We start from the raw sequence: 101,020 nt of genomic DNA on the forward strand, positions 1-101,020 counted from the left end.
GAGCCCGATACAATATCGAGCTCATTATTATCAAAATTAATTATAAATTTGTCCAAACTTTTGGGTTCAGTCTAAAATCGTTTCACAGGCTTTTTTCTTATGCAATAAGATTGCTTTTATTCGGCGTCATTATCACTTTCAATACCAAAAAGATCTCCTTTTTTAAATAACTTCGTATCCTTTTTTAATGCTTTTCGGTTGCGTTTTGTAAGTACTTCAGCATCTAGCTTGCTTAGATCTGGTTTTCCTGCATTTACCCATGCCGTATACCAGAAACTTGCTGTTGCAGTAACCGCTTTTTTCATTTGGCTTTCTACCATCCCATTTAAAGCACTGTGAAATTTAGCAGCGTATTCATTTGAATATTTCACGCCGTTGTATTTGTTTTTCACCACATTTCCTTCTGCGTCAGTTACAAATATTTGATTTACAGCTAATGTTGTTCTCAATCCTTTATCTGCTGCTAATAATGGCTCCACTAAACTGTGGGTGTCCATAATCATATCCCAAGTTGCTTTGTTTACGTCCTCATAATAGTGCGCTGGTGCTACAGTAAATTTATAATTTTTAACAAACAGCTCAGGCAATCTGCTTTCCCATAAGGAATGGATTCCTTTTTGGTCTGTCAGTTGACCATCATGATTGTCTGAGGTATGCAAAGGCATATGTGCATCAGCGATATAATGTCCTAAATCAGCAGCAATAAATAAGATTTCTGATTTGCGTTTGTCCTTAAACGCCTGCGTTAATTTTGCCATCATATCTTGGATATGCCAAGGCAGTGTTCCGTTTTTAGACAAAAATTTATCATCATACTTCTTTTTAGCTTCTGCCATAGACTGTGGAAAACCATCTATATCTCCAAAATTCTCCATGTCAAAATAGTGTCTTGGGCCTTCCGCCTTGTCCTGTAAAACATACTTTCTCATATCGGGAACAGTCGATTCTTGCGTTATAAAATCAATATGGTTGTAAAAGAAAACCTGTAACGGTTTTGGCAAAGCCATTACAGCTGCTTTATTAATTCTTTCGTGCCCCACGATTCCCCATGACAATGTTAGAAATCCAATGAATATTGCAGTTAGCACCAACATTGTAGGCTTAAATTTGATATTTATCATTACTTTTATTTTTTTGAACTACAAATGTATTTGTTTTTCAGACAATTTAAAAATATCTAGTTTAACATTATATAAATTAGAAAGTAACTTATCCTTTATCATGTTTCGCCACCAAGGAAAAAATAGAACTTTTATTCATAATTTACGTTTAGCGACTTTGCTTTCATTCGTTGCAGGAACCGTAAATATTACAGGTGTATTAGCAGTAAAGACTCTAACAACTAATGTAACGGGGCATTTCGCCTTCTTTGCTGAGGAAGTTATTAAACAAAATTATTCGGCGGCAATTACATTTTTTGTTTTTACACTTTTCTTTTTATTTGGGGCCTTTACGTCGAATTTTTTAGCCGAATCTGTGGCAATAAAACATCCGGATCTATCACATGTAATACCAATTTCATTAGAAATAGCGATTTTGCTTTTGGTTGGTGTCTTTGGTGTACAAGGAGATCTCTCAAGTTTATCGGGAAAATGGATCGCCTTTGCGATGCTTTTTGCCATGGGAATACAAAATTCTTTGGTAACCCAAATATCAAATTCTGTTGTAAGGACAACCCATTTAACAGGACTCTTTACCGACTTAGGAATTGAATTATCACAGCTGTTTTTTTACAAAAAACCAAATGAAAAAAAAAGACTAAATACAAGTATTTACTTAAGGTTATCAATTATTGTCTTCTTTTTCATCGGTTGTACCTCAGGAGGTTTTCTCTATACTTTTCTAGAGATGAAGACTCTTTTTGTCGCTGCTTTTTTTCTTTTAATAGCACTGATGTATGATTATGTCCGACTACAGTTCTATGTAATAAAAAGGAAAAGATTCAGTCGTGTTACTAGATAAAATACAGAATGGAAAGTAAGGCTGATATGGCAATACATGCCCAAAGTAGAACTCCTTGCACCAATGGTTTAACCCCCACAGACTGCAATACAGTATGACTTAAGCCTGCGCCAATTAAAAACAAGGTAATCGTAAGTCCTGTTTTTGCTAAAGCAACCATATACGGTGCTACCAGAGCTGTTTGTGGAACGTATGTATTAAGTACCATCGCCAAAATAAACACTCCAATAAAATAAGGAATTTTTATTTTGCTCGATTTGTTCTTAAAAACCAGTGCAGTAATCAAAGTAACCGGAATAATCCATAAAGCACGAGCCAATTTTACAGTTGTTGCAATCTGCAATGCCTCAGGACCATATTTATTAGCTGCACCTACTACTGAACTCGTATCATGAATCGCAATAGCACACCATAAACCAAATTCCTGTTGGCTTAAGTGCAACCAATGTCCAATAGCAGGAAATAAAAAGAGAGCAATTGAATTAAGGATAAAAATCACGCCTAGGGCTACAGAAGTCTGTTTTTCGTCAGATTTAATGACTGGGGCTATCGCGGCAATAGCACTACCTCCACAAATAGCAGTACCACATGAGATTAAATGAGACGTTTTTTTGTCAATTTTTAACCATTTACCTATTAACAAACCTAAGAGTAAAGTACTAAAGATAGATGCGACAGTAAACAAAAAACCCGTTTTCCCAGCAGAAATCGCAGAGTTTACATTCATTCCAAAACCCAAACCGATAACAGAGAGCTGAAGTAATATATTAATTGCTTTTGCATTAAAGCGCAAAAATGGATTACCAGAAATATTGGCAGCAACTAAACCAAGAACTAAAGCGATAGGTGGCGAAATTAATCCGGAAATACAAATTACCAGCAATAGGACAAAAATAACTTGCTGTGTTATAGTATTCGTATTAAAAAAAGGAGAACTGTTCTTTGAGATGATTTTAGACTGATTTTCCACGGTGAATATATTGAATTAGTACCCAACAAAGATGCGGGGATAAATCGGTATTCACCAATCATAATAAACAATCTATTATAACTTTAAATTATAGTGTTTCGTAATATTTTTGATAAACAAATCTGAAAGAGCGTTTGTTTTTCCTTGTAAACCAATGATATAAAAATAACGTTCTATAATAAGGTTATCTACATCAAGAATGACTAACTCATTGTTTTTCAATTCTTTTTCAATAGCATGTATCGAAATAAAAGCCACGCAATTTGAATTCATAAGATACGACTTGATACTTTCAGTACTCCCTAATTGCATCTCCACAATCAACTCAGCCATCTTAATTTTTAAGGGTTTCAAAGCGTGTTCGATTACTTCTAATGTTCCTGACCCTTGTTCCCGCATTAAAAATCGCAATTGCACGAGGTCTTCCTTTGTAATTTCTCCTTTGTCTACCAATGGATTAGCTCTATTACAAACCAGTACTAATTCGTCTTTTAAAAACGGAGTATATTTAATAGCTTTGTTTTTAGACTGTCCTTCAACAATGCCGATTTCGATTTCTTTATTCAGTAAGGCGTTTTCTATTTGTTCTGTGTTACCATTACGCAAAATAACTTTGACACCCTGCATTTCCTGATGAAAGCGAGCTAATAGTGGCGGAATTATATATTGAGAAATAGTTGTGCTGGCTCCTAGGCGAAGCATACCTTGCTGCTCTTTTATAAGTGAGCTCATTTCAAAATCAATTTCACGGTAGATTTCAAAAATGTTCTTGGCATGTTTGACTAACTGTTCTCCCGCATGCGTCAGCGAAATCTTTGAGCCATTTCGGTCAAAAAGCTTCACTTTATATTCTTCTTCCAGTTCTTGTATGTGCTTAGATACTGCTGGCTGTGTAATGAATAATTCAGTTGCTGCTTTAGTAAAACTTAATCGGGTAGCCACGGTGAAAAACACTTTTAATCTAAAATCCATAATTGCATTGTATTGGTTAAACCAAATGGAATTTACAACAATCCATTGTACTTCCTTACAAACCATTCGGTGGAAAGCAATGAAACAATTAAAATTAGCAGTAAAGTCCAATCAATCAAAGGAGAGCGGGTTACCGTATTTTTTTCTATTGCTTTATAATTGTCATCTTCTAAAAGTGATTTGATTAGTGTGTTCACCTGATTTGGAAAATAAACTGCTCCTTGCGTTTGCGTGGCCAATTGTTTTAATTTTTCTACGTCGGGATTGACAAATTGTTTTTCTTTGTCGAAATCTAAAATTTCAAAATGACTTGAATAACTTGTATTTGAATTCAGTTCTTTTACAGAAAAATTATAACTTCCTGCTGCAAGTCCGTCTAAATTTACTTTGTAAAATGCGTTTCCTTTCAATAAATCGTAGTTCTTAGTTTGTTTAGTTACTGTATTTCTTACAATAATTGTCAAACGCGCTTTATCGTCAAATTCATAGTTTTTATTGAAATATTGAGCCGTTATTTCGATAGCGTCACCTGAGTTATAAAAACTTTCATGATTAACCACTAATGCTTTTTTAGAACTACTAGAGGCTAGATACTGAATTGTTTTATCTATAAAAACATCAAATTTAGCAAAGGACTGAGTATCAACATGACTTTGCAATCTCCATTTCCAGATATTTTCACCCAATAGAAATGCGCTACGATTTCCTTGATTTTCGGCATATACTAATAATGGGGAATTTGTATCTATAGTTCTAATTTTAGAAGAAAGTAAAACAGAAGCGTTGCCCTTAACGGTAATAGCTCCAAAGGCATTTTCTAATGGAGGAAAATTTTCGAAACCAATATTATCTGTGGCAAATAAATTAAATTGGGGATTAAAACTCGCTAAATAATTCTCTTTTTGATTACTCATTTTAAATGCCAAACTACTTTGCTCCTTATTTAAAAAGGAGAAATCAGTACTTGTTCCGGTAATAATAAAAGTAGATATTCCTGCCTTTTTATTATCTTCAAAGATAGACTTAAAGGCTGCTGTCGGTTGATATAAAACCAGAACATTGTAATCTTTTAATGAATTGACAGCGTTAGGTTTAATAACGGTTACTTTGCGTTGTGCATTAGATTCAATACTGCGTTTTAAAGCACCTACATCCGGATGATTTATTGCCGTTATAAGTGCAATATTTGTTTTCTGATCAATTACTTCTACCGCAAAGTTTTTTGAATTATTATAAGTGTTTTTCTCTTTTTCAAGACTGGATAATGTTGCTTTAAAAGTTTGCGAACCTATTTTATTTGCCGGTAAAAGAACATTTAAAATGGCAGTTCTTTTAGAGGATGAAAAGGAAACACTTTGTTTTGTAACAACTGAATTCCCTTGTGAAATCATAAAATCTGCAGACACATTTTTGTCTCCAGAATAGTTCAGGAAAACTTCTACAGGAAATTTATTTTTGTAGAATGCATATTTATTGACATTGATTTGGCTAATCTTTAAGTCGATTACCTTGGTTGTATCTCCCAAAATTATTGGAAAAACTTTATTGGCAGCATCAAAACTATAAACATAATCATTACCTGAAGTCTGATTTCCGTCTGTTAAGAGAATTGTTGGGAATATACTATTTCTATTAGTACTTCTTAACTCTTTTGAAATTCCGCCTAGATTAGTTTGTGTCCCTTTAAAGTCAAATTTTTCTGAGGGTTCAAATGCCGTGTCAAATCGATACGACTGCAAATTAAACTTTTCATTTAAGGCTGAGTTTGCTGTTATTAAAGCATATATTTCTAAAGCTTTTTTGTTAGCGTTTAAGGCCGTTATCGAACTTGAATTATCTACAACAACTGCCAAAGGCGGTTTAATAATCTCCAGCGTATTTCTGGTGATTATGGGATTAATCAACAATAATAGAATCCCGAACAAGGATAGAAAACGCAATAAAGCCAAAAACAAATTTAGTTTTGATTTGCTTTTGGCTTTATAAAAATATTGGTAAAATGATAAACCACCGGCAATTACTATTGATAGTAGAATTAGTAGGACCGTGTTTGTTGTCATTCTATTTATTTTAAATGATGAATTTTAAATGGAAAGAATTCAGTATTTTAAAATTCATCATTTAAAATTTATAATTTCTTATGTTAGCATTCCTCCATCAACATTCAAGACTTGACCAGTGATATAAGCACTCATGTCAGACGCTAAGAAAAGGCAAGCATTAGCAACATCCTCAGTAGTTCCTCCGCGTTTCAACGGAATCCCGTCTCTCCATCCTTGAACGACATCATCATTTAATTTTGCTGTCATTTCAGTTTCAATAAATCCTGGAGCAATAGCATTACAACGAATATTACGCGAACCTAATTCAAGTGCAACCGATTTTGTAAATCCAATAACACCTGCTTTTGAAGCGGCATAATTCGTTTGGCCCGCATTACCCTTCACTCCTACTACACTACTCATATTGATAATTGATCCGGCGCGTTTTTTCAAGAAAGTTCTTTGAATTGCTTTGGTCATATTGAAAACTGATTTCAAGTTCACATCAATAACTTTGTCAAAATCCTCTTCAGACATACGCATTAGCAAGTTGTCTTTAGTAATTCCAGCATTATTAATCAAAATATCAACAGTTCCAAATTCAGCAATTACAGCATCAACCATAGCTTGTGCTTCATTAAAATCAGCTGCATTTGATTGGTATCCTTTTGCTTTAATTCCCAAAGCGTTCAATTCATTTTCTAATGCTAAAGCCGATTCCACAGATGAACTGTATGTAAAAGCAACATTTGCTCCATGTTTTGCAAAAACTTCTGCAATTCCTTTTCCAATTCCGCGACTCGCGCCTGTTATAATGGCCACTTTTCCTTCTAGTAATTTCATATTCAAAAATTAGTTTAATTTTTATTTGTAGCTATTCCTGCTATCCGCTTCAATCTTTTATGACCGCTAGCGCTTTCATAAAAGGATTTCCACTACTATCAGGGCTATCTTACAGTTGTCAAATATAGAATAATTCCTTTTTTAAAAAAATTTAAAAATCAATAACATTCGAAATCGAACCGATTTTAAAGATCCAGAAATCGTTTTACCAATTTGTCCCAAAAAGAGCTATAAATCGCAACCAAAGTAAAAATAAACAAAAATAAATGATACCAAGCATTTGTTAGTAAATCCATAAAATCAAGTTTGCCATTTGCAAAACTTAAAATCAGCAATACTTGTGCCCCATAAGGCAAGATCCCTTGCACTACACAAGAAAATATATCAAGAATTGCTGCTGTTTTCTTGGGACTCAAATCGTATTCATCACTAATTTCCTTAGCAATTCCACCTGTTATAACAATGGAAACTGTATTATTGGCAATAGCCACATTCGTAAAACCTACCAAAGCACCAATTCCAGCCTGCGCCGATTTTTTACTTTTAATGCGCTTTTTGATTTGGTACAATAAATAATCAATTCCTCCAGCTTTATCAACCATTGCTGCTAAACCACCAGTAAGCATAGACAATAAAAATATTTCAGTCATACTAGTGAAGCCCTCATATATCTTTTGGGCAAATTCCATCAACGTAAAATGATTTCCAAAATACCCAATCAATCCAGCTAATAAAGTTCCAATAATCAGTGTTGAAAAAACGTTTATGCCAACTAATGCTAATACAATTACTAGAACGTAAGGAAGAATAGTTATCCATTCAAAATTGGTCTTAGGAATCGCCACTGCAGTAATATCAGAGTTCAGTCCCAAATAAAAGAAAACTAGAACGGTTATAATGGCTGCGGGAAAAGCAATGAATAAATTTATTTTGAATTTATCTTTCAGTTTACATCCTAATGATTGCGTAGCAGCAATTGTAGTATCTGAAATCATCGATAGATTATCTCCAAGCATCGAACCACCTAACAAAGCGCCTGCAATCAATGGCAATGAAGCTCCACTTGAATTAGCCAGATTTACTGCGATAGGCCCAATAGCTACAATGGCTCCCACAGAAGTTCCAGTAGCTGTTGATAAAAAGGCCGCTATTAAAAAGATCCCTAACGGAAAATAAGCGACATCAATTGTATTAATTCCAAGGCTTACAACTGCATCCACACCTCCCGTTGCTTTACTAACAACAGCAAATGCTCCCGCGAGAAGATAAATGAGACACATGGTCATAATTTTACTCTCTCCACAACCAGCAATCAAAGTGGCTACTTTCTCATCTGACGAACTCTTAAAAAGTAAGAAAGCAGAAATAATTCCTATCACAACAGCAATTGGCGCAGGTAAAGCATAGAAATCATCAAGCCATATACCGGCTCCTAAAAAAATAAAAATAAAAATCAATAAGGGAATTAAAGCAAATGCATTTCCTTTTTTTTTCAATAAATGAGTCATAAATCAGTTTTATAATGATATAAATATGACGAAAAACAATAGCTAAAAAAATGGGAATGTAAAACAACGTTTTTTCCAAAGGATTTGGCTTATCGTTTTAGCACCTTGCTCGTTGTTGCAGGTTGCTATCTCTTTTTGAGATTCGTGATAACGGCTGCAAAAGTAATTATTATTTTTTGAAATCGTCACCTTCGATCAAAAAAAATATTTTACAAAAAAAAGCCTTACCGAAGTAAAGCTTTTTTATAACTAATTTAGTTTTTTATAAATTTCATATTCGAACTTCCTTTATCTGTATTCATTTTCAAGAAATACTTTCCGGAAGCCAGTTTAGAAACATCAACCTTTGTTACTGAAGTCGCATTCGGAACAGCAATGACCATTTGTCCAAGAATATCATAAATTGCTATTGATTGTACTTCTATAGAATTTTTATAATTAATATTTAGAATCTCATTTACTGGATTTGGAAACACACTAAAGTAATTTGAAAATTCAAAATCTGAAGTTGCTAAGGTTTTAAAGGTAGATGTCGCTTTGTTTGTCAGAATTGGAAAGTTATAATCAAAATAAATATTAGCTTCATTTTGGAATGTATCGCCAACTACTAATGTTGGTAATGTTTTAATCTTATAGCCATCTCGATGTAAATAAGAGGTCATTAAACGGTATCCGCAGTCTATAAACTCATGACTTAAGATTTCTTTAACCGATTTAATAACAACTTCTTGAATTACCATTCCTTTGGATTTATTATAAGTAAAGACACTAGGCTTATTACCTTTTTTACCATGGCTTGGTCTTCGGTAGTAACTACTTTGAATCATACCTACCATCACAATGACTTTGCTTTTACTGATTTTATACTTGCTACAAATACTATCAACTAAATCTTTCTTGGATCGGACGTCCCAAACTTTTTTTTTAAAAGTTCACGTCCAACTTCTAGTTCAATTTCTTTATTAGCTAATAATTTACGTAGGATACGGTTTTCTTCCTCAGCTTGCTTTAACTCTTTGCTACGATCGTCATAAGTGACTTTTAAACCTGCTTCTCCTTGTTTCTCATGCTTCTTCTTCCAACTGTACAAAGTTCCTTTACTAACACTGTATTTACGGCAGGTTTCTACAACTCCTGATTCTTCGCAAGAAGATAAAATTTCTAACTTCTCTTCTAAACTCCATTTCTTGTATTTCATATCTCAAATGTACTATTTGAAATTTAAAATATCACTCCGAACTTATAAGGGGCTAAAATAAACATTGGTTGCAATATAACTGTCTACACTTGCTTCTAGTAATTTTTTCTTAAAATTGACATCTGGTATATCAATAACCTGAGCATTAACACTTCCAAAAAAACAAAATCCAATAAGTAAAAAGTAAAGTTTTTTCATTTCATAAATTAAAGTAATCAAATATATAGAAATCAATTAGTAATAAATTATTTTCCTAAAAAAAAAAGCCTTACCGAAGTAAAGCTTTTTTTATAAAATATATGATTTATGAAATTGACTAGAAAGCTACATTCCATCTTGGTAATCTACCATTTTCATCTAAGAAAATTTGTAAAACTTGTCCTTCTACAGCAGTAGGAATACCTTTAGTATCATCATTGAATGTTTCATACCAAACAACTTCTAACAAGCTGATATCTTCTTTTTTCATTTGCGCTGGCCAAGAATATTTCCTTCCTGTTTTTGCAAACTGGTGCCCTTCAACAATCTTTTCTTTTAGACCACCATTTTTAATTTTCAAAGTTCCGTCATTTTGTACTGTTCCTGTAGAACCTACCATGATCAACTCTTTTTCTTCTGCTACTGCATACACTAAAAACACGCCACTTCCTTCTGAAGCATTACAAACTTGTTCTAAACTGTCATCTGCAGCAAATGAAAATTTGTCGCTAACTTTAAATTTTTTTAATTCCTTATACATATTGTTTTATTTTTATTTGAATTGGCTTCCTCAAAAAAATACCCCACAAAATCGTGAGGATTATCTAAACCATTCGTTTCTATTTATTATTATTAAAGTTAAAGCGGTAAAATAGCTGTTTTTAATAAAGTGCAAAGGTATTTCTTTAATTCTATTTTATAATAAAAAAGCCCCACAAATGTGAGGCTTTTTATATTTTAGTTTTAAAATAGATGACTATCCTAAAACTTCTTTTACTTTTTTACCAATTTCAGCTGGAGAATCCACTACGTGTATTCCACATTCTCTCATGATTTGTTTTTTAGCTTCTGCTGTATCATCAGTTCCACCTACAATAGCACCTGCATGACCCATTGTACGACCTGCTGGAGCGGTAACTCCTGCAATGAATCCTACAACTGGTTTACGGTTACCATCGGCTTTAATCCAGTGAGCAGCATCTGCTTCTAGTTGTCCACCTATTTCACCTATCATTACAATACATTCTGTTTCTGGATCATTCATTAACAACTCAACTGCTTCTTTCGTAGTAGTTCCAATGATAGGATCTCCTCCAATACCAATTGCAGTAGTAATACCTAAACCTTGTTTTACTACTTGGTCAGCTGCTTCATACGTTAATGTTCCTGATTTAGAAACAATACCTACAGTTCCTTTTTTGAAAACAAAACCTGGCATGATACCAACTTTAGCTTCACCTGGAGTAATAACTCCTGGACAGTTAGGTCCTATTAGCCTAGCGTTTCTTTCTTTAACATAAGCGTTTGCTTTGATCATATCAGCCACAGGAATTCCTTCCGTAATAGCGATAATAACTTTTATTCCTGCATCAGCAGCTTCCATTATTGCATCAGCAGCAAAAGCGGGTGGTACAAAAATAATAGTAGTATCAGCACCTGCTTGTTCTACTGCATCTTGTACAGTATTAAAAACAGGACGATCTAAATGAGTTGTTCCCCCTTTTCCTGGAGTTACACCACCTACAACGTTTGTTCCGTACTCGATCATTTGAGAAGCATGGAAAGTTCCTTCACTTCCTGTAAATCCTTGAACAATTATTTTGGAATCTTTATTAACTAAAACACTCATGATATATATTTTATGTGATTTTTATAAGTTGTGTTGCAAAAGTAAGGTTTTGAAATTATTTTGTGGCCTTTTCTTATCAAAATATATTATGATAATTGACTCATTTGATAACCTCTATATAATTTATTGTCTTTTATTTCCCAAATTGCTATAAAATGCGCCAATAACATCTCCTCTCTCGGATTTTCAATTGTTTTTACAAAATGAGAATAGCGTACACTAATCATATCATTTTCGGCAATAATATGACTAATCCTGATCTTTGAGCGAACATAAGCTCTACCCAACTCTTCGGAAAGATCTACTAAAGAGTCATAATCCAATTGGACAAAACCCTTACTACTATTCCAATCCAACGTAACATCAGAGTGCAAATATTCTTTCATAGTGGTACTGTTAATTAGAGCATCTGATTTGTAAAAATCTTGAACGAGTTCCTTTGCTGTCATATTATTTCAATTTATTTAAAATATCTGGTATTTTTTTAATATTGGCCAGTTGTTTTAATTTTTCTCTAGACTCTTCTATGGGGGTGCCAAAATAGGATTTTCCGCCTTCAACAGATTTAGTAACACCTGTTTGACCCATAATCACCGCTTTTTTACCTATCGTAATTCCGCTAGTAGTTCCTACCTGTCCCCAGATCGTGACTTCATCTTCAATAATAACGCAACCTGCTATTCCAGTTTGTGATGCAATTAAACATTTTTCGCCAATTACAGTGTCATGTCCTACATGAACCTGATTGTCAATTTTTGTTCCTTCGCCAATGATGGTATCACCTGTAACCCCTTTGTCTATTGTACAAAGTGCTCCAATGCCCACATTATCTTTTATTACCACCCTACCACCTGAAAGCAATTGGTCGAATCCGTCTTCTCGTTTTTTGTAATAGAATGCATCAGCACCAAGAACAGTTCCTGCGTGGATGATTACATTATTTCCTATTACGGTGTTATCGTAAATCGCAACATTAGCATGAATCAAACAATTTTCTCCTATTACAACATCATTACCAATAAACGCATTAGGCTGAATTACAGTTCCCTGCCCTATTTTAGCTGTAGTAGAAATAGAAACACTTGAAGGCTCAAAAGGCTTAAAGTATTTAGTTAATTTGTTGAAATCATTAAATGGATCCTCTGAAATCAATAATGCTTTTCCTTCTGGGCAATCTACTTTTTTGTTAATCAAAATAATAGTTGCCGCTGAATTTAAAGCTTTATCATAATATTTAGGATGATCTACAAAAACAATATCACCCTTTTCTACCACATGAATTTCATTCATTCCGGATACTAAAAAATTAGCATCCCCAATATATTCACAGTTTATAATAGTGGCAATTTCTTGTAGAGCGTAAACTTTTGGAAATTTCATAATTTAAATTAGAAAATTATTTACTCTTTTACGCGTTCCATGTAAGAACCTGATGTTGTATCAATTTTAATTTTATCTCCTTCATTTATAAATAAAGGTACATTTACAGTAGCCCCTGTTTCAACTGTAGCTGATTTAGTAGCATTAGTAGCTGTATTTCCTTTTATTCCTGGCTCAGCATAAGTAACTTCAAGAATTACAGATGATGGCATATCTACAGAAAGAGGTAAATCAGTTTCTGTATTGATACTTACCATAACATTTTCTCCTTCTTTTAGTAAATCTGGTGAATCTAATATGTTCTTGTTCAAAGATATTTGTTCAAAAGTCTCCGTATTCATGAAATGAAAATCATCTCCTTCTGGATATAAATATTGAAATTTATGGTTTTCTACTCGTACTTCTTCAATTTTATGTCCCGCAGAAAATGTATTGTCCAATACTTTTCCATTTGTTAAACTTCTTAATTTAGTTCTAACAAAAGCAGGTCCTTTTCCAGGTTTAACGTGAAGAAATTCTATAATTTTGTATATGTCATTATTGTACTTAATACATAATCCGTTCTTGATGTCTGATGTAGATGCCATTTTATTTTCTTTTGGCTATTAGCTTTTGGCTATTAGCAATTTATATTAATTATTTTTTTTGAGTCTAAGATCTAAATACCTAAGTACTGACTTTATTTAGTAATTTCCTGTATAACCTTTCATTACACCACGTGACGAATTTCTAATAAAATCGATGATTTCATCTCGTTCTGGAGTTGCTTCCATCTCTGCTTCGATAATTCCTAAAGCTTGAGTAACGTTGTAATTTTTTTGATATAAAATTCTATAAATCTCTTGTATCTCTTTGATTTTTTCAGATGTAAAACCTCTTCTTCTCAATCCAACTGAATTGATTCCTACATACGATAAAGGTTCTTTAGCAGCTTTAGTAAATGGAGGTACATCTTTTCTTACTAATGAACCACCTGAAACCATGGCATGATCACCAACACTAATAAATTGATGAATAGCAGCTAATCCTCCAATAACAGCATGATTTCCAATAGTTACATGTCCTCCTAAAAGAACACCATTAACAATAATAGCATTATTACCAACACGGCAATCGTGTGCAATATGGGCAGCAGCCATTATTAAACAATTGTTACCAATGACTGTTTGTCCCGATGCTACAGTTCCTCTGTTGATTGTCACACATTCTCTGATTGTACAGTTATCACCAATAATTGCTAGTGATTCTTCTCCACCAAATTTTAAATCCTGTGGAACAGCTGATATAACTGCACCAGGAAATATATTACAATTTTTTCCAATTCTTGCACCTTCCATAATGGTAACATTAGATCCTATCCAAGTCCCATCTCCAATAATTACATCATTATGGATTGTTGTAAAAGGCTCAATAACAACATTTTTGGCGATTTTCGCGCCAGGATGAACATATGCTAAGGGTTGATTCATCTACTTTTTTTTATAATTTATATATATAAATAAAAACCTTGAAATAGTTCATCTCAGGTTTTTTACCTACTTTCATTTTACTGCTTTTTGGCAATTTGAGCCATTAACTCAGCTTCTGCAACTAACTTACCATTAGCATAAGCGTTTGCTTGCATATGACAAATTCCTCTTCGTATAGGTGTAATTAAATCACACTTAAAAATTAGGGTATCTCCCGGTAATACTTTTTGTTTGAACTTAACGTTATCAATTTTCATGAAATAAGTCAAGTAGTTTTCAGGATCTGGAACTGTACTCAGTACAAGTATCCCTCCGGTTTGTGCCATTGCTTCTACAATCAATACCCCTGGCATTACTGGTGCTTCCGGAAAATGTCCAACAAAGAAATTTTCATTCATTGTAACGTTTTTCATTCCTACCACATGACTTTCAGACATTTCAATTATTCTGTCAATCAATAAAAATGGAGGTCTATGAGGAAGAACAGCCATGATTTTGTGTATATCCATCAACGGCTCTAAGTTTAAATCATAAACAGGAACATAATTTCTTTGTTCGATTTTTATGATTTTAGCCATTTTTTTAGCAAATTGTGTATTTACAAAATGCCCTGGTTTATTGGCTATAACTTTACCTTGTATTTTTGTACCAATTAAAGCCAAATCACCTATTACGTCAAGTAGTTTATGTCTTGCTGCTTCATTAGGATAATGCAATGTAAGATTGTCTAATATCCCGTTTGATTTTACGTTAATTGATTCTTTACCAAAAGCAACTTTCAAATTCTCCATTGTAGCCTTAGATATTTCTTTATCTACATATACAATAGCATTATTTAAATCGCCCCCTTTAATCAAACCATTTTCTAATAATGATTCCAATTCGTGCAGAAAACTAAATGTTCTAGACTCAGAGATTTCTTTTTTAAATTCAGAAATACCTTTCATCGTGGCATTTTGAGTACCTAAAATTTTAGTTCCAAAATCGACCATGGTAGTAACGCAATAATGATCACTTGGCATAATTAAAATTTCGCTTCCGCTTTCCTCGTCCGTAAATGAAATAACTTCTTTCACTACATAAACATTACGTTTTGTATTTTGCTCTTCAATTCCTGCCTTTTCAATGGCTTCAACAAAATATTTAGATGAACCATCCATTATAGGCAGCTCTGAAGCATTCAATTCTACAATGACATTATCTAAATCACAACCTACTAAGGCTGCTAACACATGTTCTGGTGTTTGTATTTTTACTCCAAGTTTTTCTAAGTTGGTTCCTCGTTGTGTATTTACAACGTAATTTGCATCTGCTTCAACAACAGGATGTCCTTCTAAATCTACTCTGACAAAAGTAAAACCATTATTTACTGGAGCAGGCTTGAAAGTCATTGTAACTACTTTACCTGTGTGTAATCCGACTCCTGTAAGCGAGATTTCTGTCTTTATAGTCTTCTGTTTAACCATTATTCCCGTTTTTTTGGTTTATTATATGTTTTTTTAATTCTTCTAATTCTGCAACGATTTTCGGTAAATTTTTAAAGTGCACATAGGATTTACTGTAATCGTTATACCCAAATGTTGGACTTCCTTGCAAGATTTCATCATCCTTTATGTTTCTTGCAACACCTGATTGCGCTTGTATTCTAACATTATTCCCAATGGATAAATGTCCTGAAATACCAACCTGACCACCAATCATTCCGTTTCTACCAATTTTAGTCGAACCTGCAACGCCAGTTTGAGCAGCGATTACCGTGTTCTCACCTATTTCAACATTATGTCCAATCTGAATTTGATTGTCCAGTTTCACTCCTTTTCTTATTATAGTTGATCCCATTGTAGCTCTGTCTATAGTGGTGCAAGCACCAATATCTACATCGTCTTCTATAATAACATTCCCTATTTGAGGAATTTTTTTGTAAGTGCCGTCAGGATTTGGCGCAAAGCCAAAACCATCTGCCCCTATAACTGAGCCAGAATGTATGGCGCAATTATTTCCTATTCTTGTTTTTTCATAAATTTTAGTACCGGCAAAAATAGTGACATTATTTCCAATGACAACATTGTCACCTATAAAACAATTAGGATAAATTTTGACATTATCACCTAAAATCACGTTTGCGCCTATATAGCTAAAACTACCTAAATATAAATTACTGCCATATTTAGCATTTTCTGCTATAACAGACGGTTGTTCTATTCCGCTTTTACTAGCTTTAGCTTGATCATAAAACTCTAATAATTTAGAAAATGCCATATAAGCATCATCTACTTTTATCATTGTAGTCTTTAAGTCTGACTCTGGAGTAAAGCTTTTATTTACAATCGTAATTGTAGCTTCAGTACTATATATGTAGTTATTGTATTTTGGGTTTGATAAAAAAGTAAGTGAACCGTCCTTTCCTTCTTCAATCTTAGATAGCTCATACACTTCAGCATTGGGATTCCCAACAACTTCACCATCTAATATCCCCGCTATTTGTTCTGCTGTAAATTTCATTGCCACAAAAATATAAAAAAATAGATTTTAAATGTTCATTTCCACAAGTTGTTTTGGGAAACAGATATAATATTTGGTTACTGATTTAGATAATGATTTTAAATTCAACTGATCAGAAGATTCAATAACATCCTCCACCGTCTTGTCTTTTTTCAATATTCGTATCGGTTCCGCTTCCTTACTATAAGCCTGATTTTTTATTTTTCCTTTAAAAATAAAATAATTAGTTTCCTGTATAGTAATATTATTTTCTAATGCAAAGCGTTCTTTTAAAGGCTGTAAATCTTGCAACTCTACTTTTTCACTGGTTAATTTTATCTTTAGTAAATCCCTATTGATTATCATTTTACTCAATGAAGACAAAATAAAATCACCATTACGCTGCCATCCTTTTAACGCACTGATAATATCAAAATCATCAAGTTGAGAAAATAGATCTAAAGTTTGCGCATCAAATGTATCCATGGTAACTTTATGCTCTAGAAAATATCGCAAAGGTTCGCTACAAGGTAAAATCATTCCTTTTAATGTTAATTCTTTTGCACGTTTCAGGATTCTGGTCAAAATTAATTCAGCCACTAAACTGGTTTTATGCAAATATGCTTGCCAATACATTAGTCTTCTGGACATTAGAAATTTTTCAACAGAGTAAATTCCTTTTTCTTCGATAACTAAAACATCATCCACGACATTCATCATTTGAATCAGTCGCTCTGAATTCACATTTCCTTCTGCTACACCTGAATAAAAACTATCACGTTTCAGATAATCCATTCGATCCATATCCAGTTGACTGGAAATTAGCTGTAACATAAACAAACGATGATATTCTCCTTTAAAGACCTTTATAGCCAGATCGAGTTGCCCATTAAACTCAGCGTTTAACTGATGCATAAACAATAAGGAGATTTCCTCGTGATGAACATCTTCAACAATACTTCTTTCCATTGCATGAGAAAAAGGTCCGTGCCCAATATCGTGTAATAAAATAGCGATATATAGTGCATTTTCTTCTTCCTTAGAAATTTCAATGTCTTTAAAACGCAATACATCAACTGCCTTTTGCATTAGATGCATACAACCTAAAGCATGATGAAATCGAGTATGATTAGCACCTGGATAAACCAGATACGATAATCCCATCTGCGAAATACGTCTTAAGCGTTGAAAATAAGGATGCTGTATTAAATCGTAAATTAAAGCATTAGGGATGGTGATAAACCCATAAATAGGATCATTGAATATTTTAAGCTTATTGATTTGACTCACTATAAGATTGTTTTTAGGTCAACAAATATAGGTAAAATAGATTTTAGTTATGAAAGTGTTTTTCTTATGGTTGATTGTCGCTGAAAATATTTTTTTTTGAATTGATTTCCACGAATTAATGAATTTCGATAAAATTAACTTAACATTAAGTTCGATTGGTTCGGTATTTTACGAACCAATTGTACCTTTGCAAAAAAAATATGGACAGCATACAAAAAGAGAGAGAGGAAATCATTGAGCTATCCGGTATTCATTTTGAGTCTTTATTTAATATATCGCCTTTAGCGGCGAGAATTTTAGGCTTACTGATTATTGATGGATGTAAATCGGGATTGACCTTTGAGTCTATAGTCGAAAAATTATCTGCCAGCAAAAGCTCGATATCTACCAATTTAAATTTACTACTAAAAATGGAGAAAATATACTATTTCACCGTAGCGGGTGATCGAAAGAAATATTTTAGAGCAGCTCCTTTGAGTGAACGACTATTGAATTACAAAAAAATGCTCGAGTCGGAAAAATTTGTAATTGATAAAATGCTTCAATATCGTGAAAAAACAATTTCCTGTCCTGAAGAAAAATGCAATTTAGAGAATGTAAAAGCGTATAAAATTCACATTAGCGAAGTGGAAGAGTTGCTTATGAAAACCATAGCCAAATTTAAAATAATAGAATCCATTAATAGTAATTAATAATAAATCAAATTAAACAAAAATGAAAAAAATTTCATTATCTATAATAGCTTTTTCGCTGCTACTTTCCTCATGTGGCAAGAAAGAAGAACAACCTGCAGTGCAAGGACCCGCAAATTTTCCCGTACAAGAGGTAGTAATGCAAGATGCCACCGTATACCAGGACTTTACGGCTAATCTTGAAGGACAACAAAATGTTGAAATCAGACCTAAAGTAAGCGGATTTATACAAAAGATATATATTGACGAAGGTGAAGTGGTTAGAAAAGGGCAGCTTTTATTCAAATTAGAAACGCAAATGCTAAATCAAGATGCTTCGGCTGCAAAAGCAATGGTTGCAGCGGCGCAAGTTGAAGTGGATCGTTTAAAACCACTTGTAGACAGAAATATCATCAGTAACGTACAATTGGCGACAGCCAAAGCTAAATTAGCCCAAGCGAAAAGTGCCTACGGAAGTATTGCTGCAAATATTGGTTACGGAACCATCTATTCTCCCGTAAATGGAGTCATCGGAAGTTTACCCTTTAAAGAAGGTAGTTTAGTAAACCCTACTAGCGAAATGCCTATGACAACAGTATCAGACACGAAAATTGTTCGTGCCTACTTTTCTATGAATGAAAAACAAGTATTGTACTTTAATAAGACATTTAAAGGATCCACTACTGCCGAAAAATTAAAGTCAGCACCTGCTGTCAGCCTAATATTAGTGGACGATTCAGAATACAACCAAATGGGAAAAATAGCTACCATGAACGGATTAGTAAATCCAACTACGGGTACTACAGAGTTTAGAGCTGAATTTAAAAACCCTGAAGGGATTTTAAGAAGTGGAAGCAGCGGAATCATTCGTTTACCAATTGTACAAAGCAATGTTATTCTGATACCCCAAAAAGCTGTTTTTGAAGTACAAGGAAAACAAATTGTATATGCTGTTGAAAAAGGAAACAAAGTGAAATCAAGAATTATAGAAACCAATGGAACTTCTGACTTAAATTACATTGTAACTGCCGGACTTGCAGAAGGAGATGTTGTAGTTATTGAAGGTGCTTCAAAACTAAAAGATGATATGGAAATTGTACCAGAGCCTATTAAGAATGCGGTAGAAGCAAATGATGCTACACAAACTACCACTAAAAAATAATTGCAAAGATGTTAAAAACTTTTATAGAAAGACCTGTACTCTCTACAGTAATATCGATTCTAATCACCATATTAGGTGTATTGGGATTGATGTCCTTACCCGTAGAACAATATCCCGAAATAGCACCGCCAACAGTGCAAGTTACCGCTAATTATACGGGAGCAAATGCTGTAACGGTGCTGAACAGTGTAGTTATTCCACTGGAAGAAGAAATAAATGGTGTAGAAGGAATGACGTATATGACGTCTTCGGCAGCAAATGATGGTTCGGCTAAAATTTCTGTTTATTTTGCATTAGGAACTGACCCGGATATTGCTGCGGTAAACGTGCAAAACAGAGTGGCACGTGCCACTAGTAAGTTACCTACTGCAGTAGTACAAACTGGCGTTACCACAATAAAGAGTCAAAATAGTGCCTTGATGTTTTTTGCCTTATATTCCAGCAACAAAGACTATGACGAAGTTTATATTCAGAATTATGCTAAAATTAACCTGGTACCTAAACTACAACGTGTTAGCGGTGTAGGTCAGGTAAATGTATTTGGGGCCAAAGATTACTCCATGCGAATTTGGATTGATCCTGAAAAAATGGCTAATTATGGAATGGCTCCAAAGGATATTCAGGCCGCTTTACAAGAACAAAACGTTGAAGCAGCTCCAGGAAAATTTGGAGAGAATGCAGATGGTGTTTTTGAATACGTTATTAAATACAAAGGAAGACTTTCGGAAATAAAAGATTATGAGAATATTATTATCAAATCTACCGGAAACGGAAACTTCTTAAGAATTAAAGATGTAGCCACTGTTGAGTTAGGAGGTTTCAATTATGGAACTAAGAATATTGCTATGGGTGAAGAGGGAGTTGTAATGGGCGTTTTTCAAACTTCCGGATCCAATGCCCAAGACATTACCACAGAGATTATGTCTATCCTAGAGGAGTCAAAGGTCGATTTCCCTCCTGGAGTTGATTATATTATTCCTTTTAATACTAAAACATTCTTAGATGCTTCTATAGACAAGGTGATTTCTACTTTAATTGAAGCTTTTTTACTGGTTTTCCTCGTTGTTTATATATTCTTACAAGACTTTAGGTCAACATTAATTCCTGCTATTGCGGTACCGGTTGCTATTGTAGGTACCTTTTTCTTTCTGCAAATATTTGGGTTCTCCATCAATATGTTAACGCTATTTGCAATGATTCTGGCCATTGGTATTGTCGTCGATGATGCTATCGTAGTCGTCGAGGCGGTACACGCCAAACTGGATGAGGGCGCTACGTCGGCTAAAGAAGCAACACTTTCTGCGATGAACGAAATTACTGGAGCCATTGTTTCTATTACGATAGTGATGGCAGCAGTATTTATTCCGGTATCGTTCTTAGGTGGTCCATCGGGAGTATTTTACCAACAATTTGCTGTTACTTTGGCAATTGCTATTTTAATTTCGGCGGTAAATGCTTTGACTTTAAGTCCTGCATTATGCGCATTACTATTAAAACCACATCCAGACTCTAAGCATCATGATGCTAATTTTAAAGACCGTTTTTTCATTGCTTTCAATACTAATTTTGATCGAATGAATGCCAAATATGTGAAATCACTGCGTTTCCTAGCTGCAAAAAAATGGATTACTGTTGTTGCCTTATTAGTATTTTCCGGAATTACGGTGCTATTATTCCAAATTACTCCTTCTGGATTTATTCCAAATGAGGATAGAGGTATCATCATGGCCGATTTAACACTTCCTCCTGGTACTACTTTGGAAAAAACAACAAAGACAGTAAGAGAATTGGACTCCATCATTGCTTCTATGGATATTGTTGAAGCTCGAATGAATATTGTAGGTTACAGTTTGCTAAACGGAGTAAACGGAGGTTCGTATGCATTTTCGGTGATTAAATTGAAACCCTGGAGTGAACGTACTGAAGACAATCAGTCTGTAGATGCGGTCGTTGGCCAATTGTTTGCTAAAACTGCTGGATTAAAAGAAGGCCGTGCCTTATTCTTTACACCTCCAAGTGTACAAGGTTTTGGTAGTGCCGATGGTTTTGAATTGAAGGTACAAGACAAAGGAGACGATGACTGGCAAACGGTTAGTAAAGTGACTAACGAATTCTTAGGGGAATTGATGAAACGTCCTGAAGTTCAGTATGCCATCACTAATTTCAATCCTAATTTTCCACAATATCAAATGGATGTTAATATTGAAAGAGCCAAAGATGCGGGAATAGCTATCCCTGATATATTTAATACCATGCAAGGCTATTATGGTGGATTATATACGACTGATTTCAATAAGTTTGGAAAACAATACCGTGTAATGATTCAGGCAAAGCCTGAAGATCGTGCAAACCTTGAGTCTATAAACAATATTTATGTTAAGAATGCTGCGGGTCAACAAGTAGCGATCAGTCAGTTTGTAGATTTTAAAAGAATATATGGTCCTGAGGCGGTTGCTCGTTTTAACATGCTTAAAGCAGTTAATATAAACGGTAAAGCTAATCCTGGGTACAGTTCTGGAGATGCCATTAAAGCCGTTCAAGAAGTAGCCGCGCAACATTTACCAAAATCATATACCTATGAATTCTCAGGAATGACTCGGGAAGAGATTCTTGCCGGTAATCAAGCCATTGGAGTATTCTTGTTGAGTTTAATCTTTGTTTACTTCCTATTAAGTGCGCAGTACGAGAGTTATTTAGTACCGCTATCTGTATTGCTTTCACTTCCTGTAGGTATTGCAGGAGCGATTGGTTTTGTAAACCTCGCCGGATTAGAAAATAATATCTATTTCCAAGTGGCCTTAATTATGTTGATAGGATTACTCGCCAAAAATGCAATTTTGATTGTGGAGTTTGCCATACAAAGGCGACGAAACGGAATGGATCTGACAAAATCTGCTATTGAAGGTGCAAAAGCACGTTTGCGTCCGATATTGATGACCTCGTTAGCTTTCATTTTCGGATTGATGCCATTGGCACTAGCCTCTGGAGTTGGTGCTGTAGGAAACCGTTCTATCGGAATGGGTGCCGTTGGAGGAATGCTTGTAGGAACTATTTTTGGAGTATTTGTTATTCCAATTTTATTTATCATCTTTCAAGGATTACAAGAACGTATCTCTGGAAAACCAGTAAATACTAAAGAAAATGATGTTGCACTTTTAGAAGAAGAAAATGAAAAATAAAATATACAGAGTCGCACTTTTAGGACTAACAGCAACCGTAATGCAATCGTGTTTTGTTGCGAAAGACTATAAAAGACCCGAGTTAAAAACAGCAGATTTGTATCGAAATGAAGTAGTGTCAACAGACACTACTTCATTATCAAATGTTTCATGGGATAAAATTTTTACCGACCCTCTTTTGCAAGGCTATATTTCAAAAGGCTTACAAAACAATTTAGATGTCCGCATTGCTATGCAAAATATTGTGGCTGCACAGGCTACCATGAAACAGGGAAAAGCGGGCTACTTCCCTAGCCTATCTGTGGGAACAGACTGGACGCACAATATAATATCTAAAAACAGTCAGTTTGGAGCTTTCCTGCAAGATCGCAGTACAGATCAATACCAACTGTCAGGAAACCTTTCTTGGGAAGCTGATATATGGGGAAAAATACGAAGCAATAAACGCGCTACTAATGCTGCGTATCTACAAACGACTGCGGTCACTCAAGCGATAAAAACACAATTAATTGCTGATATTGCAAGTACGTACTATCAATTACTTTCAGTTGATGCACAAATTAAAGTAGCCGAAGAAACTTTGATCAATAGAGACGAAAGTATCGAAACGATACTAGCTTTAAAAAAAGCAGGTAATGTTACTGAAGTCGGGGTTAAACAAACTGAAGCACAAAAGTACGCTACCGAATTAATCATTGCTGATTTAAAAAACAATGTGATTATTCTTGAAAATACGCTGAGCACACTTTTAAATGAGCCTTCGGCAAAAATTGAGCGTTCTACTTTTGAATCTCAAAACATGCAACCCATTATTACTTTAGGTGTTCCCGCTAATTTATTGCGAAACAGACCTGATGTGATTGCAGCTGAATACAACTTGATTACCAATTTTGAAATGACAAACGTTGCAAAAAGTGGTTTTTACCCCAGTTTAAAAATCACCGCTACTGGAGGTCTTCAAAGTATCGACTTAAAAGAATGGTTTAGTGCCAACTCACTTTTCGCTAATATTATTACAGGGTTGACACAACCCATTTTCAATCAAAGGCAAGTAAAAACCAAATTTGAAATAGCCAAAGCCAATCAGGAAAAGGCCTATTTACAATTTGAGCAATCCTTACTTATTGCAGGTAAAGAGGTTTCGGATGCATTAGCACAATACAATAACGAAACGTACAAAATTACAGTTCGCACAAAACAAGCAGATGCACTTAAAAAAGCGGCTAAGTATTCAGATGAATTGTTAACCTATGGTTTAGCAAATTATTTAGAAGTATTAACATCTAAAAATGATGCCTTAAATGCTGAACTAAGTTTAGTAGACAATAAATTCCAACAATATAAAGCCGTAATTCAATTGTACAAAGCCCTTGGTGGTGGATGGCAATAAAGTACTGCGAATAAAGATATAATAGTTGTTAATTCAAAGAAAGCCACTGAGCATTGTACTTAGTGGCTTTTTTGTGTTTTGATATTGCCTTTTTCTATTACCGATCCGCCAGGAAAACAGCAATACCTTTTACTATAGTAACATCAATAAATAACCAAAAAACGCTCCTCCAAGAACGATAAAGGCACTGTTTATTTTTTTATAATTAAAAACAATTACCATACTCACTATTGCTATTAAAATGGTGCGCCAATCTATGATGGTTTCTTTTCCCAATTCGTAGCAAATGGATATAATTATTGAGATGGAAGCCACATTTACGGCATCCAGAAATACAGCAAAAGGTTTAGAATTTCTCATTTTTTTAACCAAAGGATTCAATAGGGCTACAAATAAAAACGAGGGCAAAAATATAGCCAGCGTTGCTATCAATGCGCCTGATACTCCATTGATTTGATAACCCACAAAAGTAACTGAGGAGAAAACGGGACCCGGCGTGAATTGTCCTACCGCTATGGCATCAATTAGTTGGGTTCGTGTCAGCAAGCCTTTGGCGACCAATTCGGCATCCAGAAAAGCAAATAGAACATAGCCGCTTCCATATAGGATTGCCCCTACTTTTAAGAAAATAAGAAATAAATTAAAATTCGTTGGTGCCAGCAGAGCCGTTTTAGAAACAGGAAACAGCGTTAGCGAAATCCAGCTGTTGGCTTTTATATTGGAGTCATAGTTAGTGATTGAATTCCAAAATAAGGCCAAAAATCCAGCGCCAAAAAGAAGTGCAATTTCGTTAAACTGCAATAGCGAAAGCACCAAAACAATAACGCCGATAATTCCTAATCGAACCGTTTTCAATGATTTTTTAGCCAAAGGAAAAATAGCACCTAGAATAATGGCAATTATAGCGGGTTTTATACCGTATAAAAAGGGTTGGATTTCCGGTAATTGCCCGTAATCTTTATAAAGCCAGGCAAAGATTCCTGTTATAATAACGGCTGGGATGATAAAACATAATCCCGCAACAATAAGCCCCTTCCATCCTGCTCTTTCGTGACCGATATGGATTGCCATTTCTGTACTGTTGGGGCCTGGAATCAAATTAGTGGCGCCTATTAAATCTAAAAAATGTTGTTCTTCAAGCCACTTTTTTTTTACCACTACCTCTTCTCGCATCATAGAAATGTGTGCGGCGGGACCTCCAAAACCTATAATTCCTAACTTTAAAAAAAGTGCGGCCACTTCTTTTAACTTTTGCTTTTCATTCATTACGATCGCTCGTTTATTAGTAAATTTCAGTCGGCAAAGTTACCGTTTTTTCAGTTTCACGGGAATCCAAATTTCTTCTTCAGAATTAGGATGGTCATTTTTGTATTTATCACCCAATATTTCAAAATGAGGTCTGTGATCTAAAACATATTCTGATCCTGGCAACCAAGTAGCAAAAATATATTCAAACGCAGCAGGTGAACCACTAGGACCTCCTTTGTAATTAAAAACAGCATAAAGACCGCTACTGATTGTAAAAGAATCCATTCCTTCAGGAATTATTTTAAAATCACTGGCTGCTACAGCTGTCCAATAGTCAAACGGTACGGTGGGATCAAAATTATCATAATAAGTAGGGCTGAACAATTGCATCGAGTAATAATCCGTATCTATAGTATTTAAAATTTCTTTTCTTCTCGGCATAAAACGCTTCCATACTTCCTTCGCTTTATAGTCACTATAGGACATCGTCATTCGCATTCCTATCACTTTTGTTTCGGGAAATATTACTATTCTTGGAACCATTATCGGGTAATTTTAATTAGTATTTAAGAATTCAAAACTGATACTTTTTGTTCTAAAACGCTAATTTATAAAGCAACACCTCTTCGGTATCTTCTGTCAATTTAATGTTTTTTTCGAATTGGAGACCTAGTTTTATCAATAATTTCTGAGAGCCGATATTTTTTTCTGAAGTAATTCCTTTAATTTCCATTAAATTAAATTCACTGAAAGCGACTTCTTTTAGCTTATTGCTACTTTCAAATCCATAGCCTTTTTTTTCATATTCGGGAAGAAAAGCAAATCCAATGTCAATACCGTCCAAACCTTCTCGATCGTAAAGTCCGCAGGAGCCAATTTTTGCACGATCAAATTTTCGAGTGACTGTATAGTTTCCAAAACCATGTTTTTTAATTTGGGGTGTTATTTTATTCGCGATATATTCTTCGGCATCTTGAACGTTTTTTAAATTTCGATCTCCTATAAATTCAATCCATTTTGGTGTGCTGAAAAGTGCTAAAATGAATTCGGCATCGGCTTTATTGGTGGGTGTTAGAAAGAGTCGCTCTGTTTCAAATGTTTTCAATTCGTTTATTATTAAATTCACATTGTGTGTTTTTATCTAAAAATTCCAAACCTATTTCCTCGAAATTTTAAAAGGTAAAAGTAATCAACTTACCCTTTAAAAAGATGCGTACTTTTACCCGGTTTTTCAAGATATTATAGTCTAAATTATAGCTGAGCTATTCCCATTCTTAATGATAAAACTAAAAAAGATTACTTCTTAGTCAATACATTTTTCATTCCACCCTGAATTATAGTCATTTGATTTGATGTTGGATTAAATTCCAACGTTATTCCTGCTGCTTTAAATTCAAATGTATCTTTCTTAATAGCTTCTAGTGGAAAAGCACCTTGTCCTGTTGCTTGAGCCACTAATTTAGTCTTATCCTTTGTTACAGCAATGGCAAGAGGAAATGTAGGACTTCCATATTCTCCTAAATATTGGTCTAAATCTTCTGTTTTTAGAGCTAAAGTAGTAAACGTAGGGACTTCAAATTTTCTATTGTAATAGCTAGATAATATAGCAACCACAATATCATTATTTCCATAATTTATACCATTTGAAGTGATCGCAATACTTAGTTTGCTCTCTGGCCAATAAGACAAAGCCGAACCAAATCCATCGATTCCGCCAGTATGTCCATATCCTGTTTTATCATAAAACGGAATCTGAAAAATCCCCATTCCGTATTTTTCCTGAATTGTTTTCATTTGTTCTAATGACGTTACCGAGATTAGTTTACCGTCAAATAATGCCTGAATAAACTGGGTCAAATCAGTTGGTGTTGATACCATTCCTCCTGCTCCCATTGGGATTGAGATATCTGTTTCAGTTTCCTTATTCCACTTATCTGTATAGCTATAGGAATAGCCTTCGTTTTTAGCCAAATCAATTTTACCTCCAAAGTAGGTGTTTTTTAAGTCTAATGGCTTCACAACTTTTGTTTGTACTAAGGCAGCATACGGTTGCTTGTAAACTTCTTCGAGAATGTAACTCAGTAGCACATAATTAGAATTGCTGTATTCACCTTTGCTGTTAGGTTCAAAAACACTTTTGCCATTAGCAATAATAGCAACCATTTCTTTTGCAGTTTTAGGTTGCGCGCTATAGCTATTGTACTCTGGAGCGCTGGTAAAATTATAAATTCCACTGCGATGGTTCAATAAATTGCTAATCGTAATTTTTGATGCGTTTTCAACCGAAGGGAAATAGCTTTCAATAGTTTGAGTCAAACTTAATTTCTTTTCTTCGATGGCTTTAAAAACTAAAACCGAAGTAAACATTTTAGAGATGGAACCAATTCTATATTTGGTAGAAACAGTTGCTATTTTATTAGTTGCAATATCTTCCTTCCCTATCGCATTGCTGTAAATTATTTTTCCATTCTCAGATACGGCTACGCTTCCCATGTATTTATCTTTAGCTTGTAGAACCTGAAACAGACTATCAATTTTGGCTTTATTGAAGTTTTGAGCAAAGCTAGGTACCGAGAATAGTACTATTAAAAAGACAAGAATATTTTTCATTTTGAATTAATTTGTAATGGTTTGAGTAGTGATTAACTAAAAATTATTTTAATCGAAATAGGGTTCTGCATAAAATTCAATTTTGCAACAGCGTTTTGACTATTATGTTATTGATATAAATAAAAGTATTGATACTTCTGCTTGTCCTTTCGAACAAAGGAAAATCTACGCTTATAATTTCTATATACTGTTTCACTGTGTGGGCAAAGATTGTAAATCTGAACTAGTTCTCAGTTTGTAGAACAAGTACGTTATAGATTTTATTGCCTTGTTCTCTTTTCAGCATTTTTCATATCTAAATACGATTTCATAAATAGCACAGCTATTGCTAATCTAAAGGATCGGTACACCCATATATTAACCTCCCAAAAAAATAGTTTGTGTGTTGCTGCGGTATCAAACAAGGAGTAGATGAAAGAAATTAAAAATAGTATTGCTAATACTAAATATATCGTTTTAGATATTTTCATAAAAATTGGTTAGGTATTATTGGTTTCTAGTGTTTGTTGTAATAAACTCTTTATTATACTATTTCTATTATTTAAATTATCCTTTTGTAAATTAAATATTAGCGCGGATATAACCAATTATCTTGGGCTATTAGTCTTTGATTCTAATGACACAGCTTAAAAATTAGCACTAATTTTGTACTAATATAAAAAAATAAATGGATTGTATACATATTCATAACAACCTAAATTGAATTGGTAGTACAAAGCATAAAATTAGAATAAAATCATTGGGAACCAATATTTTAAAAAATTTAATTTAATTATGAAACAAACTAAAACAGCAGTAAAATAGTACTCAATTATTTAAACCAAAAAAGCCTAGATCAAAACGTCGTCTTGATCTAGGCTTTTTCTATTTAACATGGTATAAATTTTAAAAGAAAATCCACACTATAGTATTATTAATTATTTGTATTCAATTACAAATTCTTCCTTCGGTGTTCTTACTTTTTTCATAGTAGCGATCCAATCCTTTGGCGTATCAGCATAACCTACATACATTAAAGAGACACTTTTTAATCCGCGTTTATCTAATTCTAAGATTTCATCCACCACACTATTATCAAAACCTTCAACTGGAGTACTATCTATTCTTAATTCAGCGGCTTGCGCCAATGAAAGTCCAAGTGCAATATATGTTTGTCTCGCAATGTGTGCAAAGTTCTCCTCTGCTGGTTGGTCAAGATATATTTTTTTCAACATATCCGTATAACTATCAAAACGTCCTCTTGGTAATCCACGCTCATCTGTAGTATAATTGTACATTTTATCAATTCGTTCTACAGTGTAACGATCCCATCCAGCAAATATAATAACATGAGAACAATCTCTCATACATTCTGGATTTAAAGCCCCTTTTACTAATTTTTCTTTTAATTCTTGGCTTTCAACTACAATTACGTTGAACGGTTGTAATCCAGATGAAGCTGGTGCTAAACGAGCTGCTTCTATAATTTTATCAATATTTTCTTGGCTTACTTTCTTCGTAGAATCATATGCTTTTACAGCATGTCTCCAGTTTAAATTTTCTATTAAAGTCATTTTATTTTTATTTATGTCTAAGGTATATAATTCTATTTAATTGTTTGAAACTGTCAATTTTACTGGCATATTCCCTCTTGTAGCATTAGAGTAAGGACAAACTTGATGTGCTTTCTCAATTAAAGTTTGTGCTTCCTCGATGGTTACCCCGGGAATATTAGCATGCAACTCAGCTTCTAGTCCGAAACCTCCACTTTCATTTTGACCAATACTTACTTTAGCCGAAACTGTTGTTTCTCCGGTTTCGATATTTTCTTTTTTAATAACCAAGTTAAGCGCGCTATCAAAGCAAGCTGAATATCCTGCTGCAAAAAGCATTTCTGGGTTGGCAAAATCATCATTTCCTCCACCCAAAGCCTTTGGATGTCTTACTTCTACATCCAGAATTCCATTTTCACTTTTTACTTGTCCGTTTCTACCTCCGGTTGCGGTAGCTTTTGTGGTATACAATGTTTTCATTTCTATTTTTTTGATATTTTGGTAATTATGTTTTTTAAAACTAACAAATCTTCGGCTGAGATGTTCATCGATTCCATTAACTGAGCTGGAATACAAGATGCTTTTTCTTTTAATGCTTTCCCTTTCTCCGTTAACGAAATATTGACTAACCGCTCATCAACTGTACTTCGTATTCTATAAACAAACTCTTTTTGCTCCATTCTTTTAAGTAAAGGAGTTAGTGTCCCGCTGTCTAGTCTTAATTTTTCTCCCAGTTGATTTACGGTTTGTTCTTTATATTCCCACAACACAAGCATGACCAAATATTGCGGATAAGTTAGCTGTAACTCTTCAAGCAAAGGACGATAGTGATTAATAATTTCCTTCGCCAAAACGTAAACTGGAAAACAAACTTGTTCACTTATATGTAATTGGTCTTTCATGTTTCTTATTTGATTCTACAAATATAGTGCACAATTAAATTGTACACAATTTACTTACCAAAGATTAATATTGTTTTAACAGTTGTCTCATTATATCAAAAAGATTGCACGGTACTTTTTCAACTCCTTTTAAGCGTCTATATTCATATTATCAATTATTTGTGTGTTCCTACTTCATTTTCCATTTCAACAAAAAACCTAGAACAAAAACAGCGTTTTAGTATAGGATTAAATTGAATGAATTTTCTATAAAAAAAGATTTCCCTTCCTATTTAATATTTCATTTACAGTTAAAATAGATCGTTTTATGTTATGCATGATTCCCCAATTTGATGTTAGAATTTAGTTAGAAATTACTTTGCTCTAATAAAATGAAAAATCTTCTATATTTCGCTTAATCTGATTATTATGAGTTTAACGTTGGAATAGCTATGGTTGCGAGACTGGTACTAGTAATTATATGTTGGTGCTATATCCTCACAAGAATAGGTCTGTCTAAACCTTTTTTTATATTACTGCTTTATTCAATCCTGTTGCTCCATTAAAAACCACACACAAATCAATCTTTTATCAATAAATTTTATCATAATATTAGGAAATAAGCGCTTCAAAAAGCTGTAAATTGGCACAATAAATTAGAAATTTAGAATACTATTTATAATATATATGGATAAGATAAAAATACTTTGGGTAGATGATGAAATCGATTATTTGAAACCTCACATATTGTTCCTGGAAAAGAAAAACTACAGTGTAACGACCTGCAACAACGGTCGCGATGCAATTGATATATTTGAAAACGAGAATTTTGATATTGTTTTCCTAGATGAAAACATGCCTGGAATGAGCGGACTCGAAACGCTCTCTGAAATGAAAGAGAAAAAATCGGCTGTTCCCATGATCATGATCACCAAAAGCGAAGAAGAATATATCATGGAGGAAGCGATAGGCTCAAAAATTGCAGATTACCTAATTAAACCGGTGAATCCAAATCAGATTTTATTGAGTTTAAAAAAGAACCTAGATCACTCTCGCCTTATTTCACAGAAAACTACTTTGGACTACCAAAAAGAATTCCGAAAAATTTCTATGGAAATGGCGATGGTAAATTCCTATGAAGACTGGGTGGAGCTATACAAGAAATTAATTTTTTGGGAGCTTAATTTGGAGAATATCAACGATCATGGAATGATCGAAATTTTGGAATCCCAAAAAGCCGAGGCTAATTCGCAGTTTGGAAAATTCATCGAACGCAATTATGAGGATTGGTTCTTACCAAAAGCAGATAAACCCGTGCAATCACATACTTTGTTTAAAGAATTAGTCGTTCCTGAAATTGTAAAAAAAGACAAACCTATTCTTTTTGTCGTTATCGATAATTTGCGGTACGATCAATGGAAGACCTTTGAAAGCGAAGTGTCTAACTATTATAAACTGGAAAAAGAAGTGCCGTACTTCGCTATTCTGCCTACGGCAACTCAATATGCACGAAACGCTATTTTCTCCGGTTTGACGCCGTTAGAAATGGAAAAACAGTTTCCGCAATATTGGAAAAATGATCCCGAAGAAGGTGGTAAAAACCTTTATGAAGCTGAGTTTTTATCGGCACAGTTGAAACGATTAGGGCTAAACATCAAAGAGGACTATTTTAAAATCACAAATTTGGCAGCCGGTAAAAAACTCGTTGAGAATTTTAAAGGTTTAAAAGACAACGACCTGGTTACTGTAGTTTATAATTTTGTAGATATGTTATCGCACGCAAAAACGGAGATGGACGTGGTTAAAGAACTTGCTTCTGACGATAAAGCATACCGCTCATTGACCTTGAGTTGGTTCAAGAACTCTCCCCTGCTCGAAATCATTCAGCAAGCACAAAAACTAGGATTCAAATTGATATTAACCACAGATCACGGAACGATAAATGTGAAAAATCCGTCGAAAGTAGTAGGTGATAAAAATACTAGTCTAAATTTGCGTTACAAAACAGGACGCAGCCTTACGTATGAGTACAAAGATGTTTATGCGGTAAAAGAACCAAAAAAAATAGGCTTACCTGCCATTAATATGAGTAGTTCTTATATTTTTGCAAAAAATGATTTATTTCTAGCCTATGTAAATAATTTTAATCATTATGTCAGTTATTACAGAAATACCTATCAGCACGGTGGAATTTCATTGGAGGAGATGATTATTCCGTTTTTGATTTTTAATCCGAAATAGTCTAGTCAATAAAACTTAAGACCTTAAACTTTAAACAAATTTTTAAAATGGAAATCACTTTTTCATTAGATGAAATCGAAAATACAGCACGTAGAATTGTCGCTGATCAACCAAAAAAAGTAATCCTTTTTCATGGAGATATGGGTGCTGGAAAAACCACTTTTATCAAACAGCTTGCTAAAGAACTAGGTGTTATGGAAGCAACAAGTAGTCCAACCTTTTCTTTAGTTAATGAATATCATACTATTGACAATCAAATTGTTTACCATTTTGATTTCTATAGATTGCAAAACGAAACTGAAGCATTAGACATGGGAGTAGATGAATATTTATATTCTGGAAACTGGTGCTTTATTGAATGGGCAGAAAATATCCCAAACCTAATTCCAGATTCCCATTCTGTTATTACGATTAAGGAACTAAACGGCGGAAAACGTTTATTAGAGTTAAGCTAAATAATTACCTACCATGAACGCAGAGAATACAGTTACAATAATCCCTTTTTCTTCCGATTTAAAGGAGCCAATAAAAACATTGAACATTGAATGGCTTATCAAATATTTTAAGATAGAACCCAAAGATGAACTTGTGCTTTCTAATCCACAGGAGGAAATCATAGATAAAGGGGGGATGATATTTTATGCAAAGTACAATGAAACTATCGTAGGTACAGTGTCTTTGATAAAAATGAATGATACAGAATTTGAACTGAGTAAAATGGCTGTTAAGGATGGTATTCAAGGGTTGGGAATTGGAAAGAAACTAATGGAACACTGTATAAAAACCGCTGAAGAAAATGATATTGAAAAAATTATTATTTACTCTAACAGAAAACTAATTCCTGCAATTGGCCTCTATGAAAAATATGGTTTTAAAGAAATTCCTTTAGAACATGGCATTTATGAAAGAGCCGATATTAAAATGGAAAAATTAATTTTAGGGTTATAAATCAATCTTTTTCGAATATTTATCTCTGTTGAAAGCCTTATTTTTTAATCTTTTTACGTATTTTTACCTTTACTAATTAACTTTATCAATGTCAATAGCAATAACTCCTTTCACTAAACAACAGTTATTACCACAGGAAGAAAAACTCGAGGTAAGCCGAAGAAAAAGCGATCTTTTTATTGGTATCCCTAAAGAAACCAGTTATCAAGAGCGCCGTATCTGCCTTACTCCAGACGCTGTTAACTCTTTGTCTTTCAATGGACACCGCGTAATGATAGAGTCAGGAGCAGGAGAAAGCTCAAGTTACTCCGACAAAGAATATAGTGATGCAGGTGCCGAAGTGACAAAAGATACTGCCAAGGTATTTGGCTGTCCGATGATTTTGAAGGTAGGACCTCCTACTCTTGCGGAGATCGCGATGATGAACAACCAGACTATTCTAATCTCGTCGATTCAATTAAAAACGATGCAAAAAAGTTACTTTGAAGCATTAAGCAAAAAAAAGATAACCGCTTTAGCATTTGAATACATAAAAGATGAGGATGGTAGCTACCCTGCTGTACGATCTTCGAGTGAAATTGCAGGAACCGCCTCGATATTAATTGCGGCTGAACTCATGATTACTAATGAATTTGGAAAAGGACTATTATTTGGAAACATAACTGGAGTTCCTCCTACAGATGTAGTTATTTTAGGCGCTGGAACAGTTGGAGAATTTGCTGCTAAAACCGCAATAGGATTAGGAGCCAGCGTAAAAGTTTTTGATAATTCGATCACTAAACTACGTAGACTACAAAACAACCTGAACCAACGGATTTTTACTTCCACCATACAATCTAAATCTTTATTGAAAGCATTAAGGCGTTGTGATGTTGCCATTGGAGCAATGACTGGATTACAACGTTGTCCGGTAGTAGTTACTGAAACCATGGTAGAACATATGAAAAGAGGTGCAGTAATTGTCGATGTAAGCATTGATACCGGAGGATGTTTTGAAACATCAGAAGTTACCTCGCATGAAAAGCCAACCTTTATTAAAAGCAATGTAGTGCACTATTGCGTTCCTAATATTGCTTCGCGTTATTCAAAAACAGCTTCACTGGGTATCAGTAATATAATTTCTCCCTTTTTAATGCAGATTGCTGAGGATGGCGGACTTGAAAGTGCTATTCGGTGTGATGTAGGGTTAAAACACGGAGTGTACTTTTATCATGGTATTCTGACGAATAAAGTTATTGGCGATTGGTTCGATTTACCTAATAACGACATCAATTTAATTGTGTTTTAAATAAACTTTCCGCTACCTTTGCAAAAAAAATAATTCATGAAGTTTTTCCATCGTTTTGCCTACTATTTAGTGGGATTAGTTATAGGTATATTTTTTGTTTCTCTTATATTTAGTGGAAAAGATACCCGCTGTAATTATTTTCCAAATGCCAGAGTTTTAAATGATTTAAGAAACAAACCTTTCGAATATTCTGAAAAAGCATCCCAAGTATTAGCTGAAAAATGGATTGATACTATCGACATCAAAAACACATTAGAGTTTGGAGATGTTGATTTTGACAATAGTAATACTGAGTTTCACAAAGCAAAAGTATATGTTATTGAAGGCAAAACTACTAAAAATCAGAAAATTATATTAAAAGTAAGCAATCACGAGAATAAGGCTATACTGGAAGAAATCATAAAGAAATAAAACAAAAGGCACTTTCATTATTTGGGCGTGCCACCATAGAAAAAAAGGGCTTATTACTTTGCGGTAATAAGCCCTTTTTTTATCTGCTGTCGGGCTTTACGCGCTACTTTGGTAGCTAGCTTCAATCCCTCACGCGGAATCCTAGTTTTATAGGAGAGTTGTCAATGAATTTCCGTTTTTTTGTCATATCAATGTAGGAAAGATCATAAAGCCTAACACCTATTAATATTCTTTTTAACAGCGGATTTTTCTTTTTTTAGAAAAAAAAAAATCTATGCTTGTATATGTTAAAAAATAACTCACGCTATTAAAAAAGGCTACCGTTATTAAAAATCCAATCGATCTCCTTTTCGCCATTTGCCTTCAAATAGGAATTTGTTTTACTAAAATGTTTGTTTCCAAACCATTTTCCCTGGTTTGCACTCATAGGCGATGGATGTCCCGATTCTAAAACTAGATGTTTGCTTCGGTCAATTTTAAGCCCTTTTTTATGCGCAAAATTACCCCAAAGTAAAAAAACAACTTTTTCCTTACCATCAGAGATCTTTTGAATTACGGCATCCGTAAAAAGGTTCCACTTTAAATGTTTGTGGCTGTTTGGCGTATCTTCACGTACCGTTAAAGAAGCGTTCAAAAGTAAAACACTTTGCTTTGCCCACGAATTTAAATTACCTGATGCGGGTAAAAAAATAGTTCCTAAATCATCACTAATTTCCCTAAAAATATTTCGAAGTGAAGGCGGAATCCGCACACCGTCGTTTACCGAAAAAGCCAAGCCATTAGCCTCCCCTTTCCCGTGATAGGGATCCTGACCTATAATCACCACTTTTACCTCTTCGAAACTGCAATAATTAAAAGCAGCAAAAATCAAATCCTTCGGTGGATAACAAGTATTAAGCTTGTATTCTTCGTCTACACTTTCTATTAATTCATTAAAATAAGGTTTCTGAATTTCGTCTGCTAAAATAGCCTGCCACCCCGGCTCAAGATTGATTTTCATAATATAAAGATGTAGCGCAAATATACAGTAAGATTACTAACTCATCTACCTTATTATCATAAACAAGACTCTAATCGTTTCTGAATCTTTGCGATTTTTTATCTCCAATTGCAGCAAAATAGAATTCATCTATACATATATCGTAAAGTACAGTATTAGATAGTCTATTTTAACATGGAATCTTTGTAACTTTGCTTCATTGCAATTTAGAAAAAACAATGATATCCATTACCGAAAAGACATTACAAGACTTACAATTTCCAACTGTACTCGAAACTATTTCAACCATATGTAATACAGACATTGGGAAACAAAAAGCGTTAGAAATCACCCCGTTTAGAGACAAAGAAACTTTGATGCAAGCTTTGCTACAAACTTCTGAGTACGTCTCTTCGTTTCAAAATAACAATGCAATTCCTAATCATGGTTTTGATGCCATAAGCCACGAAATTAAATTTCTGGCAATCGAGGATAGTTTTCTGGAAGTAGGTAGTTTTAGAAAAATAGCAACCCTATCTTCAACGGTTAATTTTTTATTGAATTACTTCAAAAAATTTGATGACTATTACCCTCATTTAAACACTAGAGCAAACGAAGTTGAGTTAACCAAAGAAATTATCACAGCCGTTGACCAAATTGTTGATAAGTATGGTGAAATTAAGGATAATGCGTCGCCAGTACTATTGAATATTCGCAGAGACATCAATTCTGTTCGCGGTAAAGTTAACCAAAGTTTTGGTGTGGCATTGACGCAATACAATAGCTTAGGCTATTTGGATGACATCAAAGAAAGTTTTGTACAAAACCGCAGAGTTTTGGCTGTTTTAGCGATGTACCGCCGTAAAGTCAAAGGATCTATATTAGGAAGTTCAAAAACAGGAAGCATCGCTTATATAGAACCAGAGACTACATTAAAATATTCTCGTGAATTAAGTAATTTAGAATATGAGGAGAGTGAAGAAATTACTCGTATTTTAAAACAATTGTCGAATGATATCCGTCCTTTTTTACCGCTGCTAATTCAATACCAGGATTTCCTGAGCGATATTGATGTTATTGCTGCAAAAGCAAAATATGCCAACCGAATTAACGGTATCATGCCTCAAATTACGGACAATCGCCGACTTTATTTTAGAGATGCCTATCATCCAATTCTGTATTTGAACAACAAACAGAAAAAGGAAATTACACATCCGCAAACTATTGAACTGAAGCAGGAGAATAGAATTATTGTGATTTCCGGGCCTAATGCAGGTGGTAAAACAATCTCTTTAAAAACGGTTGGATTGCTACAATTGATGTTGCAGTCGGGAATGTTGATTCCGGTTCACGAACGATCAGAAACTTTTTTATTCGATAGAATCCTTACCGATATCGGAGACAATCAATCTATTGAAAATCATCTAAGTACATACAGTTACCGACTAAAGAACATGAACTACTTCTTAAAGAAGTGCAATAAGAAAACGATGTTCCTGATTGATGAATTTGGTACTGGCTCCGACCCTGAATTGGGTGGTGCTTTAGCTGAAATTTTTCTCGAAGAATTCTACCATCGCGAAGCTTTTGGGATTATAACTACCCATTATTCGAATTTAAAAATTCTAGCTAATGAGTTGCCTTTTGCAACTAATGCTAATATGATGTTTGATGAAAAATCATTGGAACCCATGTATAAATTAGCACTGGGCCAAGCGGGTAGTTCCTTTACTTTTGAAGTTGCGCTGAAAAACGGAATTCCGTTCAGTTTAATCAATCGTGCCAAAAAGAAAATTGAAGTTGGTAAAGTACGTTTTGACAAAACTATTGCTACACTACAGAAGGAACGCTCGAAAATGGAAAAAACTTCGCAAACGCTTAAGGAAGAAGAAACCAAAGCGCGCGAGGAAGGAAAGAAAATGGAAACAATCAATGTCAAAATCAAGCAAAAGTTGGAAAGCTATCAGGAATTATATGACAGTAACCAAAAGACCATTTACATAGGACAAAAAATTGAAGATATTGCCGAGAAATATTTCAATAATAAAAGTAAAAAAGACCTTATCGGTGATTTTTTGAAAATTATCGAAATTGAAAATTCAAAACGCAAGAAAGCGACTCCGAAAGAAGCTAAAGCTATCGTAGCCAAGAAGAAAGAAGTCATTGCGGAAGTTACGGTACATGTGGAAGAAATCAGAAAAGAAAAGAAGGAAAAGAAACTGAAACCGATAATCGAAAAAGTGAAGGCTATTTTAAGAGTAGGCGATCGTGTACGCATGCTTGATGGGAAAGCAGTGGGCAGCATTGATACTATAGAAAAGAATAAAGCAACGGTAAATTACGGTATGTTTACGTCAAAAGTCAGTTTAGATGAACTGGAATTGGTGGAAGCGATGAAAAAGAAATAATCAGTTCGAGTGTTCAATAATCAGCGGTTAGTTGATTTTAAACGCTATTATAGCCTCACAACTACAAAAAAATGGAAAGCCTATCTAAAGACAAAAAGATTATCCTGTTCGACGGCATTTGCAATTTGTGCAATTCGGCGGTACAATTTATCATAAAACACGATAAAAAAGACGTTTTCCGATTTGTAGCATTGCAATCTAATTTGGGGCGCGAAATCTGTAAACATATTGGTGTAGACCAAAAAAGTATCGATAGCATCATACTCTACGAGCCTGGAATTGCTTATTACTACAAATCGGAAGCCGCTTTAGCAATTGCCTCCCAACTTGGTTCTTTTTATAGTTTGTTAACCATTTTTAAAATTTTACCATTAAAATTCAGTAATTTTTTATACGATTGGATTGCCAAGAACAGATACAAATGGTTTGGTAAAAAAGAGAGCTGCATGATTCCTACAACAGAATTGAAATCAAAATTTTTACCCTAAAATAGCATTTAATGATTTTTATCATATTGTTTTGCTGACAAAATTTATATTTTTGATTTTTAAAATTAAAAAAACATGAAAAATATGGCACTTATTACTTGGGATAGCGGTTCGATAATTATTGTTTTCGTCTTTGGATTTGTGGTACTTGCTTTAGTAGCTACTGTATTACTGTTAATGAACAACGATAAGAAAAAAAAATAAAATCAGATGCGTCTTTGACTTATTTAAGAATATATAAGCAGTCGCTATTCAAGCGTCTATACTTGTATTCACTCTTGTTGTGTTCTTTTGTTTTTAATTAGCCTCAGCAATTCTCTTCTTTTTTCAAAATAGAATGGCTAACGAAAGTTAGCTCTCTTAAAACAAAAATGCTTTAACTATAAATAAAAAAGGATGTCGTAATCGGATATCCTTTTTGCTGTTCTGAAAAAACTAAAATTAACTTCTGATTAGGTTTTTCTATTTTAATCGTTTTTACATATTAGCATCCACCTAATCGTTTTTTTGTTTTCTTCATATTCAAAGAAACGCGCTCCAAATAATGAATTTCACACAATAAAAAGAACATATTTTCTTACTTTAAATTGGAATAAATTTCTAAATTTACTTGATATAGTTCTATTCCACAAGGTGTGAACACAAAATCATTCACTTTGCTGTTGTAATTTAAGTTCTAAAAAAAAAGTATTAGAATAAAATAATAACTACAGGATTTCTAAACAAGTTCGTATTTATATTAACCTAAAAAAATGTAATGAAAAATTATTTTCAATTAAAGATCGCTTTATGTCTAATAATTATAAGTTGTTCGACAAAACTACAAGCTCAGGATCGTGTTATAGAAGTAACTGCTATAAGGAATGAAAATAAAAGTGTTGATTTCTTTTATAAAAAAAATATGCCTGGAAGCTACACTATTAAAATAGAGTTTAATGGATTAACAAACACTAGCGCAGCAGATCATTACGAACAAGTCATTGAAGGAAATTTTGGGAAATTATTGACTCTTAGGCCCACAAATAAAGATTTAGGAATTAGCTACGGCTATAAAACCTCATATGCTTTTGGGAACTCAAGACCAAAAGTGGATAGCTTATTTCAATATTTACTTCCATTTAAAAAAGGTGCAAAAATCACTATTTAAGAAAGTGGGAATGTAAATGAAAAGTATTTTGGTGCAGAAAAACCAGAAAGCTGGAAATCATATTCTACAAATAGCAAAACGGCTGATTCTGTTTTTTCCATGCGAAAAGGTATAGTTGTTAATCTCAAAAATGAATTTCAAAACGATACTTTAACTAAAATGGTATACACTAGTAAGACCAACAATATTGTGATAGAGCATGAAGATGGGACTTATGCTATTTACAAGGGATTCAAAAAAGATAGCTTTAAGGTAAAATTAGGAGATATAGTCTATCCGAATACCATGTCAGGCACGTTGAATAAATTCAATAATGAAAATTACATTTTACACTTTAGCATATATTATTTTGATAACAAAGCAATGTTTGACAGTAGTAAATTAATAAAAAAGTCAAATAGTCCTTATATTTATTTAACTCCTTATTTTTATACTGCAGAGGGCGTAATAAAAATAGTCGCTAAAAGTAGCTATATCACTGATTTTAACGAGTCCATCCTAACAAAGGAAATGACAAAAAAAGGGATCAAACAGCGATTGAATAGCAAGATACTTTAAAATAAATAGGTATAACAAAAAGGATGCCATAATTGACATCCTTTTTGTTTTTGTATCAAAAACTAAAATTAACTTCTGATTAGTTTTCTGTATTTCAAACGTTTTGGAGTTAAATCCCCACCTAATCGTTTTTTCTTATTTTCTTCATATTCAGAGAAACCACCTTCAAAATAATACACATCAGAATTTCCTTCAAAGGCTAGAATGTGCGTACAAATTCTGTCTAAGAACCATCTGTCGTGAGAAATTACCACTGCACAACCGGCAAAATTATCAAGTCCTTCTTCTAAAGCACGTAGTGTATTAATATCCAAATCATTGGTAGGCTCATCCAGTAACAAAACGTTACCTTCTTCTTTCAAAGTCATGGCAAGGTGTAAACGGTTACGCTCTCCACCAGAAAGTGTTGAAACTTTTTTGTTTTGATCACTTCCTCCAAAGTTGAAACGGCTTAAATAAGCACGAGAATTCACTTGGCGACCGCCCATCATAATTAATTCTTGACCATCACAGAAGTTTTCCCAAATAGATTTATCAGGATTTATATTCGAGTGTGCTTGATCGACGTACGCGATCTTAACCGTATCACCAATTTCAAATTCCCCTGCATCTGGTTTTTCTTCTCCCATTATCATTCTGAAAATAGTAGATTTACCAGCACCGTTAGGTCCGATAATTCCAACGATTCCAGCTTGTGGTAAGGTGAAATTTAAATTATCATATAATAATTTATCACCATATGCTTTAGAAACGCCTTTGGCTTCAATTACATTAGTACCTAGACGTGGTCCATTAGGGATATAAATCTCTAATTTTTCATCTAATTCTTTCTGATCTTCATTAAGCATTTTATCGTAGTTCTGTAAACGTGCTTTTTGTTTCGTTTGACGTCCTTTAGCACCTTGACGAACCCAGTCCAACTCACGTTCTAAGTTTTTTCTACGTTTTGAAGCCACTTTTTCTTCAAGTGCCATTCTACTTGATTTTTGGTCTAACCAAGAAGAGTAATTCCCTTTCCATGGAATACCTTCTCCTCTATCTAACTCTAAAATCCAACCTGCCACATTATCCAAGAAGTATCTATCGTGCGTTACAGCGATTACCGTTCCTGAATATTGTGCTAAATGTTGCTCTAACCATAATACACTTTCTGCGTCTAAGTGATTGGTAGGCTCATCAAGAAGTAATACATCTGGCTGTTGCAATAACAAACGACATAAAGCCACACGACGACGTTCCCCTCCAGAAAGGTTCTTTATAGGTGTATCTGCATCTGGAGTACGTAAAGCATCCATTGCAATTTCTAATTTTGTATCAATTTCCCAAGCACCTAATGCATCTATTTTGTCCTGCAACAAAGCTTGACGATCCATTAGTTTCTCCATTTTATCTGCATCTTCATACACTTCTGGAAGACCAAAACTATCATTAATTTGGTTAAATTCCTCTAATACTGCCATTGTTTCAGCAACACCTTCACGAACAATTTCGATAACAGTTTTACTGTCATCAAGGATTGGCTCTTGCTCTAAGTACCCGACGGTATAACCTGGTGCAAAAACAACATCTCCCTGATAGTTTTTATCCGTACCAGCAATAATTTTTAATAAAGAAGATTTTCCAGATCCATTAAGACCTAAAATACCAATTTTTGCTCCATAAAAGAAACTCAAATAGATATTTTTAAGAACGGGTTTATCTGCTCCTTGATAGGTTTTACTCAATTTTGACATTGAGAATATTACTTTCTTATCGTCTGCCATTTTTTATTATTTTTAATTTAAAATTCAACATTTAAAACATTTTTCTAAAGTCTCCCTTTGAGTGAGCTAAAAACCCATGCATTCGCTAAGAACCCAACGCCAACAGCTGCAAATCCCCATCCGGAAACGTCACTGTATCTAAAAGCGCCAAGACCTATTAAGAGAAAACCCATTACTATCATTATAAAAGTAGCCCATCCTAAGACGGTATTTTTATTCATTCCCATAACTAAAGCCTGTTTTTTAAAGTGCAAATATCGTGAATTTAAGTGCTAATTGAATATATTATACAGCATTTCTCTTAACAAGTCGGAATTTGACATCGAACTTGCCCCTACTCCTTTGCTTTTTACATCGATATCTCGCAAGGAAGCTACAATTTGACTTACCTTTTTCATGGGATAATTTTTAAGCGCCACATCATATTCTTTTAGAAAAAAAGGATTGACTCCAATAACTGCTGCGACATTTTTTGGGTTTCTGTCTTTGAGTCCGTGGTATTTCAATAATTGGATAAAAAAACCAAAAACCAGACTTGTCGTAACCACCATTGGGTTCTCTTTTGGATTATTCGCAAAATTTGCTGCGATTGTGTAGGCTTTAAGCTGGTTTCTTTCTCCTATTGCTTTGCGAAGTTCAAATACATTAAAGTCTTTACTGAATCCGATATTTTCTTCTATATCTTTAGGAGCAATTACACTTCCTTTGGGTAATATTATTTGTAACTTCTCAAGTTCATTGTTTATTTTTCCTAAGTTTGTTCCCAAAAATTCCACAAGCATCGCGCTGGCTTTGGGTTCAATGGTATATTTTTTACTGGCTAGGATGCGCTTTATCCAATCTCCAACTTGGTTCTCATATAGTTTTTTACTTTCGTAAACCAAACCGTTTTTCCCTAGTACCTTAGTTACTTTTTTACGTTTATCGAGTGTTTTGTATTTGTAGCAAATCACTAAAACGGTCGAAGGCATCGGATTATCAGCATAGCTTTCTAGCTTGTCAATAGTCCGACTCAAATCTTGCGCTTCTTTTACAATCACCACCTGGCGTTCCGCCATCATTGGGTAACGCTTAGCTGTCGAAACAATATCTTCAACAGAAACGTCTCTACCATACAAAACAGTTTGATTGAATCCTTTCTCTTCCTCAGACAAGACATTTTTTTCAATATAGTCTGATACGATATCAATGTAGTACGGTTCTTCACCCATTAAAAAATAAATAGGTTTGATGTTCCCGCTTTTAATATCATTCAGAATTTTTATAACCTCGTCCATTTTTTCAGTCTTCAGTGTTCAGTTAACGTATTCAGTCACAATGTTACAAATAACAAGAACTTTAAACGGTAAACTTTAAACATTTTAATTATTTTTGCCTGATGCAGCAATTGAATTTTTCTTCTTATACTTGGCGCTTCAAAAATAGCGAAAATAAAGTGTCTATTTTTGACGACATCAGGAAAAAATTTATCGTTCTCACTCCAGAGGAATGGGTTCGTCAGCACGTTGTTCGGTTTTTATTGGAAGAAAAAAAATATCCTAAATCCCTGATTAATGTAGAAAAAGTACTTAAAGTCAACGGATTACGAAAAAGATATGACGTAGTAGTATTTAACTCTGATGGCTCAATATGCATCTTAATCGAATGCAAAGCTCCTGAAATAAAAATTGCCCAAACTACGTTTGACCAAATTGCCCGTTACAATATGACTATGAACGCGGAATATTTGATGTTAACCAACGGAATGAATCATTACTTTTGCCAAATGGATTTCGAAAATGAGAAATACCAATTTTTACCTGAACTTCCAGAATATACTATCTAAATAATCAAAATGAATATAGCAGTCGTTATCCTTAATTGGAATGGTGTACAATTATTAGAGCAATTTTTACCTTCGATAATAGCATTTTCCCCTGAAGCCACGATTTATGTGGCAGATAATGCTTCTACGGATGAGTCCATCTCTTTTGTGGAACAGCACTACCCTAGTGTAAAAATTGTAAAAAATGTTGATAATTATGGTTTTGCTCAAGGATATAATGAAGCACTGAAACATATTGATGCCGAAATATATGCATTGGTAAACTCTGACATAGAAGTTACACAAAACTGGTTATCACCCATAATCGATACTTTTAAAAACGAACCACAAACCGTTATTGTACAACCTAAGATATTAGATTTTAAGAATAAAAAGTACTTTGAATATGCTGGAGCTGCAGGTGGTTTCATTGATAAATATGGATATCCATATTGCCGCGGGCGCCTTTTTGAAACTATTGAAGAAGACAAAGGACAATACGATGATGAAAGAGAGATATTTTGGGCTTCAGGAGCATGTTTTTTCATCAGAAGTTATGTTTACAAAGAACTTCACGGGTTTGACAATGATTTTTTTGCCCATCAAGAGGAAATCGATCTGTGCTGGCGCGCTATCAATAAGGGATACAACATAAAGTATAATTACAAATCGTTAGTGTATCATGTAGGCGGAGCCACCTTACAACAGGGCAACCCTAAGAAAACCTATTTGAACTTCAGAAATTCATTACTAATGTTAACCAAAAACGTACCTAAGGAAAACTTATATGGTGTTTTATTTAGTCGAATGATTTTAGATGGAATCGCAGGAATTCAATTTATTTTCAAAGGAAAATTTTCACATTTTTTAGCTATTTTAAAAGCTCATTATTCTTTTTACACTTTATTTTCAATAACTTACAAAAAAAGAGGTGATTTTCACACAAAAAAATACTATAACATCAAAAGTATCGTTTTCCAATACTACGCAAATAGTGGCAAGGTCTTTGTTAATTGACTTTAACATTAAATTGTATATTTTATTAACTTTATTAAAACTAAATTTGTAATTCACTAAACATTAAATTTATGAAAAAAATTGTAATTGCCTTATCCGTTTTAGCCCTTTTAACCTCTTGTGTTTCTAAGAAGAAATATACTGATCTAGAGGCGAGAAACAAGGAAACTCAAGATTTATTAAACACTTGTACCGTAAAATTAAATTCTTGCTTAGAAGACAAAGCGGGTCTTACAGCTACAGTTGCAGGTTTAAAAGAGCATAACCAGACGTTAATCAGTACTTCAAAAGATATGACTGTATTGACTACTAAAGGTGCTGAAAACATTGAAAAAGCATTAGAGTCTATTAAAGAAAAAGATTTAAAAATAACTAGAATGCAAGATGCGTTAACTAAAAAAGACAGTGTTACACTTGCTTTAGTTACAAGTCTAAAAAGATCAGTTGGATTTAATGATCCAGATATTGAAATTAATGTTGAAAAAGGAGTTGTATTTATCTCTATTGCTGATAAATTGTTATTTAAAAGCGGTAGCTATACTGTAACTGATAAAGCAAAAGGAGTTTTAGCTAAAGTTGCTAAAGTAGTAAATGACAAACCAGATTTCGAATGTATGGTTGAAGGTCATACTGATAGCGTACCTTACATTGGTAACAACATATTACTTGACAACTGGGATTTAAGTGTGAAACGTTCTACTTCAATTATTCGTGTACTAACGAATGAGTTAGGAGTTAACCCAGCACAATTAATCGCTGCAGGTAGAAGTTCTTACATTCCGTTAGTAGCAAATGATTCTGCTGAAAACAGAGCTCGTAACAGAAGAACTCGTATCGTTGTATTGCCAAAAATTGATCAATTCTACGAAATGATTGAAAAAGAAATGAAAAGCCAAAAACAATAGTTTTAAATTTCATAATGTAGTTTGAGTATTCAAATTACAGAAACAGAAAAACGTTCCGAAATTCGGAACGTTTTTTTTTTTTGCTATATATTTAAAAAGAAAAAGCAGGCCAATTGGCCTGCTTTTATGTATCCCTAATACTTTTTTAATAACCAATTAAATATTAATTAAGAATAACATCTCTTTATTTTTTAGTTGCAATTTTAAGCAAAGATAAAAATTAATATAATATGTTCAAATATTATCTAAATAATCGCTATCTTATAGAATATTCAGACTTCCTTTTCCTTCGCGAATTACCTCTGGTTCATCACCTGATAAATCAATTATCGTAGAACCCACATTATCACCATAACCACCGTCAATTACCATATCAACTAGATTTTGCCATTTTTCAAAAATGAGCTCAGGATCTGTAGTATATTCAATTACATCATCGTCATCTCGAATGGATGTAGAAACAATAGGATTCCCTAATTGGCGAACAATTTCCAAAGCTATAGAATTATCAGGCACACGAATTCCAACTGTTGTTTTCTTCTTGAACTCTTTAGGTAAGTTATTATTTCCCGGTAAAATAAAAGTATACGGTCCAGGCAACGCTCTTTTTAAGAGTTTAAAAGTTGCCGTATCTATTTGCCTAACATAATCAGAAATATTGCTTAGATCATGACAAATGAATGAAAAATTAGCTTTTTCTAACTTGATTCCTTTTATCTTAGCGATGCGTTCTAAAGCTTTCGTATTGGTAATGTCACATCCCAACCCATACACCGTATCAGTTGGATAAATAACTAAACCACCATCTTTTAAAACCTTAACTACTTTGGCAATAGCCGCTTCGTTCGGTTTATCTGGGTATATTTTTATAAATTGTGCCATTTTTTTTGTTTAAAGTTTTAAAATGTAAAGTCTAAAGTTCGTTATATCAACAACTATAAACTTTTAAAAAAAAATTATCCGATTATATCCAATTTTGCAAAACGCAATAATAATTTTTTTATACCGCCAACATCAAATTTGATCTCCGCTTTTTTATCAGCTCCCACTCCATCTAAGTTTAATACTTCCCCTTTTCCAAAACGTTCGTGCATTACAATATTTCCAGCAACTAATTTATTGTCAAACAAATTAGCGCCTCCTGATGCAGATTTTCCGGCAACAGGCTTTAATTTACGAATATTTATTTCAGATTTAGGATCACTGTCCTTAACTTGTACTGGAGGTGTTCCATTAGCTGGCTTAGCCAAACGCAATTTGGATTTATCCACATCCCCAAAAATATCGCTGTCAATCATGGGTTTATAACGGTAATTATTTTCGGCCGGGGTAAGATACTCTAAATATTGTCCGTCTATTTCTTCAATAAAACGGGAAGGCTCACTATCTGTCAATTTACCCCAACGGTAGCGTGATTGTGCATAGGTTAAGTAAGCCTGATGCTCTGCACGCGTTAGCGCCACGTAGAATAAACGACGTTCTTCCTCTAGTTCACTTCTAGTACTCATACTCATCGCACTTGGAAACAGATCTTCTTCCATTCCCACAACAAAAACATGTGGGAATTCCAGTCCTTTTGCCAAATGTATTGTCATCAATGCCACACGGTCTTCATCGCTGGTGTCTTTATCTAAATCAGTCGCCAGAGCCACATCTTCCATGAATTCAGATAAGGCACCACGGGCACCATCAATTTCTTTTTGTCCTTCGGTAAAGTCTTTGATTCCGTTTAATAACTCTTCTATATTTTGTATTTTTGCCATTCCTTCCGGCGTGGCATCTTTCTTTAATTCTTGAACCAATCCTGTTTTTTTAGAAACATGATCCGTTAAATAGAAAGCATCTTGGTTTTCATTTATCACCTGAAAACTTTGAATCATCGTAACAAAATCAAGTAGTTTTTGTTTAGTTCCCGAGTTCAGTTTCAAGTCAATTTTGTCAATGTTTTGCATCACTTCAAAAATGGATCTTTTGTAGTGATTAGCTGCTACCAATAATTTTTCAATCGTGGTATTTCCTATGCCTCGTGCCGGATAATTAATCACGCGCATTAATGCTTCTTCGTCCTTCGGATTGATTACCAATCGCAAATAACACAGCACATCTTTTATTTCTTTTCTTTGGTAAAAAGACAAACCTCCATAAATTCTATACGGAATATCTCTTTTTCTAAGTGCATCCTCCATCGCACGCGATTGTGCATTGGTACGGTATAAAATAGCAAAATCACCATTGTTCATTTGGTTTTGCATCTTTTGTTCGAAAATCGTTCCAGCAACAAAACGACCTTCTTCCGCATCTGTCATGCTGCGGTGTACTTTTATTTTAGGGCCAAAATCATTGGCTGTCCAAACGATTTTATCCAGTTTAGTTTTATTCTTATCGATGATTGTATTTGCCGCCTCCACAATATTTTTTGTCGAACGGTAATTTTGTTCCAGACGAAAGGTTTTAACGCCTTCGTAATCCTTCTGAAAATTCAAGATATTATTGATGTTAGCACCACGAAACGCATAAATACTTTGCGCATCATCACCTACCACACATATATTTTGGAATTTATCTGATAATGCTCTAACAATTAAATATTGAGAGTGATTTGTATCTTGGTACTCATCTACAAGAATATAACGGAAACGGTTTTGGTATTTCGCTAGAACTTCTGGAAAACGTGTTAATAGTTCATTGGTTTTTAATAATAAATCATCAAAATCCATCGCTCCCGACTTGAAACATTTATCTACATAGTTTTGGTACAATTCACCCATACGAGGTTTTTTAGACATCGCATCCGCTTCTTGCAAGTCACGGTCATTGAAATAGGCTTTTACAGTGATCAAACTATTTTTAAAGTTGGAAATCCTACTTAGAACTTGTTTGGGTTTGTAAACGTCCCTGTCTAGTTGCATTTCTTTTATAATTCCAGAAATAGCTCGTAGCGAATCTTGGGAATCATATATCGTAAAATTTGACGGGTATCCTAATAAGTGCGCTTCCGAACGCAAAATTCTAGCAAACACAGAGTGAAACGTTCCCATCCAAAGATTCTTAGCTTCGCTAGAACCTACAATATCAGAAATACGTTTTTTCATTTCACGTGCTGCCTTGTTTGTAAAAGTCAACGATAAAATATTGAATGCATCCACTCCCTGATGCATTAAATAAGCAATACGTATCGTCAAAACACGCGTTTTACCTGAACCTGCACCGGCGATAATAATCATGGGGCCGTCTTTTTGCAATACTGGTTCGCGTTGTGCTTCGTTAAGTTGGGAAATGTATTTTTGCATGAAAATTTTCTATTTATGCAAAAATAAGAATTTAAGAATTAAAAAGGAGTTTTAAATCAAACTCAGGAGTACTTATTCTATTAAAATTCCAAATAAAAAAGCATTAAGTCTAAAAGTAGAGTTATGGATGAATTCCGTTACCTAAAATTTTAAACTAAAAAGTCATAAATTCATATCGATTAATTTCTGTTAATTTTGGATTCCTTGCCAAATTCAATTCTCCTAAATCAATATCTTTTAGTTAGTTTTCTAATTTTAAAGAATTTAATCTTTCTTGTGTCTTTTTTTCTATTTTAAAATTCTTTCCAATAACCATTAAAATAAAAAAGCCTACAAAAACCAATAACAAATACCCCGTCCCTAATTCTATTTGTGTTTTTGCATGAACAAGATAAGCGACCCCATAACTAAAAAAAGAAGTAAAAACATAGGTTACACCTCCTGTCAGGCCTCCTGCTGTAGCAGCATACTTAGGAAAACTACTCAAACAGTACGGGAAATAAACACTAAAAGTAAAACCTGCCGCAATATGAATTAAAAAGGCAAAAATAGTTAAAGTAAATATATTACTAAGAAATGGAGCTGTAACGATCATTATCAAAACAACAGCAAATTGTATATAATTAGCCACTCTTAGTTTAGGTAATAGCGCTTTTTTATTTAATGCCTTACTTATAAATCCACCTGACATCCATGCAAGTCCCAGTCCTAATGAAACGTAACCCGTTACAATTGCAGAGTAGCCCAGTTCATGTTCCAAAATAAAAGGTCCTGTAAGTCCATAAAACATAACCGTACCATATGAGACACCTAACATCATTAAGCCATACCTGAAATCCTTTTTTTGTAACATTTCAGAATAACTGTTCTTTATTTCTGTCAATTGTATTTTTTTTCTAATTTTTAAGGTTTCACCGGAAAAAATAAGTTCTAAAATTAGCATCAAAAAACCAAAGATTGCCAAAAGATAAAAATTTGAACGCCATCCAAATCCATGTTGCAAATATCCTCCTATGAAAGGAGCAATAATAGGGGCTACAGACCAAACAATGGTAATGATACTGAGATAGTTTTTTTGTTTATCTCCTTCATAAACATCGACAAAAAAAGTGCGTTTGGCAACAACTATAAAGGCAACAGAAATTCCATGTAGAATCCGCATGATGTAAATTACCCAAATACTATCAGTAGTAGCTATTACTAAACTTGCTATAACAAATACGAACAAGGCCTGTATAGACATGCGATATCTACCATAAATATCTAATAAACTACCCGCTACAATTTGAGTCAAACCGTAACTAACCAAAAATAGCATTAATGTAAGCTGTATATTACTCGCGCTTGTGTGTAACGAAATCCCCATTTGAGGCATAGACGGTAAGTAAACATCAGTAGCCAAACCTGAAAGCGGCACTAATGCGAAAGCCAGAATAGTCGCAATTGATTTATTTTTTTCGCCTAATAATTTAACTTCTTTTTTAACTTTCATTTTATTCTTAATTATTCATCAACATAACAACCATTCCTAGATTACATTCTAGAAAAAGAAACGACCCACTATATTTTACTTTGAAGCAATCATGTAGTAAAAAAATACCTTTTTAAACAGTGTTGGCTTAAAGAGTTCAATTTACTATCGCCAATTTATTCCCAACTCATCCTATAAATTCTATGTAGTCAAAACAGACTATTATTCTGAATTAAAAAAAAGAATCACTACCGATAGTGAAAAAAGCTTAAATTATTTCCAAAACACATCGTAAGCAAACCGAATTAACGTACCCACAACAATTACTAGAAAGAATATTCTGATAAAGCCATTTCCTTTTGTAATTGCAACTTTTGCACCTAACCATCCACCAACTGCGTTACTGGCTGCCATTGGTATGGCAATTGCCCAAATTATCTTCCCTTTCAACATAAATAGGCAAATAGAACCAAAATTAGTCGCTAGATTCACCATTTTCGCATTCGCGGAAGCGTGAAGGAAATCAAAACCCATTAAAGCAATAAAGGCTACAACAAAAAAACTTCCAGTTCCCGGACCAATGAATCCATCATAAAAACCAACAATAAAACTAATCAAAATAGCATTTAAAATTTGCGTTCGCTCAGATAGATCTTTAGCAACATGCTGGCCAAAATTCTTCTTTGCATAAGTATAAATAGCTAGTAGCGACAGAATAAACAACAACAATGGCTTCATAAAATCGTTACTCATATACGTCAGTAAAGTTGAACCTGCAAAAGCCGAAGGCATGGCTACAGCAACCATAATCAATAACAAACGCCAGTTCATTGTTACCTTTTTTAGGTATTGATAGGCCGCAAAAGAAGTTCCGCTAAAAGCTGGTATTTTTAAGGTTCCAATAACGGTTGAAACAGGTAAATTAGGTAATAAAATCAAACCTACTGGAGTTTGAACCAATCCTCCGCCTCCAACAATAGCATCAATAAAACCTGCCGCAAAAGCAGCTACGCAAAGTAGAACAATGATGTAAGTTTCCATCTATAAATATAATTCAATAGGTCAAAAATCAAACCTATATTTTTTTTGCAAAAATAGCCCTACCATTCCTAAATTGCACTATAAATATGGACTAATTAAATCAAAAAGTATATTTTTGTTTTTCTAAATAAAATATAAATGGACACAACATCTATCACAGAAATAATCGCATATACTATCCCATCATTAATTACTGGTGCTGTTGCCTACTATTTATTTGATGCTCATTTCAAAGATCAGCAAAATAACAGACGCTGGATGTTGCAAAAAGACAATCAATCAGCAATGTTACCACTTCGTTTACAGGCTTATGAACGCATGACTTTGTTGATGGAGCGTATTAACCCTTCACAATTGATGGTTAGAATCTCTCCACTTTCACAAGACAAAGATGAATACCGCAATTTTGTAATTGCACAAATAGAGCAAGAGTTTGAACATAATTTAGCCCAACAAATCTATATTTCAGAAAAATGCTGGTCCATTATCGTTACTGCCAAAAATGCCACCATCCAAATGATCCGTTTGGCTGCAAAAAACGAAAAGGTAATGAATGCAGATGGTTTGCGAGAAGCTGTTATCAGTGATTTACTGGAGAAACCATCTCCCAGTAGTGCTGCATTGGCTTTTATCAAGAATGAAGTGGGTGAATTGTGGTAAGATTATTTTAAATCACTCATGATCCCACTTTTATTCAGCGCATAATCATAGCCTTCCTGCCACCATTTATGCATTTCCTCCTTATTGAAGAACAGTGCGTTATCAGTAAGATGGGTCGGTGTGTAAAATAAATTTAAAGTTACATCTTTATGTTTTGAAGCTAAGATTCCTAGGGCAATATCCTTTTTTTTAACCTGTTCCAAGACAGTCCCAAATAAATTAATCAATAATGAAAAGGGATTACTACTGATGATTTTTTTTTGAATGTTTACTTCTGTATTCAAGATAATGACATCAATTACTGTTGCACCACGGACGATGGCCTCTCTAATTGGAACCAGATTGGTAAAGCCACCATCGCCATAATCACAGTCGTTTTTTTTTACTAAACTCATAAAAGGAAGGTAGTTACATGAAATCCAAATCCAATCGCAAAACTCAGCATAATCAAAGTCTTTTAACGACTTATATTCTACTGCATTTTTACTTAAATTGGATACCGTAATAATAATTTCCTTGTTTCCAGATTTTAATTCTTCAAACTCTTCAACGGTTATGGATTTTCGAATTAATTTTCTCAAATTATAACTTTCGCCAAATGTTTTACTTCCTCGAATGAGATTCAATAAAACATTGACATGACTAATCGAAACATGAAATCCGCCATTCACATACTTTACAAAAAAAGGTAGCCTATTAAAAATACTTCTTTGATTTACAGAAGTAAATATCTCTTTTATTTTTTCTGTTTTATTTAGGGCGAGATGCGGAATAAGTAAACTTCCAGTTGAAGTACCAATAAAAATATCATATTTATTTTTATTTATTTCTAAAAGATATTGTGCGACACCTCCAGCAAACGCCCCTTTGCTCCCTCCTCCAGAAATCACCAATGCCCTCATAGAATTTGTTTTTAAATATAACATGAAAATTGACACAAGCTTTTTTATAGTCCTTGCGCACCATTCATTAACTAAAAGTACTATTAATTTAGCAACCGACTCAACTGAAACCGTTCTTTTTCATCTAATTCAGGCAAAATTCTTTCAAATGAAAGTACCATCTCTTTATCTTTTAACAACTTTCTGATGTTGTCTCTTCCAAATTTAGAAAACTGCCACATATGATGTGTGGTAGCATTTACTAAATTCTTTAAAACAGCATCATTAATAAGTTGAAAGCCAATTAGTTTTTCCAAAGCTTTTTGACGTGTGATTACTTCGTAATTGGATGATGAATAATTAATCAATTCTGCAATTAGAGCTGTTTTATCTGCCTCATATTCCGGAGTAGACAATGCAAGTGACAGCCATAATGTTTTTAAGTTATGATCGCTAAAGCCAACCCAGTCTTTGGATTGTTCCACATAAGCGGAGCGTTGTTCTGGAAAATTATTCCATAAATAAAACAAAGCTATCTCTTGCGTCTGATATGATTTGTCGCTTAATAAGCTTTGATATTGTATTCTAAAATCTTCAGGAATCGTTGAATTTGTAGCGGCAACTGCCTGGCGAACCTGCACATTATTAGTCGCTAGAGCCAACTCCAACAACTGCTTTTTAGCCTTAAATGTTTCATTTCTAAGCTGATTAACGAATGCTTCTTTCACTGTATAATAAGCGTCAGACTGAAGGATTTCTGCCATAAACCCTACTTTCCCTGACAATGGAGTTTTCTTTAATTTATCCAATTCTAATAGTAATTTTGCGGTTTTATTTTTACTTAACAACTCGTTGATTTCCTTTTCATTAAAAACCGTAGATTCAAGCCATACTTTACTAAAATTATCTGTATCAAAATCAGAAAATTTATTCACTTCATCAAAGAAATCCTGCGTTTTTACATTTTGAAAAGAATGTTTTTCTAAGTAGTTGCGTACTACTTTCTTAAATACTTTATCGCCAATTGCTTCATGTAAAACGAACAAAGCCCAAGCCCCTTTTTGATAAAAACTTAAGGAACTAGCTTTTTCATTTAGAACCGGAATTGTATCTGTTCTGGACGCATATTTAATTTGCTGCGCCGTTTCATATAATTTAGAATAAAAATAGTCATCTCCATAGATATCTCGTTCTGCTAGTGAAGCATAGTAAGTCGCAAATCCTTCCTGCAACCAATGGTGCTTTCCGCTTTCGGCAGTGATTAAATCCCCAAACCACTGATGCGCTAGTTCATGTGCGTTGACATTAATGTAATTGCGATCTTCAAAGCCAGTCGAGTCAACCACATACCTATTTGAAAATAGTGTTGCCGAAGTATTTTCCATTCCGGCATATAGAAAATCACGAACCGGAATTTGTTTATATACTTTCCAAGGATACTTCACCCCTATTTCCTTCTCTAGAAAATCAAATATTTTAACGGAATAGCGGTAAGCAGTTTCATACCTATCTGCATCCTTATGCTCCAAGTATAATTCTAAGTTAGTTCCGCATTTTGTTTTTTCTGTGTACTTATCAAATTTACCAATGGCAAGCATCAACAAATAAGAACTCATGGGTTTTTCCATCTTGTATTGCCATAAAGTAGTGTTGTTGCTCGTTATTTTATCGCTCAATATTCCGTTTGAAATTGCCTGATAGTCTTTATCAAAAGCCAACTCTATATTAAAAATGACTTTTTCATTTACATCGTCAAAACTCGGAAACCAATTGCTAGTATATCTCCCTTGTCCTTGCGTCCAAATTTGCAAATCATCTGACGTTGAAGAACCTACGAAATACAAAGCCTGTTTTGGTGTGGCGGTATATTCAAAACTAATTTCGTTTTTACCATTTTTAAACGGAAAAATAATCTGTAATTGTTGTGTTGTGTTTATAAATGGAACAATTTTATTATTCAATTTCACGACTGTAAAACTCATGTTTTGGGCATCAATTTTTATGGTGTCGATTGGTTTTAGTACATCAAACCAATAATTAACGGAACCCGCAACAGCTTTGTCTTTTGTATCTAAAGTTAATTGAGCAGAGACCGACTTAAAATCAACAAATTTTGTCTGTTGGGCGAAAGCCAATGTAGAGAGTAAAAGAAACAGGTATTTCATTGAATGAAATTTAATAAGTAAAAGCCAAAGTTATACTAATTATATTTATTATTTAATTTTCCCGATAGTTATCGGGACTAGTATACTGCCGGTATCGTTTTAAAATAGTCCGATTTTTTTCGCCTATATTTTATAAACATATACTGTATCACAAAGGATTCAGGATAAAACAGAACTAATTTTGTAAGTTTGCCAAAAGAAATTTAGAATAAAATCACATTGAAAAAGAAAGCCTTATTTAACTGGAGTAGCGGAAAAGACTCTGCTTTAGCCCTTTATAAAACGCTACAAAATTCTGAATATGAAATCAGTTGTTTGCTAACTAGCGTCAACCAACAATTTCAACGTGTTTCCATGCATGGTGTTCGTATAGAATTATTAGAACAACAAGCTAAAAGTATTGGTTTACCTCTGGAAATCATGCAAATCCCAGAAATGCCAACTATGGAAGTGTACGAAAATGTGATGCACGAAACACTGGAAAAATTAAAAAATAAAAGCATAACTCATTCTATTTTTGGCGATATCTTCCTAGAAGACCTGCGTAAATATAGGGAGGACAAATTAGCCACTATGGGATTTGAAGGCGTTTTTCCACTATGGAAAGTACCAACACATGATTTGATACAGGAATTCATAGGGTTAGGCTTTAAAACCATTGTCGTTTGTGTCAATGAACGTTTTCTCGACAAAACTTTTGTAGGAAGAGTGATTGATCAGGACTTCATCAATGATTTACCAAAAAATGTAGATGTTTGTGGTGAAAATGGCGAGTTTCATACCTTCACTTTTGACGGCCCAATTTTTTCAAAACCCATTGCTTTTGAAGTTGGTGAAATCGTGTATCGAAAATATGAAAAACCAAAAGAAAGCTCTTCAAACACCGCTTGTGATACCGATGCAACTGATGTGTTTGATTACGGATTTTGGTATTGTGATCTTTTAGATGAACAGCCATAATAAAACTGCTAAGTTTAAGAAGCTTTGAATTACTTGTGTTTTTTATCTAAATGAGTTAATCCCTACTATTTTAAGGTGCTCTTTTTTTTGTTGTCGAAAAATAGGACTCTCAACACAAAATTGTTTTTAGAATTTCCATTTTGAAAAACTTATTTCTCGAAGATGCATTTCTACATAATTTTTAAAACTGTTCAAGATGGCCTGCCATCCTTCTCTCTGAAATTCAATAGGATTTTCATTTTCTGCTTCGAATAATTGCACGACTTTGGTTTTACACTTCTCTTTTGTAAACATTATTTTTACTTTTCTGCCATCATCTGCAGTATAAGAAATTTGTTCATGCGTATGAACGTACTCATATTTTCCTTTAAAATCAAAACTCGCACTACCGTCTTTGGCTTCCATTCGATAACAGAATTCCCCACCCAGGCGCAAATCATTCTCTGCACAAGTGGTGTGCCAATCCTTGGAAGATGCGTTCCACATAACAATATTCTGAGGCGAAATCCAGTTTTTCCAAACCGTTTCGATTGGCGCATCAATTATAGCTTCTACTGAAATAATTGTTTTCGTACTTGATTCCATACTATTGTTATTTAGATTTCTCTTCTTCTTTTCCTGAAAGTTAAATATGCATTGTATACCAAAAAAAATACATTAGTTGCATAAATTTTGACTTATCAATAACTATCAAACTACAACCGCCTAACAAAGCAATTAAATTTTCATTATTAGATTTTTTCCAATGTGTACCATTCAGTATATTTCGCTTTAATGAATTGGCTATTAATAATCAATATAAAATTTAATAGTCTAGATATACCCATTTTACACAATAAAATATTAAACCATTTGAATATAAATTTAAAACAAAAAATCCACAATAACTCAAATATTATTATAAGATATCGAATACTAATGTCTCTTTTTTTTAAGATTGTCTATTACAAAAAAACTGCTGATCCACAAAATACAAGAATAGTATTTGCGAATTAGCAGTTTGTTGATATCTAAAAACTCTTTTTAACCTAAGCTATTTCCTCATACATTTTCAACAACTGCGTCACCGTATTCCAGTTTCTAATTGTTGCTGTAAGATTTAATTTCTTTTCTATATATTTTTGATCAAGCCTGGTTTTTCCAGCTCCTACAGCATATTTAATAAAAATCCTATTGCCATCCAGATGCGCTTCATCAGGTTTAAATTGGCTAATTTTCAAATCATTGATATTCTCAGAACGAAGCTCTTTAGAAACAAAAGCAACATATAATTTCTTAGTGTCTACTTCTTTTTCCTTCAAAAATGGATTGTTAGAGAAACAGGCCTTAAGATCTCCTACATTGAGAATAATCACCGGCACATCACCTCCAAAAACTTTAAAAATTTCTTGCTTGATAATAAAACCCACTTTGGCGGCATTTTCTTCTTCTGTGGTTACAAAAACATTTCCTGACTGGATATACGTTTGAACCTCTGTAAAACCAATGTTTTCTAAAGTTGTTTTTAGTGCGTCCATTTTTATCATGTTGTGACCGGAAACATTGATGCCACGAAGCAGTGCGAGATGGGTTGTCATTTTATATTTATTTTGAATCTTCCAAAGATATTGTCTTTATATCGAATTATACAATATCTTATTTCATAAATGAAATAAATGTATCTGCAAAAACTAAAAAAGTAACGAAGAAATCATAGAGTAATCTTTAATTATGCAACATCAAATGATTAGCGAATCTAACATAAAAAGTCAAAATAGAATCTTCAATCCAATATAAAATTTCAGTTCGATTCTAGTATCCTTTCGCTAGAGCACAAAAAGCTCTAAGCATTCGTAAAAATTAAAATGTAGAAGGATTAATTATAAGTAAATTAAGGCTAATTTACTCTCTGATAGGCTGAAGAAAATAAGAAGATATGACCCTTTGAAATTGAAGTTTCCTGCTTAGCAGAAGCAATAATCAAATAAGATGTGGAATAGGATTAAAACAATATTTTCTCACCTCCTAAAATAAAAAAAGAGACTGTGACTTGGGGGAAGACAGCCTCTAATTTCAAAAAATAAACTAATTATATTTTTGCAAATATGTTAGTATAATATTTTTTACCTGTTTCAGGGTTTTCTCTAATTGAAATTCCAAAGTGAGTAAAATTACCAACTATATTTTCTTTGTGACCTGGACTATTCAACCAAGCTGTTAATGCTGCTTGAGGTGTATTATAGTTGTATGCTATATTTTCGCCTACTGTTTTTGCTCCCAACGTTTTGATAATATTTTCAGAACGATCTACAAAACCATCATGATTAACGACATTATTTGAGATCATATAATTATCGTGTCCTTCAGACTTAACAGAGATAAAATTAATTTTTTCTAATGCACTTAAACCAACACTTACTCTATAGTCATTTATTAATTTCATTGTTTCTAATTCACTAGCACTGTAAGTATAACTAACTACCACATCTTTTTTTGCTTCTACTGAAGCTGTTTCAGAAGAATCAGAAGAACAAGAATTTAAAGTGAATATAACTGCTGTTAACAATATTGTTCTAAGTAAATTTCTTTTCATAATTCAGTAGTTTAAGTTTAAAGTAGATTGTGGGGCAAACTTCTTTAATGTTGTATTTAATTTGTGATTCAATTCTTCTCAAACATACACACAATTACGTTAAAATACACAATAAAATCGATGAAATACATATTTCGATTTAAAACATCTTATTTAACTTACTTTTATGATAATTAAAACCCAAAAAATAAATGAATTACAAAAGCGAAACCTTTAACAAAAACAGCCCATTTTAGCACAAATAGAATAGCAAATATCTATAACAAGCTAAGGTCCAATACAATCGTTTTTACAAACCGACTATAGCATTCTATATTTGAGAAATAATTGATTAAACCTAAGAACAGATTAGTTTAAAAGCTAAACTTCGATTGGATTACATAAATAGCAGATAAAATGTAATGAAATGTTAATTTCTAAAACAAAAAAAAGAGGCTGTGACTTGGGGGAAGACAGCCTCTAGTTTAAAAACTAAACCAATTATATTTTTGCGAATATGTTAGTATAATATTTTTTACCTGTTTCAGGATTTTCTCTAATTGAAATTCCAAAGTGAGTAAAATTACCAACTATATTTTCTTTGTGACTTGCACTATTCAACCAAGCAGTTAATGCTGCTTGAGGTGTACTATAATTATATGCTATATTCTCTCCTACTGTTTTAGCACCTAATGTTTTTATAATGTTTTCTGAACGATCTACAAAACCATCGTGGTTAACTACATTATTAGAGATCATATAATTATCATGTCCTTCTGATTTAACAGAGATGAAATTAATTTTTTCTAATGCACTTAAACCAACGCTAACTCTATAGTCATTTATTAATTTCATTGTTTCTAATTCACTAGCACTGTAGGTATAACTAACTACTACTTCTGATTTTGCTTCTACTGTCGCTGATTCAGAAGAATCAGATGAACAAGAATTTAAAGTGAATATAACTGCTGTTAACAATATTGTTCTTAGTAAATTTCTTTTCATAATTCAGTAGTTTAAGTTTAAAGTAGATTGTGGGGCAAACTTCTTTAATATTGTATTTAATTTGTGTTCTAATTCTTTTTCAAACATACATGTAAATCAGTTTAAAAACACATAAACTCCGACGAACTACATATTAATATTTAATTATTGTTATTTTTCTTACTTTTAGGATAAAATTTTGGGGACTATAAATTAATACTCTTTCCAAAAGTTACTTCTTTACTAACGTAAAAATTAAAATATTTTTGATGTAAACTACACAACTATAAAATAAGATTGTTTCTAAAACATAAAAAATGCCACCTCTTCTACAGAGGCAGCATTATGTTATATTAAAAGGAATTATTAAGATTAAACTAATTTGTTCAATCAGCAGCGCTTTAGGTGGATATAATCCCATCAACAGTAGCTTTGCAAACTAAATCTTCATTACATTTTGGTTCTATCTTTTTCTTGCATTAAGGAGATAGTCTTTCTATTTTCCAAGAGAAATCCTCCTGGCTAGTATATCGTATTCTATCATGCAGGCGATTAGCTCTTCCTTGCCAAAATTCAACTTCAGTGGGAATCACTAAAAAACCACCCCAATGTTTAGGTCTTGGAATTACCATGCTGTCAAAATCTGCTTCTAATTGTTTTAAATTTTCTTCAAGATAAGCGCGCGAAGGGATAACCTCGCTTTGATTAGAGACTATGGCCCCCAACTTGCTTCCTTCAGGTCTTGAATCAAAGTAATTATCTGAAATATTCTCTGCAGTTTTCTGCGCTGTCCCTTTTATTATAACCTGACGCTCCATACTATGCCAGAAAAAAGAAAGACATATTTTAGGATTCGCTTTAATAGCTTTTCCTTTCTCTGAATTATAATTGGTATAAAATATAAAACCCTCCTCCGTGAATTTTTTTAATAACACCACCCGAGATTTTGGAAATCCATCCAAACCTACCGTAGCGACAGTCATTGCATTTACTTCTTCACTTCCTCCAAAATCCTCTGTTTCGTGAAACCATCTGTTGAAAAGGTTTATTGGATCTTCTGGAATAGACGACTCTAATAACTCGCTCTTTTCATACGACTTTCTATAATTACTTAAATCTTGCATTTCTTATTATTTTAAGATTATCTTATTGTTAAATTATGCGGTTGTAAAAATTTAAAATAAGGGTGTTCATGTTAATTTATAAAACGGAGGAGCCTCCTTTAAAAATCAAAACTTTGTCCGTCGTCAGCTAATAGGACTTCAGGAAAAATAGTTTCCGCTTCTTCTTTAAAAAGATTGATATTTTCATAACGGGTAGAATAATGGCCTAAAATTAAATGCTTCACTTTCGCTTTCAAAGCAATTTTTGCCGCTTCCTTTGCCGTGGAATGCATTGTTTTTGCTGCAAGCGTTTCCTCTGATTCTAAGAATGTTGATTCGTGATACAACACATCTACCTCACTTATTATTGGAATTATAGCCTCATTATAGGCTGTATCTGAACAAAAAGCATAACTCTTTGGAGGTATTGGATCGAATGTCAATTGAGCATTTTCAATAATCCTTCCATCATCTAAAGTAATGTCTTTCCCGTTTTTAATATTTTGAAAATAACATTTGTCAATTTCATAATTTTGAACGGCATCCGTATTCAGCTTTCTTTTATCAATTTTTTCCTCAAATAGAAAACCATTGGTATAAATGCGATGTTTCAGAGGAATTGTTCGTACTAACACTTTATCATCTTCGAAAATGATTTCGCTTTCATTTAATTCTAGTTCATGAAAATGCAAGCCATAATTAGTCCATGAATTGGCTAATCGTAGTTGTAATTTTATAATTTCCTTGATTCCTTTTGGTCCATAGATATGTAAATCTGTATTTCGATTCAGTAATGTAAATGTCGATACTAAACCTATCAATCCAAAAAAATGATCTCCATGTAAATGCGAAATAAAAATATGGTTTATTTTTGAAAACCTAATTTTATTTTTACGCAATTGTACTTGCGTACCTTCTCCACAATCAATTAGAAACAGTCGGTTCTTAATATCTAATATTTGCGAAGTAGGATTAGTAAATGTGCGGGGAGTGGCTGCATAACAGCCTAATATTGTTATTTTCAAAATTATGGGTTTCAATTAAAAACATTAGGATAAGTTATCCATTAAGAAATAAATATGCTTAAAAACCCAAATCTCTTTCAATCTCTTCCATTTCAATAATATCATGTGCTTCTAGTAAAGAGGGCACAACAGCTAGTTTATCAGAAACAGCATTATAATCCAAATCGGAGACAACTATTATAAAAGATTTTTTTGCTTTTTTATGTTGTTTCGACAACGGCAAAAATAATTTAATATCATTTACCGTTAAGTCTTTGTCATGCGAAAGGTCGATTATGATATTATGTTTTTCGTAGGTTTTATATTGATGCGTTACTTTCATTAAAAAAGAAGTAAAATCATCTTGCGTATCTTTAATTGTGATTGTGTGGCCTTTTTGATCTACTTTCATTGTTCTGGGTTTTCAGAATTACTATCTAGCTAAGTTACTACCTTTTTTATATTACTTTTTTATATTACTGAATTTTTGAAGCCAAAAGATAGATTACCGCCATCCTTATTGCTACACCATTTTCAACTTGATTTAAAATAACCGATTGGTGAGAATCTGCCACTTCAGAAGTAATCTCTACTCCTCTGTTTATCGGTCCTGGATGCATAATTACAATTTCCTTACTTAAGGAATCTAATAAAGTTTTATCAACCCCATATTGTTGTGCATATTCTCTGGTTGATGGAAAATAATTTACATCCATACGTTCGTTTTGCACACGTAACATATTGGCAACATCACACCATTCTAGTGCTTTACGTAAATTAGGTTCTACAGTCACTCCCAGTGATTCTATGTGTTTTGGAATTAGAGTTTTGGGTCCGCAAACCTTGACCTCTGCTCCTTGCATTTGCAAAGCGTAAATATTTGACAATGCTACTCTCGAATGCAATACATCACCAACTATAACCACCTTCTTACCTCCTACTTCTCCCAGTTTTTCTCTAATTGAGTAACTGTCCAATAGTCCTTGGGTAGGATGTTCATGTGCACCGTCACCGGCATTTATGATGCTTGCTTTTACATTTTTAGATAAAAAGTAAGCTGCTCCTGGATTAGAATGACGCATGACCACCATATCCACTTTCATAGAAAGAATATTGTTGACCGTATCGATTAGAGTTTCTCCCTTTTTTACAGAAGACTGTGCTGCCGAAAAACTAATAACATCTGCAGATAATCGTTTTTGTGCCAGTTCAAAAGACAGTTTTGTTCGGGTACTATTTTCGAAAAATATATTGGCAATGGTAATATCTCGTAAAGAAGGTACTTTCTTAATAGGACGATTAATGACTTCTTTAAAATGATCGGCTGTTTCAAAAATAAGGTCAATATCACTCTTATTAATATATTTTATACCTAATAAATGATCTACGCTTAATTCTTTCATTCTTTTACGATTATTATTGTTTTTATAAAATTAGATTACACTAAGTTCTCTAATTAGTCACTAAATACACTGCGTCTTCACCATTATTCTCGCTCCATTCTACCTTTACTTTCTCATTATTAATGGCATCTACCTGTCTTCCTCTATAATCGGGTTGTATAGGTAAATTACGACTGAAACGTCTATCGATTAATACAAGTAATTCTATTTCTGATGGCCTTCCAAAAGATTGAATAGCGGTCAAGGCTGATCGAATGCTTCTGCCGGTAAACAAGACATCATCTATAAAGATTACTTTCTTGTTCTCTACAATAAAGTTTATTTTAGTTTCGTTTGCTTCCAACGGTTTTTCGGTTCTTCGAAAATCATCTCTAAAGAATGTAATATCCAACAGCCCTAATTTTATTTCAGGCGTATTATATTCATTTTGCAAAATATTTTTAAGTCGCTCAGCAAGAAAAGTTCCTCTAGGCTGAATCCCTATTAGAATCGTATCTGCAAAGTCGAGGTGTTTTTCAATTAGCTGACAAGCCAAACGGTGTAGAATGATATTGACTTCCTTGGAATTGAGCAATACTTTTTGAGTCATAGTAAAGTGTTGAGTTTGGTTAGGCAAATATACAAATTCAAATTTATCATTTCGAAATTAAAGTATTAGAAAATGCACCCCATAATATCACAACTCTTTTATATAATTGTGTAAGTAGTGCTTCGGGCTAACATTGTAATTTTATTATCTTAAAATTAACAATTAAAATCAAAATCATGAAAAATAAATTAACAAGATTATTAATGTTATTTGTAGTATTATTTTCATTTACAAGTTGCGAAATAGTAGGCGGAATATTTAAAGCAGGAATGGGGGTGGGAATATTCATTGTTCTCGCTATAATGGCCTTAATTATATTTGTTGTAGCTAAATTATTTGGAAAGAAATAAAAGCATAAAAAAACTCCTGTAAAATAAATTACAGGAGTTACTATTTTTAATACATAAAATGTTTATTTAGTGTACATCTTAGTTCTTAATTCTTGAACTTTTTCATCATCTAAGTAATCATCAAATGTCATATAACTGTCGATAGCTCCATTTGGTGTTAGTTCCACTACCCTATTACCCACAGTTTGAGCAAACTCATGATCGTGAGTAGTAAAGATTACAGATCCTTTAAAGTTTTTCAATGAATTGTTAAAAGCCTGAATTGACTCTAAATCCAAGTGATTTGTAGGTTCATCGATCATCAATATGTTAGCTCTTTCCATCATCATTCTGGACATCATACAACGAACTTTTTCTCCTCCTGATAACACTCTACAGGTTTTTAATGCTTCTTCTCCTGAGAAAATCATTTTTCCAAGGAAACTACGAATATTTACCTCGTCACGTTCTTCTTCTGTTTTTACCCATTGACGCAACCAATCCACAAGTGACAAATCATTTTCAAAAAAAGAATGATTTTCTACTGGCAAATACGCTTGATTAGTGGTTACACCCCAATCAAAAGTACCTGAATCTGCTTTTTGGTTTCCGTTTAATATTTCGTAAAAAGCGGTCGTTGCACGAGAATCTTTAGAAAATAAAACAATTTTATCTCCTTTAGCCATATTCAAATCAACATTTTTGAACAAAACCTCACCATCAATAGAAGCGCTTAAACCCTGAATGTTCAAAATTTGATCTCCTGCTTCACGCTCTTGGTCAAAAATGATTGCTGGGTAACGACGACTTGAAGGTTTTATCTCTGATATATTTAATTTACTAATCATTTTTTTACGGGAAGTAGCTTGTTTAGACTTGGCTACATTCGCAGAAAAACGACGAATAAATTCTTCTAATTCTTGTTTCTTTTCCTCTGCTTTTTTGTTTTGTTGCGCACGTTGTTTTGCAGCTAATTGGCTTGATTCATACCAAAAAGTATAATTTCCTGAATAATGATTTATTTTACTATAATCAATATCCGAGATATGAGTACAAACGGAATCTAAAAAGTGACGGTCATGCGATACAACGATAACCGTATTTTCATAGTTTGCCAAGAAGTTCTCTAACCAAGTAATCGTTTCAAAATCCAAATCATTGGTAGGCTCATCCATTATCAGTAAATCCGGGTTTCCGAATAAGGCTTGCGCCAATAAGACACGAACTTTAATTTTTCCTTCTAGATCACCCATCAATGTGAAATGGTGCTCTTCGCCAATACCTAAATTTGACAGCATTGCAGCGGCATCAGAATCGGCATTCCAACCACTCATTTCTTCAAACTGAACTTGCAATTCTCCTATTCTATCTGCATTTTTATCATTATAATCTAAGTAGAGCTCGTCCATTTCCTTTTTGATGGCATATAATGTCTTGTTCCCCATAATCACGGTTTCCAATACGGTATGTTCATCAAACATATTGTGGTTTTGACTTAAAACCGACATACGTTTCCCTGGCTCTAAATGGACATGTCCTGATGTAGGGTCCATTTCACCTGAAATTATTTTAAGAAATGTAGATTTCCCAGCTCCGTTAGCTCCGATAACTCCATAAATATTCCCATGTGTAAAGGTGGTATTTACTTCGTCAAACAAAATTCGTTTGCCAAACTGAACTGATAAATTATTTATTGTTAGCATGTATGTTTTTTTATAAAATTTTGTGCAAAAGTACAAAAAAAATACCGATTTTTTAACTCTGAAAAAACATATTTATAAAATCAATTGGCCAAAGCAGCAAAATATCTAAAAAAGATATTCCTGAGCCCTTATTTTTAAGATTTAAATCCTATCCTTCTTATTATAAAATAGTTAAAGAGAACAAAACTAATGAAGCAGTTATTAATATATAAAAATATTAAAGTAAAAAACCTTATAATGCCTCTTTTTTAGTACTTGATTTAATAGTTAAATTAGCTTCTTTAAACTATCATAAACCGCCAACTCTATATCTGCTGAATTTCTTTTATTTATTTTCTCAAATAAATCATTTAAAACTGTTTTATTAACCGTCTTTTTTTCTGTAATAGCTGACAAAAGCAGTTTTGAAACTGAACTTAAATCATTAGATAGAATTAAAACAGGTTGAATTAAAGGTGCCTTAGCGCTTAACACATTTAAATCTGAATTCATTTTTATCCATTTTTTCAAATAATCAGTAACTATTTTTTGATTGTCAGCAGTTTTATTTTCTAAATATTGATTTACTGCCTTATTAAAATCATAGGCGTCTGAAGCATCTGCAGAACATGCATCAGCAAAAAGAGTTAACGGAGAATACATCATATACTTTTTTCCACCACCATTTCGCTTGTAATTTTTTAATGGTTCGCAAATATTAGTAAAATCATTTAACGCCTCTGTGTTTTGATAATTAGCAATGTTTCTCAAAATCACTTCTTTGTTTCTAATGTGCGTTATTCCTACCTCTTCAAGCCTTGAAGAAATTACTTTTAATCTTTTGTGCATGCTTTTTAAATCCGTAATAGTATCGTTTGACCATAATCTCTCAGCTATTGCCGCAGTTCTTGGCCAAATTCTAGAATCTATATTCAATGGGGTAACCAACTCACTCCACATCGCCGCCTCTCCTCCCAGTATTCGGGACTTTTCTTCTGGGGAGAGGATAATATCTTTTGGTAATGGATCATTGAGATAATGACCATCAACACTAAGCATCAAATCAATATAATATCCATTGGACAAAACGGTATTGTATCCATTCTTTGCAGCAGTAATTAGGGCGCCACCGGGAGTAACTCCTTCGTTACCTCCTCTCCAAGCATGAATAATAGCGTCTTTGGACATCTCTTTTGTCATGATCTCCTCCCAACCCATCAGTCGTTTATTATGCTTCTTTAGCATGGGGATCAATCTCATATTAAAATACGTTTGCAACTCGTGATTGTTTGCTATTTTATTTTTATTCTTAAATTCCTGAATAACAGGATTTACATTCCATTCTTTACCATTGTTTTCGTCTCCACCAATATGAAAATAATTGCTAGTAAACAGCGGACATACTTCATCAAAAATTTCACCAAGCAATTGATATGTTTTAGGATTTGTAGGATCAAGTGCCGAATCGTAAATTCCAGATCTTCGTCCAACAGCATAAGGGATACTTCCGCTTTTTTTGCTACCGATTTCAGGGTAAACAGAAAGCAAAGCGGAGGCATGACCAGGAATATCTATCTCAGGCACCACCATTATGCCACGTTCATCAGCATATTTGACAATGTTTTTAATTTCTTCTTGCGTATAATAATCCCCGTCTGAAGCGAATTCAGTCAACTTTGGATGTTTTTTTATTTCAATTCTCCAACCTTGATCATCAGCTAAATGCCAATGGAAGACATTCATTTTCATCGAAGCCATCGCACTAAGGTTTCTCTTGATAACATCAACCGGTTGAAAATGCCTTGCTGCATCTATCATCAGTCCTCTCCAGGTAAATCGTGGCGAATCCGTAACTTCTACTGCCGGAAAATAAAAAGAGGTTCCATTATTTTGCATTAATTGCAACAAGGTCTCCAATCCATGCAAAGCACCTAAATCAGTTGTAGCATTAATTGTAATTTTGTCGGATACTATAGAAAGCTGATAGCTTTCGTCTTCGTTTAATCCAACCTTTCCCTTTCGCTCGCAATTTATCTGTAATTCTGCTGCAGGGAATTCGTTAACTTTAGTGACATAGGCTTGTTCTAAAAACAATCCAGTTCTTCCATCTAACCTTCTTAGAAAGTTAGTTGCTCCTTTAAATAGTCTGGAATCTGGGTTTCCTGTAATATTGACTCTAAACTTTTTTGTTAAAGTATAAGTGCCTGCAGTCAAATTTATATTCTGTGGCCATGGCATAAGGTCTAACTGTTCTTTTTTCATTTGGGCATTCGATACAAAAACAGCCAGCAATACTATTATACTATATTTCATAGATTCTTTTTATCAGTTGAAAATTTCGTTTTTTTAACCATTTACTAGCGTTAAAGGAGCAACAGCTATTTTAACGCAAGACCAAAATCACTATAAAATCAAATATTCTATTTCTAAGTCTATCCTAATTTTGTTTTGTTTTCCAGATTTATAAAGGTATTAAAAAATTACGCCCCGATAAATCTATACTTACATCATTATATCGTGATTTTAAATTAATGAACGCTTAATTTGAGTTGTTTTCTAAAAAACAACTTGATTCAATGTGATGTGAAAATGACAAAAATTTAAAAAAAAATCATCCTTTTATAACAAAAAGTGATTATTCTACAATTTTAACAAGAAATATTCGAAATTGTTTTTTTTTAGATAACGTAACAAATATATTTACTGCCGTTCTACAAGATATAATCTAAAAAAACTAACCTTAAATTATGAGTTCAGAAAATTTACAAACTAAATGGGGGCAATTTATTTCATTAATAATCGTCTTCTTCTTTTGGGGTTTTGTTGGTTCTGCCAATGACATATTAATCCCTGTTTTCAAAAAGGTTTTTACATTATCACAAGTTGAATCTCAACTAGTAGCTTGGGCATTTTATGTAGCATACTTTGTAGGATCAATAATTTTCTTCCTGATATCAGTAAAAGTTGATGTTTTACAAAAATTTGGATATAAAAAAACACTTTCTGCCGGTTTACTACTATCAGCATTTGGTTCGTTTTTATTTATTCCTGCGGCAACGATGGAAAGTTTCCCTTTCTTTCTTACCGCCTTATTTACAGTAGGACTTGGTTTTTCTATTCAGCAAATTGTTGCTAATCCCTTAGCTATTAAAATGGGTAGCCCAGCAACTGGAGCACACCGTTTGACTTTGGCAGGTGGTATCAATTCATTTGGAACTACCATTGGTGCTATTTTATTAGGAATTGCATTATTTGGAATGGGAAACGATAAAAAAACGACTCTTTCTCTTGAAGATATAAAATTGCCTTTCATAATTTTAGGTATTGCTTTTATTGTGGTAGCTATTTTTATGAATTTTTCTAAAATAGAAAATCCTGCAAAAATTGAAAAATCAATTATCGCAGAGTCTACTGATACATTTAGAATCCTAGATTACCCACAATTATATTTAGGAATGTTAGCTATTTTTATTTACGTTGGAACAGAGGTAACTATAATTAGTAACTTACCCGCCTTATTACATACTGCAGAGTTTGGCCGAATCTTAGAGGATGCTATATCTCCTTTTATTGCTTTATATTGGGGTAGTTTAATGATTGGTCGCTGGAACGGTGGTGTGAATGTATTTAATACTTCAAACCTTGTAAATACAGCACTTAAGTTCATCGTACCCGCATTAGCATTTGGAGTCATTATCGGTGCTAATCTTTTTGCTCAACACGACGTTTCTTCATTTTACATTTACCCAATCTGGATATTGCTATTTATTGCCGTAAGTTTTGTAGGTGGTAAAAATGCTGGGAAAACTTTAATGCTTTTTGGTATTTCTGGTTTAGTAATGATGTTTGCAGGACTCGTTTGTACAGATACTGAAATTGCTAAATTTTTCTTTATCTCTGGAGGATTATTCTTATCTATTATGTGGCCTTCTATTTTCGATTTAGCTATCGCAGGATTAGGAAAAAATACTGGAAAAGCATCTTCTTTCTTAATTATGATGATTCTTGGAGGAGGAGTTATTCCTTTGATTCAAGGAAGTATTTGCGATATAGATCTTACAAGTCCAAACGGAATATTTGGTATTTCATGGACGCATTTCTCTTACATTGTACCACTTTTAGGTTTTGCATATTTAGGCTTTTATGGTTTTTATTGTCCTAAAATACTAAAAAAACAAGGTATTACTCACATTGAAAGCGAAGGTGGCGGACATTAATTTCGTTTTCAGCAACAAATGACCTTAATATAAATTACTTTTAATTCACATTAATAAAACCATCAAACTTACTTTGATGGTTTTTTTATGACATCAATTTTGAAATCATAACTTATATAAAATACATTTGTTTAAAATTACTAAATATGAAAAAAGCTTTACTCCTACTTTCTCTTACTATTGTACTTGCTGCCTGTGGTGTGAAGAGCACGCGAAATTTATTAAGTTCTGGGAATTATGATGCAGCTATAAATAAAGCGGTTTCAAACTTACGTACCAATAAAGACAAAAAAGGAAAACAAGATTACATCTATTTACTCGAAGAAGCTTTCGCTAAAGCTAAGGAGCGCGACTTGAATGCTATAAATTTATTAGCCAAAGACGCAAATCCTATTCAATTGGAAAAAATGTACAATACGTATTTACAACTCAACGATCGTCAGGAGAAAATAAAACCAATACTCCCTTTACGATTAATTAGAGAAGGTAGAAATGCTATATTTCCTTTTGAAAATTATAATGACCAAATTATAGACAGTAAAAATGCTCTTTCGGCCTATTTGTATGCTAATTCAAAAAAGTTGTTACTAACGAACAATAAAATGAATTTCCGTAAAGCCCATGATGATTTAGGATATTTAAATCAGATAAACCCTAATTACAAAGACGTTTTGAGCCTAATGGACGATGCACTCTTTAAAGGCTCCGTTTATGTAATGGTGGAAACAATAAACCAAACCAATATGGTCATCCCTGCTCGTTTGCAAAATGATTTGTTGGACTTTAGCACCTATGGATTAAACGACAAATGGACAGTTTACCATAGCTACAAACAAAAAGGCATTAATTATGATTATGGAATGCTCATTCGTTTCAATCAAATATACATTTCACCTGAACAAATCAATCAGAAAGAATTTGTAAAAGAGCGAAAAATAAAAGACGGTTCAAAGAAACTACTTGACAACAATGGAAAAGAAGTACTAGACAAGGATGATAAAGTAATCATGGTCGACAACTTTAGAAATGTGACCGTACGCATTTATGAATTCAGACAGTTTAAATCTTGCCAAATTACGGCCATAGTTGATTATGTTAGCTACCAAGACAACCGCCTTTTACAATCATTTCCTTTGACCGCTGAAAATGTCTTTGAAAACATTTACTCTAAATACAAAGGAGACAAACGTGCCTCAGATGATAATTACTATTCGTATTTTGACAATAGCAGGTTGCTTTTCCCAACCAATGAGCAAATGATTTATGATACTGCTGAAGATTTAAAAGCTAAAATTAAAAACATAATTAGCAGAAATCCATTTAGAAATTAATCGATTTACAAACTCCTTTAGCGACCAATTCCTCAAGGAGTTTTTTTTTGAAATACAACAAAGCATTAAAATTTTGTTAGAAAGCATAAAATTAGTTTTACGTAATAGAAAATAGTGTACTTTTGCAGTAATGAATAATACAATTTTAAATATTAATCCGATCTCTCGGACAATCAAACCTACTACTTCACCCGAAGTACGGATGCTATTAGTATAGTTTCCAAAGTTGTTTTGTAAATATTTCTATTCATTTATTATTTTACCATTTTGAAATCACATTTATTTTTCATTGGAATAATATCTTCCAAATTCATTATACCCTTTAAATTATTCTATTGTTGCTCAACTAATTGGACTATAAATTCGTATTTTCGTTTTTTTATTCAAGGAAACAAAGAATGTATTTTAAAACCAACTTACAAATCATTTTTTAACTCAAAAATTCAACTCTTGTAATGAATATCTCTATTATTATAGCCCAGGAAGAGCATTATAAGTACGCACAAGTAATTTGCGATACTATAGAATCATCCGCCTTATTGAGAGGAACGGGAATTGCAAAAAGAACTCCTGAATATATCCTAAAAAAAATGGAAAATAAGGATGCCGTTATCGCTTTAGACAATGGTATTTTTGCAGGCTTTTGTTATATCGAAAGTTGGCAGGACAGCAACTATGTTGCCCATTCCGGGTTAATCGTGCATCCCGATTACAGAAATTTAGGTTTGGCCAAAAAAATTAAATCGAAGGTATTTGATTATTCTTTGAAAAAATATCCGAACGCAAAAGTATTCGGAATCACAACAGGTCTTGCGGTAATGAAAATCAATTCTGAACTAGGGTACAAACCTGTACCTTTTTCTGAACTGACAACTGATCCAAGTTTTTGGAAAGGATGTCAAACTTGCACTAATTATGAAATCCTAAAGAGTAAAGAGAATAAAATGTGTTTGTGCACTGGGATGCTTTATGATCCTAAAGAAAAAGCTAAAGTTCCGCCGAAACATCCATTCAATGTCCGGATTTGGAATCGATTGAAAAAAATTAAACAAGCCCTTTTCTTAGAAGACTAATTTAGAATAAAAATAAAAACATAATCTGCTAAAGGCCTTAAGCCAATAGCCCATAATAGCTCAAAAAAATGAAAAAAGTTGTATTAGCATATAGTGGAGGTTTAGATACCTCATATTGCCTTAAGTATTTAAAAAACGAAAAAGGATATGAAGTTCACACCGTATTGATCAATACTGGAGGTTTTGATGATGCCGAATTAAAAGCGATTGAAGAAAGAGCCTACGAATTAGGAAGCGCAAAACACGCTAACCTAACGATTGTAGACAGATATTATGAGAAAGCAGTTAAGTATTTAATTTTTGGAAACGTCTTAAAAAATAATACGTACCCATTATCTGTAAGTGCCGAGCGTGTTTTTCAAGCTATTGAAGCAATTAAATACGCAAAATCTGTAGGTGCAGAAGCTATCGCTCATGGAAGTACAGGTGCTGGAAATGACCAAATTCGTTTTGATTTAATTTTCCAAACTATTGCTCCCGAAATTGAAATCATCACTCCTATCAGAGACTTGAAATTATCAAGACAAGAAGAAGTAGATTATTTATCAAAAAATGGAGTACACTATTCTTGGGAAAAAGCACAATATTCTATCAACAAAGGACTTTGGGGAACAAGCGTTGGAGGAAAAGAAACTTTAACATCTAATCAAGCACTTCCTAACGAAGCTTATCCTTCACAATTGCAAAAAGAAGGAGAAGAAAAAGTGACATTAACCTTTGAAAAAGGAGAATTGGTGGAGATTAATAATATAAAAAAATCACCAATCGATAATATTGTAATTCTTGAAAAATTAGCAAACGCATTTGCTATTGGTAGAGATACACATGTGGGTGATACGATTATTGGAATTAAAGGAAGAGTCGGTTTTGAAGCTGCTGCTCCGCTAATTATTATAAAAGCACATCATTTATTAGAGAAACACACACTTGGTAAATGGCAACAATACTGGAAAGAGCAACTAGGAAACTGGTACGGAATGTTGTTTCATGAAGGTCAATTTCTTGATCCTGTAATGAGAAATATCGAAGCTTTCCTTGAAGATACTCAGAAAACAGTAAACGGAAAAGTTATCGTTTCTTTAAAACCGTATCACTTTACGCTTGACGGAATTGAATCAGATAATGATTTAATGAATACAGGTTTTGGTCAATATGGAGAAATGAACAATGCTTGGACATCAGACGATGCAAAAGGATTTATCAAAATACTTGGAAATGCCCAAAACATATTTTCATCTGTAAACAATGAAACTTACGACTAATTATAAGTTGATTTATTTTATTGAATTTAAAAATTTAAATTAAAGTTATGAAAATAAAGTTTTTTTTATTGCTTCCATTGTTTTTACTGTTTTTTGGATGTACTAGTGACGATGACAAAACCGCTGAAAAAGAAACATTGAAAAATGTTACTTATGAAGTATTATTATATGAATTTACGCCTGACACAGGTAATAATTCGTCTCGTTTTCATTACGAAATAAAGTATAGTAACCCTAACAATATGGCTGTGAAAGGTTTTTCTAGAATAACTTCGGATTATGATGGGCAAATTTTAACTCCTATCAAAAGAGTTCCCCCTTATATTGAAATTGCTGCAAATTCTAACTTTACAGAGGTTTTTAATGTTGAATCGGCTTTTAATCCAGCATTAGGAACTATAAATTCAATAAAATTAGTATCTGTTGAATTCATTATTGTAGAATGATTAATAAAACTAAAACAGATTGATTTTAGTTTAATAAAAAAATAAAAGATTATGATTAATATTGGAATAATAGGCGGTTCAGGATATACAGCAGGAGAATTAATTAGAATTCTGATGTTTCATCCTCATGCAAAGCTTGATTTTGTTTACAGCACTACCAATGCTGGAAAACCATTATCAGTAGCGCACCATGATTTGATGGGCGATATCGAAATGAACTTTACAGATACTGTTAATCCTAATGTTAACGTAGTTTTTCTATGTTTAGGCCACGGTAAATCGATTTCTTTTTTAGAAAACAATCAATTTGCAAGCCATACTAAAATCATCGATTTAGGGAATGATTTCAGATTGACAAAAGACAATCAATTTGAAGGGAAATCTTTTGTTTACGGTTTGCCTGAATTGAATAAATCCAATATTAAAAACGCACAATATATCGCAAATCCAGGCTGTTTTGCTACTGCAATACAATTGGCTTTATTACCTCTTGCAGCTGAGGGCTTATTAAATAGTGATGTACACATCAACGCTACAACGGGAAGTACAGGCGCAGGAGTCAGCCCATCAGCAACAACACATTTCAGCTGGAGATCGAATAATATGTCACATTACAAAGCATTCGACCATCAGCATTTAGGTGAGATTAACCAAAGTGTAAACCATCTGCAAGCTAATTATACAAACGAATTGATTTTCGTACCAAACAGAGGAGATTTTTCCAGAGGAATTTTTGCAACTCTTTACACTACTGTAGAAGAAAGTTTAGAAGATTTGCTTGCCAAATATCAAGCTTTTTATAAAGATCAGCCGTTTGTAACCGTAACCACTACTGATATCAATATGAAACAAGTAGTACAAACGAACAAATGTATTATTAGTTTAATGAAAAAAGGAAACCGGATACTTATAACTTCAGTAATTGATAATTTAGTAAAAGGTGCATCTGGTCAAGCCGTTCAAAACATGAATTTAATGTTTGGACTTGATGAAACGACTGGATTGCATTTGAAACCTTCAGGCTTTTAAAAAACTTGTTTCAAGTTTAAAGTTTTAGGTTGCACGCGTAACATTAAACTTTAAACCTTAAACCATTAAACAAAAAAACAAAATGAACTTATTTGACGTTTACCCATTATATAGTATTACTCCTGTAAAAGCATTAGATTGCACAATTACAGACGACAACGGAATTGAATATTTAGACTTATACTCTGGTCACGGAGTAATTTCTATTGGACATACACAACCGGATTATGTTGCTAAAGTTAAAGCACAATTAGATAAAATCAGCTTTTATTCGAATGCAATTCAGAATCCACTGCAAGTGGAGCTAGCTGATAAACTAGGAAAAGCTTCTGGCTTGACTGATTATAGCTTATTTTTATGTAGCTCTGGGGCTGAAGCCAATGAAAATGCTTTAAAACTAGCTTCTTTTCATAGTAATAAATCTAGAGTTATTGCTTTTAATAATTCTTTCCACGGAAGAACATCAGCAGCTGTTGCAGCAACAGATAACAAGAAAATTGTTGCTCCATTAAATGCACAACAAGCTGTAACTTTTTTACCATTGAACAATATTGATTTGGTAGAAACCGAATTACAAAAAGGAGATATTTGTTGCGTAATCATCGAAGGAATTCAAGGTGTTGGTGGACTTGACGAAGGAACGACTGCGTTTTTTCAAGCTTTGGAAAAGGCATGTAAAGCTCACGATGTTATTCTAATCTTAGACGAAGTACAATCTGGATACGGAAGAAGCGGGAAATTCTTCGCTTTTCAACATCACGGAATCAATCCTGATATTGTTACTACTGCCAAAGGTATGGGGAACGGTTTCCCTATTGGTGGTGTACTAATTTCTCCAAAATTTACTGCAAGCTACGGACTATTAGGAACAACTTTTGGCGGAAGCCACTTGGCCTGTGCCGCCGGAATCGCAGTTTTGGATGTAATTGAAAATCAAAAATTAATAGATAATACAAATACCGTTGCTAATTACTTTTTTGAAGCCATCAAGCAAGTACCGGAAATCATCAAAGTAAAAGGAAGAGGATTGATGTTAGGAGTCGAATTTGATTTTGATGTTAGCGCATTGAGAAAAAAGATGATTATCGAGAAACACATCTTTACTGGCGGTGCCAACAATAAAAATTTATTGAGAATTCTTCCTCCACTGACAATTACAACTGAAGCAATAGATACATTTATCGTTGCATTAAAAGAGTCATTGGCAGAATTGAAATAATATTTTTAACAAATAAGTCATTTAAGCTTCTTAAACTTATATGACTTATATGTTTCATTTTTATCCAAAAAGAAATTTAAAACGATGAAAACTTTATTACCAATAGAAAAAAGAAATGCCGTTTTAAGTCGAATGGCTGTCCTTCTTGAACAAGAAAGAGCAACTATAAAAACCACAAACCAGCAAGATCTTGCTAACTATTCTGGTGATGATCTGGCTATGGAGAAACGTCTACTTGTTGACGATAATAAGATTGACGCAATGATTTTATCGTTGCAACAATTGACAAGTCAAGACGATCCTGTTGGGCAAGTTCGTTTTAATTTTACACATGATAACGGATTAAAAATCAGCAATAAAACAGCTGCCTTTGGTACAATTTTAATCATTTATGAATCCAGACCGGATGTTACTGTTGAAGCGGGCGGAATTGCTTTCAAATCAGGAAATAGAATTTTGCTGAAAGGTGGAAAAGAGTCTTTACTTTCTAATTTAAAAATTGTAAGTCTTTGGCATCAAGCCTTAACAGATAGTGAAGTTGCTACTTCTTGGGTCGAATATTTGAATTATGACCGTACTGAAACGCAAGCTTTTCTTGAAAAACCAACACAGAAAGTTGATTTAATAGTTCCGCGTGGTGGTGAAAACCTGATTAACTTCGTTAAGAAACACGCTACTTGTCCAGTAATTGTAAGCGGTAGAGGGAATAATTTTGTATATGTAAACAAGGAAGCCGATTTAGATAAAGCTTTATCGATTATCATTAATGGGAAAACCTCAAACATTTCAGTTTGTAATGCCTTAGATAAAGTTCTAATTGACACTAATCTGGAAAACTGGGAGGCTTTCGCCCAAAAAGTAATAACCGAATTACAACAAAGAAACGTTTTAGTTTTGGGAGACGAAAGTATTGCAAAAGCGACTAATGTTCCGCAAATTGAGTCAGATTTGATTTGGCACGAAGAATTCTTAGATTATAAAATCGTAATTGGAACAACCAATTCTGATAAAGAAGCAATTGAAAAAATAAATAAATATTGTGGCGGGCATTCGGCTTCAATAATCACTAAAAATGATACTGTTGCACAAGAATTCATGGAAAATGTGGATACAGCAGCAGTGTATCAAAATGCATCAACACGGTTTACTGATGGAGGTCAATTGGGTCTTGGTGGTGAACTCGCCATTAGCACAGATAAATTACACCAAAGAGGACCAATAGGTTTGCAACACCTAGTTACTAATAAATGGTATATTTACGGAGAAGGACAAATTAGGTAGTTCGCGTTAATCAGTGTTCAGTATTTAGTTTGAGAAAATAGAAATTACACTTTAAATACGAATAACAAACATACAGCTTTGCGAACTTTATATTTTTATAGATAAAAAAGGAAAATTCTTTGTGCCCTTTGCGGTTAAAAGTAAACACATAAAAAACCCTTTGTGGTTAAATACAATGGCTAAAAAAAGAATATTACTAAAAATAGGTACAAATACATTAACCCGAGAAACCAATCATATTTCGAGAGGAAAGATCGAAGATATCGGAATGCAAATAGCTGCTTTAAACGAGGAATATGAGTTTATCATTGTGAGTTCAGGCGCTATCGCTGCTGCAAAACAGTTTGTAAAACTAGAGAGTAAAGGGAAGGAAATAGTGGTTAAACAAGCATTGGCTTCTATTGGGCAACCGCATTTAATGCGGATTTTTCACGAAAACTTTAGTGATTTAGGATTACTTACTTCACAGTGCCTACTATCCTACTCTGATTTCGAAAAAGACCAATCAAAAGTAAATATTGTCAATACAATCAATATATTAGTTGAGAATAATTACATTCCTATTATTAATGAAAATGATACCGTTGCAACCGATGAAATCCGATTTGGTGACAATGATAAATTAGCGGCACTAGCAGCTGTTCTATTAAAAGTAGATATATTAATCATTGCAACCAATACAAATGGAATTTACACTAAATCATCTATCCATGATAAAGAACCTGAGACAATTACTTTAGTTACAGACCTACAATCGCTTGACAAAGAAGTAGGTGATACTAAATCATCACAAGGAACGGGCGGAATGCAATCTAAAATTGAAGCGGCAGCAATTGCTAAAGCAGCTAATATCGAGACTTGGGTTGTAAATGGTTTATATGATAATTTCATTTTAAATGCCATACAAAATAAGATTCCATTTACTAAAATTACATAAAGATGAATTACGTATCAATACAAAACATAGACTCCCTATCAGACTGGGTGAAAGCAGCTATAAAGATTAAAAAGAAACCGCTTAAAAACAAAAAATTAGGAAAGAACAAAACCTTAGGAATGTTGTTTTTTAATCCAAGTTTAAGAACCCGTTTGAGTACACAAAAAGCGGCTTTAAATTTAGGCATGAACGTCATGGTTATGAATTTTACCAATGAAGGTTGGACACTTGAATTCGAAGATGGCGCTATCATGAATCAGGGCGCTTCAGAGCATATTAAGGAAGCTGCAGAAGTGGTGTCTCAGTATTGCGACATCATCGCTATTAGAGCCTTTGCTGGATTGGTAGACAAAGAAAAAGACAATGCCGAAACTGTAATGGCCGGATTTTTAAAATATGCTACCGTACCCATTGTTAATATGGAAGGTGCAACAGGACATCCTTTGCAATCCCTTGCTGATGCAATTACCATGGAAGAGTTTAAAACAGAACACAGACCAAAAGTAGTTTTATCTTGGGCTCCACATCCTAAAGCTTTACCTCAGGCTGTAGCTAATTCCTTTGTGGAAATGATGCAGTTACAAAATGCCGACTTTGTTATAACGCATCCTGAAGGTTACGAATTGAATCCAGAAATCACTAAAGGATCTAAGATTGAATACGATCAGAATAAAGCATTTGAAAACGCAGATTTTATCTATACTAAAAACTGGAGCAGTTATAGCGACTACGGAAAAATTACTAATTCAGATCCAAATTGGACAGTAACAGCAGATAAAATGAAACTAACTAATAATGCCAAGTTCATGCACTGCTTACCTGTGAGACGTAATGTGATTGTTTCCGATGAAGTATTAGATAGTGAAAATTCAATTGTCATTGAACAGGCAAATAATAGAACCTATGCAGCACAATTAGTATTGCAAAAAATATTAAAAAATGGACAATAAAAAATCCGTTACCGTAATAAAAATTGGAGGAAACATAATTGATGATCCAAAAGAGCTTCAACAGTTTCTAACTGATTTCTCAAACATTGAAGGCTATAAAGTACTTGTTCATGGTGGCGGAAAATCAGCCACTAAAATGGCAAAAAGTATTGGTTTAGTTCCACAAATGATTGACGGACGACGCATTACAGACGCGCCCATGCTTGATGTTGTAGTGATGATTTATGCTGGTCAAATCAATAAAAACATTGTAGCACAATTACAAGCTCATAATACTAATGCTATGGGTTTTTCTGGAGCGGATGGAAATTTAATCCAATCTGATAAAAGAAACCATCCCACCATCGATTACGGATTTGTAGGCGATGTAACATCAGTAAATACTTCGCTATTAGAAACTTTACTTTCTAGCGGAATCGTTCCTGTTTTTTGCGCGATTACCCATGATAAAAATGGGCAGTTATTAAATACAAATGCTGATACGATTGCTAGTGAACTAGCTATTGCCCTATCAGAAGTCTTTGACGTTACTTTGAATTACTGTTTCGAAAAACCAGGTGTTTTATTCGATTCTGAAAATGATTCATCAGTAATTGCAAATATGAATTCCGATTTATATTCGAAATTAAAAGAAGAAAAAGCTATTCATTCTGGAATGATTCCAAAACTGGATAACTGCTTCAATAGCTTGTCTAAAGGAGTACAAAAAATACGAATTGGTCACCATAGCATGTTGCAAAAAAATGACGCTGTTTGCACCACGATAGAATTGTAAAATATGCCCATCCTAGCCTTTTCTAAAGTAGAGGAACTATAAACGGATGTTGTGTATCGCATATCTAATAAAAATTAAAATTTTCGCCTTTACGCGTTAGTGGCAAAAACAAAAATAAAATGAAAAACATCGAAATCCTTACACAAGAAGCCATTTCACTTTTAGAAGCACTAATCGAAACTCCTTCCTTTTCAAGTGAAGAAGATAAGACTGCGATACTACTAGAAAACTGGTTTAATTCAAACGATATCCCTTTCAAAAGAGAAAACAATAATGTTTGGGCCTACAATAAGCATTTTGATGCCGCTAAACCTACCCTACTTTTAAATTCACACCACGACACGGTAAGACCCAATCAAGCCTATACTAACGATCCATTTAATGCTTTTGTAAAAGAAGGTAAATTATTTGGTTTAGGCAGTAATGATGCAGGTGGTTGCTTGGTTTCTTTGCTCGCTACCTTTGTCCATTTTTATGCTAAGGAAAATTTACCTTATAACATTGTAATTGTTGGCTCTGCCGAAGAAGAAAGCAGCGGAAAAAAAGGCTTAAATAGTGTACTGAAACATTTACCAGAACTAGAATGTGCTATCGTGGGCGAACCTACTTTAATGCAATTGGCCATAGCCGAAAAAGGTCTATTAGTCTTAGATGTGAAAGTAAAAGGAACGCCAAGTCACGCTGCACATCAAAATGACGATAATGCGATTTACAAATCGATTCCAGTGATGGAATGGTTTAAAAACTATACATTCGAAAAAATATCAGAGCAATTAGGCCCTGTAAAGATGACCGTTACCCAGATCAGTGCTGGAAAACAACACAACGTGGTACCGTCAGAATGTGATTTGGTTATCGATATTCGTGTCAACGATTGCTATACTAATCACGAAATTTTACAAATCGTAAAAGACAATGTAAACGCAGAGATTAGCCCACGCTCTATGAATTTAAGTTCCTCTTCTATTCCAGAATCGCACGGATTAGTGCAGGCCGGAATTGCTTTAGGACGCACAACATATGGCTCTCCTACCCTTTCTGACCAATCCGTTCTGAGCTGTAAATCATTAAAATTAGGACCTGGAGATACGCTGCGGTCCCACTCCGCAGATGAATTTATATATGTGAATGAAATCGAAGAAGGAATCAAACTATATATTAAAATACTGGGAGATTTTTTAAAACAATAGAATGATTAGGAGCAATTTCCCGCTATTCATTGCAATCTTTTTATTTTTAAAGACAAAATAAAAAGGATTTTCATTTCTATCGGGGCTACAAATAATAAGTACAGACAAGTTGCGACTTGTCCCTACGAAACAAAAAAACAATACTATGAAACTTTGGGAAAAAGGAATACCTACTGATAAACAAATAGAACAATTCACTGTTGGTAACGACAGAGATTTGGATTTGGTTCTAGCTAAATATGATGCTTTGGGCTCTATTGCTCATGCAAAAATGCTGGGCCAAATTGGTTTACTGACAAACGCGGAAACCGAATCATTAGTAACGGCTTTGGAAGAAATTATTATTGATGTAGAAAAAGGGAATTTTGTAATCGAAGATAGTTTTGAAGACGTGCATTCTAAAATCGAATATATGTTGACGGTAAAACTAGGTGATGCCGGTAAAAAAATTCATACTGCCCGTTCCCGTAACGATCAAGTATTAGTAGACGTGCATTTGTATTTAAAAGACGAAATTAAAGTCTTAAAAGAACAAGTAAGAACCTTGTTTGATTTAATGATGGAATCAGCAGATAAGCACCAAAACGTATTGTTACCTGGATATACGCATTTACAAATCGCGATGCCATCTTCTTTCGGAATGTGGTTTTCTGCTTATGCCGAGAGTTTAATTGACGATATTACAATGTTGAATGCGGCATTAAAAATTGTAGATCAAAATCCGCTGGGTTCTGCTGCTGGTTACGGAAGTTCGTTCCCAATAGACAGAACGTTTACTACAAAAGAATTAGGTTTTGAAACCCTAAAATACAATGCAGTAGCTGCCCAAATGAGCCGCGGAAAATCAGAGAAATTTTTGGCTTTTGCCATGAGTAGTGTTGCCGCTACCCTATCTAAATTTTCTATGGATGTGTGTTTATATATGAGTCAGAATTTTGATTTCATTACTTTGCCAGCACATCTTACCACAGGTTCTAGCATTATGCCGCACAAGAAAAACCCTGATGTTTTCGAATTAATTCGAGGAAAATGCAACAAGATTCAAGCCTTGCCATACGAAATCACTTTAATTACTAATAATCTTCCCAGTGGCTACCATAGAGATCTACAGTTATTGAAAGAAGGATTGTTTCCAGCAATCCAAAACCTGAAAGCCTGCTTGGATATTGCCATTTTCTCTATAAAAGATATCAAAGTAAAAGACAATATTTTGTCTGATAAAAAATACAATTACTTGTTTACCGTAGATACTTTAAACGAAATGGTTGTTGCTGGAATGCCTTTTAGAGATGCTTATAAAGCCGTAGCCGAACAGTTAGAAAATGGTACTTATGAATCTCCAAAAGAGACCAAACATACTCATGAAGGAAGCATAAATAATTTATGTTTAGCAGAGATTAAGGATAAAATGAACAAAGCATATTAAAAATAGTACAACTACTAGTCTCACAACTATTTTAAAAATTCATTCTTTAAGAATGGATTTTTTTTTTACAAAACTTTTAAATTATTTTCGAACAAACTAAAGTAAGTACAAGAAACTAATACATTATACATATATTTGAATAGTAGCCATTTTAAATTAGAAGTATGATACCCACAGAAGAAAAAGCAACCCAAGGCCTTTTTGAGAAAAAATTAATATCGGATACTCAATTCAAGCAAGTTAAAGCATATCGAAGTTTGGAAATTTTTTCTCTAAATGCCGAGTTAAAATTGTTTCTATATCTGTCCGTTTTATCCTTTACTACAGGAATTGGGATTCTGATTTATCAAAATATTGATACTATAGGTCATATTGCTATTTTATCTTTATTATTAGTAGTAACGGTTATTTGTTATTACTTCAGTTTTAAAAATAGCACTGGATTTCAAAAAGGAGAAACTAATTTTGAAAACCCAATCTTTGACTACCTCATTCTTGCTGCTATTCTTTTGACTTGTATTTTTATAGGCTATTTGCAATTTCAATACACAGCTTTTGGCACCCATTATGGGTTAGCAACTTTAATTCCCACAGTAATCGGACTCTTTTGTGCCTATTATTTTGATAACAAAAGCATCTTATCCATAGCAATCACTGGTCTTGCTGCATACGTCGGTTTATCGGTTAGTCCACAATCACTGCTTAATAATGATTTTTACGAAACGAATACACTAAGTTATTCGGCGATTGCCTTGGGAATCATACTTGTTCTTTGGTCCATTTACAGTAACCAAATTGCATTAAAAAAACATTTCACCTTAGTGTATTTGACTTTTGGGTTACACCTTATTAGTATTTCCTGCATCAATAATTTATTTAAACCCTACTGGTTTGTATTCTTTCTGTTTTTAGCTGCTGCCTTGTATTATTTTTACACATCCAGCTATAAAGTCAAATCTGTTTCTCTTTTTGTTTTCACTATCGTATATGCATATATTGGGGTTAATATTATTTTATTCAAAGCCATAGCACTTCTAAATATTGATGAGTTTTTAATTTCTTTCTTCTTTTTTGTACCCTTTTATTTCATAATTTCTATAATTCTATTTATTCGCCTTATTAAAAAATTCAATAAAGACAGCACCGATGATAGTATACGATAAAGTAGAATTAGAAAACTTAGCTCTAGTGGAAGAAGCACATTCTTTAAAAGAAGCAGGCTTCGTAGATAGTAACCAATATGACGCCATCAAAAAAGAACTAGTAATCCCTAAAAGTTATAATAACCTACTCATTAGAGCGGCGTTTTTCTTATTAGGTGTTTTTTTATATTCTTCTATTTGTGGTTTCTTAACTTTAATTAGTGCTGAAGCACTAGATGAAAATTTTAAAATTATTGTATTTCTGTCCGCTATTATTGGTTTTGTAGGGGCAGAAGTTTTAACCCGCCAAAAATTTTACGGTCATGGCTTAGATGATGCGTTTATATTAGGATCCCAATTGACTTTGGCAATAGCCATAGGGCTTTTCACAGATGGAAACGAAATAGTAATTGCTTCATTTATAACGTTAACCGCTTTAATGAGTTATCTCCGTTATTTGCATCTCTCCATGGCACTACTATTTTGTTTCGCATTAACCGCTACGCTAACATACGCTATGTTTGAATTGGGTAATACAGGAAAAACGGTTTTGCCTTTTATAATGATGTTATTTGCTGTAGCACTCTATTTTTTAACCAAAACAACAGTACCAAAATTAGCAAACCCTTTTTATCACAAAGGAATTTCTTTAGCGAATAGTTTCAGCCTGATACTCTTTTATCTTTCTGGAAACTATCTTGTAGTAAGAGAACTTTCAGTTGTACTACTTGGTGCAGCCATTGCTCCAAATAGTGATATTCCGTTCGCACTATTCTTTTATGGTTTTACCTTTGTCGTACCCGTGTTCTATTTAGTTTATTCTCTATTAAAAAAAGAAAGAATAATGCTATGGATTGGATTCTTAACCTTTGGTTTCTCTATTTATACCATTCGTTTTTACTATGCTGTTTTACCTATTGAAATTGTCTTAACCACTGGCGGATTACTTCTTTTTGCATTTACTTATTTTGCTATAAAAAAACTAAAAAACAAAGAAACTGAAGTCACTTTTAAGCCTAACCGTTTTACAAAAACAAATGCTTTTTTGAATGCCGAAATATTAATTTCTTCACAACTGGGCTTAAAACCGGAAACTACAACCGAATCAAATATGGAGTTTGGCGGCGGTGGTTTTAGCGGTGGCGGTTCTGGTGACAGTTTTTAAATATAAAACAAAGAATTCAGTACTAAAATTAATGATTAGCGGCTTAACGTTTGTGCTTTCTACTCAATTTGCGATTGCTCCTATTTTATAATGCTTGGTAAAAACGTTTGTTTATTCTGTGAGTCTTTGCAAAAAAACATTCACAGCACTAAAGTTATTCAATTTCAATGGTACTATAACCAGCTCCCGTGCGAACCAGCTTAATTTTGGTTCCAATACGGTCTTTTAATTCTCCTACGTGAGAAATAATCCCAATGGATTTATTAGACTCGTTTTGCATATTTTCAAGAATGCTAATAGCTTGATCTAAAGATTCTGGGTCTAAAGAGCCAAAACCTTCATCTATAAATAGCGATTCAATTGAGACATTACGAGCTGCTAAATCAGATAAACCAAAAGCGAGAGCTAAACTCAATTTAAACGTTTCACCACCAGACAAAGAGCTAACAGAACGTTTTGTGTTTCCCATATAGGTGTCAATAACTTTTAATCCATCAGAGTCGTTTGTGGTGTCTAATAAATAACGATCTGAAAAACCTATTAAACGCTGGTTCCCATATTCTAATAACTGCTTTAAGGTTAAATCTTGAACAAAATTTGAGAATTTCTTACCCGTAGCATCACCAATTAATAAGTTCATTTTACTCCAAAGCGCCAAGTCTTTTTGTAAACCATCTAATATTTTCTGACTTTCTTTAAGCTTTTCTTTATTTTGAATATCAATTTCAATTTTGTTTTCTTGATCCCAAATATGTTTATTCAATACCGCTATTTCGGCTACTATTTTTGGTAGCGAAATAGTTATTTCTTCTAATGTAATTGACGCATCATCTAATTTTTTCTCTTCTTCTAATGATTTGTCAATAGCTTTTTTATTGGTCTCTAAACGAATTTCATTCTCCACTAACAGCTGCAAACTTTTACGAAGCTGACTAGCCGTACTTTCGTCTAGTATTTTTGCTTTTAATTCTTCTAAAGAAGCAATTCCTCTTTGTTGAAGTTCAGGTAAAAGACTTACTAGCAACCGTTCTTTTTCAGTTATTGTTTCTGTTTTACTTTTTTGGAAGTCGGTTAATTGCTCTTTCAAACTCTTTATCGTAGAAGTACAAGAGCTAAAATCGTTGCTTACTTTACTAACCTCTGTAGTGATGTCTTTTCGGTCATAAACTAATAATAACGCTTGTCTAGCCTCACTATACCCCTGTTTTAAAACCGAATAATCATTAAATAATTGTTGCATTTCATTAAAAACAATCTTGGCTTTAATGTAATTTTCAAGTTTATCAAGCTCTTTTAACTCTTGTTGGAAATCAGTCGCATCTTGCTGCCATTTTTCAAGACTGTCTTTGGTAGTCCATTTTAACTGATTGCACAATTCGGTTATCTTGTTTTCTAAAGTTTTGAATTCCGCGATCCTATTTTCTATCGCTTCAGTCTCAGTTGCAGTTATCTTCTGCAAACTTCGACGCTTTACTTCATTTTCAAGCAATGCTTTTTTCAAATCTTCTAATTGCTTTGTCAATGATTGAAAATTTTCTTCCAATGAATTCACCAAAGTTTCTGATAGCTCCTGCGCATATGGATGTGTTTCAGAACCACACAACGGACAAGCTTTTCCGTCTTTTAATTCATGGCGGTGTTCGTCTAAACTTTTGCGTTGTTTCCAGTCATCAAGTTCTTTTTTTGCCTTTTCGAACTTTGGCAACAAACTTTCTAATGTTTCACTTTGTAATTTCCCTGAAGCAATTAACACCTCTATTTCCTCTTGTTGCTTCTTGATTTTAAGTTGCAACTCCCCTATTCCTTTACTTTTTTCGTCAAATAATTTCCGGTCTCCAATTAACTGATTCGCTGGTAACATCAGTCGTGTCAAATCATCTTTTTTTGATCTAACTGCATCAACAGAAGTAATTCCTTTTCGAGTAATTTCGGTATTAATTATAGTTAACTCGGACTGTATTTGATCTGATAACGCATCGTTTATGGTTAATGATATTCCGTATCCATTAAGTTCATTACGTTTATCTTCTATGCGTTGCGACTGTTGTTTGGCTTGAGATAAGCTGTTTTTTTCGGCTTCTTGTAATGCTAAAACACGATTTCTAAAGTCCGTTATTTCGTCTTCAAATTTTTCAGCATTAACTTCTTTTTTTACTAATGTACTAGCTAACAAAACCAACTCACTTTTTCCTTTTTCTTGTTCGGAAAGTTTAGTAGTACCTACGGCAATTCGCTCTAATAACTCAGCTAATTTTTTTTCGGCATCGGCCACAGCAAGCATTTGCTCTTTGAAAATAACGACGCTATCATGCGTTTTCAGTTGGTTTTCCTGAGGTAAAAATGTCGCTTTATCTTTTGTAAAAGCAGTCCATTCTATTTCATTCGTTTCTTTTAATTTGCTATTTTTAAGAATACTTTCCTTAACTACTTTTTTCTTTCCAAGGGTTTCTTGTTTGATTACATTAACTGCTAGCAACGGTTTTTGCACTAAAATATCTTCTTGAATTTCTTTAACCACTTCGGCAGTTAATAAAACCGTTTCACCCATTTTAATGTTTTGCGTCTTCACAGCATCTTCAACGCCACGAAACCTTTGGAACACCGCTCTACCTATTTTTCTATAAATAGAAGAACCCGTAATCTCTTCTAACAATGCATTTCGGTCGTCTTTTTTTGCTAAAAGTAATTTCGAAAACTGCCCTTGAGCTAATATCATTGATTGTACAAACTGATTGTAATTCAGACCAATAATACGTTCATTCTCACTAACTACTTCTTGTACTCCAGAAACTAAAATAGCACCCGTGGATCCGTTTATTAATTCTTGTTTTCGTTTATCTAAAGAGCCAGTTCTCGTTCTACGAATCGACCATGACGACAAGTACCGCTCTCCTTTCACTTCATATTCTACTTCGGCATAACAATCTAAAGCATTTTTGGTTAAAATCACCCCTTCGTCCTCAATCACTTTTTCTGAAATAGCTTTATCAATTCTTGGAATCTTATTATACAATGCTAAAGTGATCACATCCAGTAAAGTTGATTTTCCAGTACCAGTAGCGCCTGTAATCACAAAAAGTCCTGCTTCTCCCAGAATACTATTTTCAAAATCAATAGTATGTTCGCCTTTTAAAGCGTGTATGTTCTTAAATTTTATCTTGCAAATTTTCATAGTAAAGTAGTCGTTGTGAGCTATTATTCTGTTATTTCAGAAGTTTGTAATCCCTCTAATATTTCTCTAAAAGCATTAATTAATTCATCTGTATTTTCTAATGAATCGTCTTGTTCTAATCTTTTTTCGAATAATTGAACCGCAGAAAAATCCTTTATATCTTCTCCTTTAGAAAGTAATTTTGAAGTACCTGAAACTTCCGTTTTAAACTTGATACTTCCTTTTAAAATTTGCAATCCGTTTTCTGGTTCTGCTGTTAACAAATCCTCTAATGCTTTAATGTGCGCAATGTTTTCATTGTCTTCTTCAATACTAACTTCAGCGAGATCTGTTAATATGGAATCTGACTGATAATCAGCTATTTTTTTAATAACTTCTTCAACTGTTCCTTTAATACTTAAAAGCTTTCTAAATTTAGGAATTGGTAGTGATTTTATAGTAAATTTATTGTCTTCCAAAGTCAGTATAACGACTTCTTTAATGTCTTTTTTTTCACTAAAGCTCAATGCAACTGGAGAGCCGCTGTAGCGAATATTTGGTTTACCTACCATTTGTGGTCTGTGTATGTGTCCTAAAGCAACATAATGTGGTTCCTCTCCAAAAACGGCTGATGCAACTCCAGCCTGATTTCCTATTTGTATTTCGCGTTCACTATCAGAAACCGAAGCGCCTTGCGCAAACAAATGAGCCATAACAATAAAAGGAGCGTTATCATAATTTGCGTTATAATGTTGGTTCACATTAGCAAAGTAATTTGCAATTCCGTCTTTTATCAATTCTATTTTATCCGTGTATGATTCACCTGGTACGGCATTCCTAATGTCTTTATCCCGTAAAAAAGGAACAGCAGCCACCACCATTTTTTCATTACCTAAAGTAACTTCTACGAATAAATCGGCTATGTTTTCAGGAATACCTCCTACTACTTTTATCTCGAGAATTTCTAATAACTCTTTAGGAGCATTAATAACGTGCGGGGAATCATGATTACCACCCGTCAAGATTACTTTGCATTTAAGTGGTAACAATCGTTTTAAAAACCCATAATATTGTGTCATAGCGGTTTGTGACGGATTTGCTTGATCAAATAAATCTCCCGACATCAATAAAACATTGATATCATTTTCTTGGATACAATTAATTAACCAATCAAAAAAAAGATCCATGTCTTTTGCAAAATCGATTTTTAATAATTGTTTTCCAATGTGCCAATCAGCAGTATGCAAAATCTTTATGCTCATAATTTATGGCTTTTGTTATTTAGAACTTCAGAAAAACAGTAAGTTTCTCAGGTGATTTTTGACCGCGGTAAGCTCAAAAAAAGGGTTGTTCATTTATTTCGTCAAGTAAACAAATTTAACTTATAAAAATTAAAATCAGAGCAAAACTAAACTTAAAAAAGATGCCTTCTTTACGGAAAACCATAAAAAAGACATCTTTTTATATTTGCTAGATTGCTAACTACAACGCGTTATTTGTTTTATTTATTTTCGCTCTAAAATATAATTCGCAAAATAATTCTTGCTATCAGTAATTCTGTCTTTAATTTCAAAGTCGGTTTTGCTCAAAATTTTGTCTAGAATTTCATCATTATACTTTCTGGAAATCTCCATCAATATCTTTTCTCCTTCTTTAAAATGAAAAGTTTTATTAAGTTCAGCTATGTAAACTTGTTGCGCTTTGAGACTAACCAAATAACTTTTGGCAATTCCGTCCTTCTCATCGTATTCTGGCAGATGTTTAAAAGCATCCACTTTAAATTCAGCTCCTAATTCCCTATTTATTCTATGCAGTAAGTTTAGATTAAAAGCAGCTGTAACCCCTTGATTATCGTTGTAAGCAGGAAGTACAACTGACGCTGGTTTTATCAAATCGACACCTAAGAACAATTTATCACCTTCTTGTAAATTATTACTTAACTTAGAAATAAAATCAGTGGCAACCTTGTCAGACATATTTCCTATATTAGATCCTAAAAACAGAATCACTTTTGGGTGTTGATTTTCTTTCAATGATTCTAATACCTCAAAATAATCACCCTGCTTTTTCGTAATTGATAAGCTTGGTAATTGGTTATTTAAATCAGCTTCAAGACTATCTAGTGCATTTTGTGAAATATCTACTGGCATGTAATCAAACTTGTATTTTTCGCGGTTCAATTCTTTCAAAAGCTCTTTAGTTTTTAAACCATCTCCAGCTCCAAGCTCAATTAACTCAAAGTAGGTATCCGGTTTTAGCTGCAAAGCTGTTATAATTTTATTACTCTGTTCTTTAAAAATTTCATGCTCTGACCTTGTGACATAATACTCCGGTAAATGCATGATTTTTACAAAGAGCGCATCTCCTGTTTTATCATAAAAATACTTTGAAGGCAATGATTTTTCTAAATTACTTAATCCTTCATCAATATCTTTTTTAAGTTGGTTAATCATACTATTAGCTGAGTCTATTTTTTTAAAAGTTTTTGTCTCTTTCATCTTGTTAGGATATAAATTGTTTAAAATTCAAAATGCTTAAGCATTAACTTAAGGCTTGTTTATGTAATAGGCACTTGTTTTTTTGCAATTATATCTTTAAAAAATAAAAAAATAATGTAACCATATAAAAAACTAAAAGGTAAGGCCATAATTACTAACAAATTACTTATTCCGTTCAATAATTCACTAGTTCCAATGGCGGTAAGTCCAAGTGCAGTTCCTGTAATTATAAATCCCCATACTAGTTTATGTTTCTTTGAGGGGTTTTCATTTCCTTTATCACTAATCATTCCCAACACGAAAATGGCTGAATCAACAGAGTTTATAATTGAAATAAGCACTAATATTCCCGCAATAAAAAAGGTAAGACTGTGCAGTGGAAAATATTCTAGAAAAACAAATAATGAAGTAAAAACATTATTAAATTGCGCCTCATCTATGGTGGTAACAATGTCAAAAGCTGAATTAGCAAAGACTGAAAACCAAATAACAGTAGCTAATGTCGGAATTAAAATTGTTGTAATTAAAAACTCTTTTATTGTTCTTCCTTTAGATATTCTAGCAATAAATATTCCAGTAAAAGGAACCCAAGCCAACCAGAAAGCCCAATAAAAAACTGTCCAGTCTTTCGTGAAATTTTCGGAAGTTTTGTAATTTCCTATAGACAAACTCATTTCAAAAAAATGAATTACATAATTATAAAAAGATATCGCAGTATGGTAAAAAAAGGTATTAAAATTTAAGAATAAAGCAATAAATAACATAAGAAGTATTGAAAAAGTAAAATCTAAGTCGGCTAAGAATTTAATCGCTTTATTCAAACCCGTAAGCGCTGAATAGGTAGCTATAGATCCAATAAGAATAACCATCGCTAATAGAAAATTGTTGCCATAATCAACTTTAAAAGCATAATTGATGCCGTTTACCACTTGCGCAGTTCCTAATCCTAATGAAGCAATTACACCTGTAATGGTAATTAAAACAATAAATAGTGTAGCTATATATTTTATGCCTTTACTTTTAGTATAAGGTACAATGGCATCTAGTAAATTGTTAGTTTTCTTCACATAAAGATTATAAGCGACAATTAAACCAAACAGGCTATACATTGCCCAAGGTGTAAATCCCCAATGAAAAAAAGTATATTGCAAAGCCGTTATTTTATTATTAGTGGTTGCAATGGGAGCATTGCTAAAATAATAAACAGGCTCTTGAACTGCACGCAATAATAGTCCAGAACCCATTCCCGTGCTATACAATAAGGCTACCCAACTAAAATACGAATAGGCAGGTTTTTCATTTCCTAAACGTTGTTTTCGTAAAGGTAAAACTAAAATAACTAAAGCGGCAATCACTGTTATTAAGCCTACCCATAAATAATAAGTACTAAAAACCGATAATAAATTCTGGTTTACTTCATTTAGTCCTTGCTTTAATAATTCAGGAGCTAGTAAACCAGTAAAAAAGAAAAATACGCCAAACAATGCTCCATAAAACAATAAGCTATTTGACCGTACATGACCGTATAGTTTTGGAATCAAAATGCTATTCTTTAGTTATTGGTTTTAAATTTTCTAACATAGTAGGAATTAATTCACTCACAGTAGGATGAATGTGAACTGCATCTCTAAAAACCGTGTAAGGTTGTTTTGCATACATTAAATTGGTGATTCCACTTATAATTTCATCACCTCCAACACCTAAAATGCAAGCTCCTAGAAACTGATTTGTTTTAGCATCAATGATCGCTTCCATAAATCCCTTTATTTCTCCTTTTTCTTTAGCACGAGCTACTTTATCCATTGGTCTGTGCGCAATTAAAATATCAAAACCTTTCTTCTTAGCTTCAGCTTTTGTCATTCCTACTCTTCCTAAAGGCGGATCAATAAACAATCCGTAAGTAGTAATTCTATCACTAATTTTTCTTTTTTTATCTCCTAGAATATAGTTCTCTACAATTTGGAAATCATTATACGAAGTATGTGTAAATCCGCCATTTCCGTTGCAATCCCCTACCGCAAAAATACCTTCTACGTTTGTCTTGCAATAATCATCTACAGTAATATAACCTTTCTTTTTATCAAATTCTATTGTCGTATTTTCTAAATGCAACGTATCTGTATTTGGCGAACGCCCAATAGCTAGTAAAACATGAGAGCCTTTAATTTCCTTTTCCTCTCCGTTTATTTTTACCGAAATTCCATTAGTAACTTGAGATAAATTTATTTCTTTAGCATTAAATTTAATTTCAATCTCCTCAGATTGCATAATTTCGGCAACCGTTTCACTTACATTCTTATCTTCTCTACTAATCAGTCGATCGCCGCGTTCAATGATGGTTACTTTACTACCAAAACGCTTAAACATTTGACCAAATTCTAGCCCAATGTAGCTCCCGCCAATAATCAATAAATGCTCTGGTAATTTGGTTAAACCTAAAATATTAATGTTGGTTAAATAATCAACATGCGCATATTCTTCAGGAATAGCTGCCCTTGCTCCTACATTTATAAAAATTTGTTTCGCTGTGATTTTATCCTCGTTAACTGCAATTTCATAATTGGATAAAAAATGTGCTTCACCTCTATAAAGTGTGATATTATCGTTTTCGGCAATACTTTTTTCAATGCCTTCGCGGGAACCATTTACTAAAGTATCTTTTCTGGCTTTAATTTTTTCAATATTAGCTTTTGCACCAGCAGGGATTTCGATTCCCATTTCTTCACCATGCATACTATCCCACATTCTGCGTGCGCTAGCCACATAAGCTTTTGTAGGAACACAACCATTATTAACGCAAGTTCCACCTACTAAACTTTTTTCAATAAGTGCTACTTTACCTTTTTTAGATAGGCTAAATGCCAAAGGTATTCCTGCTTGTCCACTACCAATTATTATAAAATCAAACTTTTTCATAACTGCATTTTTAAATTAGAAACTTATTCTTCAACCGAAACATTTTTCCAAAATGCTACGTAATTCTTTATTTCCTTAGCCGCGTCTTTTGGATTGTTATAAAACCAAGCTGCGTTTTCACTAATTTCATCATTTACTTTCAGCGTATAATAAGAAGCCTCTCCCTTCCATGGACAAGTGGTATGATGAGTCGTTTCAGTAAAGTAATCCCTATGAATACTTTCTAAAGGAAAATAATGATTTCCTTCTACAACTATTGTGTTGTCACTTTGAGCAACAACTGTTTTATTAAATATTGCTTTCATACTATTTGTTTTAAATTATTTCGCTAATCTGATTCCGTTGAATTGCCAACGCATATTCGGGTGAAAAAAATTACGGTACGTTTTTCGGCTGTGTCCTTCTGGAGTTGCAACTGAGCCACCTCTAAGAATCATTTGATTAATCATGAACTTGCCGTTGTATTCTCCTAACGCTCCAGGAGATTTATTAAACCCCGGATAAGCAAGGTAGGCACTATTTGTCCATTCCCAGAGTTGTCCCCATTGCAATTGATCACTCGCTATTTCCCACTCAAATTCAGTAGGCAAGCGGCAGCCTTTCCATTGGCTATATGCAAACGCTTCATAGAAACTAATATGCATTACGGGTAAATCAAGAGCCACTTTATCTAAACCGTTCAAGGTATAATTCCACCACTCATTATCTATTTTGTACCAATATAATGGTGCTTCAATTTTATTTGTGTTTACCCAGCTCCATCCTTCATCATGCCAAAAATTAAAATCTTGATATCCTCCAGTCATAACAAATTCTAAATAGTCTCTATTTGTAACTAGTTTATTGCTAATTTCAAAATCACCTACATATACTTTGTGTTTTCCTAATTCATTATCAAAACAAAAAGTACTTTCTTGATGTCCTATTTCGTAGAGTCCCGCTTTAATTTTGATGAAATTCTCTTCTTGCGTTTCTGCTTTAGTTTTAAAACTATTTTCATATACAGGAAATGTGGGTTGATTCCCTAAGATATATTTAATGTCGTAGACTAATAATTCTTGATGCTGCTCCTCATGATTAAGGCCTATTTCAATAATAGCTAAGATTTCCTCATTTAGGTTTGTATTTAAAAATGCTACCATAGCATCAGTGACATATTTTCTATATTTATAAACTTCGTTAACAGAGGGCCTCGTCATCAAACCTCTCGAAGGACGTAAAACACGCGTACCCACATTATTATAGTAACTGTTGAACAAAAACGAAAAATCCTCATCGTAAACAGTGTAAGCTGTAGCATATTTTGTCAATACAAATTCTTCCCAAAACCAAGTAGTATGTGCTAAATGCCACTTTGGAGGAGATACAAATTCACTCGCTTGAACCGAATAATCTTCGGTAATCAAAGGTTTACACAGCTGTTCTGAATTTTCTCTAACTTTTAAAAAACGATCAATCATAAAGTATTTGATTCTATATTAATTAAACAGCATGTAAGATACGGAAATAACTTTTCTTAAAATTTCATTTGAAAAGGTATCTTTTATAAAATTACTATATCGAACCCAGAATTGCCAACGGTGTAAAAACTAGCAAAACTTGTTTTTACGATTTTTGTAACCACCAATTTTAGTATAATAAACAATGAAGACTAATGCGTTTGAATAATTTATTGCTTCTAAAGATTTAATCAGTCTTTTAAAGTCAATTACAAATAGCAGTAAAACATATTGAAGCAGAGGAATACCTATAACCACAAGAAAACCTTGTAAAAAGGGGTTTTTAAAATTAAAAAACAGATGTAATTCATTGCGATTTTAATCTAGCAAACTACATATTCGAAAATTTCAAGCGAGCTTTTTTATTGGTTTTCAATTCTACTTTGTGTACTCCTAGAAGTATTTAAAATAAAAAGCCACGAATTCACTACTTAAATTAATAAGGAATGAATTCGCGGCTTACTTTCTATTCTTTTTAAGAACTATACTTTACCCTTTAAAGCTTCAGCATCAATATCGCTATGAGAAACATCATAAACTGATTTTCCGTTCTTAATCAAAAGCAATTGAGGCGATTGATGCATAACACCAAAACGACTTGCTATTCCATTAGAAATATCGCGGTATGCTATTAAATCTAAAAAATAAGGTGTAACTTTATCTGAGAGATCAAACTCATTTTCAAATTGTTTCAAAGCCATTCTACTAATACTACAGCGTGTGCTGTGTTTGAAAATAACGACTGGCTTTTCATTAGAAAGAGAAATAATCTCATTAAGCTGCTCCAAATCAGTTAAAGCATTCCAATTCATTTTAGGTCTAGAATCATTTTGTTCCTCTGAGGAACTACTAAAGATATTTTTAAAAAAACTCATATTTTGTCTGTAATTAAGTCATTTTGACTTGGTTATATGATAAAAATCATGTTTTTAACGCCATTTTGTCTGTACTATTGTAATGGAATATAAATTGACTATCAAGTTGTAAAGTTACCAAAATAACTCCAAAAATATAAAACCATGAACATAAATAAATTTACTATTAAATCACAGGAGGCTATCCAGCATTCACAACAGCTAGCTGAAGGCTTTGGTCAACAACAAATAGAAAATGAACATTTATTCAAATCCATGCTTGAAGTGGACGAAAATGTGACACCTTTTATTTTGAAAAAGTTAAATGTAAATGTGCCGCTATTTATACAAATTTTAGACAGCACGATTCAGAGTTTCCCTAAGGTAACAGGAGGCGAAGTGATGTTATCTAGAACAGCAAATTCTTCTTTGAATGAAGCAGAGAGCATTGCCAAGAAAATGAACGATGAATTCGTTTCAATCGAACATTTAATTCTTGCGATTTTTAATTCTAAAAGTAAGGTTGCCCAAATATTAAAAGACCAAGGCGTAACCGAAAAAGGATTGAAAGCAGCGATTGACGAACTGCGAAAAGGAGAAAGAGTGACTTCGGCTTCTGCCGAAGAAACGTATAATTCATTAAATAAATACGCTAAAAATCTTAACGAACTAGCCAAAGCAGGGAAATTAGATCCAGTAATTGGTCGTGACGAAGAGATTAGAAGAGTATTGCAAATATTAACCCGGCGTACTAAAAACAACCCGATGCTTGTGGGAGAGCCCGGCGTAGGTAAAACCGCTATTGCCGAAGGTTTAGCACATAGAATTGTGGATGGTGATGTTCCAGACAACCTTAAAGACAAAATCGTATTCTCACTAGATATGGGGGCCTTAATTGCAGGAGCTAAATACAAGGGAGAATTTGAAGAACGTTTAAAAGCAGTCGTAAAAGAAGTAACTGCTGCCGAAGGAGATATTGTTTTATTCATTGACGAGATTCATACACTCGTAGGCGCTGGAGGTGGCGAAGGTGCGATGGATGCGGCAAATATTTTAAAACCAGCATTAGCACGTGGAGAACTGCGCGCTATTGGTGCAACCACATTGGATGAATACCAAAAATATTTTGAAAAAGACAAAGCGCTCGAAAGACGTTTCCAGAAGATAATTATCGAAGAACCAGATACTGAAAGCGCGATTTCAATCCTGCGTGGTATCAAGGAGAAATATGAAACACACCATAAAGTACAGATAAAAGATGAGGCAATTATCGCTGCTGTCGAATTATCGCAACGCTATATTACAAATCGTTTTCTTCCAGACAAAGCCATTGATTTAATGGACGAAGCGGCTTCAAAAATACGTATGGAAATCAATTCAAAACCAGAAGAACTAGATGTTTTGGATAGAAAAGTAATGCAACTCGAAATCGAAATTGAAGCCATTAAGAGAGAAAAAGACGAAAGTAAACTCAAGATTTTAGGAATGGATTTAGCCAATCTAAAAGAAGAGCGAAATGAAATTTATGCCAAATGGAAATCAGAGAAAGATGTTGTCGATAGTATTCAAGCGATAAAAACAGAAATTGAAGATTATAAATACGAAGCCGAAAGAGCCGAGCGCGAAGGCGATTATGGTAAAGTAGCCGAAATTCGTTACGGTAAAATTAAAGAAGCGCAAGAGCGTCTCGATGTTTTACAAAAAGAACTAGTAGAAAACCAGGCTGGTGGAAGCTCCTTGATAAAAGAAGAAGTGACCCGCGAAGATATTGCCGAAGTAGTGGCTAAATGGACTGGAATACCAGTGATGAAAATGCTACAAGGAGAACGTGAAAAGCTCTTGCATCTGGAACAAGAATTACACCAGCGTGTCGTAGGTCAGGAAGAAGCGATTGAAGCCGTAAGTGATGCCGTACGTAGAAGCCGTGCCGGATTACAAGATATGAAAAAACCCGTGGGTACCTTTTTATTCCTTGGAACAACTGGTGTTGGTAAAACCGAATTGGCAAAAGCATTAGCAGAATACCTGTTTGATGATGAAAATGCCATGACCCGTATCGATATGAGTGAATACCAGGAACGCCATAGTGTGAGCCGTTTAGTGGGTGCGCCTCCAGGATATGTAGGATATGACGAAGGCGGTCAGTTAACTGAGGCGGTACGTAGAAAACCCTACTCTGTAATATTATTAGATGAAATAGAAAAAGCACATCCCGATACGTTTAACATCTTGTTACAAGTACTAGATGAAGGTCGATTAACCGACAATAAAGGACGTCTAGCCGATTTTAAAAACACCATTATCATCATGACTTCTAATATGGGAAGCCAGATCATTCAGGAAAAATTTGAAAATTTAAAAGGCAGCATGGAAGAAGCCACAGAGGTCGCAAAAACGGAAGTTCTGGTTTTATTGAAACAAACTGTTCGTCCAGAATTCATTAATCGTATCGATGAAATCGTGATGTTTACGCCATTGACTAGTGCTAATATCACTAAAATTGTTAGCTTGCAACTTAAAAGTGTGACTAAAATGCTTGCACTGCAAGGAATCACTATGGATGCTACTCCTGATGCTATTGCGTATCTGGCCGAGAAAGGTTATGATCCGCAATTTGGTGCCAGACCAGTGAAACGTGTGATTCAAAGAGACGTTTTAAACAGCCTCTCTAAAGAAATTCTAGCCGGAAAAATCGTCACAGACAGTATCATCTTGCTTGATGCTTTCAACGGAGAATTGGTTTTTAGAAACCAAACGGAGCTAGTAGAATAATTTATTATTTGTTATATTTTTTTGTAGTATAAAACACCAGTCGAAAGGCTGGTGTTTTTTTATGCTGATTTTCAGGAGCAGAAATAGTTATTCTAAAAACACCATCCCTCCTGCTATCCACTTTATCTTTATCTCCTCGTTTTAAGAACGAGGACATAAAGGATGCCGTTGCTATCAGGGCTAAATTTAAAGTGTATTGCATTTCAATACCAAAAAGAGTAATTAATAAGAAAAAAACACCAAAAAAGATGTATATATTTGATGTTATATACAAGTTGGCAAACAGTTTAGAAAAACCGAAAAGAACCGAATAAATGATTGGAGAAATAAAAAACATAATTGAGTTGTTTTTGGACAAATCAAAACATTGGACTTTAAGAGCTGGAATTTTCATATCTGTTATTGGTGTTTTATTTATATTAGATTTCACATTAGATATAAGTTATAATTATTACGTTAGCAGAAAATTAGAAAATTTAGAAAAAATACAAACATTAAAAAAAGACTATTGTAGCGATACAATTAAACTTAAAAAAATTGTGTATTTGGAAAATAAAATAATGAATAAAAAACATTATTCAGAATTGATATTTTCTGACTTTTCTTTACACGATTTTTCTTTTAGCTATGAAAAAAAATCGACTATTGCAAAAACAAAAGACCAAAATCCGACTAAAATAGTCACACCAAAAACTACAACTAACAGCCCAAACATACCTTCATATTTTTGGATGTTTGTATCTTCAAACTATTTCTTTCTTTTAATTTTTGTGATTCTAATTTTTCTTCCATTATTCGGAAAAGACCAGCGGACGTTAAAATCGTTAACTGGATGGTTTGCAGGACTCGTTTCATTTTCTTTAATTATGTTTGTTGTTACTTGGATTGCTTTTAAAATCCCAATTTTATTCGGAAACCCGATTTATAATTATATTTTGAATGCTATAATACAAACTATATTTATTGGCGTAATTGTAAATAATAGTGATAAAAAATAAAAAACCGATTTGCCAACAGCTGTTTTGAGCTAGCTGGAATTTAGTGGAATTGTCGTTTCGCAATCATATTTTCGTTAAGCCGAAAATTGAGCGGTTACGAACTTCCAGCCATCTCAAAGCAGCAAAACGTTGTGCAACAGTTAATGAAAACCGAACGTAATAAAATGAAAATTAAAACATTAGTATTATTTATTTTATCAATA

91 protein-coding genes and 1 riboswitch are annotated in these 101,020 nt (G+C 33.5%); of the genes, 38 read left to right on the forward strand and 53 right to left on the reverse strand.

Annotation, left to right across the window (positions count from 1 at the left end):
- Positions 1-116: 116 nt before the first annotated feature.
- The gene (locus QO200_RS11975) at positions 117-1,121 is read right to left on the reverse strand and encodes a zinc dependent phospholipase C family protein (RefSeq protein WP_371540458.1); all 1,005 of its coding nucleotides are present in this window, start codon (positions 1,119-1,121) and stop codon (positions 117-119) included.
- A gap of 100 nt (positions 1,122-1,221) precedes the next feature.
- Between QO200_RS11975 and QO200_RS11980 the strand changes: the two genes are divergently transcribed.
- Positions 1,222-1,962: a YoaK family protein gene (locus tag QO200_RS11980; protein ID WP_371540460.1), complete on the forward strand. Its 741-nt coding sequence runs from the start codon at positions 1,222-1,224 to the stop codon at positions 1,960-1,962.
- Here QO200_RS11980 and QO200_RS11985 read toward each other — a convergent pair.
- The 16 genes from QO200_RS11985 to QO200_RS12060 all read right to left on the reverse strand — a co-directional run bounded on the left by QO200_RS11985 (position 1,955) and on the right by QO200_RS12060 (position 17,943).
- Complete coding sequence (locus tag QO200_RS11985) at positions 1,955-2,932, reverse strand: YeiH family protein (RefSeq protein WP_371540462.1); 978 nt, start codon at positions 2,930-2,932, stop codon at positions 1,955-1,957. The genes QO200_RS11980 and QO200_RS11985 overlap by 8 nt on opposite strands.
- Before the next feature lie 75 nt (positions 2,933-3,007).
- Entirely contained in the window at positions 3,008-3,904 is an 897-nt protein-coding gene (locus QO200_RS11990; RefSeq protein ID WP_371540464.1) for a LysR family transcriptional regulator, read from the reverse strand.
- A gap of 32 nt (positions 3,905-3,936) precedes the next feature.
- Positions 3,937-5,964 (reverse strand): hypothetical protein, encoded by a 2,028-nt coding sequence (locus tag QO200_RS11995; RefSeq protein ID WP_371540466.1) that lies wholly within the window; start codon positions 5,962-5,964, stop codon positions 3,937-3,939.
- A 78-nt stretch (positions 5,965-6,042) separates the two neighbouring features.
- Positions 6,043-6,789 (reverse strand): 3-oxoacyl-[acyl-carrier-protein] reductase, encoded by a 747-nt coding sequence (gene fabG, locus QO200_RS12000; protein ID WP_371540469.1) that lies wholly within the window; start codon positions 6,787-6,789, stop codon positions 6,043-6,045.
- A 185-nt stretch (positions 6,790-6,974) separates the two neighbouring features.
- Positions 6,975-8,297: a Na+/H+ antiporter NhaC family protein gene (locus tag QO200_RS12005; protein WP_371540472.1), complete on the reverse strand. Its 1,323-nt coding sequence runs from the start codon at positions 8,295-8,297 to the stop codon at positions 6,975-6,977.
- A gap of 59 nt (positions 8,298-8,356) precedes the next feature.
- Positions 8,357-8,453, reverse strand: a riboswitch (SAM-I-IV-variant riboswitch).
- A gap of 98 nt (positions 8,454-8,551) precedes the next feature.
- Positions 8,552-9,133 (reverse strand): T9SS type A sorting domain-containing protein, encoded by a 582-nt coding sequence (locus QO200_RS12010; RefSeq protein ID WP_371540666.1) that lies wholly within the window; start codon positions 9,131-9,133, stop codon positions 8,552-8,554.
- Positions 9,134-9,183: 50 nt separating this feature from the next.
- A complete protein-coding gene (locus tag QO200_RS12015) occupies positions 9,184-9,495 on the reverse strand; it encodes a transposase (RefSeq protein WP_371540475.1) in 312 nt (103 codons plus the stop codon).
- Positions 9,496-9,811: 316 nt separating this feature from the next.
- Entirely contained in the window at positions 9,812-10,234 is a 423-nt protein-coding gene (locus tag QO200_RS12020; protein WP_371540478.1) for a hypothetical protein, read from the reverse strand.
- A gap of 216 nt (positions 10,235-10,450) precedes the next feature.
- Positions 10,451-11,323, reverse strand: coding sequence for a succinate--CoA ligase subunit alpha (gene sucD / locus QO200_RS12025; protein ID WP_371540481.1), 873 nt, complete (start codon positions 11,321-11,323; stop codon positions 10,451-10,453).
- An 86-nt stretch (positions 11,324-11,409) separates the two neighbouring features.
- On the reverse strand, positions 11,410-11,772 hold the full coding sequence (locus tag QO200_RS12030) for a nuclear transport factor 2 family protein (protein WP_371540483.1): 363 nt from the start codon (positions 11,770-11,772) through the stop codon (positions 11,410-11,412).
- 1 nt (position 11,773) lies between these two features.
- Positions 11,774-12,703 (reverse strand): UDP-3-O-(3-hydroxymyristoyl)glucosamine N-acyltransferase, encoded by a 930-nt coding sequence (locus QO200_RS12035; RefSeq protein WP_371540486.1) that lies wholly within the window; start codon positions 12,701-12,703, stop codon positions 11,774-11,776.
- Between the two features lie 20 nt (positions 12,704-12,723).
- Complete coding sequence (efp, locus tag QO200_RS12040) at positions 12,724-13,290, reverse strand: elongation factor P (protein ID WP_371540488.1); 567 nt, start codon at positions 13,288-13,290, stop codon at positions 12,724-12,726.
- A gap of 96 nt (positions 13,291-13,386) precedes the next feature.
- Positions 13,387-14,172, reverse strand: coding sequence for an acyl-ACP--UDP-N-acetylglucosamine O-acyltransferase (lpxA, locus tag QO200_RS12045; RefSeq protein WP_371540490.1), 786 nt, complete (start codon positions 14,170-14,172; stop codon positions 13,387-13,389).
- A 77-nt stretch (positions 14,173-14,249) separates the two neighbouring features.
- Positions 14,250-15,638: a bifunctional UDP-3-O-[3-hydroxymyristoyl] N-acetylglucosamine deacetylase/3-hydroxyacyl-ACP dehydratase gene (locus QO200_RS12050; protein ID WP_371540493.1), complete on the reverse strand. Its 1,389-nt coding sequence runs from the start codon at positions 15,636-15,638 to the stop codon at positions 14,250-14,252.
- The gene (gene lpxD, locus QO200_RS12055) at positions 15,631-16,674 is read right to left on the reverse strand and encodes a UDP-3-O-(3-hydroxymyristoyl)glucosamine N-acyltransferase (protein ID WP_371540496.1); all 1,044 of its coding nucleotides are present in this window, start codon (positions 16,672-16,674) and stop codon (positions 15,631-15,633) included. The genes QO200_RS12050 and lpxD overlap by 8 nt, the downstream gene beginning before the upstream one ends.
- Before the next feature lie 27 nt (positions 16,675-16,701).
- Positions 16,702-17,943: an HD domain-containing protein gene (locus QO200_RS12060; RefSeq protein WP_371540499.1), complete on the reverse strand. Its 1,242-nt coding sequence runs from the start codon at positions 17,941-17,943 to the stop codon at positions 16,702-16,704.
- Positions 17,944-18,143: 200 nt separating this feature from the next.
- Between QO200_RS12060 and QO200_RS12065 the strand changes: the two genes are divergently transcribed.
- From QO200_RS12065 to QO200_RS12080, 4 genes are read left to right on the forward strand one after another with little or no spacing between them, the layout of a single operon-like run.
- Entirely contained in the window at positions 18,144-18,635 is a 492-nt protein-coding gene (locus QO200_RS12065) for a GbsR/MarR family transcriptional regulator (RefSeq protein WP_371540502.1), read from the forward strand.
- A 22-nt stretch (positions 18,636-18,657) separates the two neighbouring features.
- Positions 18,658-19,776 carry an efflux RND transporter periplasmic adaptor subunit gene (locus tag QO200_RS12070; RefSeq protein ID WP_371540505.1) on the forward strand — a complete coding sequence of 373 codons (1,119 nt, stop codon included), beginning with the start codon at positions 18,658-18,660 and terminating at the stop codon, positions 19,774-19,776.
- Positions 19,777-19,784: 8 nt separating this feature from the next.
- Positions 19,785-22,955: an efflux RND transporter permease subunit gene (locus QO200_RS12075; protein ID WP_371540507.1), complete on the forward strand. Its 3,171-nt coding sequence runs from the start codon at positions 19,785-19,787 to the stop codon at positions 22,953-22,955.
- Positions 22,945-24,345 (forward strand): efflux transporter outer membrane subunit, encoded by a 1,401-nt coding sequence (locus QO200_RS12080; RefSeq protein WP_371540510.1) that lies wholly within the window; start codon positions 22,945-22,947, stop codon positions 24,343-24,345. Before QO200_RS12075 ends, QO200_RS12080 begins: the two co-directional genes overlap by 11 nt.
- A gap of 132 nt (positions 24,346-24,477) precedes the next feature.
- Here QO200_RS12080 and chrA read toward each other — a convergent pair whose 3' ends face one another.
- From chrA to QO200_RS12115, 7 genes are all read right to left on the reverse strand, one after another.
- On the reverse strand, positions 24,478-25,611 hold the full coding sequence (gene chrA, locus QO200_RS12085; protein WP_371540513.1) for a chromate efflux transporter: 1,134 nt from the start codon (positions 25,609-25,611) through the stop codon (positions 24,478-24,480).
- A 39-nt stretch (positions 25,612-25,650) separates the two neighbouring features.
- A complete protein-coding gene (locus tag QO200_RS12090; RefSeq protein WP_371540516.1) occupies positions 25,651-26,136 on the reverse strand; it encodes a GyrI-like domain-containing protein in 486 nt (161 codons plus the stop codon).
- Between the two features lie 52 nt (positions 26,137-26,188).
- On the reverse strand, positions 26,189-26,719 hold the full coding sequence (locus QO200_RS12095) for a GNAT family N-acetyltransferase (protein WP_371540519.1): 531 nt from the start codon (positions 26,717-26,719) through the stop codon (positions 26,189-26,191).
- A 170-nt stretch (positions 26,720-26,889) separates the two neighbouring features.
- A complete protein-coding gene (locus QO200_RS12100) occupies positions 26,890-28,203 on the reverse strand; it encodes a serine hydrolase domain-containing protein (protein WP_371540522.1) in 1,314 nt (437 codons plus the stop codon).
- 917 nt (positions 28,204-29,120) lie between these two features.
- A complete protein-coding gene (locus QO200_RS12105; RefSeq protein ID WP_371540525.1) occupies positions 29,121-29,756 on the reverse strand; it encodes an NAD(P)H-dependent oxidoreductase in 636 nt (211 codons plus the stop codon).
- Between the two features lie 36 nt (positions 29,757-29,792).
- A complete protein-coding gene (locus QO200_RS12110; RefSeq protein ID WP_371540527.1) occupies positions 29,793-30,215 on the reverse strand; it encodes an organic hydroperoxide resistance protein in 423 nt (140 codons plus the stop codon).
- 2 nt (positions 30,216-30,217) lie between these two features.
- On the reverse strand, positions 30,218-30,637 hold the full coding sequence (locus QO200_RS12115) for a MarR family winged helix-turn-helix transcriptional regulator (RefSeq protein WP_371540530.1): 420 nt from the start codon (positions 30,635-30,637) through the stop codon (positions 30,218-30,220).
- A 666-nt stretch (positions 30,638-31,303) separates the two neighbouring features.
- Here QO200_RS12115 and QO200_RS12120 point away from each other — a divergent pair.
- From QO200_RS12120 to QO200_RS12140, 5 genes are all read left to right on the forward strand, one after another.
- Positions 31,304-32,857: a PglZ domain-containing protein gene (locus tag QO200_RS12120; RefSeq protein ID WP_371540532.1), complete on the forward strand. Its 1,554-nt coding sequence runs from the start codon at positions 31,304-31,306 to the stop codon at positions 32,855-32,857.
- Between the two features lie 47 nt (positions 32,858-32,904).
- Positions 32,905-33,312, forward strand: a complete 408-nt coding sequence (gene tsaE, locus QO200_RS12125) for a tRNA (adenosine(37)-N6)-threonylcarbamoyltransferase complex ATPase subunit type 1 TsaE (RefSeq protein ID WP_371540535.1) — start codon at positions 32,905-32,907, stop codon at positions 33,310-33,312.
- A 13-nt stretch (positions 33,313-33,325) separates the two neighbouring features.
- Positions 33,326-33,805, forward strand: coding sequence for a GNAT family N-acetyltransferase (locus QO200_RS12130; protein ID WP_371540538.1), 480 nt, complete (start codon positions 33,326-33,328; stop codon positions 33,803-33,805).
- A gap of 88 nt (positions 33,806-33,893) precedes the next feature.
- Positions 33,894-35,093, forward strand: coding sequence for an alanine dehydrogenase (locus QO200_RS12135; RefSeq protein WP_371540541.1), 1,200 nt, complete (start codon positions 33,894-33,896; stop codon positions 35,091-35,093).
- Positions 35,094-35,129: 36 nt separating this feature from the next.
- Positions 35,130-35,504, forward strand: coding sequence for a DUF4258 domain-containing protein (locus tag QO200_RS12140; protein WP_371540543.1), 375 nt, complete (start codon positions 35,130-35,132; stop codon positions 35,502-35,504).
- Between the two features lie 307 nt (positions 35,505-35,811).
- On the opposite strand, the gene QO200_RS12145 is transcribed toward QO200_RS12140, so the two are convergent.
- On the reverse strand, positions 35,812-36,504 hold the full coding sequence (locus tag QO200_RS12145; protein WP_371540546.1) for a uracil-DNA glycosylase: 693 nt from the start codon (positions 36,502-36,504) through the stop codon (positions 35,812-35,814).
- A 218-nt stretch (positions 36,505-36,722) separates the two neighbouring features.
- Here QO200_RS12145 and QO200_RS12150 point away from each other — a divergent pair, with 218 nt between their 5' ends.
- The 5 genes from QO200_RS12150 (at position 36,723) to QO200_RS12170 (ending at position 41,084) form a co-directional block, all read left to right on the forward strand.
- Positions 36,723-38,891 (forward strand): DNA mismatch repair protein MutS, encoded by a 2,169-nt coding sequence (locus QO200_RS12150; RefSeq protein WP_371540549.1) that lies wholly within the window; start codon positions 36,723-36,725, stop codon positions 38,889-38,891.
- Positions 38,892-38,962: 71 nt separating this feature from the next.
- Positions 38,963-39,379: a thiol-disulfide oxidoreductase DCC family protein gene (locus QO200_RS12155; RefSeq protein ID WP_371540551.1), complete on the forward strand. Its 417-nt coding sequence runs from the start codon at positions 38,963-38,965 to the stop codon at positions 39,377-39,379.
- A gap of 75 nt (positions 39,380-39,454) precedes the next feature.
- Positions 39,455-39,583 carry a hypothetical protein gene (locus tag QO200_RS12160; protein WP_371540554.1) on the forward strand — a complete coding sequence of 43 codons (129 nt, stop codon included), beginning with the start codon at positions 39,455-39,457 and terminating at the stop codon, positions 39,581-39,583.
- 553 nt (positions 39,584-40,136) lie between these two features.
- Positions 40,137-40,526: a hypothetical protein gene (locus tag QO200_RS12165; protein ID WP_371540556.1), complete on the forward strand. Its 390-nt coding sequence runs from the start codon at positions 40,137-40,139 to the stop codon at positions 40,524-40,526.
- 99 nt (positions 40,527-40,625) lie between these two features.
- The gene (locus QO200_RS12170) at positions 40,626-41,084 is read left to right on the forward strand and encodes a hypothetical protein (protein ID WP_371540559.1); all 459 of its coding nucleotides are present in this window, start codon (positions 40,626-40,628) and stop codon (positions 41,082-41,084) included.
- A 68-nt stretch (positions 41,085-41,152) separates the two neighbouring features.
- Here the strand turns inward: QO200_RS12170 and ettA are convergent, their stop codons facing one another.
- The 3 genes from ettA to holA are packed head-to-tail and all read right to left on the reverse strand — an operon-like array spanning position 41,153 to position 44,124.
- A complete protein-coding gene (gene ettA / locus QO200_RS12175; protein WP_371540562.1) occupies positions 41,153-42,847 on the reverse strand; it encodes an energy-dependent translational throttle protein EttA in 1,695 nt (564 codons plus the stop codon).
- A gap of 44 nt (positions 42,848-42,891) precedes the next feature.
- Positions 42,892-43,074 (reverse strand): CAL67264 family membrane protein, encoded by a 183-nt coding sequence (locus tag QO200_RS12180; protein WP_371540668.1) that lies wholly within the window; start codon positions 43,072-43,074, stop codon positions 42,892-42,894.
- A 45-nt stretch (positions 43,075-43,119) separates the two neighbouring features.
- A complete protein-coding gene (gene holA, locus QO200_RS12185) occupies positions 43,120-44,124 on the reverse strand; it encodes a DNA polymerase III subunit delta (RefSeq protein ID WP_371540565.1) in 1,005 nt (334 codons plus the stop codon).
- 101 nt (positions 44,125-44,225) lie between these two features.
- On the opposite strand from holA, the gene QO200_RS12190 reads away from it, so the two are divergent.
- From QO200_RS12190 to QO200_RS12200, 3 genes are all read left to right on the forward strand, one after another.
- Positions 44,226-44,672 carry a type I restriction enzyme HsdR N-terminal domain-containing protein gene (locus QO200_RS12190; protein WP_371540568.1) on the forward strand — a complete coding sequence of 149 codons (447 nt, stop codon included), beginning with the start codon at positions 44,226-44,228 and terminating at the stop codon, positions 44,670-44,672.
- A gap of 9 nt (positions 44,673-44,681) precedes the next feature.
- The gene (locus QO200_RS12195) at positions 44,682-45,668 is read left to right on the forward strand and encodes a glycosyltransferase family 2 protein (protein ID WP_371540570.1); all 987 of its coding nucleotides are present in this window, start codon (positions 44,682-44,684) and stop codon (positions 45,666-45,668) included.
- A gap of 71 nt (positions 45,669-45,739) precedes the next feature.
- Positions 45,740-46,573: a flagellar motor protein MotB gene (locus QO200_RS12200; protein WP_371540573.1), complete on the forward strand. Its 834-nt coding sequence runs from the start codon at positions 45,740-45,742 to the stop codon at positions 46,571-46,573.
- A 261-nt stretch (positions 46,574-46,834) separates the two neighbouring features.
- On the opposite strand, the gene QO200_RS12205 is transcribed toward QO200_RS12200, so the two are convergent.
- The 4 genes from QO200_RS12205 to QO200_RS12220 form a co-directional block, all read right to left on the reverse strand.
- Positions 46,835-47,455, reverse strand: coding sequence for an L-threonylcarbamoyladenylate synthase (locus tag QO200_RS12205; RefSeq protein WP_371540575.1), 621 nt, complete (start codon positions 47,453-47,455; stop codon positions 46,835-46,837).
- A gap of 74 nt (positions 47,456-47,529) precedes the next feature.
- Positions 47,530-49,863: an ATP-dependent helicase gene (locus tag QO200_RS12210; RefSeq protein ID WP_371540578.1), complete on the reverse strand. Its 2,334-nt coding sequence runs from the start codon at positions 49,861-49,863 to the stop codon at positions 47,530-47,532.
- Positions 49,864-50,104: 241 nt separating this feature from the next.
- On the reverse strand, positions 50,105-51,355 hold the full coding sequence (locus QO200_RS12215; protein WP_371540581.1) for an MFS transporter: 1,251 nt from the start codon (positions 51,353-51,355) through the stop codon (positions 50,105-50,107).
- A 252-nt stretch (positions 51,356-51,607) separates the two neighbouring features.
- Positions 51,608-52,375, reverse strand: coding sequence for a sulfite exporter TauE/SafE family protein (locus QO200_RS12220; RefSeq protein WP_371540583.1), 768 nt, complete (start codon positions 52,373-52,375; stop codon positions 51,608-51,610).
- A gap of 138 nt (positions 52,376-52,513) precedes the next feature.
- Between QO200_RS12220 and QO200_RS12225 the strand changes: the two genes are divergently transcribed.
- A complete protein-coding gene (locus QO200_RS12225) occupies positions 52,514-53,035 on the forward strand; it encodes a hypothetical protein (RefSeq protein ID WP_371540586.1) in 522 nt (173 codons plus the stop codon).
- Between the two features lie 2 nt (positions 53,036-53,037).
- On the opposite strand, the gene QO200_RS12230 is transcribed toward QO200_RS12225, so the two are convergent.
- Positions 53,038-53,937, reverse strand: coding sequence for a patatin family protein (locus QO200_RS12230; RefSeq protein ID WP_371540588.1), 900 nt, complete (start codon positions 53,935-53,937; stop codon positions 53,038-53,040).
- Between the two features lie 83 nt (positions 53,938-54,020).
- Entirely contained in the window at positions 54,021-56,081 is a 2,061-nt protein-coding gene (locus QO200_RS12235; RefSeq protein ID WP_371540590.1) for a M1 family metallopeptidase, read from the reverse strand.
- Positions 56,082-56,300: 219 nt separating this feature from the next.
- Between QO200_RS12235 and QO200_RS12240 the strand changes: the two genes are divergently transcribed.
- Complete coding sequence (locus tag QO200_RS12240) at positions 56,301-57,041, forward strand: diphthine--ammonia ligase (RefSeq protein ID WP_371540591.1); 741 nt, start codon at positions 56,301-56,303, stop codon at positions 57,039-57,041.
- A 126-nt stretch (positions 57,042-57,167) separates the two neighbouring features.
- Here the strand turns inward: QO200_RS12240 and QO200_RS12245 are convergent, their stop codons facing one another.
- The 9 genes from QO200_RS12245 to pyrR all read right to left on the reverse strand — a co-directional run bounded on the left by QO200_RS12245 (position 57,168) and on the right by pyrR (position 64,675).
- Positions 57,168-57,626: an SRPBCC domain-containing protein gene (locus QO200_RS12245; protein ID WP_371540592.1), complete on the reverse strand. Its 459-nt coding sequence runs from the start codon at positions 57,624-57,626 to the stop codon at positions 57,168-57,170.
- Positions 57,627-58,069: 443 nt separating this feature from the next.
- Positions 58,070-58,618, reverse strand: a complete 549-nt coding sequence (locus QO200_RS12250; RefSeq protein WP_371540594.1) for a DUF1697 domain-containing protein — start codon at positions 58,616-58,618, stop codon at positions 58,070-58,072.
- 491 nt (positions 58,619-59,109) lie between these two features.
- The gene (locus tag QO200_RS12255) at positions 59,110-59,613 is read right to left on the reverse strand and encodes a CAP domain-containing protein (RefSeq protein WP_371540596.1); all 504 of its coding nucleotides are present in this window, start codon (positions 59,611-59,613) and stop codon (positions 59,110-59,112) included.
- A gap of 480 nt (positions 59,614-60,093) precedes the next feature.
- Positions 60,094-60,597, reverse strand: a complete 504-nt coding sequence (locus tag QO200_RS12260; protein ID WP_371540598.1) for a CAP domain-containing protein — start codon at positions 60,595-60,597, stop codon at positions 60,094-60,096.
- 458 nt (positions 60,598-61,055) lie between these two features.
- Positions 61,056-61,700 carry a pyridoxamine 5'-phosphate oxidase gene (gene pdxH / locus QO200_RS12265; RefSeq protein ID WP_371540599.1) on the reverse strand — a complete coding sequence of 215 codons (645 nt, stop codon included), beginning with the start codon at positions 61,698-61,700 and terminating at the stop codon, positions 61,056-61,058.
- 98 nt (positions 61,701-61,798) lie between these two features.
- Positions 61,799-62,704: a ribonuclease Z gene (locus QO200_RS12270; protein WP_371540601.1), complete on the reverse strand. Its 906-nt coding sequence runs from the start codon at positions 62,702-62,704 to the stop codon at positions 61,799-61,801.
- A 58-nt stretch (positions 62,705-62,762) separates the two neighbouring features.
- Entirely contained in the window at positions 62,763-63,095 is a 333-nt protein-coding gene (locus QO200_RS12275; RefSeq protein ID WP_371540603.1) for a ribonuclease Z, read from the reverse strand.
- Positions 63,096-63,159: 64 nt separating this feature from the next.
- Positions 63,160-64,086, reverse strand: coding sequence for an aspartate carbamoyltransferase catalytic subunit (locus QO200_RS12280; RefSeq protein WP_371540605.1), 927 nt, complete (start codon positions 64,084-64,086; stop codon positions 63,160-63,162).
- Positions 64,087-64,135: 49 nt separating this feature from the next.
- Positions 64,136-64,675, reverse strand: a complete 540-nt coding sequence (pyrR, locus tag QO200_RS12285; protein ID WP_371540607.1) for a bifunctional pyr operon transcriptional regulator/uracil phosphoribosyltransferase PyrR — start codon at positions 64,673-64,675, stop codon at positions 64,136-64,138.
- Between the two features lie 176 nt (positions 64,676-64,851).
- Here pyrR and QO200_RS12290 point away from each other — a divergent pair, with 176 nt between their 5' ends.
- Positions 64,852-65,025 carry a hypothetical protein gene (locus tag QO200_RS12290; protein ID WP_371540609.1) on the forward strand — a complete coding sequence of 58 codons (174 nt, stop codon included), beginning with the start codon at positions 64,852-64,854 and terminating at the stop codon, positions 65,023-65,025.
- 62 nt (positions 65,026-65,087) lie between these two features.
- On the opposite strand, the gene QO200_RS12295 is transcribed toward QO200_RS12290, so the two are convergent.
- Together QO200_RS12295 and QO200_RS12300 are read right to left on the reverse strand one after the other, a co-directional pair.
- Positions 65,088-66,707 (reverse strand): ABC-F family ATP-binding cassette domain-containing protein, encoded by a 1,620-nt coding sequence (locus tag QO200_RS12295; protein WP_371540611.1) that lies wholly within the window; start codon positions 66,705-66,707, stop codon positions 65,088-65,090.
- 267 nt (positions 66,708-66,974) lie between these two features.
- Entirely contained in the window at positions 66,975-68,999 is a 2,025-nt protein-coding gene (locus QO200_RS12300) for a beta-N-acetylhexosaminidase (RefSeq protein WP_371540614.1), read from the reverse strand.
- A 434-nt stretch (positions 69,000-69,433) separates the two neighbouring features.
- Here QO200_RS12300 and QO200_RS12305 point away from each other — a divergent pair, with 434 nt between their 5' ends.
- From QO200_RS12305 to QO200_RS12375, 15 genes are all read left to right on the forward strand, one after another.
- Entirely contained in the window at positions 69,434-70,903 is a 1,470-nt protein-coding gene (locus QO200_RS12305) for an MFS transporter (protein ID WP_371540616.1), read from the forward strand.
- Between the two features lie 146 nt (positions 70,904-71,049).
- Positions 71,050-72,234, forward strand: coding sequence for a hypothetical protein (locus QO200_RS12310; protein WP_371540618.1), 1,185 nt, complete (start codon positions 71,050-71,052; stop codon positions 72,232-72,234).
- 455 nt (positions 72,235-72,689) lie between these two features.
- Entirely contained in the window at positions 72,690-73,307 is a 618-nt protein-coding gene (locus QO200_RS12315; protein ID WP_371540620.1) for a GNAT family N-acetyltransferase, read from the forward strand.
- 68 nt (positions 73,308-73,375) lie between these two features.
- Positions 73,376-74,569 (forward strand): argininosuccinate synthase, encoded by a 1,194-nt coding sequence (locus QO200_RS12320; RefSeq protein ID WP_371540622.1) that lies wholly within the window; start codon positions 73,376-73,378, stop codon positions 74,567-74,569.
- 47 nt (positions 74,570-74,616) lie between these two features.
- Positions 74,617-75,015 (forward strand): hypothetical protein, encoded by a 399-nt coding sequence (locus QO200_RS12325; protein ID WP_371540624.1) that lies wholly within the window; start codon positions 74,617-74,619, stop codon positions 75,013-75,015.
- 51 nt (positions 75,016-75,066) lie between these two features.
- Positions 75,067-76,044 (forward strand): N-acetyl-gamma-glutamyl-phosphate reductase, encoded by a 978-nt coding sequence (argC, locus tag QO200_RS12330; RefSeq protein ID WP_371540626.1) that lies wholly within the window; start codon positions 75,067-75,069, stop codon positions 76,042-76,044.
- A gap of 82 nt (positions 76,045-76,126) precedes the next feature.
- Positions 76,127-77,263: an aspartate aminotransferase family protein gene (locus QO200_RS12335; protein ID WP_371540628.1), complete on the forward strand. Its 1,137-nt coding sequence runs from the start codon at positions 76,127-76,129 to the stop codon at positions 77,261-77,263.
- A gap of 84 nt (positions 77,264-77,347) precedes the next feature.
- The gene (locus tag QO200_RS12340) at positions 77,348-78,544 is read left to right on the forward strand and encodes a glutamate-5-semialdehyde dehydrogenase (RefSeq protein WP_371540630.1); all 1,197 of its coding nucleotides are present in this window, start codon (positions 77,348-77,350) and stop codon (positions 78,542-78,544) included.
- A 175-nt stretch (positions 78,545-78,719) separates the two neighbouring features.
- Positions 78,720-79,481 carry a glutamate 5-kinase gene (gene proB / locus QO200_RS12345; protein WP_371540632.1) on the forward strand — a complete coding sequence of 254 codons (762 nt, stop codon included), beginning with the start codon at positions 78,720-78,722 and terminating at the stop codon, positions 79,479-79,481.
- Positions 79,482-79,483: 2 nt separating this feature from the next.
- Positions 79,484-80,431: an N-acetylornithine carbamoyltransferase gene (locus QO200_RS12350; protein ID WP_371540634.1), complete on the forward strand. Its 948-nt coding sequence runs from the start codon at positions 79,484-79,486 to the stop codon at positions 80,429-80,431.
- Positions 80,421-81,206, forward strand: a complete 786-nt coding sequence (argB, locus tag QO200_RS12355) for an acetylglutamate kinase (RefSeq protein ID WP_371540636.1) — start codon at positions 80,421-80,423, stop codon at positions 81,204-81,206. Before QO200_RS12350 ends, argB begins: the two co-directional genes overlap by 11 nt.
- Before the next feature lie 119 nt (positions 81,207-81,325).
- Positions 81,326-82,396 (forward strand): M20 family metallo-hydrolase, encoded by a 1,071-nt coding sequence (locus QO200_RS12360; RefSeq protein WP_371540638.1) that lies wholly within the window; start codon positions 81,326-81,328, stop codon positions 82,394-82,396.
- Between the two features lie 145 nt (positions 82,397-82,541).
- Entirely contained in the window at positions 82,542-83,822 is a 1,281-nt protein-coding gene (gene argH, locus QO200_RS12365; RefSeq protein ID WP_371540640.1) for an argininosuccinate lyase, read from the forward strand.
- Between the two features lie 164 nt (positions 83,823-83,986).
- The gene (locus QO200_RS12370) at positions 83,987-84,985 is read left to right on the forward strand and encodes a DUF2157 domain-containing protein (protein WP_371540641.1); all 999 of its coding nucleotides are present in this window, start codon (positions 83,987-83,989) and stop codon (positions 84,983-84,985) included.
- A complete protein-coding gene (locus QO200_RS12375) occupies positions 84,969-86,129 on the forward strand; it encodes a hypothetical protein (protein WP_371540643.1) in 1,161 nt (386 codons plus the stop codon). Before QO200_RS12370 ends, QO200_RS12375 begins: the two co-directional genes overlap by 17 nt.
- A gap of 154 nt (positions 86,130-86,283) precedes the next feature.
- Here the strand turns inward: QO200_RS12375 and QO200_RS12380 are convergent, their stop codons facing one another.
- The 8 genes from QO200_RS12380 to ytxJ all read right to left on the reverse strand — a co-directional run bounded on the left by QO200_RS12380 (position 86,284) and on the right by ytxJ (position 97,068).
- A complete protein-coding gene (locus tag QO200_RS12380) occupies positions 86,284-89,301 on the reverse strand; it encodes an SbcC/MukB-like Walker B domain-containing protein (protein WP_371540645.1) in 3,018 nt (1,005 codons plus the stop codon).
- Positions 89,302-89,324: 23 nt separating this feature from the next.
- The gene (sbcD, locus tag QO200_RS12385) at positions 89,325-90,542 is read right to left on the reverse strand and encodes an exonuclease subunit SbcD (RefSeq protein ID WP_371540647.1); all 1,218 of its coding nucleotides are present in this window, start codon (positions 90,540-90,542) and stop codon (positions 89,325-89,327) included.
- A 243-nt stretch (positions 90,543-90,785) separates the two neighbouring features.
- Positions 90,786-91,778, reverse strand: coding sequence for an L-histidine N(alpha)-methyltransferase (gene egtD / locus QO200_RS12390; protein ID WP_371540649.1), 993 nt, complete (start codon positions 91,776-91,778; stop codon positions 90,786-90,788).
- A gap of 59 nt (positions 91,779-91,837) precedes the next feature.
- A complete protein-coding gene (locus QO200_RS12395; RefSeq protein ID WP_371540651.1) occupies positions 91,838-93,319 on the reverse strand; it encodes a BCCT family transporter in 1,482 nt (493 codons plus the stop codon).
- 4 nt (positions 93,320-93,323) lie between these two features.
- Positions 93,324-94,694, reverse strand: a complete 1,371-nt coding sequence (locus QO200_RS12400) for a mercuric reductase (protein WP_371540653.1) — start codon at positions 94,692-94,694, stop codon at positions 93,324-93,326.
- Positions 94,695-94,717: 23 nt separating this feature from the next.
- The gene (locus QO200_RS12405) at positions 94,718-94,999 is read right to left on the reverse strand and encodes a DUF427 domain-containing protein (RefSeq protein WP_371540655.1); all 282 of its coding nucleotides are present in this window, start codon (positions 94,997-94,999) and stop codon (positions 94,718-94,720) included.
- 15 nt (positions 95,000-95,014) lie between these two features.
- A complete protein-coding gene (gene egtB / locus QO200_RS12410) occupies positions 95,015-96,154 on the reverse strand; it encodes an ergothioneine biosynthesis protein EgtB (RefSeq protein WP_371540657.1) in 1,140 nt (379 codons plus the stop codon).
- A 521-nt stretch (positions 96,155-96,675) separates the two neighbouring features.
- Positions 96,676-97,068: a bacillithiol system redox-active protein YtxJ gene (gene ytxJ / locus QO200_RS12415; RefSeq protein ID WP_371540659.1), complete on the reverse strand. Its 393-nt coding sequence runs from the start codon at positions 97,066-97,068 to the stop codon at positions 96,676-96,678.
- 144 nt (positions 97,069-97,212) lie between these two features.
- Between ytxJ and clpB the strand changes: the two genes are divergently transcribed.
- Positions 97,213-99,819, forward strand: a complete 2,607-nt coding sequence (gene clpB / locus QO200_RS12420; protein ID WP_371540662.1) for an ATP-dependent chaperone ClpB — start codon at positions 97,213-97,215, stop codon at positions 99,817-99,819.
- Positions 99,820-100,133: 314 nt separating this feature from the next.
- The gene (locus QO200_RS12425; RefSeq protein WP_371540664.1) at positions 100,134-100,817 is read left to right on the forward strand and encodes a hypothetical protein; all 684 of its coding nucleotides are present in this window, start codon (positions 100,134-100,136) and stop codon (positions 100,815-100,817) included.
- Positions 100,818-101,020: the final 203 nt, after the last annotated feature.

The sequence above is a fragment of the Flavobacterium sp. Arc3 genome (assembly GCF_041431375.1).
Classification (GTDB): Bacteria; Bacteroidota; Bacteroidia; order Flavobacteriales; family Flavobacteriaceae; genus Flavobacterium.

What these genes read in the sequence shown, in the direction of transcription:
- QO200_RS11975 (WP_371540458.1), bottom strand. Translation starts at nt 1,121, where the DNA reads ATGATAAATATCAAATTTAAGCCTACAATGTTGGTGCTAACTGCAATA.
- QO200_RS11980 (WP_371540460.1), top strand. Translation starts at nt 1,222, where the DNA reads ATGTTTCGCCACCAAGGAAAAAATAGAACTTTTATTCATAATTTACGT.
- QO200_RS11990 (WP_371540464.1), bottom strand. Translation starts at nt 3,904, where the DNA reads ATGGATTTTAGATTAAAAGTGTTTTTCACCGTGGCTACCCGATTAAGT.
- QO200_RS11995 (WP_371540466.1), bottom strand. Translation starts at nt 5,964, where the DNA reads ATGACAACAAACACGGTCCTACTAATTCTACTATCAATAGTAATTGCC.
- fabG (WP_371540469.1), bottom strand. Translation starts at nt 6,789, where the DNA reads ATGAAATTACTAGAAGGAAAAGTGGCCATTATAACAGGCGCGAGTCGC.
- QO200_RS12005 (WP_371540472.1), bottom strand. Translation starts at nt 8,297, where the DNA reads ATGACTCATTTATTGAAAAAAAAAGGAAATGCATTTGCTTTAATTCCC.
- QO200_RS12010 (WP_371540666.1), bottom strand. Translation starts at nt 9,133, where the DNA reads ATGGTAGGTATGATTCAAAGTAGTTACTACCGAAGACCAAGCCATGGT.
- QO200_RS12015 (WP_371540475.1), bottom strand. Translation starts at nt 9,495, where the DNA reads ATGAAATACAAGAAATGGAGTTTAGAAGAGAAGTTAGAAATTTTATCT.
- QO200_RS12020 (WP_371540478.1), bottom strand. Translation starts at nt 10,234, where the DNA reads ATGTATAAGGAATTAAAAAAATTTAAAGTTAGCGACAAATTTTCATTT.
- sucD (WP_371540481.1), bottom strand. Translation starts at nt 11,323, where the DNA reads ATGAGTGTTTTAGTTAATAAAGATTCCAAAATAATTGTTCAAGGATTT.
- QO200_RS12030 (WP_371540483.1), bottom strand. Translation starts at nt 11,772, where the DNA reads ATGACAGCAAAGGAACTCGTTCAAGATTTTTACAAATCAGATGCTCTA.
- QO200_RS12035 (WP_371540486.1), bottom strand. Translation starts at nt 12,703, where the DNA reads ATGAAATTTCCAAAAGTTTACGCTCTACAAGAAATTGCCACTATTATA.
- efp (WP_371540488.1), bottom strand. Translation starts at nt 13,290, where the DNA reads ATGGCATCTACATCAGACATCAAGAACGGATTATGTATTAAGTACAAT.
- lpxA (WP_371540490.1), bottom strand. Translation starts at nt 14,172, where the DNA reads ATGAATCAACCCTTAGCATATGTTCATCCTGGCGCGAAAATCGCCAAA.
- QO200_RS12050 (WP_371540493.1), bottom strand. Translation starts at nt 15,638, where the DNA reads ATGGTTAAACAGAAGACTATAAAGACAGAAATCTCGCTTACAGGAGTC.
- lpxD (WP_371540496.1), bottom strand. Translation starts at nt 16,674, where the DNA reads ATGAAATTTACAGCAGAACAAATAGCGGGGATATTAGATGGTGAAGTT.
- QO200_RS12065 (WP_371540502.1), top strand. Translation starts at nt 18,144, where the DNA reads ATGGACAGCATACAAAAAGAGAGAGAGGAAATCATTGAGCTATCCGGT.
- QO200_RS12070 (WP_371540505.1), top strand. Translation starts at nt 18,658, where the DNA reads ATGAAAAAAATTTCATTATCTATAATAGCTTTTTCGCTGCTACTTTCC.
- QO200_RS12075 (WP_371540507.1), top strand. Translation starts at nt 19,785, where the DNA reads ATGTTAAAAACTTTTATAGAAAGACCTGTACTCTCTACAGTAATATCG.
- QO200_RS12080 (WP_371540510.1), top strand. Translation starts at nt 22,945, where the DNA reads ATGAAAAATAAAATATACAGAGTCGCACTTTTAGGACTAACAGCAACC.
- chrA (WP_371540513.1), bottom strand. Translation starts at nt 25,611, where the DNA reads ATGAATGAAAAGCAAAAGTTAAAAGAAGTGGCCGCACTTTTTTTAAAG.
- QO200_RS12090 (WP_371540516.1), bottom strand. Translation starts at nt 26,136, where the DNA reads ATGGTTCCAAGAATAGTAATATTTCCCGAAACAAAAGTGATAGGAATG.
- QO200_RS12100 (WP_371540522.1), bottom strand. Translation starts at nt 28,203, where the DNA reads ATGAAAAATATTCTTGTCTTTTTAATAGTACTATTCTCGGTACCTAGC.
- QO200_RS12105 (WP_371540525.1), bottom strand. Translation starts at nt 29,756, where the DNA reads ATGACTTTAATAGAAAATTTAAACTGGAGACATGCTGTAAAAGCATAT.
- QO200_RS12110 (WP_371540527.1), bottom strand. Translation starts at nt 30,215, where the DNA reads ATGAAAACATTGTATACCACAAAAGCTACCGCAACCGGAGGTAGAAAC.
- QO200_RS12115 (WP_371540530.1), bottom strand. Translation starts at nt 30,637, where the DNA reads ATGAAAGACCAATTACATATAAGTGAACAAGTTTGTTTTCCAGTTTAC.
- QO200_RS12120 (WP_371540532.1), top strand. Translation starts at nt 31,304, where the DNA reads ATGGATAAGATAAAAATACTTTGGGTAGATGATGAAATCGATTATTTG.
- tsaE (WP_371540535.1), top strand. Translation starts at nt 32,905, where the DNA reads ATGGAAATCACTTTTTCATTAGATGAAATCGAAAATACAGCACGTAGA.
- QO200_RS12130 (WP_371540538.1), top strand. Translation starts at nt 33,326, where the DNA reads ATGAACGCAGAGAATACAGTTACAATAATCCCTTTTTCTTCCGATTTA.
- QO200_RS12135 (WP_371540541.1), top strand. Translation starts at nt 33,894, where the DNA reads ATGTCAATAGCAATAACTCCTTTCACTAAACAACAGTTATTACCACAG.
- QO200_RS12140 (WP_371540543.1), top strand. Translation starts at nt 35,130, where the DNA reads ATGAAGTTTTTCCATCGTTTTGCCTACTATTTAGTGGGATTAGTTATA.
- QO200_RS12145 (WP_371540546.1), bottom strand. Translation starts at nt 36,504, where the DNA reads ATGAAAATCAATCTTGAGCCGGGGTGGCAGGCTATTTTAGCAGACGAA.
- QO200_RS12150 (WP_371540549.1), top strand. Translation starts at nt 36,723, where the DNA reads ATGATATCCATTACCGAAAAGACATTACAAGACTTACAATTTCCAACT.
- QO200_RS12155 (WP_371540551.1), top strand. Translation starts at nt 38,963, where the DNA reads ATGGAAAGCCTATCTAAAGACAAAAAGATTATCCTGTTCGACGGCATT.
- QO200_RS12160 (WP_371540554.1), top strand. Translation starts at nt 39,455, where the DNA reads ATGAAAAATATGGCACTTATTACTTGGGATAGCGGTTCGATAATTATT.
- QO200_RS12165 (WP_371540556.1), top strand. Translation starts at nt 40,137, where the DNA reads ATGAAAAATTATTTTCAATTAAAGATCGCTTTATGTCTAATAATTATA.
- QO200_RS12170 (WP_371540559.1), top strand. Translation starts at nt 40,626, where the DNA reads ATGCGAAAAGGTATAGTTGTTAATCTCAAAAATGAATTTCAAAACGAT.
- ettA (WP_371540562.1), bottom strand. Translation starts at nt 42,847, where the DNA reads ATGGCAGACGATAAGAAAGTAATATTCTCAATGTCAAAATTGAGTAAA.
- QO200_RS12180 (WP_371540668.1), bottom strand. Translation starts at nt 43,074, where the DNA reads ATGGGAATGAATAAAAATACCGTCTTAGGATGGGCTACTTTTATAATG.
- holA (WP_371540565.1), bottom strand. Translation starts at nt 44,124, where the DNA reads ATGGACGAGGTTATAAAAATTCTGAATGATATTAAAAGCGGGAACATC.
- QO200_RS12190 (WP_371540568.1), top strand. Translation starts at nt 44,226, where the DNA reads ATGCAGCAATTGAATTTTTCTTCTTATACTTGGCGCTTCAAAAATAGC.
- QO200_RS12195 (WP_371540570.1), top strand. Translation starts at nt 44,682, where the DNA reads ATGAATATAGCAGTCGTTATCCTTAATTGGAATGGTGTACAATTATTA.
- QO200_RS12200 (WP_371540573.1), top strand. Translation starts at nt 45,740, where the DNA reads ATGAAAAAAATTGTAATTGCCTTATCCGTTTTAGCCCTTTTAACCTCT.
- QO200_RS12205 (WP_371540575.1), bottom strand. Translation starts at nt 47,455, where the DNA reads ATGGCACAATTTATAAAAATATACCCAGATAAACCGAACGAAGCGGCT.
- QO200_RS12210 (WP_371540578.1), bottom strand. Translation starts at nt 49,863, where the DNA reads ATGCAAAAATACATTTCCCAACTTAACGAAGCACAACGCGAACCAGTA.
- QO200_RS12215 (WP_371540581.1), bottom strand. Translation starts at nt 51,355, where the DNA reads ATGAAAGTTAAAAAAGAAGTTAAATTATTAGGCGAAAAAAATAAATCA.
- QO200_RS12220 (WP_371540583.1), bottom strand. Translation starts at nt 52,375, where the DNA reads ATGGAAACTTACATCATTGTTCTACTTTGCGTAGCTGCTTTTGCGGCA.
- QO200_RS12225 (WP_371540586.1), top strand. Translation starts at nt 52,514, where the DNA reads ATGGACACAACATCTATCACAGAAATAATCGCATATACTATCCCATCA.
- QO200_RS12230 (WP_371540588.1), bottom strand. Translation starts at nt 53,937, where the DNA reads ATGAGGGCATTGGTGATTTCTGGAGGAGGGAGCAAAGGGGCGTTTGCT.
- QO200_RS12235 (WP_371540590.1), bottom strand. Translation starts at nt 56,081, where the DNA reads ATGAAATACCTGTTTCTTTTACTCTCTACATTGGCTTTCGCCCAACAG.
- QO200_RS12245 (WP_371540592.1), bottom strand. Translation starts at nt 57,626, where the DNA reads ATGGAATCAAGTACGAAAACAATTATTTCAGTAGAAGCTATAATTGAT.
- QO200_RS12250 (WP_371540594.1), bottom strand. Translation starts at nt 58,618, where the DNA reads ATGACAACCCATCTCGCACTGCTTCGTGGCATCAATGTTTCCGGTCAC.
- QO200_RS12255 (WP_371540596.1), bottom strand. Translation starts at nt 59,613, where the DNA reads ATGAAAAGAAATTTACTTAGAACAATATTGTTAACAGCAGTTATATTC.
- QO200_RS12260 (WP_371540598.1), bottom strand. Translation starts at nt 60,597, where the DNA reads ATGAAAAGAAATTTACTAAGAACAATATTGTTAACAGCAGTTATATTC.
- pdxH (WP_371540599.1), bottom strand. Translation starts at nt 61,700, where the DNA reads ATGCAAGATTTAAGTAATTATAGAAAGTCGTATGAAAAGAGCGAGTTA.
- QO200_RS12275 (WP_371540603.1), bottom strand. Translation starts at nt 63,095, where the DNA reads ATGAAAGTAGATCAAAAAGGCCACACAATCACAATTAAAGATACGCAA.
- QO200_RS12280 (WP_371540605.1), bottom strand. Translation starts at nt 64,086, where the DNA reads ATGAAAGAATTAAGCGTAGATCATTTATTAGGTATAAAATATATTAAT.
- pyrR (WP_371540607.1), bottom strand. Translation starts at nt 64,675, where the DNA reads ATGACTCAAAAAGTATTGCTCAATTCCAAGGAAGTCAATATCATTCTA.
- QO200_RS12290 (WP_371540609.1), top strand. Translation starts at nt 64,852, where the DNA reads ATGAAAAATAAATTAACAAGATTATTAATGTTATTTGTAGTATTATTT.
- QO200_RS12295 (WP_371540611.1), bottom strand. Translation starts at nt 66,707, where the DNA reads ATGCTAACAATAAATAATTTATCAGTTCAGTTTGGCAAACGAATTTTG.
- QO200_RS12300 (WP_371540614.1), bottom strand. Translation starts at nt 68,999, where the DNA reads ATGAAATATAGTATAATAGTATTGCTGGCTGTTTTTGTATCGAATGCC.
- QO200_RS12305 (WP_371540616.1), top strand. Translation starts at nt 69,434, where the DNA reads ATGAGTTCAGAAAATTTACAAACTAAATGGGGGCAATTTATTTCATTA.
- QO200_RS12310 (WP_371540618.1), top strand. Translation starts at nt 71,050, where the DNA reads ATGAAAAAAGCTTTACTCCTACTTTCTCTTACTATTGTACTTGCTGCC.
- QO200_RS12315 (WP_371540620.1), top strand. Translation starts at nt 72,690, where the DNA reads ATGAATATCTCTATTATTATAGCCCAGGAAGAGCATTATAAGTACGCA.
- QO200_RS12320 (WP_371540622.1), top strand. Translation starts at nt 73,376, where the DNA reads ATGAAAAAAGTTGTATTAGCATATAGTGGAGGTTTAGATACCTCATAT.
- QO200_RS12325 (WP_371540624.1), top strand. Translation starts at nt 74,617, where the DNA reads ATGAAAATAAAGTTTTTTTTATTGCTTCCATTGTTTTTACTGTTTTTT.
- argC (WP_371540626.1), top strand. Translation starts at nt 75,067, where the DNA reads ATGATTAATATTGGAATAATAGGCGGTTCAGGATATACAGCAGGAGAA.
- QO200_RS12335 (WP_371540628.1), top strand. Translation starts at nt 76,127, where the DNA reads ATGAACTTATTTGACGTTTACCCATTATATAGTATTACTCCTGTAAAA.
- QO200_RS12340 (WP_371540630.1), top strand. Translation starts at nt 77,348, where the DNA reads ATGAAAACTTTATTACCAATAGAAAAAAGAAATGCCGTTTTAAGTCGA.
- proB (WP_371540632.1), top strand. Translation starts at nt 78,720, where the DNA reads ATGGCTAAAAAAAGAATATTACTAAAAATAGGTACAAATACATTAACC.
- QO200_RS12350 (WP_371540634.1), top strand. Translation starts at nt 79,484, where the DNA reads ATGAATTACGTATCAATACAAAACATAGACTCCCTATCAGACTGGGTG.
- argB (WP_371540636.1), top strand. Translation starts at nt 80,421, where the DNA reads ATGGACAATAAAAAATCCGTTACCGTAATAAAAATTGGAGGAAACATA.
- QO200_RS12360 (WP_371540638.1), top strand. Translation starts at nt 81,326, where the DNA reads ATGAAAAACATCGAAATCCTTACACAAGAAGCCATTTCACTTTTAGAA.
- argH (WP_371540640.1), top strand. Translation starts at nt 82,542, where the DNA reads ATGAAACTTTGGGAAAAAGGAATACCTACTGATAAACAAATAGAACAA.
- QO200_RS12370 (WP_371540641.1), top strand. Translation starts at nt 83,987, where the DNA reads ATGATACCCACAGAAGAAAAAGCAACCCAAGGCCTTTTTGAGAAAAAA.
- QO200_RS12375 (WP_371540643.1), top strand. Translation starts at nt 84,969, where the DNA reads ATGATAGTATACGATAAAGTAGAATTAGAAAACTTAGCTCTAGTGGAA.
- QO200_RS12380 (WP_371540645.1), bottom strand. Translation starts at nt 89,301, where the DNA reads ATGAAAATTTGCAAGATAAAATTTAAGAACATACACGCTTTAAAAGGC.
- sbcD (WP_371540647.1), bottom strand. Translation starts at nt 90,542, where the DNA reads ATGAGCATAAAGATTTTGCATACTGCTGATTGGCACATTGGAAAACAA.
- egtD (WP_371540649.1), bottom strand. Translation starts at nt 91,778, where the DNA reads ATGAAAGAGACAAAAACTTTTAAAAAAATAGACTCAGCTAATAGTATG.
- QO200_RS12400 (WP_371540653.1), bottom strand. Translation starts at nt 94,694, where the DNA reads ATGAAAAAGTTTGATTTTATAATAATTGGTAGTGGACAAGCAGGAATA.
- QO200_RS12405 (WP_371540655.1), bottom strand. Translation starts at nt 94,999, where the DNA reads ATGAAAGCAATATTTAATAAAACAGTTGTTGCTCAAAGTGACAACACA.
- egtB (WP_371540657.1), bottom strand. Translation starts at nt 96,154, where the DNA reads ATGATTGATCGTTTTTTAAAAGTTAGAGAAAATTCAGAACAGCTGTGT.
- ytxJ (WP_371540659.1), bottom strand. Translation starts at nt 97,068, where the DNA reads ATGAGTTTTTTTAAAAATATCTTTAGTAGTTCCTCAGAGGAACAAAAT.
- clpB (WP_371540662.1), top strand. Translation starts at nt 97,213, where the DNA reads ATGAACATAAATAAATTTACTATTAAATCACAGGAGGCTATCCAGCAT.
- QO200_RS12425 (WP_371540664.1), top strand. Translation starts at nt 100,134, where the DNA reads ATGATTGGAGAAATAAAAAACATAATTGAGTTGTTTTTGGACAAATCA.